Source organism: Pseudomonas iridis, from assembly GCF_017980685.1.
Taxonomy (GTDB): Bacteria; Pseudomonadota; Gammaproteobacteria; order Pseudomonadales; family Pseudomonadaceae; genus Aquipseudomonas; species Aquipseudomonas iridis.
The window spans coordinates 1-114658 of the sequence record NZ_JACXXO010000009.1; the positions used below are offsets into that span (position 1 = coordinate 1).

103 protein-coding genes and 2 pseudogenes (1 of these 105 cut by a window edge) are annotated in these 114658 nt (G+C 59.1%); 48 read left to right on the forward strand and 57 right to left on the reverse strand.

What is annotated here, in order from left to right:
* Window positions 1-359: 359 nt before the first annotated feature.
* The gene (gene mscL, locus IEQ42_RS15940; protein ID WP_042561176.1) at window positions 360-773 is read left to right on the forward strand and encodes a large-conductance mechanosensitive channel protein MscL; all 414 of its coding nucleotides are present in this window, start codon (window positions 360-362) and stop codon (window positions 771-773) included.
* A gap of 45 nt (window positions 774-818) precedes the next feature.
* Here the strand turns inward: mscL and IEQ42_RS15945 are convergent, their stop codons facing one another.
* A complete protein-coding gene (locus IEQ42_RS15945) occupies window positions 819-1595 on the reverse strand; it encodes a ferredoxin--NADP reductase (RefSeq protein WP_210704139.1) in 777 nt (258 codons plus the stop codon).
* Window positions 1596-1913: 318 nt separating this feature from the next.
* Here IEQ42_RS15945 and IEQ42_RS15950 point away from each other — a divergent pair, with 318 nt between their 5' ends.
* Window positions 1914-2627 (forward strand): autoinducer binding domain-containing protein, encoded by a 714-nt coding sequence (locus IEQ42_RS15950; protein ID WP_210704140.1) that lies wholly within the window; start codon window positions 1914-1916, stop codon window positions 2625-2627.
* Window positions 2628-2801: 174 nt separating this feature from the next.
* Complete coding sequence (locus IEQ42_RS15955) at window positions 2802-3926, forward strand: methyltransferase (RefSeq protein WP_210704141.1); 1125 nt, start codon at window positions 2802-2804, stop codon at window positions 3924-3926.
* A gap of 68 nt (window positions 3927-3994) precedes the next feature.
* Here the strand turns inward: IEQ42_RS15955 and IEQ42_RS15960 are convergent, their stop codons facing one another.
* The 3 genes from IEQ42_RS15960 to IEQ42_RS15970 all read right to left on the reverse strand — a co-directional run bounded on the left by IEQ42_RS15960 (window position 3995) and on the right by IEQ42_RS15970 (window position 6700).
* Window positions 3995-4162, reverse strand: a complete 168-nt coding sequence (locus tag IEQ42_RS15960; RefSeq protein WP_150595284.1) for a DUF2474 domain-containing protein — start codon at window positions 4160-4162, stop codon at window positions 3995-3997.
* Window positions 4163-4243: 81 nt separating this feature from the next.
* Window positions 4244-5251, reverse strand: coding sequence for a cytochrome d ubiquinol oxidase subunit II (gene cydB / locus IEQ42_RS15965; RefSeq protein ID WP_210704142.1), 1008 nt, complete (start codon window positions 5249-5251; stop codon window positions 4244-4246).
* 3 nt (window positions 5252-5254) lie between these two features.
* The gene (locus IEQ42_RS15970) at window positions 5255-6700 is read right to left on the reverse strand and encodes a cytochrome ubiquinol oxidase subunit I (RefSeq protein WP_150595283.1); all 1446 of its coding nucleotides are present in this window, start codon (window positions 6698-6700) and stop codon (window positions 5255-5257) included.
* 406 nt (window positions 6701-7106) lie between these two features.
* On the opposite strand from IEQ42_RS15970, the gene IEQ42_RS15975 reads away from it, so the two are divergent.
* Complete coding sequence (locus IEQ42_RS15975; RefSeq protein WP_042561182.1) at window positions 7107-8345, forward strand: MFS transporter; 1239 nt, start codon at window positions 7107-7109, stop codon at window positions 8343-8345.
* Window positions 8346-8351: 6 nt separating this feature from the next.
* Here IEQ42_RS15975 and IEQ42_RS15980 read toward each other — a convergent pair whose 3' ends face one another.
* Both IEQ42_RS15980 and IEQ42_RS15985 read right to left on the reverse strand, forming a co-directional pair.
* A complete protein-coding gene (locus tag IEQ42_RS15980) occupies window positions 8352-8903 on the reverse strand; it encodes a DJ-1 family glyoxalase III (RefSeq protein ID WP_210704143.1) in 552 nt (183 codons plus the stop codon).
* 66 nt (window positions 8904-8969) lie between these two features.
* Entirely contained in the window at window positions 8970-9419 is a 450-nt protein-coding gene (locus tag IEQ42_RS15985) for a DUF4879 domain-containing protein (RefSeq protein ID WP_210704144.1), read from the reverse strand.
* A 221-nt stretch (window positions 9420-9640) separates the two neighbouring features.
* Between IEQ42_RS15985 and IEQ42_RS15990 the strand changes: the two genes are divergently transcribed.
* The 4 genes from IEQ42_RS15990 (at window position 9641) to IEQ42_RS16005 (ending at window position 13510) form a co-directional block, all read left to right on the forward strand.
* On the forward strand, window positions 9641-10936 hold the full coding sequence (locus tag IEQ42_RS15990) for an NCS2 family permease (RefSeq protein ID WP_042561184.1): 1296 nt from the start codon (window positions 9641-9643) through the stop codon (window positions 10934-10936).
* Window positions 10933-12012, forward strand: a complete 1080-nt coding sequence (gene trmA / locus IEQ42_RS15995) for a tRNA (uridine(54)-C5)-methyltransferase TrmA (protein ID WP_210704145.1) — start codon at window positions 10933-10935, stop codon at window positions 12010-12012. The genes IEQ42_RS15990 and trmA overlap by 4 nt, the downstream gene beginning before the upstream one ends.
* A gap of 197 nt (window positions 12013-12209) precedes the next feature.
* A complete protein-coding gene (aroQ, locus tag IEQ42_RS16000) occupies window positions 12210-12659 on the forward strand; it encodes a type II 3-dehydroquinate dehydratase (protein ID WP_210704146.1) in 450 nt (149 codons plus the stop codon).
* A complete protein-coding gene (locus tag IEQ42_RS16005; protein ID WP_210704147.1) occupies window positions 12656-13510 on the forward strand; it encodes a shikimate dehydrogenase in 855 nt (284 codons plus the stop codon). The genes aroQ and IEQ42_RS16005 overlap by 4 nt, the downstream gene beginning before the upstream one ends.
* Before the next feature lie 78 nt (window positions 13511-13588).
* Here IEQ42_RS16005 and IEQ42_RS16010 read toward each other — a convergent pair whose 3' ends face one another.
* The gene (locus IEQ42_RS16010) at window positions 13589-14266 is read right to left on the reverse strand and encodes a TetR/AcrR family transcriptional regulator (protein ID WP_150595276.1); all 678 of its coding nucleotides are present in this window, start codon (window positions 14264-14266) and stop codon (window positions 13589-13591) included.
* 102 nt (window positions 14267-14368) lie between these two features.
* Window positions 14369-16270 carry a 3-dehydroshikimate dehydratase QuiC gene (gene quiC / locus IEQ42_RS16015; RefSeq protein ID WP_210704148.1) on the reverse strand — a complete coding sequence of 634 codons (1902 nt, stop codon included), beginning with the start codon at window positions 16268-16270 and terminating at the stop codon, window positions 14369-14371.
* Between the two features lie 269 nt (window positions 16271-16539).
* Between quiC and IEQ42_RS16020 the strand changes: the two genes are divergently transcribed.
* Window positions 16540-17877: an MFS transporter gene (locus IEQ42_RS16020; protein ID WP_210704149.1), complete on the forward strand. Its 1338-nt coding sequence runs from the start codon at window positions 16540-16542 to the stop codon at window positions 17875-17877.
* A gap of 101 nt (window positions 17878-17978) precedes the next feature.
* Here IEQ42_RS16020 and IEQ42_RS16025 read toward each other — a convergent pair whose 3' ends face one another.
* The gene (locus tag IEQ42_RS16025) at window positions 17979-18857 is read right to left on the reverse strand and encodes a DMT family transporter (protein WP_047303516.1); all 879 of its coding nucleotides are present in this window, start codon (window positions 18855-18857) and stop codon (window positions 17979-17981) included.
* Window positions 18858-19150: 293 nt separating this feature from the next.
* Here IEQ42_RS16025 and ypfJ point away from each other — a divergent pair, with 293 nt between their 5' ends.
* Entirely contained in the window at window positions 19151-20038 is an 888-nt protein-coding gene (gene ypfJ / locus IEQ42_RS16030; protein ID WP_042561190.1) for a KPN_02809 family neutral zinc metallopeptidase, read from the forward strand.
* A complete protein-coding gene (locus IEQ42_RS16035) occupies window positions 20039-20989 on the forward strand; it encodes an alpha/beta hydrolase family protein (RefSeq protein ID WP_210704150.1) in 951 nt (316 codons plus the stop codon). It begins immediately after the preceding gene.
* Between the two features lie 91 nt (window positions 20990-21080).
* Here the strand turns inward: IEQ42_RS16035 and IEQ42_RS16040 are convergent, their stop codons facing one another.
* The 3 genes from IEQ42_RS16040 to IEQ42_RS16050 form a co-directional block, all read right to left on the reverse strand.
* On the reverse strand, window positions 21081-21674 hold the full coding sequence (locus tag IEQ42_RS16040; protein WP_210704151.1) for an HAD family hydrolase: 594 nt from the start codon (window positions 21672-21674) through the stop codon (window positions 21081-21083).
* Window positions 21671-22540: an acyl-CoA thioesterase II gene (gene tesB / locus IEQ42_RS16045; protein WP_047303520.1), complete on the reverse strand. Its 870-nt coding sequence runs from the start codon at window positions 22538-22540 to the stop codon at window positions 21671-21673. The genes IEQ42_RS16040 and tesB overlap by 4 nt, the downstream gene beginning before the upstream one ends.
* A gap of 109 nt (window positions 22541-22649) precedes the next feature.
* A complete protein-coding gene (locus IEQ42_RS16050; protein ID WP_210704152.1) occupies window positions 22650-23219 on the reverse strand; it encodes a GNAT family N-acetyltransferase in 570 nt (189 codons plus the stop codon).
* Between the two features lie 82 nt (window positions 23220-23301).
* On the opposite strand from IEQ42_RS16050, the gene IEQ42_RS16055 reads away from it, so the two are divergent.
* Window positions 23302-24222, forward strand: a complete 921-nt coding sequence (locus IEQ42_RS16055; RefSeq protein ID WP_210704153.1) for a histone deacetylase family protein — start codon at window positions 23302-23304, stop codon at window positions 24220-24222.
* Window positions 24223-24517: 295 nt separating this feature from the next.
* Window positions 24518-25765 (forward strand): TIGR03862 family flavoprotein, encoded by a 1248-nt coding sequence (locus IEQ42_RS16060; protein WP_210704154.1) that lies wholly within the window; start codon window positions 24518-24520, stop codon window positions 25763-25765.
* Between the two features lie 69 nt (window positions 25766-25834).
* Here the strand turns inward: IEQ42_RS16060 and IEQ42_RS16065 are convergent, their stop codons facing one another.
* The 5 genes from IEQ42_RS16065 to IEQ42_RS16085 form a co-directional block, all read right to left on the reverse strand.
* Complete coding sequence (locus IEQ42_RS16065; protein WP_210704155.1) at window positions 25835-27172, reverse strand: RNA helicase RhlE1; 1338 nt, start codon at window positions 27170-27172, stop codon at window positions 25835-25837.
* Window positions 27173-27237: 65 nt separating this feature from the next.
* Complete coding sequence (gene yedA / locus IEQ42_RS16070; RefSeq protein WP_210704156.1) at window positions 27238-28173, reverse strand: drug/metabolite exporter YedA; 936 nt, start codon at window positions 28171-28173, stop codon at window positions 27238-27240.
* A gap of 362 nt (window positions 28174-28535) precedes the next feature.
* Window positions 28536-29141, reverse strand: a complete 606-nt coding sequence (locus IEQ42_RS16075; RefSeq protein WP_042561200.1) for a 3'-5' exonuclease — start codon at window positions 29139-29141, stop codon at window positions 28536-28538.
* Window positions 29142-29182: 41 nt separating this feature from the next.
* Window positions 29183-29662 (reverse strand): LabA-like NYN domain-containing protein, encoded by a 480-nt coding sequence (locus IEQ42_RS16080; RefSeq protein ID WP_042561201.1) that lies wholly within the window; start codon window positions 29660-29662, stop codon window positions 29183-29185.
* Between the two features lie 138 nt (window positions 29663-29800).
* Window positions 29801-30544: a DUF2076 domain-containing protein gene (locus tag IEQ42_RS16085; protein WP_210704157.1), complete on the reverse strand. Its 744-nt coding sequence runs from the start codon at window positions 30542-30544 to the stop codon at window positions 29801-29803.
* Window positions 30545-30723: 179 nt separating this feature from the next.
* On the opposite strand from IEQ42_RS16085, the gene IEQ42_RS16090 reads away from it, so the two are divergent.
* The 3 genes from IEQ42_RS16090 to IEQ42_RS16100 all read left to right on the forward strand — a co-directional run bounded on the left by IEQ42_RS16090 (window position 30724) and on the right by IEQ42_RS16100 (window position 32972).
* Window positions 30724-31398, forward strand: a complete 675-nt coding sequence (locus IEQ42_RS16090; RefSeq protein WP_210704158.1) for a YciC family protein — start codon at window positions 30724-30726, stop codon at window positions 31396-31398.
* A 75-nt stretch (window positions 31399-31473) separates the two neighbouring features.
* Window positions 31474-32553: an endonuclease/exonuclease/phosphatase family protein gene (locus tag IEQ42_RS16095; RefSeq protein WP_210704159.1), complete on the forward strand. Its 1080-nt coding sequence runs from the start codon at window positions 31474-31476 to the stop codon at window positions 32551-32553.
* A 92-nt stretch (window positions 32554-32645) separates the two neighbouring features.
* On the forward strand, window positions 32646-32972 hold the full coding sequence (locus tag IEQ42_RS16100; RefSeq protein WP_232392544.1) for a WaaS/CpsH family glycosyltransferase: 327 nt from the start codon (window positions 32646-32648) through the stop codon (window positions 32970-32972).
* Window positions 32973-34062: 1090 nt separating this feature from the next.
* Here IEQ42_RS16100 and IEQ42_RS16105 read toward each other — a convergent pair.
* The 6 genes from IEQ42_RS16105 to phnC form a co-directional block, all read right to left on the reverse strand.
* Window positions 34063-35043, reverse strand: a complete 981-nt coding sequence (locus tag IEQ42_RS16105) for an IS5-like element IS1384 family transposase (RefSeq protein ID WP_010466230.1) — start codon at window positions 35041-35043, stop codon at window positions 34063-34065.
* Window positions 35044-35150: 107 nt separating this feature from the next.
* Entirely contained in the window at window positions 35151-36020 is an 870-nt protein-coding gene (locus IEQ42_RS16110; RefSeq protein ID WP_010466239.1) for a LysR family transcriptional regulator, read from the reverse strand.
* Complete coding sequence (ptxD, locus tag IEQ42_RS16115; RefSeq protein ID WP_003118429.1) at window positions 36014-37024, reverse strand: phosphonate dehydrogenase PtxD; 1011 nt, start codon at window positions 37022-37024, stop codon at window positions 36014-36016. The genes IEQ42_RS16110 and ptxD overlap by 7 nt, the downstream gene beginning before the upstream one ends.
* An 8-nt stretch (window positions 37025-37032) precedes the next feature.
* On the reverse strand, window positions 37033-37860 hold the full coding sequence (gene phnE / locus IEQ42_RS16120; RefSeq protein ID WP_010466252.1) for a phosphonate ABC transporter, permease protein PhnE: 828 nt from the start codon (window positions 37858-37860) through the stop codon (window positions 37033-37035).
* 8 nt (window positions 37861-37868) lie between these two features.
* The gene (phnD, locus tag IEQ42_RS16125) at window positions 37869-38732 is read right to left on the reverse strand and encodes a phosphate/phosphite/phosphonate ABC transporter substrate-binding protein (RefSeq protein ID WP_010466255.1); all 864 of its coding nucleotides are present in this window, start codon (window positions 38730-38732) and stop codon (window positions 37869-37871) included.
* Entirely contained in the window at window positions 38729-39556 is an 828-nt protein-coding gene (gene phnC / locus IEQ42_RS16130; RefSeq protein ID WP_003118432.1) for a phosphonate ABC transporter ATP-binding protein, read from the reverse strand. Before phnC ends, phnD begins: the two co-directional genes overlap by 4 nt.
* Before the next feature lie 461 nt (window positions 39557-40017).
* Here phnC and IEQ42_RS16135 point away from each other — a divergent pair.
* The 3 genes and pseudogenes from IEQ42_RS16135 to IEQ42_RS16145 all read left to right on the forward strand — a co-directional run.
* Window positions 40018-40530, forward strand: a pseudogene (locus IEQ42_RS16135) (IS5-like element ISPre1 family transposase); the annotation flags it as partial.
* A gap of 519 nt (window positions 40531-41049) precedes the next feature.
* On the forward strand, window positions 41050-42318 hold the full coding sequence (gene ltrA, locus IEQ42_RS16140; protein ID WP_010466266.1) for a group II intron reverse transcriptase/maturase: 1269 nt from the start codon (window positions 41050-41052) through the stop codon (window positions 42316-42318).
* Between the two features lie 59 nt (window positions 42319-42377).
* A pseudogene (locus IEQ42_RS16145) lies at window positions 42378-42848 on the forward strand (IS5 family transposase); the annotation flags it as partial.
* A gap of 256 nt (window positions 42849-43104) precedes the next feature.
* Here the strand turns inward: IEQ42_RS16145 and IEQ42_RS27765 are convergent.
* From IEQ42_RS27765 to hrpB, 6 genes are all read right to left on the reverse strand, one after another.
* Window positions 43105-43899 carry a DNA translocase FtsK gene (locus IEQ42_RS27765; RefSeq protein WP_020301990.1) on the reverse strand — a complete coding sequence of 265 codons (795 nt, stop codon included), beginning with the start codon at window positions 43897-43899 and terminating at the stop codon, window positions 43105-43107.
* Between the two features lie 220 nt (window positions 43900-44119).
* Entirely contained in the window at window positions 44120-44545 is a 426-nt protein-coding gene (locus IEQ42_RS16155) for a hypothetical protein (protein WP_080761479.1), read from the reverse strand.
* Window positions 44542-46593: an integrase gene (locus IEQ42_RS16160; protein WP_227496825.1), complete on the reverse strand. Its 2052-nt coding sequence runs from the start codon at window positions 46591-46593 to the stop codon at window positions 44542-44544. Before IEQ42_RS16160 ends, IEQ42_RS16155 begins: the two co-directional genes overlap by 4 nt.
* Entirely contained in the window at window positions 46590-48503 is a 1914-nt protein-coding gene (locus IEQ42_RS16165; protein WP_034139406.1) for a hypothetical protein, read from the reverse strand. Before IEQ42_RS16165 ends, IEQ42_RS16160 begins: the two co-directional genes overlap by 4 nt.
* Window positions 48496-49977, reverse strand: coding sequence for a site-specific integrase (locus IEQ42_RS16170; protein ID WP_032904872.1), 1482 nt, complete (start codon window positions 49975-49977; stop codon window positions 48496-48498). The genes IEQ42_RS16165 and IEQ42_RS16170 overlap by 8 nt, the downstream gene beginning before the upstream one ends.
* A 49-nt stretch (window positions 49978-50026) precedes the next feature.
* A complete protein-coding gene (gene hrpB, locus IEQ42_RS16175) occupies window positions 50027-52546 on the reverse strand; it encodes an ATP-dependent helicase HrpB (RefSeq protein ID WP_210704160.1) in 2520 nt (839 codons plus the stop codon).
* A 109-nt stretch (window positions 52547-52655) separates the two neighbouring features.
* Here hrpB and IEQ42_RS16180 point away from each other — a divergent pair, with 109 nt between their 5' ends.
* Together IEQ42_RS16180 and IEQ42_RS16185 are read left to right on the forward strand one after the other, a co-directional pair.
* The gene (locus IEQ42_RS16180; protein WP_042561222.1) at window positions 52656-53075 is read left to right on the forward strand and encodes a hypothetical protein; all 420 of its coding nucleotides are present in this window, start codon (window positions 52656-52658) and stop codon (window positions 53073-53075) included.
* Window positions 53076-53090: 15 nt separating this feature from the next.
* Complete coding sequence (locus IEQ42_RS16185) at window positions 53091-53978, forward strand: cation diffusion facilitator family transporter (RefSeq protein WP_210704161.1); 888 nt, start codon at window positions 53091-53093, stop codon at window positions 53976-53978.
* A gap of 41 nt (window positions 53979-54019) precedes the next feature.
* Here IEQ42_RS16185 and IEQ42_RS16190 read toward each other — a convergent pair whose 3' ends face one another.
* Window positions 54020-55021 (reverse strand): DUF6515 family protein, encoded by a 1002-nt coding sequence (locus IEQ42_RS16190; protein WP_210704162.1) that lies wholly within the window; start codon window positions 55019-55021, stop codon window positions 54020-54022.
* Between the two features lie 454 nt (window positions 55022-55475).
* Between IEQ42_RS16190 and IEQ42_RS16195 the strand changes: the two genes are divergently transcribed.
* Window positions 55476-55955 (forward strand): Lrp/AsnC family transcriptional regulator, encoded by a 480-nt coding sequence (locus IEQ42_RS16195; protein ID WP_042561225.1) that lies wholly within the window; start codon window positions 55476-55478, stop codon window positions 55953-55955.
* Window positions 55956-56115: 160 nt separating this feature from the next.
* Complete coding sequence (locus IEQ42_RS16200) at window positions 56116-56325, forward strand: DUF2788 domain-containing protein (protein WP_042561226.1); 210 nt, start codon at window positions 56116-56118, stop codon at window positions 56323-56325.
* On the opposite strand, the gene IEQ42_RS16205 is transcribed toward IEQ42_RS16200, so the two are convergent.
* The 4 genes from IEQ42_RS16205 to IEQ42_RS16220 all read right to left on the reverse strand — a co-directional run bounded on the left by IEQ42_RS16205 (window position 56320) and on the right by IEQ42_RS16220 (window position 62818).
* Window positions 56320-56955: a pseudouridine synthase gene (locus IEQ42_RS16205; protein WP_150617319.1), complete on the reverse strand. Its 636-nt coding sequence runs from the start codon at window positions 56953-56955 to the stop codon at window positions 56320-56322. The two genes, IEQ42_RS16200 and IEQ42_RS16205, sit on opposite strands and share 6 nt — an antisense overlap.
* A gap of 72 nt (window positions 56956-57027) precedes the next feature.
* On the reverse strand, window positions 57028-58527 hold the full coding sequence (amn, locus tag IEQ42_RS16210) for an AMP nucleosidase (RefSeq protein ID WP_191626408.1): 1500 nt from the start codon (window positions 58525-58527) through the stop codon (window positions 57028-57030).
* Between the two features lie 192 nt (window positions 58528-58719).
* The gene (locus IEQ42_RS16215) at window positions 58720-60369 is read right to left on the reverse strand and encodes an acyl-CoA dehydrogenase family protein (RefSeq protein WP_210704163.1); all 1650 of its coding nucleotides are present in this window, start codon (window positions 60367-60369) and stop codon (window positions 58720-58722) included.
* Between the two features lie 94 nt (window positions 60370-60463).
* Window positions 60464-62818: a hybrid sensor histidine kinase/response regulator gene (locus IEQ42_RS16220; RefSeq protein ID WP_210704164.1), complete on the reverse strand. Its 2355-nt coding sequence runs from the start codon at window positions 62816-62818 to the stop codon at window positions 60464-60466.
* 315 nt (window positions 62819-63133) lie between these two features.
* Here IEQ42_RS16220 and IEQ42_RS16225 point away from each other — a divergent pair, with 315 nt between their 5' ends.
* The 4 genes from IEQ42_RS16225 (at window position 63134) to IEQ42_RS16240 (ending at window position 66653) form a co-directional block, all read left to right on the forward strand.
* Complete coding sequence (locus IEQ42_RS16225; protein WP_047303578.1) at window positions 63134-63931, forward strand: hydroxymethylpyrimidine/phosphomethylpyrimidine kinase; 798 nt, start codon at window positions 63134-63136, stop codon at window positions 63929-63931.
* 18 nt (window positions 63932-63949) lie between these two features.
* Window positions 63950-64573, forward strand: a complete 624-nt coding sequence (gene thiE, locus IEQ42_RS16230; RefSeq protein ID WP_210704165.1) for a thiamine phosphate synthase — start codon at window positions 63950-63952, stop codon at window positions 64571-64573.
* A 17-nt stretch (window positions 64574-64590) separates the two neighbouring features.
* Entirely contained in the window at window positions 64591-65874 is a 1284-nt protein-coding gene (gene hemL / locus IEQ42_RS16235; protein ID WP_210704166.1) for a glutamate-1-semialdehyde 2,1-aminomutase, read from the forward strand.
* Between the two features lie 224 nt (window positions 65875-66098).
* Window positions 66099-66653 carry a tetratricopeptide repeat protein gene (locus IEQ42_RS16240; protein ID WP_042561233.1) on the forward strand — a complete coding sequence of 185 codons (555 nt, stop codon included), beginning with the start codon at window positions 66099-66101 and terminating at the stop codon, window positions 66651-66653.
* A 123-nt stretch (window positions 66654-66776) separates the two neighbouring features.
* Here the strand turns inward: IEQ42_RS16240 and IEQ42_RS16245 are convergent, their stop codons facing one another.
* A complete protein-coding gene (locus IEQ42_RS16245; protein WP_042561234.1) occupies window positions 66777-67106 on the reverse strand; it encodes a DUF1820 family protein in 330 nt (109 codons plus the stop codon).
* A gap of 133 nt (window positions 67107-67239) precedes the next feature.
* Here IEQ42_RS16245 and miaB point away from each other — a divergent pair, with 133 nt between their 5' ends.
* The 5 genes from miaB (at window position 67240) to lnt (ending at window position 72673) form a co-directional block, all read left to right on the forward strand.
* Window positions 67240-68568 carry a tRNA (N6-isopentenyl adenosine(37)-C2)-methylthiotransferase MiaB gene (miaB, locus tag IEQ42_RS16250; RefSeq protein ID WP_047303584.1) on the forward strand — a complete coding sequence of 443 codons (1329 nt, stop codon included), beginning with the start codon at window positions 67240-67242 and terminating at the stop codon, window positions 68566-68568.
* 230 nt (window positions 68569-68798) lie between these two features.
* Entirely contained in the window at window positions 68799-69803 is a 1005-nt protein-coding gene (locus IEQ42_RS16255; RefSeq protein ID WP_210704167.1) for a PhoH family protein, read from the forward strand.
* Window positions 69796-70290 (forward strand): rRNA maturation RNase YbeY, encoded by a 495-nt coding sequence (ybeY, locus tag IEQ42_RS16260; RefSeq protein WP_210704168.1) that lies wholly within the window; start codon window positions 69796-69798, stop codon window positions 70288-70290. The genes IEQ42_RS16255 and ybeY overlap by 8 nt, the downstream gene beginning before the upstream one ends.
* Before the next feature lie 5 nt (window positions 70291-70295).
* Window positions 70296-71135, forward strand: a complete 840-nt coding sequence (locus IEQ42_RS16265; protein WP_024014438.1) for an HlyC/CorC family transporter — start codon at window positions 70296-70298, stop codon at window positions 71133-71135.
* 14 nt (window positions 71136-71149) lie between these two features.
* Window positions 71150-72673: an apolipoprotein N-acyltransferase gene (gene lnt / locus IEQ42_RS16270; protein ID WP_210704169.1), complete on the forward strand. Its 1524-nt coding sequence runs from the start codon at window positions 71150-71152 to the stop codon at window positions 72671-72673.
* An 86-nt stretch (window positions 72674-72759) separates the two neighbouring features.
* Here the strand turns inward: lnt and IEQ42_RS16275 are convergent, their stop codons facing one another.
* Complete coding sequence (locus IEQ42_RS16275) at window positions 72760-73521, reverse strand: YdcF family protein (protein WP_210704170.1); 762 nt, start codon at window positions 73519-73521, stop codon at window positions 72760-72762.
* Between the two features lie 105 nt (window positions 73522-73626).
* Window positions 73627-73950, reverse strand: coding sequence for a hypothetical protein (locus IEQ42_RS16280; protein WP_210704171.1), 324 nt, complete (start codon window positions 73948-73950; stop codon window positions 73627-73629).
* A gap of 254 nt (window positions 73951-74204) precedes the next feature.
* On the opposite strand from IEQ42_RS16280, the gene leuS reads away from it, so the two are divergent.
* The 5 genes from leuS to IEQ42_RS16305 all read left to right on the forward strand — a co-directional run bounded on the left by leuS (window position 74205) and on the right by IEQ42_RS16305 (window position 80305).
* On the forward strand, window positions 74205-76811 hold the full coding sequence (leuS, locus tag IEQ42_RS16285; RefSeq protein WP_210704172.1) for a leucine--tRNA ligase: 2607 nt from the start codon (window positions 74205-74207) through the stop codon (window positions 76809-76811).
* An 88-nt stretch (window positions 76812-76899) separates the two neighbouring features.
* Complete coding sequence (locus tag IEQ42_RS16290; protein WP_210704173.1) at window positions 76900-77505, forward strand: LPS-assembly lipoprotein LptE; 606 nt, start codon at window positions 76900-76902, stop codon at window positions 77503-77505.
* Between the two features lie 39 nt (window positions 77506-77544).
* Window positions 77545-78582: a DNA polymerase III subunit delta gene (gene holA / locus IEQ42_RS16295; protein WP_047303594.1), complete on the forward strand. Its 1038-nt coding sequence runs from the start codon at window positions 77545-77547 to the stop codon at window positions 78580-78582.
* A 174-nt stretch (window positions 78583-78756) separates the two neighbouring features.
* Entirely contained in the window at window positions 78757-78921 is a 165-nt protein-coding gene (gene arfA, locus IEQ42_RS16300) for an alternative ribosome rescue factor ArfA (RefSeq protein WP_007960579.1), read from the forward strand.
* Window positions 78922-78982: 61 nt separating this feature from the next.
* Window positions 78983-80305 (forward strand): lytic murein transglycosylase, encoded by a 1323-nt coding sequence (locus IEQ42_RS16305; RefSeq protein WP_210704174.1) that lies wholly within the window; start codon window positions 78983-78985, stop codon window positions 80303-80305.
* Between the two features lie 101 nt (window positions 80306-80406).
* Here the strand turns inward: IEQ42_RS16305 and IEQ42_RS16310 are convergent, their stop codons facing one another.
* The 13 genes from IEQ42_RS16310 to IEQ42_RS16370 form a co-directional block, all read right to left on the reverse strand.
* Window positions 80407-81357, reverse strand: a complete 951-nt coding sequence (locus IEQ42_RS16310) for a S66 peptidase family protein (protein WP_210704175.1) — start codon at window positions 81355-81357, stop codon at window positions 80407-80409.
* Between the two features lie 172 nt (window positions 81358-81529).
* Window positions 81530-82528 carry a lipoyl synthase gene (gene lipA, locus IEQ42_RS16315; RefSeq protein ID WP_162184605.1) on the reverse strand — a complete coding sequence of 333 codons (999 nt, stop codon included), beginning with the start codon at window positions 82526-82528 and terminating at the stop codon, window positions 81530-81532.
* 25 nt (window positions 82529-82553) lie between these two features.
* The gene (lipB, locus tag IEQ42_RS16320) at window positions 82554-83201 is read right to left on the reverse strand and encodes a lipoyl(octanoyl) transferase LipB (protein ID WP_042561248.1); all 648 of its coding nucleotides are present in this window, start codon (window positions 83199-83201) and stop codon (window positions 82554-82556) included.
* On the reverse strand, window positions 83201-83476 hold the full coding sequence (locus IEQ42_RS16325; RefSeq protein ID WP_123448253.1) for a DUF493 domain-containing protein: 276 nt from the start codon (window positions 83474-83476) through the stop codon (window positions 83201-83203). The genes lipB and IEQ42_RS16325 overlap by 1 nt, the downstream gene beginning before the upstream one ends.
* An 85-nt stretch (window positions 83477-83561) precedes the next feature.
* Entirely contained in the window at window positions 83562-84719 is a 1158-nt protein-coding gene (locus IEQ42_RS16330) for a D-alanyl-D-alanine carboxypeptidase family protein (RefSeq protein ID WP_200613224.1), read from the reverse strand.
* A 170-nt stretch (window positions 84720-84889) separates the two neighbouring features.
* Window positions 84890-85900 carry a septal ring lytic transglycosylase RlpA family protein gene (locus tag IEQ42_RS16335; RefSeq protein ID WP_210704176.1) on the reverse strand — a complete coding sequence of 337 codons (1011 nt, stop codon included), beginning with the start codon at window positions 85898-85900 and terminating at the stop codon, window positions 84890-84892.
* A complete protein-coding gene (mltB, locus tag IEQ42_RS16340; protein WP_210704177.1) occupies window positions 85900-86910 on the reverse strand; it encodes a lytic murein transglycosylase B in 1011 nt (336 codons plus the stop codon). Before mltB ends, IEQ42_RS16335 begins: the two co-directional genes overlap by 1 nt.
* 17 nt (window positions 86911-86927) lie before the next feature.
* Window positions 86928-88031, reverse strand: coding sequence for a rod shape-determining protein RodA (rodA, locus tag IEQ42_RS16345; RefSeq protein WP_210704234.1), 1104 nt, complete (start codon window positions 88029-88031; stop codon window positions 86928-86930).
* A gap of 31 nt (window positions 88032-88062) precedes the next feature.
* Complete coding sequence (gene mrdA / locus IEQ42_RS16350) at window positions 88063-89958, reverse strand: penicillin-binding protein 2 (RefSeq protein WP_210704178.1); 1896 nt, start codon at window positions 89956-89958, stop codon at window positions 88063-88065.
* 10 nt (window positions 89959-89968) lie between these two features.
* Window positions 89969-90436 (reverse strand): 23S rRNA (pseudouridine(1915)-N(3))-methyltransferase RlmH, encoded by a 468-nt coding sequence (rlmH, locus tag IEQ42_RS16355; protein ID WP_007937439.1) that lies wholly within the window; start codon window positions 90434-90436, stop codon window positions 89969-89971.
* Window positions 90437-90445: 9 nt separating this feature from the next.
* Window positions 90446-90940, reverse strand: coding sequence for a ribosome silencing factor (gene rsfS, locus IEQ42_RS16360; protein ID WP_042561254.1), 495 nt, complete (start codon window positions 90938-90940; stop codon window positions 90446-90448).
* A 72-nt stretch (window positions 90941-91012) separates the two neighbouring features.
* Window positions 91013-91735 (reverse strand): nicotinate-nucleotide adenylyltransferase, encoded by a 723-nt coding sequence (gene nadD / locus IEQ42_RS16365; protein ID WP_228731998.1) that lies wholly within the window; start codon window positions 91733-91735, stop codon window positions 91013-91015.
* Window positions 91704-92975 (reverse strand): glutamate-5-semialdehyde dehydrogenase, encoded by a 1272-nt coding sequence (locus IEQ42_RS16370; protein WP_210704179.1) that lies wholly within the window; start codon window positions 92973-92975, stop codon window positions 91704-91706. Before IEQ42_RS16370 ends, nadD begins: the two co-directional genes overlap by 32 nt.
* A gap of 177 nt (window positions 92976-93152) precedes the next feature.
* Here IEQ42_RS16370 and IEQ42_RS16375 point away from each other — a divergent pair, with 177 nt between their 5' ends.
* From IEQ42_RS16375 to IEQ42_RS16385, 3 genes are all read left to right on the forward strand, one after another.
* Window positions 93153-93848, forward strand: coding sequence for a DNA-3-methyladenine glycosylase (locus IEQ42_RS16375; RefSeq protein WP_210704180.1), 696 nt, complete (start codon window positions 93153-93155; stop codon window positions 93846-93848).
* 113 nt (window positions 93849-93961) lie between these two features.
* Window positions 93962-95278, forward strand: coding sequence for a bifunctional DedA family/phosphatase PAP2 family protein (locus IEQ42_RS16380; protein ID WP_210704181.1), 1317 nt, complete (start codon window positions 93962-93964; stop codon window positions 95276-95278).
* A 498-nt stretch (window positions 95279-95776) separates the two neighbouring features.
* The gene (locus IEQ42_RS16385) at window positions 95777-99286 is read left to right on the forward strand and encodes a calcium-binding protein (RefSeq protein ID WP_338109814.1); all 3510 of its coding nucleotides are present in this window, start codon (window positions 95777-95779) and stop codon (window positions 99284-99286) included.
* A 9-nt stretch (window positions 99287-99295) separates the two neighbouring features.
* Here the strand turns inward: IEQ42_RS16385 and IEQ42_RS16390 are convergent, their stop codons facing one another.
* From IEQ42_RS16390 to IEQ42_RS16400, 3 genes are read right to left on the reverse strand one after another with little or no spacing between them, the layout of a single operon-like run.
* Window positions 99296-99886 (reverse strand): LON peptidase substrate-binding domain-containing protein, encoded by a 591-nt coding sequence (locus tag IEQ42_RS16390; RefSeq protein ID WP_150595233.1) that lies wholly within the window; start codon window positions 99884-99886, stop codon window positions 99296-99298.
* Window positions 99887-99896: 10 nt separating this feature from the next.
* Window positions 99897-100613, reverse strand: a complete 717-nt coding sequence (locus tag IEQ42_RS16395) for an LrgB family protein (protein ID WP_210704182.1) — start codon at window positions 100611-100613, stop codon at window positions 99897-99899.
* On the reverse strand, window positions 100613-100975 hold the full coding sequence (locus tag IEQ42_RS16400) for a CidA/LrgA family protein (protein WP_210704183.1): 363 nt from the start codon (window positions 100973-100975) through the stop codon (window positions 100613-100615). The genes IEQ42_RS16395 and IEQ42_RS16400 overlap by 1 nt, the downstream gene beginning before the upstream one ends.
* A 180-nt stretch (window positions 100976-101155) precedes the next feature.
* Between IEQ42_RS16400 and IEQ42_RS16405 the strand changes: the two genes are divergently transcribed.
* The 3 genes from IEQ42_RS16405 to IEQ42_RS16415 all read left to right on the forward strand — a co-directional run bounded on the left by IEQ42_RS16405 (window position 101156) and on the right by IEQ42_RS16415 (window position 104118).
* The gene (locus tag IEQ42_RS16405; protein WP_042561263.1) at window positions 101156-101611 is read left to right on the forward strand and encodes a MaoC family dehydratase; all 456 of its coding nucleotides are present in this window, start codon (window positions 101156-101158) and stop codon (window positions 101609-101611) included.
* A gap of 110 nt (window positions 101612-101721) precedes the next feature.
* Window positions 101722-103449, forward strand: a complete 1728-nt coding sequence (locus IEQ42_RS16410; protein WP_210704184.1) for a C13 family peptidase — start codon at window positions 101722-101724, stop codon at window positions 103447-103449.
* A 27-nt stretch (window positions 103450-103476) separates the two neighbouring features.
* On the forward strand, window positions 103477-104118 hold the full coding sequence (locus IEQ42_RS16415; RefSeq protein ID WP_210704185.1) for an oxidoreductase: 642 nt from the start codon (window positions 103477-103479) through the stop codon (window positions 104116-104118).
* A 137-nt stretch (window positions 104119-104255) separates the two neighbouring features.
* On the opposite strand, the gene IEQ42_RS16420 is transcribed toward IEQ42_RS16415, so the two are convergent.
* The 4 genes from IEQ42_RS16420 to IEQ42_RS16435 all read right to left on the reverse strand — a co-directional run bounded on the left by IEQ42_RS16420 (window position 104256) and on the right by IEQ42_RS16435 (window position 108591).
* A complete protein-coding gene (locus IEQ42_RS16420; protein ID WP_210704186.1) occupies window positions 104256-104540 on the reverse strand; it encodes a YceK/YidQ family lipoprotein in 285 nt (94 codons plus the stop codon).
* Window positions 104533-105180 (reverse strand): flavin prenyltransferase UbiX, encoded by a 648-nt coding sequence (gene ubiX / locus IEQ42_RS16425; protein ID WP_150595227.1) that lies wholly within the window; start codon window positions 105178-105180, stop codon window positions 104533-104535. Before ubiX ends, IEQ42_RS16420 begins: the two co-directional genes overlap by 8 nt.
* Complete coding sequence (gene mpl, locus IEQ42_RS16430) at window positions 105177-106526, reverse strand: UDP-N-acetylmuramate:L-alanyl-gamma-D-glutamyl-meso-diaminopimelate ligase (RefSeq protein ID WP_042561268.1); 1350 nt, start codon at window positions 106524-106526, stop codon at window positions 105177-105179. The genes ubiX and mpl overlap by 4 nt, the downstream gene beginning before the upstream one ends.
* A 157-nt stretch (window positions 106527-106683) precedes the next feature.
* A complete protein-coding gene (locus IEQ42_RS16435; protein ID WP_210704187.1) occupies window positions 106684-108591 on the reverse strand; it encodes a sigma-54-dependent Fis family transcriptional regulator in 1908 nt (635 codons plus the stop codon).
* 301 nt (window positions 108592-108892) lie between these two features.
* Between IEQ42_RS16435 and exaC the strand changes: the two genes are divergently transcribed.
* The 5 genes from exaC to IEQ42_RS16460 form a co-directional block, all read left to right on the forward strand.
* Complete coding sequence (gene exaC, locus IEQ42_RS16440; RefSeq protein ID WP_042561269.1) at window positions 108893-110413, forward strand: acetaldehyde dehydrogenase ExaC; 1521 nt, start codon at window positions 108893-108895, stop codon at window positions 110411-110413.
* A 211-nt stretch (window positions 110414-110624) separates the two neighbouring features.
* The gene (eat, locus tag IEQ42_RS16445; protein ID WP_042561270.1) at window positions 110625-112076 is read left to right on the forward strand and encodes an ethanolamine permease; all 1452 of its coding nucleotides are present in this window, start codon (window positions 110625-110627) and stop codon (window positions 112074-112076) included.
* Between the two features lie 52 nt (window positions 112077-112128).
* Complete coding sequence (locus IEQ42_RS16450; RefSeq protein WP_210704188.1) at window positions 112129-113523, forward strand: ethanolamine ammonia-lyase subunit EutB; 1395 nt, start codon at window positions 112129-112131, stop codon at window positions 113521-113523.
* A gap of 2 nt (window positions 113524-113525) precedes the next feature.
* The gene (gene eutC / locus IEQ42_RS16455) at window positions 113526-114353 is read left to right on the forward strand and encodes an ethanolamine ammonia-lyase subunit EutC (protein WP_395593812.1); all 828 of its coding nucleotides are present in this window, start codon (window positions 113526-113528) and stop codon (window positions 114351-114353) included.
* A gap of 115 nt (window positions 114354-114468) precedes the next feature.
* On the forward strand, window positions 114469-114658 hold the start of the coding sequence (locus tag IEQ42_RS16460) for a GNAT family N-acetyltransferase (RefSeq protein ID WP_016773002.1). It continues 272 nt past the right edge of the window; only the first 190 of its 462 coding nucleotides appear in the window; the start codon lies at window positions 114469-114471; the stop codon falls past the right edge of the window.

The window sequence follows — 114658 nt, forward strand, 5'->3', positions numbered from 1 at the left end:
CAGCACGATCAGAGGAAAGAGCCGTGAATTAAAGACAAGAAGGGTCTGTTTTTCGGCCGACTTGGATTTTTTGAACCTCAAGCAGCGAGGGCCTCAAAAATCGGTGGGTACTTCAGACCTTCCCTAGAGGCCCGCAACGCTGAAAATAAATAGAAAGAACGTAACGCAATGATTGAAAAAAATTCCTTCCCAGTCATGTGGTTATGGCGTAAATCGCGCGCGATTAGTGGCACTTTGAAAACTAATCGTCTATTCATGTGTCGATAAAAATGTGCATTGTAAGAAGGTGTTTCGCGCAGTAAGCGTTTTACTGATTTACACTGCCAACACCAAACTCATCTGTAACAAGGAAATAACCTATGGGCGTGCTTAACGAGTTCAAGGCCTTCGCGGTCAAAGGCAATGTGGTCGACATGGCCGTCGGTATCATCATCGGTGCCGCCTTCGGCAAAATCGTTTCATCCTTTGTCGGTGACGTAATCATGCCGCCAATCGGCCTGCTGATCGGCGGAGTGGACTTCAGTGATCTGGCCATTACGTTGAAAGCGGCTCAGGGCGATGCGCCTGCGGTGATGCTCGCGTACGGCAAGTTCCTCCAAACCGTTTTGGACTTCGTGATCGTTGCTTTCGCGATTTTCATGGGTGTCAAAGCCATCAACCGTCTCAAGCGCGAAGAAGCCGTTGCGCCTAGCCTGCCACCGGTTCCGACCAAAGAAGAGGAATTGCTGGGCGAGATCCGCGATTTGCTCAAGGCTCAGAACAATCAGCCCTGAATCGGCCACACCAAAAAAAAACGGCGCCCGCGAGGCGCCGTTCGTTTACCAGTAGTTTTCCACCGCCACCTGGCCAGGCCGCCGAGCAAGGCTCAGGCTCATGTGCCGCTGTTTGAGCAAGGCACGCGTGTCGTCGATCATCTGCGGATTGCCACACAGCATGACGCGCGAGTGTTCGGCAGACAGTTCCACACCGGCAGCGCGTTCCAGCTCACCGTTCTCGATCAGCGTCGTGATCCGCCCGTTCAGCGCACCGGGATGCGTCTGGCGAGTGACAGTAGGAATGTACTGCAGCTTGTGGATGTGCTCCGCCAGATAATCACGCTGTGCCAGTTCGGCGATCAACGACTGGTAAGCCAGTTCGCGCGCTTCCCTGACGCTGTACACAAGAATGATCCTGTCGAATTTTTCCCAGACCTCGAAATCCTGAAGGATCGACAGGAAAGGCGCCACCCCCGTGCCTGTCGACAACAGCCACAAATCGCGCCCGTCGACGAAACGATCAAGGGTCAGATAGCCATAGGCCTGGCGTTCAACCATCAAGGTATCGCCGACCTCCAGTCGACTCAGCTCACTGGTGAACTCGCCTCCAGGTACCACGATAGAAAAGAACTCAAGAAACTCGTCAAACGGTGAAGAGACCATGGAGTAGGCGCGCCACACCGTGCTGCCATCAGCCTTGATGACACCGAGTCGCGCGAACTGACCGGCACGAAAGCGAAAACCCGCATCACGGGTGGTACGCAAAGTGAACAGATTGGGCGTCAACGGTTGCACGTCAAGCAAGGTCTGATGGGTGAATTTGTCTGTGTTGGCAGTCATTGGGCACTCCATTCAACGGTTAACCAACAGTCTCGCGCAAAGTCGTCTGCTTAAATACCTCTGATTTGTAGTGATATCAGGATGCCTGCCCTTGGGATAATGCGCGTGCACTCTTCCATTACGTGTGGGAGAGAAAAATTTCGTAACAATGATAAATCACATATAAAACACTCTGTACTTAATAACCGGCCATTCAAGTAATCACTCGTTCAAAGAGCAAAATAATCAGAGCATAACGTGGGAAACATCCTACACTCGTTTTCGTGCAGATTGGATTGGATCCAGAAAGCACTACAGAAATTGGAGGGAGTATTTCTAATGGAAACGTGGAAGGAATCGCAGTTGAAGCAGCTGACTTTCGCCAAGGGCATCGATACTGCGTATCCGATACTGCTCAGATTTGCCGAAAATCTTGGCTTTAACTTTTGTGCAGTAAGCGTTGCAATGCCGCAACAGGTTACGTCACTAAACACCTTGCAAATCAATAACTACCCCGAAGAATGGAACAGGCAGTATGAACAAAGGAAATTCAGTTCAATTGATCCGATAATGGCACACTGCAACCACTCGATGATGCCGATTGTCTGGAATGAAACACTGTATGAGAAGGCTCCACATGTGTGGCAAGCGTTGCAGGAACAAGGCCTGCAACATGGCTGGTCGCAATCTTTCCATCATAAGGAAAGCGGCTTGTGCAGCATCCTCAGCCTGGCGCGCAAACACTGCCCTATCAGCCCACTCGAACTGTATGAGCATTTTGGGTACATCTTTTATGCAGCCAGTCATTTGAGCGAATTGTTTGCTCGTACGCTGCCAAAGCAGTCGATGAAGCCCGGCCAGCCGCATCTTTCGCCACGAGAACTGGAGATTCTGCAATTGTCGGCTGGCGGAAAAACCGCCTATGAAATTTCAAAAATCCTCAGCCTGAGCGAGCGCACCGTTAACTATCACGTACAAAACGTGATTGAGAAACTCAACGTCTGCAACAAGATTTCTGCGGTAATCGCCGCTGCCAGAGCCGGCATTATTTGACACCGCCGCTTGGCGTCCTTCAAAACTTACGGGTATTGCGCTGGAAAAAAACGTACCATTCAGGCCCTTCCCGAGTGATGACGCTGTCTGTCAGAGTCGCTGTCCACTGGGTAGGGTTCCGCCGCAAGAGACCCAGCCGCGGAACACACCTTGACCACCCTGAGTCCCCGCCCCATGCCTTTGTTTGACACGCCCTTCGCCCAACTCGACCTGATTCGCCAGCCCGAACAGCAAAATGAACCGCTGCAAGCTTTCGACGCGGCCGATGAATATTTGCTCAATTACCTGGCGGCGCAGCAACCGGTGGCCGGCACACGGGTACTGGTGCTCAACGACAGCTTCGGCGCGTTGGCCGCCAGTTTGCTGGGCAAGGTTGAAGTCAGCAGCAGCGGCGATTCATTTCTGGGTTTTCAGGGCCTGGAAAAGAATCTGCTGCGCAATGGCCAGGCCTTCGATGCGATCCAGGGGATCCCGGCGAGCGAGCCCTTGGTCGGGCCGTTCGACCGAGTACTGATCCGCGTACCGAAAACCCTGGCCTTGCTGGAAGAACAACTGATTCGCCTGCAAGGGCAACTGGCGCCCGGCGCAGAAGTGATCGCCGCCGCCATGGTTAAACATCTGCCACGCGCTGCAGGCGATTTGCTGGAACGTTACATTGGCCCGGTACAGGCATCACTGGCAGTAAAAAAAGCACGCCTGTTGATTGCCACCCCTGAAGCGAAAGAACCGGCGGTGTCGCCCTACCCTTCGCGTTATCGTCTCGACGCGCCGGCCATCGAACTGATCAACCACGCCAACGTATTCTGCCGAGAAGGCCTGGACATCGGCACCCGCGCCTTTCTCCCGCATCTGCCCAAGAACCTTGGCAGTGCACGGGTCGCCGACCTTGGCTGCGGCAACGGTGTGCTGGCAATTGCCAGCGCCCTGCAAAACCCCGACGCGCACTACACGCTGGTCGACGAATCATTCATGGCGGTGCAGTCGGCTGCCGAGAACTGGCGCGCAGCACTTGGTGATCGCGACGTGATCGTGCGTGCCGGCGATGGCCTGGCAGGCCAGGAAGCGCAATCGCTGGACGTGGTGCTGTGTAATCCGCCGTTCCATCAGCAGCAAGTGGTCGGTGATTTCCTGGCCTGGCGCATGTTTCAACAAGCGCGCGAAGCGTTGGTGGTGGGCGGTGCGTTGTACATCGTCGGCAACCGCCATCTGGGCTATCACAGCAAACTGGCGCGACTGTTCCGCGGTGTCGAACAAGTGGCGAACACACCGAAATTCGTGATTCTCAAAGCCCGCAAGTAAAACGCCAGGCAGAAAAAACCCTCCGTCCGGAGGGTTTCAAAACCGTGCCTTGAAGGCGACTGGATATTTCAGTGAGTGGTCAGACCTGCGGCGTTCATGAACATGCGCATCAGGCTCGCGACGATAAACAGTGCGCCGACGCTACCAACCCAGATCATGGCCAACCAGCCGAGCCGCTGCCACAGCGGCTTTTTTTCGGCTTCTTTAATGTCGTGCAGGGAATGTTTGCCAGTCATTGCATCGATCCTCCGTTAGCTCAATAGCGCCGCCGACGCCATCGTCGGAACACCGCCCGGAACAAGCCCGCTCCTACAGTTCTAGTGATAACCGTCTTCATGGGTAACCTTGCCGCGGAACACGTAGTAGCTCCAGAAGGTGTAACCCAGGATGAACGGGATGATGAACAGCGTGCCGACCAGCATGAAGCCCTGACTTTGCGGCGGTGCGGCGGCGTCCCAGATCGAGATCGACGGCGGCACGATGTTCGGCCACAGGCTGATACCGAGACCGCTGTAGCCGAGGAAAATCAGCACCAGCGTCAGCAGGAACGGCATGTAGTTGGCGTTACGCGCCACGGCGCGGATCAAGCCGTACATCGTCACCAGCACCAGAATCGGCACCGGCATGAACCAGAACACGTTCGGCATGCTGAACCAGCGCGTCGCAATGTCCGGGTGGGCCAGCGGCGTCCAGAGACTGACGACACCCATCACCGCCAGCAGCACGAAGGCCAGAGGCCGTGCGAGGTTATGCATCTGCTCTTGCAGCTTGCCTTCGGTCTTCATGATCAGCCACGTACAGCCGAGCAATGCGTAAGCCACCACCAGCGCCGCGCCGCAGAACATTGTGAACGGCGTCAGCCAATCCAGTGAACCACCGGCAAACTGCCGATTGACCACCGGCAGTCCATCGATGAACGCCCCGAGCGCCACGCCCTGAAAGAACGTCGCGGCCACCGAACCACCGATGAATGCCTTGTCCCACAGGTGGCGCTTGTCGTCCTTGGCCTTGAAGCGAAACTCGAACGCCACGCCGCGGAAAATCAAACCGATCAGCATGAAGATCAGCGGCAGGTACAACGCCGACAACACCACCGAATACGCCAGCGGGAAGGCGCCAAACAGCGCCGCACCGCCGAGCACCAGCCAGGTTTCGTTACCGTCCCAGACCGGAGCGACGGTGTTCATCATCACGTCACGGTCGACCTTGCCCGGGATGAACGGGAAGAGGATCCCGATGCCCAGGTCGAAGCCGTCCATGACCACGTACATCATGATGCCGAAGATGATGATCACGGCCCAGATCAGCGGAAGATCAATACCCATGAGTCAAATCTCCTTGGTCAGGGTGACGTCGTCGCCGTGGTCGGCATCGGACGAATCGTCGGCTGCGGACAACGGACGGGCCGGTGTGCGTTTCTTGCCAGGCCCACCATCCGGTGTTTCCTGACCCTCGCTGATCTTCGGCCCCTTGCGCACCAGGCGCATCATGTAGCCGAGACCGGCACCGAACAGCGCGAAATACACCACCACAAACATGATCAGCGTGATGCTCATCTGCGCGAAGCTGTGATTGGAAGACGCATCAGCCGTGCGCATCAGCCCGTAAACCACCCACGGCTGGCGGCCGATCTCGGTGGTAAACCAGCCTGCGAGGATCGCAATCAGACCGGACGGCCCCATCCACAGCGCCAGATAAAGAAACGGACGCGAGGTGTAGAGCGTGTCGCGCTTGCGCAGCCACAGACTCCACAGGCCGGTGAAAATCATAAGCAATCCAAGGCCGACCATGATCCGGAACGACCAGAACACGATGGTCGAATTCGGCCGGTCTTCGGGCGGGAAGTCCTTGAGCGCCGGTACTTGCTTATCCAGCGAGTGCGTGAGAATCAGGCTGCCGAGATACGGAATCTCCACGGCAAACTTGGTTCTCTCTTCCTTCATGTCCGGCCAGCCGAACAGGATCAGGGGTGTTGCTTCGTCACCCTTGTTTTCCCAGTGGCCTTCAATCGCGGCGATTTTTGCCGGTTGATGCTTGAGGGTGTTGAGACCGTGGAAATCACCGATGACAGCCTGGATCGGCGCGACAATCAGCGCCATCCACATTGCCATCGACAGCATGGTGCGGATCGCCGGATTGTCCTTGCCGCGCAGCAAGTGCCAGGCCGCTGAGGAGCCGACGAAAAATGCCGTCGCAACAAACGCCGCAGTCGCCATGTGCATCAGACGGTAAGGGAATGACGGGTTGAAGATGATTGCAAACCAGTCGGTGGGGATCACCTGACCGTTGATGATTTCGAAACCTTGCGGGGTCTGCATCCAGCTGTTGGAGGCCAGAATCCAGAAGGTCGAAATCAACGTACCGACCGCCACCATCACCGTGGAGAAAAAGTGCAATCCGCGGCCGACCTTGTTCCAGCCGAACAGCATCACGCCCAGGAAACCGGCTTCAAGGAAGAATGCCGTGAGCACTTCATAGGTCAGCAGCGGTCCCGTAACAGCACCGGCGAAATCCGAAAAGCGGCTCCAGTTGGTGCCGAACTGATAGGCCATAACCAGCCCGGAAACCACGCCCATGCCGAAGTTGACCGCAAATATCTTCGACCAGAAGTGGTAAAGGTCACGGTAGGTGTCGTTATGGGTTTTCAGCCACAAGCCTTCGAGCACCGCAAGGTAACTCGCCAGGCCGATGGTGATGGCCGGGAACAGGATGTGGAACGAGATGGTGAACGCGAACTGAATTCGGGCGAGATCGAGTGCCTCTAAACCGAACATAAGTCTTCCTCTGTCAGGTAATACCGGTGTCGGGGCTTGTGGCCCCTGCACCTACTGCCCCCACGGATATGGAGTGCGGCGAATTCCGATTCGTTCTTTTTTTACAACCATCGCAACGCAGGGAGTCTGGCCAACGGGCCACCAGAGCATGGCCCGGGAGGGTATTGATCTGGATCAAGCAACGTTGAAAGAGTAGTCCCATTTCCGACGGAGAACTGCGTGGTCGTTTGCCGCGTGACAAGTTGCCTCACTGCCGCAGCAACCCTTTGCGACGCCTCCCCTCGCCACACGCCGTCAGGCAACGGTCAAGATCGATGTCTGGCTAACTGATTTTTTTGTCATAGCAACTTCCTGTTACAGACTGGTGATAATCTTGCGGTTCCCCTCGAGCCAGACCTGCCTTCAGATGCCCAGCCAAGAGCCCTTGCTGTTACGTCATCATCGTCCGTTCCTGGCGTTCTGGTTCGCACGGATTTTCACCGCCAGCGGTTTCCAGATGCTCACCGTGGCCATCGGCTGGAACCTCTATCAACTGACCGGCAACGTCCTCGATCTGGGGCTGGTCGGCCTGGTCGAATTCGCCCCGCGCGTACTGTTCATGCTGCACACCGGACACGTCGCCGACCGCTACGATCGACGCAAGGTCGCGGCCATCTGTCAGTCGTTGCAGGCGTTGATTGCGCTTGCGCTGGCGATTGGCAGTGCCACCGATCACGTCACCCGCGAACTGATCTTCATCCTCGCCTTCCTGCTCGGCGCGGCGCGCTCGTTCGAGATGCCGACCACTCAGGCGCTGTTGCCGAGCATCGTGCCCAGTGCGCTGTTCCCCCGGGCCGTCGCGGCGGCGCAATCGGCGCAGCAGTCGGCAACCATTGTTGCCCCGGCGCTTGGCGGCCTGCTCTACGCGTTTGGCAGCGTCTGGGTCTATGGCCCGACCGTGCTCCTGTACGTGATTGCCTGCACATTGATGCTCAACCTGCCGGCCCGTCAGACACCGTTGAACAAAGGCAAAGCCACGCTGGATTCACTGCTGGCGGGGATTCGCTTCATCCGTAGCCGCCCGGACATTCTCGGTGCGATTTCTCTGGATCTGTTCGCGGTGCTGCTTGGTGGCGCCACGGCGCTGCTGCCGGTGTTCGCCAAGGATATTTTGCTGACCGGCCCGTGGGGCCTAGGCCTGCTGCGTTCGGCGCCGGCAGTCGGCGCGCTGGGGATGTCGCTGTTCCTCGCGCGCTTTGCCGTGGAGCGTAACGTCGGCCGCGTGATGTTCACCGCGGTAGGCATCTTCGGCGTCGCGACCATTGCCTTCGGCCTGTCGACCTCGTTCTGGTTCTCGCTGGCCGTGCTGGTGGTACTCGGCGCGGCGGACATGATCAGCATGGTGATCCGCGCCTCCTTCGTGCAACTGGAAACCCCGGACGAAATGCGCGGCCGGGTCAGCGCGGTCAACGGCCTGTTCATCGGCGCCTCGAACCAGTTGGGCGAATTCGAATCCGGCGTCACCGCCCACTGGTTCGGCACCGTGCCGGCGGTGGTCATGGGCGGCATCGGCACGCTGGTGGTGACCGGGACGTGGATCAAACTGTTCCCGACGCTGGCTAACCGCGACCGGATGCATGTGCCGGTGGAAGAGGTGAAGGTTTGAAGCTATTCAAACCACCAACTCCCCCGCCACTTTCGCCCGTAACGCCTTGCCGCCCAATTGCTCGACCAGCGTCAGTGCAAACTCCAGCGCGGCGCCGGAGCCTTGGGCGGTGATGCAGTTGCCGTCGACGACAACGGGTTGATCAACAAACGTGCAACCCGACAATTGATGGCTGGCGGTCGGCAGGCAGGTCATGCGTCGCTGGCGCAAGACACCGAAGGCTTGCAGGGCGACAGCCGGGGCTTCGGCGATGGCGGCGAACAGGCGTCCGGCACTGGCCTGATCCTTGAGCAATTGTTGCAGCGGTTGATGCGCCGCCAGGTGTTGTGAACCGACGGCACCGCCGGGCAGGACGATCAGGTCGAAGGTCTGCGCCAGCACATCAACCAACATGCCGTCAGCGGTGAGGCGCGTGCCACGGGCGCAGGTCAGCATGCGGCGGCCCTCGATGCTGGCCGCCATCACTTCGATGCCGGCGCGGCGCAGTACGTCGATCAGGGTCACGCTGTGCAAATCATCGATGCCCTCGGCGAGGGTAATCAGGGCTCTAAAGGTCATGGGCGCTTTCCGCTGGGTGATCTTCAAAGCGTAGTCAGCTTCGCCCGGATCGCGCAGCAACAGCCGTTACTTGATGTAAAGCTGCGTCGACATTGTGTTGCGCGGAGCGTTGATCGAGGTGTTGCTGAAGGTGAACGAGCCTTCCTGCTTGCCCGCCAGATCGAAGGTATAAAGAGAGCCGACGGTTTTGCTGCCGGGCGTGCATTCAGTCAGATTGCCGGTATCAAAGGCACAGACCGGGGCCCGAGTGCCGTTCACTTCGAAACCGTCCAGCGCAGCCTGCGGCTGGTTCTGGCCATAACCCACTTCCAGCACGTAGACCTTGATGCTCGCGCCGCTGTGATTGCACTGGGTTTGCGCCTGACCATCGGCAATGTCTTCAAGGCCGCAGGCCGAGGACTGCACCTTGATGACTTTGACTTGCGACAAGGGCGGCGCCGAAGCGGCCCACACTGCCGACGTCCCGACCATCAGGCCTGCGATCAATCCAAAAGCTTTAAACCGACACTTGTTCATGCTTCCCCCATCACCAAAAATCTGCGCGCAGTATGGCGCAGTTGACCACAGCGCAAAACTTCGCCGACGATCGACACCAACATCCGCCATATTCCTCACGCTGCTGGTATGATGCGCGGCTTTTTCCGGCCCACCACAATTTCCCAGGCGCTTGCGACGGTCTGTGCTTTGCTGTTGAGGTCGATACATTCACGGCGCCACGCGCGCCACGGGGAGCGGACATGCTGGAAAGGCTGTTTCAACTCAAGGCACACAACACCAACGTGCGGACCGAGATTCTGGCGGGCATCACGACTTTCCTGGCCATGGCCTACATTCTGTTCGTCAACCCGAGCATTCTCGGCGAGACCGGTATGGACAAGGGCGCGCTGTTCGTCGCCACCTGTCTGGCAGCCGCCATCGGCTCGGCGGTGATGGGTCTGATCGCCAACTACCCGATCGCCCTCGCACCGGGCATGGGTCTGAACGCCTTCTTCACCTACACCGTCGTGCTGCACATGGGCCACACCTGGCAAGTGGCGCTGGGTGCAGTGTTCATTTCCGCAGTGCTGTTCTTCCTGTTGTCGATCTTCCGCATTCGCGAATGGATCATCAACAGCATCCCGCTGCCCCTGCGTTCGGCAATTGCTGCCGGTATCGGCCTGTTCCTGGCGCTGATTGCCCTGCACAACGCCGGCATCGTGGTCAGCAACCCGGCGACCATGGTGGGCCTCGGTGACCTGAAACAACCTGCACCCATCCTCGCCACCCTCGGCTTCGCCCTGATCGTCGCCCTCGAAGCGCTGAAAGTGCGCGGTGCCGTGCTGATCGGCATTCTGGCGGTGACTCTCACCTCGATCGCCATGGGCTTCACCCCGTTCGGCGGCATTACCTCGATGCCGCCTTCGCTGGCGCCGACCTTTCTGCAACTGGACATCAAAGGCGCGCTGGACATCGGTCTGGTCAGCGTGATCTTCGCCTTCCTGTTCGTCGACCTGTTCGACAACTCCGGCACCCTGATCGGCGTTGCCAAGCGCGCCGGCCTGATGGGCAAGGACGGCCACATGCCGAAAATGGGTCGCGCACTGATCGCCGACAGCACCGCGGCCATGGCCGGTTCGCTGCTGGGCACCTCGACCACCACCAGTTACATCGAATCCGCTGCAGGCGTAAGTGCTGGTGGCCGTACCGGTCTGACGGCCATCGTCGTGGCGATTCTGTTCCTGCTGGCGTTGTTCTTCTCGCCACTGGCGTCCAGCGTTCCGGCTTTCGCCACTGCACCGGCGCTGCTGTTCGTCGCCGTGTTGATGACTTCGGGCCTGGCGGAAATAGACTGGGATGACATCACCGTCGCCGCGCCGGTCGTCGTGACTGCGCTGGCCATGCCATTCACTTACTCGATCGCCAACGGCATCGCGTTTGGCTTCATCTCCTGGACCGCGATCAAACTGCTGTCGGGCCGCGCTCGTGAGCTGAACCCGGCGCTGGTGATTCTGTCGATTCTGTTCGTGATCAAGTTGGGTTGGTTCAACGCATGACTTTCGATTCCAAAGCTTACGCCGAACAACTGGAAGCCAAGGTCACGCGTCTGCGTGATCTGCTGGCGCCGTTCGATGCGCCCGAACCGACCGTGTTCGACTCGCCGCTCGCGAACTTCCGCCTGCGCGCTGAATTCCGCCTGTGGCGCGAGGGCGGTGAGCGGCATTACGCGATGTTCTCCCAGGATGACAAGCGCACGCCGATCCTCATCGAAGAGTTCCCGATTGCCAGCCTGCGCATCAACCAGTTGATGCCGCAATTGAAGGCGGCGTGGCAGGCGAGCTCGGCGTTGAGTCACAAGCTGTTTCAGGTGGAGTTCCTGACCACGCTGGCCGGCGACGCGATGATCACCCTGTGCTACCACCGTCCGCTGGACGAGCATTGGCACGCGGCGGCAACCCGGTTGTCGGCGGACCTGGGCGTCAGCATCATCGGTCGCTCCAAGGGCAAACGCGAAGTCCTCGGCCAGGATTATGTGGTCGAGCAACTTGAAGTCGGCGGCCGCACCTTCAGCTACCGCCAGCCGGAAGGCGCGTTCACCCAGCCTAACGGCACGGTGAACCAGAAGATGTTGAACTGGGCATACGAAGCGCTGGGCGATCGCCCTGACGATCTGCTCGAGCTGTATTGCGGCAACGGCAACTTCACCCTGCCCCTGGCAACCCGCGTGCGTAAAGTACTGGCAACCGAAATCAGCAAGACGTCGGTGAATGCGGCGTTGAGCAACCTAAGCGAAAACGCTGTGGATAACGTCACACTGGTGCGCTTGTCCGCCGAAGAGCTGACCGAAGCGCTCAACGAAGTGCGTCCGTTCCGTCGCCTGCAGGGTATCGACCTGAAAAGCTACGAGTTCGGTAGCGTATTCGTCGATCCACCGCGCGCCGGCATGGACCCGGACACCTGTGAACTGACCCGGCGTTTCGACAACATCCTTTATATCTCCTGCAACCCGGAAACCCTGGCGGCCAACATCGCCCAGTTGCACGACACGCACCGTATTACCCAGTGCGCGTTGTTCGACCAGTTCCCGTGGACGCATCACATGGAATCGGGTGTGCTGCTGACCCGGCGCTGATTGCAGATGCTGGATACAGGAAAGCCGTCGTGATGACGGCTTTTTTGTGGGTGCGATCTTTTGATCTGTGCGATCACCGAACAAAAAACCCAAAGCACCCAAGCGTTCAATTGACCCATGTAACCATCTAGTACATTTTAGCTCCACAGGCCGAAACCCTCGGCCAAAGCCAAAAACAATAAGTGGAGTTTCCTCTCATGCCCCCTATCGTTCTGGTGCTCAACGGCCCGAACCTGAATCTGCTCGGCACTCGTGAGCCAGCAACTTACGGCCACGAAACCCTCGCTGACATCTCTGCCCTGTGCGGTCGTGCCGGTGAAGAGTTCGGCCTGACCGTGGAGTTTCGCCAGACCAATCACGAAGGCGAACTGCTCGACTGGATTCACGCCGCCCGTGGCCGTTGCGCCGGGATCGTGATCAATCCGGCAGCCTGGACGCACACCTCCGTGGCGATTCGTGATGCATTGGTGGCCAGCGAACTGCCGGTGATCGAAGTGCACCTGTCCAATGTCCACGCACGCGAGGCATTCCGGCACCACTCCTTCGTTTCTGCCATCGCCACGGCAGTGATGTGCGGGTTTGGCAGCCACGGCTATCGTCTGGCCCTGGAACATTTCAGCCGGCGGCTGAAGGGATGCGCGGCATGATTCGCAAAAACGTAATACTGGCCGGGCTGATCGGGGCCGGCATTCAGGCCTCGCGCACACCTGCGCTGCATGAACACGAAGGCGACGCACAGGGCCTGCGTTATCTGTACCGGTTGATCGACCTCGACCAACTGCACATGGATAGCAGCGCCCTGCCCGACTTGCTACTGGCCGCCGAACGGATGAACTACACCGGATTGAACATCACCTTTCCGTGCAAGCAAGCAATCATCCCGCTGCTCGACGAACTGTCTGACGAAGCGCGCGGCATCGGCGCGGTGAATACCGTGGTACTGAAGGATGGCAAACGTGTCGGCCACAACACCGATTGCCTCGGGTTTGCCGAAGGTTTTCGCCGTGGCTTGAAGGACGCTGCACGCGAGCGGGTGGTCCAGATGGGTGCCGGTGGCGCTGGCGCGGCAGTGGCCCACGCGCTGTTGAGCGAAGGTGTACGGCACTTGAGTATTTTCGACGTAGACAGTGAACGCGCCGAGCACCTGGCGAACAACCTCAACCAGCACTTCGGCGGGGGCCGAGCAGCGGCCGGGCATGAGCTGTCGAGCACCCTGAACCAGGCCGACGGTCTGGTGAATACCACGCCAATGGGTATGGCCAAATTGCCGGGCATGCCGGTGCCTGTGGAGCTGTTGCGCAAGGAATTGTGGGTGGCGGAAATCGTCTATTTCCCGCTGGAAACCGAATTGTTGCGTAACGCCCGCGCACTGGGTTGCCGGACGCTCGATGGCGGCAACATGGCGGTGTTTCAAGCGGTGAAGGCGTTTGAGTTGTTCAGCGGCGTGGTGCCGGATGCGCAGCGGATGCTGGCGCATTTTCAAAGTATGGACATTTAAAGATCAAAAGATCGCAGCCTTCAGCAGCTCCTGCAGGTTTTTTCCAGGAGCTGCCGAAGGCTGCGATCTTTTGATGTGTCAGGCTTGCAGATAGCGCAACACCGAATCGCAAATCATCTCGCGATGACGCTGCTTGATGCTTTCGTCCGGCAGATCAATCTGAAAAATCTCACTGAACGTGTGGCGGTTCGACACGCGATAGAAGCAGAACGAACTGATCAACAAATGCACATCCAGCGCATCGAGCCCGGCGCGGAATACACCCTCCTCGGCACCCCGGCGCAGAATCTCGCCCAGTGAATCGAGAATAGTGTTGTTCATCGCCTTGATCGCGTCGGATCGCTTCACGAACTCCGCGTTGTGGATATTTTCGATGCACACGATGCGCACGAAATCGACGTTGCGGTCGTGATGATCGAAGGTGAACTCGACCAGCCGCCGAATCGCCACCACGGGCGGCAACTCAGCCAGGTGCAGGCGGTTTTCGGTGTTGCGGATATCGCCGTAAAGTTTCTCCAGCACCTCGACGTACAACTGCTCCTTGCTGCCGAAGTAGTAATAGATCATGCGTTTGGAGGTGTGGATGCGCTCGGCAATCGCGTCGACGCGGGCACCGGACAATCCCTGCTGGACAAACTCGACGATCGCCTCCTGCAAGATGTTCTCGCGAGTCTTTTCCGGGTTGTTCTTGCGACTTTTGCGCGGCTCTGCCACGGACTCGACGGGGGCTGCGGAAAGTTCTGAATTTATTGTCATTGCGGGCTCACGGCCATCACTGCACAGGCTGGCGATTATGGGCCGAGCCGCACAGTGAAGGAAGCCGCGCGACCCGTGTTTAATCCCGCGTTTACGAATTACCTACAACTTCGCATGACGCACCGCGCCACTGCGTGATTTGGCCATCGCGGCCAAACGCACCGCAACGTTCGCCGCGCCATACCCGGCATAGCCATTTTTGCGCTGGATGATCTCGAAGAAGAAGCGTCCTTCAAACGGCTCGGTGTAGACGTGAAACAGCTCGCCACCCTGCGCGTCGCGGTCATACAGCACGTTGTAATACGCCAGCTCACTGAGGAATTCGTCGTCGAAATCAAAACGCGCGGCGAGATCGTCGTAGTAGTTGAGCGGAATATCCAGCAGCGGCACGCCCGCCTCTTTGGCTCGACTGACTTCGGCGAAGATGTCATCACAATCGAAGGCGATGTGATGCACACCGGAGCCGCGGTAGCTCGACAGTGCACGGGAGATCGCCGTGTTGCGGTTCTCGGAAATGTTCAACGGCAAACGGATCGAGCTATCGCGACTGCGCAGCGCACGGCTCTTCACCAGACCATACGGGTCGGGCAGGACCACTTCGTCGTCGGCCTCGAAATCCAGCAGGCTTTTATAAAACAGCACCCAACTGTCGAGGCTGTCCGCCGGCAATGCCATGGCCATGTGATCGATGCGCTTGAGGCCGCCACGTCCCGGTGCGTCGGGCAGCAGATTGAAGTCGGTGCCGTAGACATCCGCCTGTTCATCCACCAGATAAATCAGGCTGCCGTCCGGCGCGCGTACCGCCGCCAATTCCAGCTCGTTCGGCTCGACCAACCCGCGATAGGGCTGACCTTTATAGGCAACGGCACGGGCCAGCGCGCTGGCGCTGTCCTTGACTCGCACGGCGGTGGCGCACAGCGATGGGCCGTGGGCCTCGAAGAAACTGTGGGCAAACGAGTACGGTTCAGAATTGAGGATCAGGTTGATATCACCTTGGCGCAGCAGGCTCACGCTCTTTGAGCGGTGCTGCCCAGCCTTGACGAAACCGAGTCGTTCCAGCCAGTTCGATAGCTTGGCGCCGAGGCTTTCATCGACGGCGAACTCAAGAAACTCGACGCCGTTGTACTCGCTGGCCTTGGGCGTTTCGAAGAGAATTTCGCGATTGGCAACGGGGGTCGCGTCCTGCTCCAGGCGCAGCCGAGTTTTCTCCTCCAGGTACAACAAGGAACGCAAACCGTCGGCCGCGTTAGCCCGTGGCGGCGCGGCACGAAAGCCATCGTTGAAGATTTCCAGCGACAGCGGCCCGGTGTAACCGCTCTGGATGATCGGCGCGAGGAAGCCCGGCAGATCGAATTCGCCCTGCCCCGGAAAACAGCGGAAATGTCGGCTCCACTCCAGCACATCCATTGCCAGGATCGGTGCGTCAGCCATTTGCACGAAAAAGATCTTGTCGCCGGGAATGTCGGCGATGGCAGACGGATCGCCTTTCAACGACAAGGTATGGAAGCTGTCGAGCAACACGCCAAGGCTTGGGTGATCGGCCTGACGCACGATGTCCCAGACCTGTTGATAAGTGTTTACGTGTCGACCCCACGCCAGCGCTTCATAACCGATGCGTAAACCGCGTGCCCCGGCGCGCTCCGCCAGAAGCCACAGGTCATCTATCAGAATTTGCTGATCGCCAACGCTGTCGGCCGAGGCGTTACTGCACACCAGCACCAGATCGGTACCCAATTCCTGCATCAGATCGAACTTGCGCTCCGCCCGCTCCAGATTGCGCGCCAGCCGATCGCGGCGGCAGCCTTCGAAATCACGGAACGGCTGGAACAGGGTGATGGCGATGCCGAGATCGGCGCACATCTGTTTAATTTCCCGCGGACTGCCGTCGTAGTACAGGAGATCGTTTTCGAAGATTTCCACCCCGTCGAACCCGGCGGCGGCGATAGCTTCGAGTTTTTCCGGCAGGGTGCCGCTCAAGGAAACCGTGGCAATGGAACGCTGCATGCTTCAACTCCCGGACTGCGCCGTTTGTGACGGGTGATCATTTTTATCGTGGTGAAATTATTGGCTGCATCCCCTCGCGCAGCAATTTAAAGTGTACTACCCGGTTAGTTTTGCGGGCGATTATCGAACACAATGGCGGTTTGACGAATTGACGATTTTTCGTCCACTGCCCAACATCGACTGCACATTGAGTCCGGACATGAACCACCGGTCGCAGTGTTCGACAACAAAAGAACACCAAATAAAAAATCCAAAAACGGGTGGAACACATGATTCCTTCACAGACTTCCCGCATGGCCCCGGCCATGAGCACTGCCACCGGTGGCATCGGCGACAAGATCCGCGGCGCCATGGCGGTCGGCAAAACCCGTTGGGGCATGCTGGCGCTGGTGTTTTTCGCCACCACCCTGAACTACATCGACCGCGCCGCCCTCGGCGTGATGCAGCCGATCCTCGCCAAGGAAATGAGCTGGACGGCGATGGATTACGCCAATATCAACTTCTGGTTTCAGGTCGGCTACGCCATCGGTTTTGTCCTGCAAGGGCGGCTGATCGACCGGGTCGGCGTCAAGCGCGTGTTCTTCTGCGCCGTGCTGCTTTGGAGCCTGGCCACCGGCGCTCACGGCCTGGCCACTTCGGCGGTCGGCTTCATGGTCTGCCGGTTTATCCTTGGCCTGACGGAAGCGGCGAACTACCCGGCCTGCGTGAAAACCACGCGCCTGTGGTTTCCCGCCGGTGAACGTGCCGTCGCCACCGGCATCTTCAACGCCGGCACCAACGTCGGCGCCATGTTCACGCCGATGCTGTTGCCACTGGTCCTTCACGTATGGGGCTGGCAGGCGGCGTTTCTGTGCATGGCGGCACTGGGCGGGATCTGGCTGTTGTTCTGGGGTTTGAAGTACTTCAACCCGGAAGATCACCCGAGCGTCAAACAGTCCGAACTCGACTACATCCAGCAGGAAGTCGAACCGGAACAGGCTCGCGTGCCGTTCTCGAAAATCCTGCGCATGCGCGGCACTTGGGCCTTCGCCCTCGCCTACTCGCTGACCGCGCCGGTGTTCTGGTTCTACCTGTACTGGTTGCCGCCGTTTCTCAATCAGCAATACAACCTGGGCATCAACGTGACCCAGATGGGTATCCCGTTGATCATCATCTACGTCACCGCCGACTTCGGCAGTGTCGGTGGCGGCATTCTGTCCTCGTTCCTGATCGGTCGCGGCATGAACGCGATCAAGGCGCGGTTGCTGTCGATGTTGCTGTTCGCTTGCTGCATCATCGGGGTGGTCATGGCTGCCGGTTCCGCCAACTTGTGGGTCGCGGTGGCGGCAATCTCGCTGGCCATCGGCGCGCATCAGGCCTGGACCGCGAACATCTGGAGCCTGGTGATGGACTACACGCCCAAGCACATGATGAGTACGGTGTTCGGTTTTGGCGGCATGTGCGCAGCGATCGGCGGGATGTTCATGACCCAGATCGTCGGCCACATCCTCACCGTCACCAACAACAACTACACCGTGTTGTTCACCCTGATCCCGGCGATGTACTTCCTCGCGCTGACGTGGATGTACTTCATGGCGCCGCGCAAGATTCCAGCCGTCACCGAGTGATCCACCCCCTGTAGGAACTGCGGCACGCTGCGATCTGTTGATCTCGTTGTTAAAGATCAAAAGATCGCAGCGTGCCGCAGCGCCTACAGGGTTTTGTGTCGCTACTTGCGGCTCTGCTGCCACGCCGCCGCCAGGCCGCTGCAACAGATCACCGCAATACCGATCACCGTCAACCCGCTCGGCGTGTGATTGAACAGCAGCCAGCCCAACAGCCCCGCAAACACAATCTGGCAATACCCGAACGGCGCCAACAACGCCGGCGCGGCATGGCGGAACGCCTGGGTCAGAAACAAGTGCGCGGTCATCCCGCAACTGCCCAGCGCCAGCATCAGCCCGGCATGAGTCAACGTTGGCACCTGCCAGAAGAACGGCACCAGCGCACTCATCACCAACGTGTTGCACAACCCGGCGAAGAAATTGCTGGTGGTCGGGCTGTCGACTTCGGCGAGCTTGCGAGTGAGCAATTGGTAGAAGCAGAAAAACAGCGCCGAGCACAGCGGCAGCAAAACAGCCGGCGTGAACAGTTCGCCACCGGGATGGACGATGATCAGCACGCCGATAAAACCGCAAATCACCGCGATCCATTGACCACGGGTCACTCGCTCCTTGAGCAGTGGCACCGACAACGCGGTCACCAGCACCGGCGCCAGGAAGTTCACCGCCGTGGCTTCCGCCAGCGGGATGTACATCAGCGCCGTGGTGAAGAACAGACTGGTGCCGAGCAGGCAAAGTGCGCGGATCAACTGCCACAAAGGCTTCTTGGTGCGCAGGACGCGCAACCCGGATTGCGGCAGAAAAATGCCCGCCATCAGCAGGGTGTGCACCACGTAGCGTGCCCACACCACCATCACGATCGGATAAAACCCGGAGAGGTACTTCGACAGCGCGTCATGACTGGAGAACAGGAAGGTCGCCACGACAATCAGCATGATCCCTTTGAAGGGTTGGTTGACGCCGGACAACGGTGTACTGACGGTCATGGGCACTCCTTTTAAACACTGCCAAACAATCTAGAGCCAGGCGTCAGACTCTCACAGAGAATATTTATAATAGTGGGCGAACAGCGCACCAAATGGTTCAACACCGGCTTCAATGATAACGAGCAACACTGCAGAACTTTCGATGACGCGAAGTTATAGTCCTGATCCTGCACATGAACCCGGATTCACGCGCCAATAGAACCGCCGGGGCAACCCGGGTGTCTGACGACCGGACTGGCGCCATACTCACGCACCAGCAACACTCATCATCACGTTCAATAGAGGATTCCCACATGCTATGGAAAAAAGGCCGACGCAGTGACAACGTCGTCGATGCCCGTGGTGATGACGCCGGCGGTGGCGGTGGCATGCGCTTTGGCGGCGGCAAGGGCCTGAGCCTTGGGGCCATTCTGCTGATCGTCGGCATTGGCTGGATCACCGGGCAGGACCCGATGCAGATCCTCGGCCAGCTCACCGGGCAAATGTCCGAGCAACCGGCAGCCACTTCGCAGACCCGCCAGGCACCGCCGGCCAACGATGAACAGGCAGAGTTCGTACGCTCGATCCTCGGCGATACCGAAGACACCTGGGGCACGATTTTCCAGCAGGCCGGCCGGCAATATAAGGATCCTACCCTGGTGCTGTTCAGCAATCGGGTCAACTCCGCGTGCGGTATGGCCACATCGGCTACCGGTCCGTTCTACTGCCCGGCAGACCAGAAGGTCTATCTGGACATGGCGTTCTTCCAGGAAATGTCGCAACGCTTCAAGGCGTCCGGAGACTTCGCACAAGCCTACGTGATCGCTCACGAAGTCGGACACCACGTGCAGACGCTTCTCGGTGTCTCGGCGAAAATTCAGACAGCCCGCCAGCAAGGTCGGCAGATGGAAGGCGACGGTGGCTTGCTGGTACGTCAGGAACTGCAGGCCGATTGTCTGGCCGGCGTCTGGGCCTACAGCGCACAGAAGCGCCTGAACTGGCTGGAGCCGGGTGACATTGAAGAGGCCATGAACGCGGCCAACGCCATCGGTGATGATCGCTTGCAACAACAGGGTCAGGGTCGTGTGGTGCCAGACTCGTTTACTCACGGTACGTCGGCGCAAAGGGTGCGCTGGTTCAAAACCGGATTCGCGCAGGGCCAGGTAAGCCAGTGCGACACCTTTGCGGCGAAAAACCTGTAAATGCACAAATGGCTTTTGGCTTTACTGATCGTCGGCAGCACCGCGCAGGCGGCTGGCGTCGACGCAATCAGCCCCGGGCGATTGCAACTGAAGGCCGGGGAAATGGCGGTAGGTATCGGCCCTGCGCCGGAGAAAATCGAACGCGTGCTGATCGTCATTCATGGTCGCCTGCGTAACGCCGAGACCTATCGCAAGAGCGCCGAAAGCGCGGCAGAACTGGCGGGGCAAACCGCGCACACGCTGGTGATCGCCCCACAGTTTCTCAATGAAAGTGACGTGCCGTTGTACTCATTGCCCGCGACGGTGTTGCGCTGGAAAGGCAACGAGTGGATGGGCGGCGGCTTTTCCACAGGTCCGAATCCATTGAGTTCCTATGCGGCGCTGGACGAAATCGTCGCCCGTATCACCGACCGCAAACAGTTTCCGGACGTCAGGCAGATCGTGATTTTTGGTCACTCCGGCGGAGGCCAGGTGGTGCAGCGTTATGCCCTGCTGGCCAAGGATCAACCGGCGCTCAAGGCCAACGGCATTCGCCTGCGTTACGTGGTAGCGAACCCTTCCTCGTATGCCTATTTCAATGAACAGCGGCCCGTGGCATTCGATCACGCGCAATGTCCGGGCTTCAACCGCTGGAAGTACGGTCTGTCAGACATGCCGGTGTATGCCGGTGGGCAAACGCCGCTGCAGCTTGAAAGCAGTTACATCAAACGCGAGGTGATTTATCTGCTCGGGCAGCAGGACATCGACCCACAGCATCCGGCGCTGGACAAGAGTTGCTCGGCAAAAGCGCAGGGGGCGTATCGCCTGGAGCGAGGCAAGATGTTTTTCGGTTACTTGCTGCGCCGCCATCCGGAAGGGGTGAATCAGCGCCTGGTTGAGGTGTCGGGGGTTGGGCATAACGGCGATGAGATGCTGACGTCGCCGGAGGGGCAGAAGGCGTTGTTCGAGTAAAAGCAAAAGCAAAGATCGCAGCCTTCGGCAGCTCCTACAGATGGAGTGCGATCCCCCTGTAGGAGCTGCCGAAGGCTGCGATCTTTTGATCCTAAGCCAACAACATCTGCCGCAACTCGACACAATCCTGCGCATGCCAATCCGTCAGTTCCGGCCACGGGTTATCCGGCAGATTCACCAAAACCGTCCGCGCGCCCGCCGCACGGCCGCAATCCAGATCAAAGCGGTAGTCGCCGACCATCACCATCTCACTGGCCGACACGTTCCAGGCCTCGGCCAGTTTCAGCAAACCACCCGGGTGCGGCTTCGGTGGTGCTTCATCGCGGCCCAGCACATCGTCGACGGCAAAGCAGTCAGCCAGACCGATTGCCTCCAGGGTCACATGCGCCAGTTCGCGCGCGTTGCGGGTCAGAATGCCGAGGCGATAACCGCGCGAGTGCAGATCACGCACCAGCTCCACTGCCCCCGTCGCCGGGGTCGAACCCAAGGCCAGATCGCGCTCGTGTTCGAGCAGCCACGCATGCTTGGCCGCCGCTTCATCCGCCGGCAATGCGGCGAGATGGGTGAGGATGTCATCCTCGGGCGGAATCGCCAGCGCCACGCGAATCGCCGCGAAGTCATGCACCGCGACGGTCAGGGTGCCGTCCATATCGAACACCCAATGGCGGACGTCAGCCAGGCTCATGCCCAATCCTTGCGATGCCGAATCAGGCCTTCCTGGGTGACCGAAGCCACCAGTTGCCCGGCGCGATTGAACACGCTGCCACGGGAGAAACCACGCGAGTTGCCGGCCCACGGACTGTCCATCGCATAGAGCAACCAGTCATCTGCACGCAGATCATTGTGGAACCACAGCGCGTGATCAAGGCTGGCAACCTGCATGTCTTTCTGCCAGACCGATTTGCCGTGAGGCAGCATCGAGGTGGTCAGCAGACCGAAGTCCGAGGCATAGGCCAGCAGATATTTGTGCAGCGCCGGAATGTCGGCCAACGCACCGTCGGCGCGAAACCACACATATTTCACCGGGTCCGCTGGCTGCGGGTTATACGGGTCTTTTTCGGTGACCGGGCGCACTTCGATCGGCTTCGGACACAGCAGTTTTTCGCGCATGTGCTCGGGGATCAGGTGCGCACGTTGCTGAGTCAGCTCCAGCTCCGACGGCAAGTTTTCCGGGCCGACCACGACTGGCATCGGGGTCTGGTGCTCGAAGCCTTCTTCGTCGTACTGAAAGGAAGCACTGCACGTGAAGATCGGATGGCCCTTCTGGATTGCCGTCACGCGGCGAGTGCTGAAGCTGCCGCCATCGCGCACGCGGTCAACCGAATAGACCACCGGCAACTTGGCATCGCCCGGACGCAGAAAATAACCGTGCATCGAATGCACATGGCGGGTTTCTTCAACGGTCTGACTGGCCGCCGACAGCGACTGGCCGAGCACCTGACCACCGAACAACTGACGGAAACCCAAGTCCTGGCTACGGCCACGGAAGAGGTTTTCTTCGATCGGTTCCAGGGTCAGCAAATCGACCAGATCTTCCAACACTTGGCTCATTCAGGCTCTCCTCACACAAAGCTATACCGCGCAGTCTTGGCTACGGCGGTCGATTCAGATTCTGGCGCAGGCCAATGATTTGGCGGCCATTGTAAACGTCCGTGTCGGCTTATCCATGCAAGGTTTGCAGCCATTGTTCCCGGGTGATGCGATACAGCACATGCCTTCTTAACGGGTGATCGACGGGAAGTTTCGGATGATCAAAGTCATCGGCCGGCGCGTGATGCATGCCGATCGCCTGCATGACTTTCTCCGAAGGCAAATTGCTTTGTGCGGTGAAAGACACGACCTCTTTCAAGGCCAATCGATCAAAGCCGCAGCGCAGAGCGGTCCACGCCGCTTCACTGGCGTAACCCAGGCCCCAATGTTCCTTGGCCAGACGCCAGCCGATTTCCACTGCCGGCGTGAATGACGCGTCGAAACCGACGACACCCAACCCGGTGAATCCGATGAACTCGCCGCTGTCCTTGCGCTCCAGCGCCCACAAACCATAGCCATGCTCGGCAAAATGTCCGCGTACCCGGCCAATCAGCGCCGCACTTTCCAGTCGGCTCAAGGGTGCCGGAAAGTAGCGCATGACCTGAGGATCGGCACACATCGCCGCAAATGCCGGCAAATCCTCGTCCTGCCACTGACGCATCAGCAGGCGTGCGCTTTCCAGTTGCAGTATCGGCTCCATCGTGCCCCTCCGTTTCCATGCCGCAAGTCTACATCGCTGGTAGGATCCTTCACTCTTTCCAACGTTCCCACGCGAAAAAGCCATGCCATTGCCGCTGATCTACCACGAAGACTACAGCCCCGAGTTCCCAGCGGATCACCGCTTTCCCATGGACAAGTTTCGTCTGTTGCGTGATCACCTGGTCGACAGCGGCCTGACTCGTGACGCCGATTTGTTGCGTCCGCAGATCTGTCCCAACGACATCCTCGCGCTGGCACATGACCGTCGCTATATCGAACGCTACATGAGCGGCGAGTTGTCCCGCGAAGACCAGCGGCGCCTCGGCCTGCCGTGGAACGAAGCACTGGCGCGGCGCACGGTGCGGGCGGTCGGCGGTTCAATCCTCGCCGCGGAAAAAGCCTTGGAGCATGGCTTGGCCTGTCATCTGGCGGGCGGCACCCATCACGCGCATTACGACTACCCGGCGGGGTTCTGCATCTTCAATGACCTGGCGATCATCAGCCAATACCTGCTGCAAAGCGGCCGGGTCAATCGCGTGCTGATCTTCGATTGCGACGTGCATCAGGGCGACGGCACCGCGCGCATCCTGCATGACACCCCGGAGGCGATTACCGTGTCCCTGCACTGCGAGAAGAATTTTCCTGCACGCAAAGCCGAAAGTGACTGGGACATACCGCTGCCCAAAGGCATGGGCGATGCCGACTATTTGAAAGTGGTCGACGACACGCTCAACTATCTGCTGGCGCTGTATCAACCGGATCTGGTGTTGTATGACGCCGGCGTCGATGTGCACAAAGACGACGCCCTCGGTTATCTGCAACTGACCGACGAAGGTGTCGCCGCCCGCGATGAAAGCGTGATGCGCCATTGTCTGGGCCGCGACATCCCGGTGGTCGGCGTGATCGGCGGTGGTTACAGCAAGGATCGCCACGCCCTCGCCCGCCGCCACGGCATCCTTCATCACAGCGCGCAGCGGGTCTGGACGTCACACGGTTGTCATTGAGCTGTGCTGCGTTACCCACAATCGCTGTGGAACTGCCTGTGGATAACCTGAGTGAAAGGGACTACAGGCCACAGCGAACATGGCGTACAGCGCGGCGGTTGTTTTTTAACCAACATTTGAATTGCTCTACAAATCCCCTGTGGGAGCGAGCCGGCTCGCGAAGCAGTCGGTCCTTTCAACATCAAAAGTGACTGACCCACCGCTTTCGCGAGCAGGCTCGCTCCCACAGGGATCTCCCCCATTGGCCTACGCTGTTAGAATGCGCGCCTTATCTCGCCATACCGCAGCGCACGCCATGACTCAGACCTCCACCGCCTCCCCCGCTCACGTCGCCATCATCGGGGGTGGCCCTGCCGGCCTGATGGCCGCCGAAGTGCTGAGCCAGGCGGGAATACGCGTCGATCTGTACGACGGCATGCCCTCGGTGGGCCGCAAGTTTCTGCTGGCAGGCGTCGGCGGCATGAACATCACCCATTCCGAAGCCTACCCGGCGTTCCTTTCGCGCTACGCCGAACGTGCACCGCAAATCGCCCCGGTGCTTCGCAGCTTCGATGCCGATGCGTTGTGCCGCTGGATTCACGATCTGGGCATCGAAACCTTCATCGGCAGCTCCGGCCGTGTGTTCCCCACCGACATGAAAGCCGCGCCGTTGCTGCGCGCCTGGCTCAAGCGTCTGCGCGACAGCGGCGTGGTTATCCACACCCGCCATCGCTGGCTCGGTTGGGATGAACACGGCGCGCTGCGCATCGACAGCCCGGAAGGCGAGAAAACCCTCAAACCCGACGCCACGCTGCTCGCCCTCGGCGGCGGCAGTTGGTCGCGACTCGGTTCCGACGGCGCGTGGATGTTGCCGCTTGAGCAGCGTGGTGTAGGACTGGCGCCATTGCAGCCAAGTAACTGCGGCTTCGAAGTGCAGGCCTGGAGCGAATTGCTTGTCAGCAAATTCGCCGGCGCGCCGCTGAAAAATATCGCCATCGGCTTGAACGACGACATTCCGCGCTTGGGCGAGTGCGTGATCACCGCGACTGGGATTGAAGGGAGTTTGATCTACGCGTTGTCGGCGCCGATGCGCGAGGCGATCAACGCGCACGGCTCAGCGACCATTCACATTGACCTGCTTCCCGGCCGGCCTGTGGATAAAATTCAGGCTGCGTTGAGCAAACCGCGTGGTTCGCGATCGATGTCCAAGCACTTGCACAGTCAGGTCGGGATTGATGGGGTAAAAGCGGCGCTGCTGCGTGAATTGACTGACGCTGCAACGTTTGCTGATCCGGCGTTGTTGGCACGGGCGATCAAGGCATTGCCGGTGACACTCGTGAAGACCCGTCCTTTGGATGAGGCAATCAGCAGTGCTGGCGGCGTGACGTTTGAAGCGCTGGATGAGCAATTGATGCTCAAGGCGTTGCCGGGGGTGTTCTGCGCCGGTGAGATGCTGGATTGGGAAGCACCAACGGGCGGGTATTTGCTGACGGGGTGTTTTGCCAGTGGGCGGGCGGCGGGGTTGGGGATTGTGCAGTGGCTTAAAAGCAGCGCCAGGTTTTAAGCCACAAGCTGCAAGCTAAAGCACAGCGCTTTTAACTTGCAGCTTGCAGCTATCCACTCGAAGCTGCTTTTACGGCTTGCGCTTGCGCGGCCCAGTATTAAACACCGGCACCTTGCGCACAGGCTTGATCGAAGGCTCTGGCGCCTGCGTCTCGCCGCTGTCGACCCACTTGCCCAGATTGCGCTTGCCGCCACCGCCGGAAGTTTTCGGCTTTTTCGGTTTCTTCGGCTTTTTGATCACCTGACCGCTGGCATCGGTATCCGGAACGCGGTGCTCGGGTTCGAAGTCCGGTTCGTTCTGCCGCTTCAACGTCTGACGCGTGAGCATCTCGATCGCCGACAGCATGTTCACTTCATCGGCACACACCAGCGAAATCGCTTCGCCCGTTGCACCGGCACGACCGGTACGGCCAATACGGTGGATGTAATCCTCGGCCACGATCGGCAGATCAAAGTTGACCACCAGCGGCAGGTCTTCGATGTCCAGACCACGGGCCGCGACATCGGTGGCTACCAGAATCTGCACTTCGCTGAGTTTGAAACGATCCAGCGCACGCTGACGGGTCGCTTGCGGTTTATCACCGTGGATGCCGTCCGCGTTGACGCCCAGGCCCTGGAGTTTTTCCACCAGCGCGTCCACGCCGTTACGGGTCTTGGCGAACACCAGCACCTGCTTCCACTTGTTCTTGCGCATCAAGTGCACGAACAGTTCGGCCTTGCGCTTCTTGTCCACCGTCACGATCCACTGCTTGACGGTGTTGGCGGCGACGTTGCGCGGGCTCACTTCGACGCTCAGTGGGTCGTTGAGCATCTGCCCGGCCAGCAGGCGAATATCGTCGGAGAAGGTCGCGGAGAACAGTAGCGTCTGGCGCTTTTTCGGCAGCATGCGGTAGATGTTCGCCAGTTCTTCGGAGAAGCCCAGGTCGAGCATACGATCGGCTTCATCCAGCACCAGGGTTTGCAACTGATCGAGTTTCAGCGCGTTCTGGCGGAACAGGTCGATCAGGCGACCAGGCGTGGCGACCAGCACATCGACGCCGCCGCGCAGCTTCATCATTTGCGGGTTGATGCTGACGCCGCCGTAAACCGCATAAGTGCGCAGCGGCAGGTTTTCGGCGTACTGGCGCACAGACTCATGAACCTGCTCGGCCAGCTCGCGGGTCGGCACCAGAATCAGCGCACGCGCCGAGTTCGCGGTGACTTTTGGGCCTTCCATGGCCAGCAACTGCAACAGCGGCAAGGCAAAACCGGCCGTTTTGCCAGTGCCGGTCTGGGCCGCTGCCATCAGGTCGCGACCGGCCAGAACGGCCGGTATGGCTTGCGCCTGCACAGGCGTCGGGGTCTGGTAGCCGAGCTTCTCGAGGGAGCGCAGCAAAGGTTCGATCAGGCCAAGGGAGGCGAAAGTCATGGGAGTACCGTAGGAAAATTCAGCGCAATTGTGCGACACGAGTGTGCAATGCCGCGCAGTTTACCCTAATTCGTACGCTGTTCCGCGGGAACGGCTGTCGGCGCTGCGACTGGCGGCGGTACTGGTCGGCGCCACTGCGGCAAGCCAATCAACACCACAGCGCTGATGATCACCAACATCGCCAGCGCCTCTTCGATACCAATCGTCTCGCCAACAAACACGATCCCCAGCAACACCGCCACCGCCGGGTTGACGTAGGCATAACTGGTCGCCGCGGCCGGGCGCACGTGCTTGAGCAGATACATGTAGGAATTGAAGGCGATGATCGAGCCGAAGAAAATCAGATACGCCAGCGCCAGCCAGCCTTCAATCGGCGGCAGCGCTTGCAGATGTTCGCCGCTCAGCGTGCTACCGATCAGCAGCACCACACCGCCGACCAGCATTTCCACGGCACTGGCCATCGCACCCTGTGGCAGCGGCAGATGCCGGCTCCACACCGAACCGAAAGCCCAGGCCGCCGCAGCAAAAATCAGCAGCGCCGCACCCAGCGGACTCGATTGCAGGTTGGAGCCCATGTTGAGCATGGCGATGCCGACAATGCCCAAGCCCACCCCGGCCCACTCGAGACGGGTATTGCGCGCGCCCCAGAAATAACCGAAGAGCAACGTGAACAGCGGCACCGTCGCCACCGCCAACGCAGCAACTCCCGAAGCCACCCCCGAGTGCTCGGCCACACTCACCGCACCGTTACCGAAGCTGAGCAGCAAAATCCCGATGATCCCCGCCGCTTTCCACTGCGCCCACGTCGGCGCCGGTGCCCCGCGCCAGCGCAGAAAGCCGTACATCAACGCGCCGGCAATCACAAAGCGCACACCACCCAGCATCAGCGGCGGCCAGTATTCGACGCCGATGCGGATCACCAGGTAGGTCGACCCCCAAATCACATACAACGCAAAAAAAGCGGCGATCAGCGGCAAGGAAAAACGGCGCAGGGCAGACATGAGCAACTCGACAGTCAGCATCAGGAGACTGGATATTCTAGAAAGGCCAGCTGGCAAAAATAAGTTACAAAACCTGTTTATCGCGCCGGTACACTTTTGAAAAAAGCGCAGAGATCGACCGCGATGTCGACAGTGGCGGTGTCGGGTTCCGCACCATGTCGATGGTGCGGTCGGGTGTCATCCAGAAGCGCGTGCCGCTCGGGCATATCGAAAGCAACGGCAAATAAAAAGAATCACCAAAACTCCCTGTAGGAGCTGCCGCAGGCTGCGATCTTTTGATCTTGCTTTTAAAAACAAGATCAAAAGATCGCAGCCTCGTTTCACTCGACAGCTCCTACAGGGGAGCTACTGCGATTTGGGGATCAGCGATAGCGCTGCAGGTGCTCGCTGACTTTGGCGGCAGGGACTTTCTGCAGTTTGCACAGCAGGTCATGGGATAACTCGCGCACGCCATGCTTGCTGCGCAATTCATCCGCCAGATGCGCCATCAGGTTTGCGGCCATCTCCGCATCCGCCATCGCCCTGTGCGCCTGGCCAGTGTGTGGCAGGCGGGCGAACGTGGTGAGGGTGCCGAGTTTGTGATTCGGCGCGGCCGGCATCAGTCGGCGGGCGAGTAACAGCGAACAGGCGAAGTTTTGCAGGCGTGTGCGCTTGATCCGCCCCAGTTCGAAGTCCCAAAACTTCTGGTCGAACGAAGCGTTGTGCGCGACCAGTGGCGTGCAGCCGACAAACTCGTTGACCTCGTTCATCACTTTTTCCGCCGGCGGCGCGGTGCGTAGCATGGCGTTGCTGATGCCGGTCAGTTGTTCGATGAACGCGGGGACGCGTACCCCCGTGTTCATCAGGCTCTGGTAACGCTCGACGATGCGGCCGTTTTCCAGCATGACCACGGCGATTTCCGTGGCGCGACAGCTGCTGTTTGGCGAGAGGCCAGTGGTTTCAAAGTCGATGACTGCAATGCGTTCCAAACCGGGTTCAACTCCGTACAAATCAATTCTTCAGTAACCGCTCAATTCTTCAGTAGCAGTGCGCCTTCGATCGGCACATAACGGCTGGCGGCGCGGATCAGCGAGTTGGCGGTGAGGCCGGGCACACCGTAGGCGACCGCTTGCACCCCGTGTTTGCTGATGATGCGTTCCAGCAGCATGTCGAAATCGCCATCACCGGACGCCAGGACAACTTCGTCGACGTGGTCGGCGGCGTCCATGATGTCGAGGGTGATGCCCACGTCCCAGTCGCCCTTGGCCGAGCCGTCGCTGCGCTGGATGTACGGCTTGAGCTTCACGATGAAGCCGAGGTTGCGCAGGATCTGCTGGAACTGCTGCTGCTTGCTGTCGCCACGGTCGATCGCATAGGCGTAGGCCTCGACGATCTGCCCGTCCTTGCTGATGTCTGCCCACAGCGCCGCGTAGTTGAAGTGGCAACCATAGGCCTGACGCACGGTGTAGTAGAGGTTCTGCACGTCGGCGAACACTGCGATTTTTTTCACCGGAGTTCCTGTGAGCGCGCAAGCGCACGAAGCGGGATCAGGCGCCAGGCCCGAAAATGGCGCTCAGTATGCCAGCCCGAAGGAAGGTGACGCGAATAATCGGTCCGGAGCCCTCAGGGGCTCCGGACGAATGGTGAGTCAGACGAAGGAATCGTCGTCATCGAAGAACGAGGAGTTGTCATCGCTGTAATCGGTATCGGCAACCCCACCTTGGTCGTTTCCGGCCATGCGCTGGTCATCGCCCCAACCGCTGTTGCTCTGATCTGCAACCTGCGCCGGCTCTTCCTTGATCACTTCAACAATTTCTTCCGGCTGCTGATTGTGATGAAACAGGCTGCTGATGCCTTGCGCCAACATCACACCACCGGCCACGCCAGCGGCGGTTTTCAATGCGCCACCGAGAAAGCTGTTGCCTGCCGCCGGAGCCGCTTGTTGCGCGTAGTTAGGCGACTGTGCGCCAAAGCTCTGCTGCGGCGTGGGCGCATTGAAGTTTTGCTGCGGTGCCGGCTCACGCCAGCCGCCAGTGGATGCCGGGGTGCTCTGGGCCGGTGCCGGACGCGAAGTGCCGCCGCCAAAGATGCTCGACAGAAAACCACCGCCACCACTCGGCGTCGGCGCCGCACCTTGGGCCTTGGCCGATTGCAGTTCGGCCTGCAACTGCTGGACTTGCCGGGTCAGTTGCTTGTTCTGTTCGTCGAGGCTCTTGAGCGCTGCCTCTTGCACCAGAATCGCCTGGGTCATGAAATAACCTGCCGCCGGTTGGCGTGTCAGGTGTTCCTTGATCCGCGCCTCAGCCTGGGCATCGCGCGGGGCTGCCTCCGTTTCGGCCTGTTGCAGCCGGGAAAACAATCCATCGATCAGGGTTTGCTCTTCGCTGTTCATGGCGACCTCGTAGATTGCCGGGGGAAAACATTGCCCTCGTCCACACTGGACGGGGTGCTCACCTGTAATGGCGACGGTGACAGGATGTTTCAACGACCTTTACCGAATGTTTACGTTTGTGCCGCGCCGCACATCATCGGTTAAAGTGAGCCACTGTTTTCGACCTGCGATACCGACTGATGAATGCCTTCGAAGTGCTGCGCGACTCTCTGTTTTTTTTCAAACGCCATTTGGTCAGCATCGTGCAGCTGTGCCTGCCGCTGGTAATCGTCGAAGCCTTTTTGCAACAGGTGGTCGATCGCACCACCGGGCCGGAAAGCTTTGCGGCGAGCAGCATCATCGTCGGCCTGGTGATTTATCCGTTGTATACCGCCGCGCTGATTCTGTTTCTCGATGCCCGCAGTCGTGGCGAGTCGCCGCGCAACCGCGACCTGCTGGCGATGGCTGCCACCCTGTGGCCGCGCTTCGCCTTGCTGACGGCGCTGAACACGTTGCTGATCCTGCTGGGCATTTCGCTGTATTTCCTGCCGGGTCTGATCCTCATGGTGATGCTGGCGTTCGGCGAATACCTGCTGGTCCTGCGCGGCCTCAATCCATTGCACGCCATGAAAGAAAGCCTGCGCCTGAGCCGTGGGCATTTCTGGCGAATTCTGCTGTGCATTCTCTGCGTGATGACACCGCTGTGGTTGCTCAAAGGGGCGAGCCTGGCGGTTTATCCAGAGCCGCAAAACCCGGTGATTGCCGTACTGATCGACAGTGCCCACAGCTTCCTGCAACTGTTCACCAGCGTGGTGCTGTTTCGCCTGTTCATGCTGATCAGCGAACTGCCTGACAAACGTAGTGGCGCGGTCTGATCGCTTTGGCCTTGGGCGACGGGCGCGCACTCGGGTATGCTCGGGGCCACTTTCTGTAACGCTATAAGCCGAGCCATGACCCGTCTGCTGCGCTACACCCTGTTGCTTGTTGTGCTCGCCATCACTCTGATCGGCGTGCTGTTGTTCAGCCTGACCTGGCGCCCCGACACCCGGGAAACCCTGCCGGTCAGCTGCACCGGCACCCCGCCCGCGCTGGTGCCCTGGCAAGCGCTGAAAGTCATGACCTGGAACGTGCAGTACCTGGCCGGCAAGCGTTACGTGTTCTGGAATGATCTGGCCCAGGGCAACGACGAAGCGCCGACCCTGGAAGACATGGCCTTCAGTCTCGATGAAGTGGCGCGGGTGATCCGCGACGAGCAACCCGATGTGGTGCTGTTGCAGGAACTGGATGACGGCGCCAAGGCCAGCGACTATCAGGATCAGCTCAAGCTGTTGCAGGAGCGGGTCGCCGATCTGTATCCGTGCAGCGTCAGCGCGTTTGACTGGAAAGCCGACTTCGTTCCCGAACCGCACATCTTCGGCAGCGTCGGACGACAACTGGCGACACTGAGCCGCTACCGCATCGAACACGCCGAACGCCTGCAATTACCGGTGGCTTCGAGCAATTTCATCAGCCGCCAGTTCCAGCCCAAAAACGCCCTGCTCGAGACCCGTCTGCCGCTCAGCGATGGCGGCCAACTGACCGTATTCAATACGCATCTGGAACGCGCCAGCCAGCCGAATGACACCTTGCAGGCGCAGGTGACGGCCGTTGCCAAGGTACTCGACAAGTATGAAAGCCAGGGTTTGCTGTGGCTGGTCGGCGGCGACTTCAACCTGCTGCCGCTCGGCCAATATCGCCGTTTGCCCGCAGAGCAGCGCACGCCCTACGCCGCCGACAGCGAGTTACATCTGCTGTGGGACAAATACCCGATGATCCCGAACAACAATGAAGCCAGCGGCATCAATCGCGCCCAGTGGCTGACGCACTACCCCAACGATCCCGGCCTCAACGGCCCGGATCGCACGGTCGACTATCTGTTCTACAGCCCGAAGATCAAACGGGTTGAAGCGATGGTGCGCCAGGACGATACCCTGCGCATTTCCGATCACTTGCCAGTGATCGCCCGCTTTCTGCTCCCGGCCACCCCATAGCAACGGCACCACGATCTGAAAAACTGCACAATTTCATTTACGACGATTATGTTGCCGACAGTGCGCCCGGTGATTACTCGGCATTTGTGGTGATGGCCGGCGAGGACGGGGTGCCGGCACTTGAAGGTCTGGCGAATGAGTTCGATCGACTCGGCATTACCGATTACAGGTTTCTGGTGCAGTGCAAACCGATCCCGGGGGCTCATCCGGGCATTACGTTCTTCGAGCAGAGAATGTCGCTGGAGCCGGGTCAGGCCGGTTTGAGCTTTCGCTTTTTTGAAGCCATGACCTCGCGAAAAAAGGTCATCACGACCAACAAGAGTGTTGTCGATTATGACTTCTACAATCCGGCAAACATTCTGGTCATCGATGAAAAATACACGCTGCAAGGTTGGGTGAAGACCGTTTTCTCGCAGTAATGAATTGTTGGCCAACTCACATCCTGTAGGAGCTGCCGCAGGCTGCGATCGTTTGATCTTCAGGTGCCACGAGGTTTAGCCCGGGCAGTGGCCTCGGCCACCAACGGATCATCCGGCCAATAATGCGCTGTAGCAGCTTGCAGTTCCTAAGATTGACACCCACATACCGCCCGTAACACTTGATCTTCCGATAATTTCATCGTTCAACGATTGACAGTCAATCTTGCTAACTCGGATTGACAGAAATCAAGGTCGTATAGGACAGGATTGACAGTTATCGGACCTATGATTGACTTTCCGGTGCAGCGAAAAACCGTTAAGTTTGACAAGCACCAGGAGCAATCATGGCGTGAGACCACCTACTTAGGCTTAGCACCTGATGACACCAGCGCACAGACAAAGCTCTCTGTCATGTGCGCAGCCGCGTTAACAAATTTTGGCTTAGCTCTTACCTTCCTCAACTGATGATCTCGACACGTATTTGCACGGCCTTAATCGCACGGATACCTCGCATTGATCCGAAGGCAGCGGCCTAGTCGATCCAACGAGTCGTAACGGTCTCGATTCGTCTCACGGAGCGGTTTCCTTGCGTGCTTGCTTTTCAGCTCTTTCAGCCTTCCGAGCGTCTAGGATTGCTTGCTTTTCAGCTCTTTCGGCTTCTTCGCCTTCTGCGATGATGTTTCTGTACATCTCTGCGCAGGAATTTGGATCAGATCGGCCCTTTTTAACCATTTGCTCGCATAGATCGCGCGCTTCACGGGCAGTGTTCCGGTATTCAGGGATAGTTGATCCGTAAATCAACATGCCAATGAAAAGTGCGACGGGGATTCCAATGACCCAAGGCCATATTGCAGGTTTCCTTGGTTTCGGCACCGAAGCGCCACACTTAGGACAGGCAAAAGCAGTTGTGCTGATTTCGTAATGACACTCTCTGCATCCCACTAAGGATGGTCTGAAGTAGCCATGTATTTCCCCGGCATACCACCTAGCGCAACTTTTAAACTCGCCAAATGATCAAAAAACAATCAATTCGACGAGTATTTCTTACGTTTTCGCCACCCGGACCCCACTCCGGTGGCCATTTCCCGCATTACAGGCGCACCTCTCCTGCATTCGTCAGTAAATGTCGGCGCGCCATCCACAGGTTCGACAGAGCGAACAGTGTCACCAGTTGCGCCGTGTTTTTGGCCAAGCCGCGAAAGCGCACCTTGGTGTAACCGAACTGGCGCTTGATTACCCGGAACGGATGCTCGACCTTGGCGCGCACCTGAGCCTTGGCCTTTTCAATCTTGCGCTTGGCTTTGTACAGCACGCTGCGCTTATCGAGTTTTTTGTAGGTGCTGCGGCGTGCCGCCACCTGCCAGATAACTTCACGTCCTTCATGCTCGGGCCGCTTTTCGACACCGGTGTAGCCTGCATCGGCGCAGACCACGTTTTCGTCGCCATGCAGCAATTTGTCCACCTGGGTGACATCCGCCACATTGGCCGCCGTGCCCACTACGCTGTGCACCAGACCCGATTCGTCATCGGCGCCGATGTGGGCCTTCATGCCAAAATAATACTGGTTTCCCTTCTTGGTCTGGTGCATTTCCGGGTCGCGCTTGCCGTCCTTGTTCTTGGTCGAACTGGGCGCATTGATCAGCGTTGCATCGACGATGGTGCCCTGGCGCAGCGACAGGCCGCGGTCGCCCAGATAGCCATTGATGACAGCGAGGATGCCGGCCGCCAGCTCGTGTTTCTCCAGCAAGCGGCGGAAGTTGAGAATGGTGGTTTCGTCGGGGATGCGCTCCAGGTTCAGCCCGGCAAACTGGCGCAGGATCGTGGTTTCGTACAGCGCTTCCTCCATCGCTGGATCGCTGTAGCCGAACCAGTTCTGCAGCAGATGCACACGCAGCATCGCCATCAACGGGTAGGCCGGACGGCCACCTTCACCTTTCGGATAATGTGGCTCGATCAAAGCAATCAAGCCCTTCCACGGCACCACCCGATCCATCTCGATCAGGAACAACTCCTTGCGGGTTTGCTTGCGCTTGCCAGCGTACTCGGCGTCGGCGAAGGTCATCTGCTTCATCGGGAAACTCGGTGGGTGGGGTCGCGGTATTTTGCCAAATCAGAAAGTCTTTTTCAGAGTTTCCCTAGGCTGACAAGCCAAGCGCTGGATCGCAACCATCCATCACCTTATCCAGCTAGATCTGCCTCCTCCAATAAGTGCCGCACAAATCCCGGCGGGTGCAGATTTCCGGGAGGTTTGCGCCAGATCAGTTGGAGACGCTTTTCAAGCCCCGGGATGGGAAGAGCTACCAGCGCGCCACTGCGAACTTCGTCTTGTACTGCGGAAGCCATCACCAACGACACGCCGAGTCCCGCCCTCACTGCTTGTTTGACTGCCTCGGTGCTGCCTAGCTGCATACCGCTGCGAGGCACGCCCAGTTCGCCAAAGTATTCGGTCAGAAGCCGTCCGGTACCGCTACCCGGTTCACCTCCCAGCATCGGCAGGTCCACCAGACGATCACGTTCTATGCACCCTGCTTCAGCCAGCGCATGGTCGGGGCTGACGATAAGCACCAGCGGCTCGACCCGCCAGAGGCGGTGTTCGAAGTCGGGGTGAGGTAGCCACCATTCCATGATCGCGGCGTCGAGCTGGCCCGCCAGTAGCTGGTCGGCCACATCCGGGTTGGCGGCGATGCGCAGATCCACCTCGCCCCTCTCATTTGCGGTCGTCAGATAGTTGCGCACGAATGGCTGGAGAAGGTAGGTGCCGATGTTGGAGCTGGCCCCGACGCGCTCACGATTGCCATGCAGGGCTTCTAGCGCCCGGGCGTGCATGTCGAGCAAGGCGGTCGCATGCGGCATGAAGGCCAGCGCCCGTGTGGTAGGCTGGCAGCCGCTACGACTGCGCTGCACCAGCGTTACGCCGACCTGCTCTTCAAGCTTCTGCAAGTGCTGCGACACCGTCGGCTGGGCCAGCCCCAACGCCCTCGCCGCGCTCTGAAAACTGCCTGTTTGAACGATCGCTACCAGGCTCTTCAGCCAGACCGGATTCAACATGCGGCAGGCTCGGCCTTGGGCAGACGGTTCGCAGCGTTGATTGGGCGCGCACCTGCCAATACCTGGATGATGTTCTGCGCTGCACAACGTTCAATCTCCAGGCGCACCGCGCGCACTGCCGACCCTATGTGCGGAGTGAACAGCGTATTCGGATGCGCGAGCAGCGCAGGATCGATCAGCCGCGGCCGGTCCGCGCGAGCCCAGTCTTCCATTTCGAATACATCCGCCGCATACCCGCCGAGCTGGCCTCGCTCAAGCGCCGCGAGCACGGCGGCTTCATCCACTACCGAACCACGACAGGGGTTTACAAGCAGAGCGCCCGGCCGTACGAGGGCAAGCAGCTCGGCGTTGACCAGATGCTGGGTATCGGCATTCAAGGGAAGCGCCAGCAGGATGAAGTCCGAGCTGGCGAAGAGTTCGCTGCACGCCACCTGGCGCAGGCCGAGCCGTTGCTCGGTTTGTGTATCCAGAGCCTTCGCCTCGTGGTACTGCAGGGTCGCGCCCCATCCCTGCAAGCGATCAGCCATGGCCAGTCCGATGGCGCCCATGCCAAGGATGCCGACCGTAGCGTTATCCAGCCCCGTGCCGTAGAACTGTGGTTGCCAGCCCTGGAACTCGCCAGAGCGGACGAACGCATCTGCTGCCCGCAGATGCCGCCCCAGCCCCACCGCCAGTCCGATCGCCAGCTCGGCAGTCGGGACCGTCAACAGATCAGGCACGAAGGTCAGCCAGACCCCGCGGGCAGTACAGGCGTCCACATCGAAATTGTCGAAGCCCTTGAGCGCGCAGCCGACTACACGCAGCTCAGGGCAGGCTTGAAGAAAGTCTGCATCGACCCGATCGGGCATGAACGCCATCATCGCCTGAGCATCGCGGCAGCGGCGCAGAATTTCCTCGCGCGTCAGCGTGCTGTCGGTCTGGTTGGTCATCAGCTCGCAATGTGGCGCCAGCAGTTGCAGGATCTCATCGTGTACTCGGTGAGTTATAACGAGTTTCGGCAGCATGGTTTGTCCTATTTGAAACGTTTGCGCAGCACGCCACTGAAGGCGTCTACTAGCGTGACCATGGCCAGGATGACCAGCAGGATTGCTGCAACCTCCTGGTACTGCATGATGCGCAGCGAGCCCATGAGTTCGAAGCCGATACCGCCGGCGCCAACCATGCCCATCACGGTGGAGGCGCGAAAGTTGTATTCCCAGCGGTAGATCGCCACGTCGGCGAACTGCGGCGTCACCTGTGGCAAAACCGCGTGCAGCAGCACTTGCATCGGCGTAGCCCCCGCCGCCCGAGCGGCTTCCACCGGCGCTTCGTCGACGTGCTCGATGGCCTCGGCGAAGAACTTGCCGACCATGCCGACCGAATGCAGACCCAGGGCAAGCACGCCCGGCAAGGCGCCGAACCCTACGGCTGCAACGAAGATGATGCCCATGATCAGCTCCGGCACCGACCGCAGGGCATTGAGCAGCACCCGGGCAACACCGAACACAAGGGGGTGCGGCGCCGTATTGCGCGCTGCAACGAAGGCCACCACCAGCGAGAACACCACTGCGATGGCCGTACCGGCGATGCTCATCGCCAAGGTGTCGATCAAGGGGCGAATCCAGCTTCGATAGCCCGAAAAGTCTGGCGGCATGGCCTCGCCTGCCAGGGTCGCGATGGAGGGCAGCCCGTTCAGCAGCGTGGTGGCATCGAGCAGCCCCACGTACCAGCAGGCCAACAGCACCACTCCGAATACAATCGCCACCTGCCCCAGCTGGCGCCACCAACCGAGGCCGAAGCCTCGAAGGATGTGCTCGCGTTGCTCTGCAGGCAGCGCCTGCACGTCGTAATGAGTAGACATATCGGTGCTCACATCGTGGCGAAGTCGAGGCCGAGCAGCGATCCCATGTTGCGGATCACATCGTAGTCGGCGTCGGTGATTGGCGCGAAGGCCTCGGCCTTGAAGTTGCGCAGCACTTCGGGATCGTCGATACCGACGAATACATCCCGCACCTTGGTTTTCAGCTCGGGGCTCAGGTTCGAGCGCATCGCCCAGGGGTACTGGGGGTATTCGCCGCTGTAACCAAGTACTTTCACCTTGCTCGGATCGATTAGGCCACGTTCGGCTACGTGATTGAAAATTACCTCCGACAGCCCACCCGCATCGGCGTTGCCGTTCGCCACGTTGACGGCAACGGCGTCATGCGTGCCCACAAAATGTTGTTCGTAGTCCTGCCCACCCGTCAAATCGGCCGTCTCAAGAAGCACGGTTTTGGGAATCAAATGGCTGGACGTCGATGCCCGGTCACCATAGGCCATCTTCTTGCCCTTAAGGTCGGCATACTCATTCACGCCTGACGCCACATTGGCGATAATCACCGAGCGATAGGTCGGCTTGCCGTCGATGACCATGGCAGCGAAGGGCTCGATGTCGCTTTTGCTTTTGGCCATGACGTAGGACAGCGGACCGAAATACGCCAGGTCGATACGGCCAAAGCGCATCGCCTCAATCATCGAGGAATAGTCGGTGGTTACGATCAGCTGCACCTTCTTGTCCAGATGCTCTTCCAGATAATCCTTCAGCGGCTGGTTACGCTTGATCAGCTCGGAGGCGTTTTCGTCCGGCAGCAGGGCAACCTTTAGCACATCCGGATCGGCATCGGCCGCTAGGGCGGACAAACTTGAAACAGCGGACAGCAAGCAAGTCAATAAGAGCGCGGATAAGCGTTTCATCGGGACATCTCCAGTGAAGGTTCGAGCATGACAGGTGGTTCAGCCGGAGCATTCGCTGGCTGAGTCGTAGAGCGGCCTGCATAGATGCGCTCAAGCTGCGCATCGGTGAGTTCCGAGGGCGCGGCATCGAAAACGATCTGAGAATCGGCCAGCCCGACGACGCGATCGGCGAAGCGGCGGGCATATTCGAGTTGATGCAGCGAAACGATGGCGGTGATGCCGTCTTCCTTGCAGATGTCGCGCAGCAATCCGAGAACACGGACCGAAGTGGCCGGGTCGAGACTGGCTACCGGCTCATCGGCCAGAATGATCGCCGGCTGTTGCGCTAGCGCACGCGCGATGCCTACCCGCTGCTGCTGGCCACCGGACAGTTTGTCCACCCGGCTTAGCGCCTTGTCTGCCAGACCGACCCGAGCGAGGCAACTGAGCGCAATCTCCTGATCGGCACGCGGCAGAGGAAACAGCGAGCGGAGCGTGTTGTGAAAGGCCAGCCGACCGGTAAGCACATTAGCCAGTGCGCTTTGACGTTCGATTAGCTGGTGGTGCTGAAAGATCATGGCGGTACGCCGACGATGCTGACGCAAGGCCGAGCCGCTGCCGAGTTCACCGAGTTCGCTGGTGACACTGCCGCCAGTGGGCGTGACGAGTCGATTGAGACTACGGAGCAAGGTCGACTTGCCTGCGCCCGAGAGACCAAGCAGCACGGTGAACTCACCACGCCGAAATGCAATCGAGGTATCGCGTAGGGCTGTCACGCCGCCTGGATAGACGACGCTCAACCGGTCGACCCGCAGCACGGCGTCCTGTATCGGATGGGGCGTCATTTGATCACCTTTCGCAATATTGCTGGCCGCACAATTGCGGTTCGCGATGCAAAGGGTAGAAATTCCTTGTTACCGCACTGCTTCTAAAGGATGACATTTCGATGAATACTTCGAATCTGCCGTAGCGGGGCGGCAAGCGAAGCCGTGGAAGAACGGGCGCAACGTAGCGTCTTTCTTCACGCGGGATACAGGAGGCTTTGATTGATACTGCTGCGGATTCGCTACAGTAACGTTGGGCCAGAACGTAATGCCATCCAAGCAAGAGAGCGCACACTAGCGGACTATAGGAGACATTCTATTCTTGCCCGTCGATTGACCTAGGCCGTTATGTGGCTGGTCGAAACCTTCAGGTGCCGCCCAACTAGACGTCTGTTGTCGCGCCCAGCTTAATGCTAGGGAAACTCTGAAGAAGACTTCCAGATTTTGGCAAAATACCCGGATTCCACCCACCGAGTTTCCCGATGAAGCAGATGACCTTCGCCGACGCCGAGTACGCCGGTAAGCGCAAACAAACCCGCAAAGAGTTGTTCCTGATCGAGATGGATCGGGTGGTGCCGTGGAAGGGTTTGATTGCCTTGATCGAGCCGCATTATCCCAAGGGTGAAGGCGGTCGTCCGGCCTATCCGCTGATGGCGATGCTGCGCGTGCACCTGATGCAAAACTGGTTCGGTTACAGCGATCCAGCGATGGAAGAGGCGCTGTACGAGACCACCATCCTGCGCCAGTTCGCGGGGCTGAGCTTGGAGCGTATCCCCGATGAAACCACCATCCTCAACTTCCGTCGTTTGCTGGAGAAGCACGAACTAGCCGCCGGCATCTTGGCTGTCATCAATGGCTATCTGGGCGACCGAGGGCTGTCGCTGCGCCAAGGCACGATCGTCGATGCCACGCTGATCAATGCGCCGAGTTCGACCAAGAACAAGGACGGTAAGCGCGACCCGGAAATGCATCAGACCAAGAAGGGTAACCAGTACTGTGTGTCACGAACACAGGTCAGATGACCTGTGCTGCTGTGCCGAAGATGGAAGTAGGCCTTCTGAAGTCGGCTTGCAGGAGCGGACTTCAAACCACCCGGTGCTGCTGCATCCAAAAGGTGTGGTGGTGAGCGACCGAGGAAAAGTCATCCCTGAGGATGGCAGGTGAGTATGGAGAAGATGAGCGAAAGCAAACCGTCCGATGACGCATCGTTATGCCCAAGGTGCTGCCGAAACTGAGGTGGAGTACTGGCTTCAGGACAAGTCGGGGCGTTACCTGCTTACGGACCCGATGGCAGCCGGTGTATAGGCGGCATGATCTTCATACAGGCTTTGGTACGGAACGTGAGAACCTTGTTCCAGATGCGAAGGAAAATGACAAATGGCCAACACCATGAGGAAGAATACCGATGCTGGAACGAGGGGCGGAGCCTCCCGTAGTAGCGATGAAGCCTCTGTAATGGAGGTGGAGCGAAGGGGCGGCGTTATCCGGCCGACGAGCGTTGCCAACCTCCGGGGATGAGTGGCGTGAGCTCGGCGAAACCTTATGACATAGCGAAACGCACGGTATGGGACGCCTACCAGCAGGTCAGGGCCAACCGCGGTGCTGCCGGCATCGACGATGAAACCATCGCCGATTTCGAGCGGGATCTGTCTAAGAATCTCTACAAGCTGTGGAATCGGATGTCGTCGGGGTCGTACTTCCCGCCTCCGGTCAAGCAAGTAGAAATTCCCAAGGCATCGGGAGGCACGCGCAAGCTGGGAGTGCCCACGGTTGGTGATCGTGTCGCGCAAACCGTGGTCAAGCTTCTCATCGAGCCGGAGCTGGACTCGATCTTCCACTCGGACTCCTATGGGTACCGGCCGGGACGATCAGCGAAGCAGGCGGTGGCGATCACGCGTGAGCGCTGCTGGCGATACGACTGGGTGGTGGAGTTTGATATCAAGGCAGCCTTCGATCAGATCAATCATGGGTTGCTGATGAAGGCGGTGCGCCTGCACATCAAGGAGGACTGGATACTTCTGTACATCGAGCGGTGGCTGGTTGCGCCGTTCGAAACGGATCACGGTATGCGCGTCCGACGCGAACGCGGCACCCCGCAAGGTGGAGTGATCAGTCCCCTCCTGATGAATCTGTTCATGCACTATGCCTTCGACACCTGGATGCAACGTACCAGCCCCAACTGCCCGTTTGCCCGCTACGCCGATGATGCGGTGGTGCACTGCCGCAGTCGAAAGCAAGCGGAGTACGTGATGCGCTCCATTGCTTCACGGCTGGCTGCCTGTGGCTTGACGATGCACCCCGAGAAATCGAAGGTCGTGTACTGCAAGGACAGTAACCGTCGCGCAGGTTATCCGCATGTGAGCTTTACCTTCCTCGGCTTCACCTTTAGGCCGAGGAAGGCGCTCAGCAAACAAGACCAGCTCTTCACGAGCTTCCTTCCGGGAGCGAGTGCGGATGCCTTAAAGCGGATGCGGCAAGCGGTACGCAGGTGGCGACTCAATCGCCAAACCCACGTGACGCTGGTCGACGTGGCTCGGCTCTACAATCCAGTGATACAGGGGTGGTCGCAATACTATGGCTCGTTCTATCGGACAGCCATGCTTGGCATCTTCCAGCACATTGACCGCGCGCTTGAACGCTGGGCCCGACGAAAATACAAGGCTCTTCATAGGCGCAAGCGGCGCATTAGCCAATGGCTGGACAAGATGCGGACTGTGGTACCCCGGCTGTTTCATCACTGGCGAGTGACCGGGCAGCAAGGTTGGATAACGGGAGCCGTATGACGCGAGAGTGTCACGTACGGTTCTGCGAGCGGCTGCGGGGGCAGTTCCCGCGGCCGACTCACCACTTCGGCATGAAGGCGCACATCGGTGTCGATGATGAGTCGGGCTTGGTGCACAGCGTGGTGGGCACGGCGGCCAACGTGGCCGATGTCACCCAGGTCGATAAGCTGCTGCACGGCGATGAGAACATGGTCGGTGCCGACGCGGGTTACACCGGCGTCGAGAAACGCCCTGAACATGAAGGCCGGGGGGTCATCTGGCAGATCGCCGCCCGCCGTAGTACTTACAAGAAGCTTGATAAGCGCAGTGCTTTGTACAAAGCCAAGCGCAAGATTGAGAAGGCCAAGGCTCAGGTACGAGCCAAGGTCGAGCATCCGTTCCGGGTGATCAAGCGCCAGTTCGGTTATGTGAAGGTGCGCTTCCGTGGTCTGGCGAAGAACACGGCGCAACTGATGACGCTGTTCGCGCTGTCGAACCTGTGGATGGCGCGCCGACATTTACTGGCGAATGCAGGAGAGGTGCGCCTGTAATGTGGAAAATGGCTGCCGCGAGGTGCTCGCGGCGGCTAAAAACACAGAAATAAGCGGGTGATCTGAGCGTTTTTGATCGATTTGCCGCTTTTAAAATCGGCAGGGGCTGAAGTCAGCCAGAAATACACAACTACTTCAGACCATCCCTAAAGCCATAGAATATTTTCCTACTCAATGCCGAGGCCTGAAATTGGTCCTCTCCTATGGGCTTAGCCCGCGAGGCGGGCTGATAAGCGGTGGCGTATCCTGACAGTTCTCACTCATCGCCGGGGGGTAGATTGACCATCACACCAATTTTCAATTTAGTGCCGTACCCACCTACCAATTTGGCTCTGAGCTGGAAACATGAAACACCGTGAATTCCTTGGTCCCCAATCTGTGCGACAAAACTGGCTGCCGCCTCTCTCGGCAGATAGCCCACTTTGAACCCATCTATGAAAACTGCACATGCGTTGGCGTCATGGGGGTTGTTAGGTTCGGTCACAATGAACGCTTCAAAGTCATTATCCTCGGCCAAGCATCTGGAGTTCCTGAGTGTTCTCAAAGCCGCCTGATAATGCGACTCTCCAACGATGTCGAACCCAATATCCCTAGTGCCTTTGATTCTGCCCGTAAGCGGTGGAATCTCAACTCTTTCTGGGCAAGGGAGTGCCTTACTGCGAGTCGGCTTTTGTTCGAGCTCAGCGTTTGGACTGCCTGGCTTTTGTCCGGTGCGACCAAGAAGGTGGGCACTGCGTTCTTCGGTCGATAGCAAACGACGCTCACCTGCAGCGTTAAGTGGCGATACGAACCCATCAAACTCCATGGCTTCAATAAATCTAGCTGCCCGGTTGTACCCGATTTTCAGATGCCGCTGGACCCCACTGATGGAAGCTCGCCTGGCATCTAGTACGAAGCTGATTGCCTGGATGTATAGCGGGTCGCCAATATCGCTGTAAGAGCCAATGACCGCTGGCTTGGGTGGCTCGTTGCGAGGTGGTCTAGGGCGCGATGTAGGTTGAGGTATGTCATTGGTGCGTGAGAAATGAAACAACCTATCAAACCAAGACATATCGATTTCCTTGAAGGCCCGGCGAACCGGGCGGGATTTCTGTTCAACCAATGTAGCCTGTAGGATCTACACGGTGGATGCCATTTCTTCCAGTGCTGCCGCACAGCGTTTGTCGGAGCTGCTTACCGTGACCGGCCCATTCATCGTCATGCCCATCGAGCTGACGCTTGCCAGCCAGAACGCCGCACACGCTGGAATCTGGGTGGTTAAGTCCGTGCAATTACCCACCGAACCTTGGCTGAACTCGTGCGAGCTCCCGCTCCAACTCCCTTACCCGCTCATACAGTTGCAGATTCTGTGTAAGTACAACATCTCGCTGGTGACAGGCAACTTTTAACTCATCCTCCAGCACAGCTAGCTTGTCCTGTACCCGCTTAATTGCTTGCGCCTTGGGCGAACGAGTTGTTTTACTGGACGCGGCCTCTACCCGATAAGCCTCAATCCGTGCAATTAGGGGTTGATGGATTCTTCGTGACTTTTTCAGATAGCCACGATCGAATCCTGCTTCCACACTGACAATGCCAGCCGTAATTTTCGATGAGTCAATACCAACATGCTCTGAAACAACCGGCGCACCATCTACAAGGCGGTTAAAAGCTTCCTCGCAGACAATCACCCCCCTACTAACCCCATCTTTAGCCTTCATCGCTCAACCCTTCTAGTCTCAATCACACGAGCCTGAAAGCTCACGAGTTTGTCCAGATCGATTTTTGTTATTTGATACTCAACAGAATTTTTTTCATAGGACGCAATTTCGGAATTCATTGTTACAATAGCATCAGCTATTTTTTCCGACTTTATTATTGCTCCTTCACACGACAAGCACTCAACAAAGTCGCCGAGCAGGAAAGAATCGCATCTACCTACTTTCGTGCAACCGCCTAAAAGAGTTGAACGGTAGTAAAGCTCTCCGTTCTTAACCCTGCTAAGGGTTTCAGCGCGGACATCTTCCACGCACAACTCCCCGCTCTCTACTCGAGCTTTTTGCTTCTCCATATAGGACCCGGTGCCACCAAAGAGTGATGTCTCCTTACCAAGCAAATCTGCTAGAAGCTGATTTGCCACAGCCATGGGCATTCCCACCTGAAATTCCAAGGCAACATGCGACGCGGGCAGAACAAACTCGTTCTTTTTTACGTCGAAATAGCCAAAAATAGTTTTCAGGTTTTCGAAATTGTTCGCGTAATACCGAGTCATCTGAATCGTCATATGTTTGTACTGCGACTTCAAGCTCGGCAACGACACAAAGCCACTACTACTTGCATAAAATGCCAATGAGCGTCGTAATTGATGAGAACTTATTGGCCATGGCTTGCCTAAAGCGTATCTATTATCACTAGAGTAGTCACGTTCCGGATCACTTAGCGTGAGCTCTCGCAGATCAGCTGACTGGATCAAAATACCTCTAGACCAATTCATTTCCCGTGCACGCTTATCCAACCTACCAACCCCAACCTCCGTGTCTTCATGAAGCAAAATTGCAGAGTTTAGAAACAAGGGGCATTTCTCGGGATTATCAATTCTGTATAATACACAAAGGCCTCGACAAATAGCTTGCGCTACCTTTATGGCTTTGATCACTTCTTCGGTGGCCAGCCAGGACTCCTCCTTTCTATAACCCTCGAACTTGGTAGTAGTAGAAATGATACTGATCATCCTAGCGCTATCTCGCACTGAGCCATGATCATCCACAGTCTCGGATACAGCTACCTCTTGACTTAGACAGTTATAGGATAATCGGAGTACTTCCTGATCCCGCATGCCGGTGTAGAGATGAATAATAGTTTTTACTACACATTGCATTGCCATTAACGACCTAGATAATTGTCTTCGGTCTGAGCAGGCGAACTCGTCACTCATGATCTTGCTCAGACCATGGCTTTTGAGTGCTTGCTCAAACGTAGGCCTACGATGCTTTTCCCCGCCAGCACCACGCGTCCTTTGTTGGTTTTTTGAACGCCCGTAAAAAAAGTCAGCAAAGCAAGCAATAAAATTCTCAATCCCGTCGAGCCCTAGGTACAGTTGATCAAGAAAATTTCCCAGTTGATTAATAATACCAAGATATATATGGGTTGGTATAACTGGATGCTGCATACTTTTCGTTCGACCAAACTCCAGATCGTTTGAACTTATAACCTTGTATCCTAACCGCTGCTCACCAATGGTGAGCAAGTGATTTAAAAGCCCTCTAAACGTTCTATTGAAATTTGTTCTTTTGTTATTCTGAGAAACAAAAACTGCGAAATACACTGGTGTTATCAGCAACTGCCGCATCGACAAAACACCTACCAACGGCTTATTTTTTTGATCAAAGCAAAACCGAGCAGCAATACGAAACTCTACAAAATATTGCAAAAGTGTTGATGGTGATAGCCTACCGACACGTCCGGACCCGGCACTGTAAATCAGACAAAACAGGATATACTTAACTTCCGCGATCAACGCTTCTTGCTCAGGACCGCCCTCAGCAAAGATAGAATTAAAATTCAGTGCCATTATTTTTTTTGCGCTCAACCTGTATGGGTTGAAGTCCCAGGCATCATCTCCATAAGTAGCAGTCGGCTTGCCGTTCTTATCTCGACAAAGGACGAAATCAGCAGAAGGTGCGACAGTAGAATTGCCCAGAGCATCTGGAGCAACTGAGTCTGACTTGTCAGAGCTTATAAATAGCCCACTCACATATCCAGCACTCAAAATACGACTCCCATTTTTTCATAGCGCTGTAATCGATTTTCCCAAAACGGAGTTAACTCACCCAATACGTTAACTTTACGCCTTATCAGGACAGTCAATTCGGCGCTTGTAGCCGAACGACCTCCAATTACTCCAATAATGAACTCAATACGAATCATCAAGTCTTTAAATAACGTGTCGGCATGATGTAAGTCGGGCGCCGCGCTGCGAACCGCATTAATTACGAATTGCAAACTGAAAAGCTTATGTAAATCTTCTTCATCTGAGTGACAGACATAGTGCTTGCAGTACAGGCATCCGTATTGCGTTTTGCAACTGGGCTGAATCACTACCACCGGATCTATCGGTGAGGGGTTGTTAAAGTCATCACAGTGCCCAGTAGCCGTAGCGAAGGAGTCGGCACCTCTCCGCTCGCGTATGACCGATGCGGCCTTGCGAACAGACTGCCAATAACTACCAAACTCGCTCTCCTGCTGCTCGATAGACGTTTGTACGTAATCAGACACATTGGTGGAAACCGTATGATTCATGACATCTGCAACCGTTGTCGGTGAAAGCCCTAGCCCATGCAGTACAACACTCTTGAATTTCCTTACGGCTCTGGAGCTAATATTCGGACAGTCCGGATCAAGATAGATGCCACTGATCGTTTTATAAAAAACGCTAGAAAACGCCTGCGGCAGTTGCGTACACCCTCCTGTATACCCACCACATTTATTCATATTGAAAAACATTTTGCCGAAGGTTTCTCCATTCAAAATCCATGCTCTAAGCTTGAGATATCCCCTCAAGAGGCTTAGTCCGTTTTGCTTTCCGATGGCGTATCGAGTTTTCTTACCGCCCGCCCTAAATTTAATAGCAGAGAATTCTTTTTTAACCAGAGACTTCTCAAGAGCTGTATCTTCTTCATAATCAAACTGCACGAACTCTGCTGGTGAAGCACCAGTAATTACAAGAAAAATGCAAGCGTACGCCTTGGCAGCTAGAGCCGCCAATCGAAGTCGCTGTTCGTGCCTAGGATCACAGTTGGCTGACTTGAAATTATCTAAGGCGCCATCCACTGCTCGGCGAACTGCGGAACGCCTTACATAAGCACCGTCACCCACAAGGGAATCTATATACTCTTCAATTGTAGAAATTCGGCGAGCAGAATAATTATAAACATGAAGCTTTCTTTCTATGTAAGGACTGAACACTCCTTTATTAGATGGAAAAATAACGACTTGGCAATTATCGTACTCGACAACACATGGAAACGGATTTTCACCTATTACAAACTCGCTCAGGTTGCGGGCGAGTGCGACACATGCTTTCAAGTAAATCTCAACATGCTGCTCCCTCGGTGGTTTAACCCCACCTCTATTAAACCTAATCCGGATAGCATTGCCGATTATATATCTGGACTCTTCGGGAAAGCGCAGAACAATGAGCCTGATGAAAGCTCGTTGAAAATTACAAGCACTAACCGGAACAATTTTGCCTACAGCAATTAAATGATTAAGATGCTGCGTATAACTCTGATACGCAGTTATTGTTGAACTCGCCGTCGAAAATACATCAGTGTGGTTATTGGTATCACACCAAGTCAGCAATTGCGCAAAATACCTACACTCACTATGGATGGTTCTGTGATTACCCATAACGGCGAACGATGCTATTATTCTCCTAATCAATTCGAGCCGATCTTTGAAAAGTGACATTTCTACAACCGGATTACATCGACTATCAATATGGCTCTTATTTCTCCCGCGCTCCACATAAGCAAAGCAGCCTATATCAATAGGCAACGCCTTTACGTCCTTATTGAGTTGTATACGAATTCGCTCAGGCCGCAAAAACTCCTGACTGAGTTGCGCTACCGTAAAAATATCGGTTTCACGATGAGTCATTTTTGCTTGCGCATCACTCATCGAGCGTCTCCAATTTCAAATCTTCATAACTTCCAAAGCGAAACAGCACCTCTTCATACAGTTCTTGCGCTGCAAACTTTTCAGAGTGCATCTTGAAGAGCTTAAGGTAATGTTCAGTCATTTCTCTATTTTTATGATGCAATCGGTGCTGAATAAAAGAAATCTCTTCCCCTGGGCGAATCTGACCGGACGCCAAAAGTGGTAACAGATGCTGATAGAGCTGAAAAGCATAAGTCGCCCGAAGCCAGTGGTAAGAAAAACTTTTTGGAAACTTATCAGATGCTTTGACCAACAGCTTGCGCGTGATGGTATCTGTAACCTGACCAGTCGGCCGGGATTTAATCATTGGATAGCGAGGATCGTCTTTTGCCATGTAATAGCATCCCCCTTGGTCAGACAGGAATACGTACATATCACCTTCATCCAAAGCGGGGAGTTCAGGATACTCTTTTTCAAAATGGCTCCGCAGCTTTGAGCGTCGCTTGGCCGCCGCTGGACTATTAGCCATAACCTTTAATTCTTCAACTAGCTGGCTAGGCAAATATAGTTGCTGGCTTCTATCTCGCTTCGTATCCATACCCGTGCCCGGACCTGCACGCATTAGATAAGTACCGTCGTTCAGCAAATTTCCTTCTGTAAATGAATTCAAATGCTTCAGTCGCATTGTCAGAACTGTTTGTTTTCGTGCACCTGTCATCAATGCAGTCAGTAGAATAAGTCGTTGTTGGACCGTCCATCCTTTGCCCTTCAACATACCCAACAATTCGCCAAGCTCAACATTGGCCAATGGCCGGAGGTCTTCACCGTCCTCCCGAACAAACCCAATTGGCACAGGGCTAGAAGCCGGCGTCGATTTAGTTTGACTGCGTTTTTCGGCAGTTATTAATTTGCTACCGAATGAGCCTTTAAATAGGAACTGAACCTTCTTAACTGAATCAACACGTTCGATGTCGATGTCATGCCAATTAGCCGCCACATATTTATAAAAATCGAATACCACTCCAGTGAATTGATTGATGACTGCCGCGCTACGTTTTCCTTCGTTAACCAAATGAGCGAAATATTTGTATGTAGGGCGCAAAGCAGGACGACGGCCAGAGAAATCCAGCCAATCAAGCGCTTCATCTTCACAAAAGGTCAGATAATCAAGCAATTTGCTGGCCCGACGACGAACATCATCTATGGGTCTGCCAACAAGAGGTTTATGCCTCACATGATTCAGCAAGTACGAATTCGCTTCGAACCAGGGTCTGCCATCCCTATGGAAAAGGAACGGGAAATTGAAAAGGTCTCCCTCGCCCTCCTGCGCCCCGAACTCATTGAGTTGATAAAGCGTTCTCGATGGCTCAGACGCCGCAAGCAAATTCTCGATAGCACCACGTGGCTTTTGAGAGACGTAAATCTCTGCAAAGGCATTCCGAACGCGCGGAACAAGCACCAAACGGCCGTGGTATCGCGGATTCACATAGGACATATCCACTCCCTAGAGAAATCGTCAATCCTATGAGGCATGGACTCAATACTCAATCCTTTCTGTCAATGTTCTTTTTGTTAAGCGATTCAACCCAGGGGTCTAACTTATGGAATAGCTTCGGATACCGTCCCTTCAAATCCTTCTTCACCTCGGCATAAGTGCTGCGCCAGAAGTTGGCCAGATCCTGCGTCACCTGCACCGGACGCCGCGCGGGTGACAGCAGATGCAGCTTGACCACTTGCCTGCCGCCAGCGATTCGCGGGGTTTCGGCCAGCCCGAACAACTCCTGCAAACGCACCGCCAGAATCGGCGGAAACTCGCTGTAATCCAGACGAATCGACGAACCCGACGGCACGCTCAGATGATGCGGCGCCAGCTCATCCAGCCGTTGCGGCAGCGGCCACGGCAGCAGATTGCGGACGATGCTCGACAGATCCAGATTGGCGAAATGACTGAGCCGCGAAACTTTGCCCAGGTACGGCATCAGCCAGTGTTCAAGGGACTTCATCAGCGCGGCATCGCTGACGTCCGGCCATTGGCTTGCGTCTTGAGTCTGCAGATCCAACTGCCGCAACAGGGCGACACGCGCCTGCCACTGACGCAGTTCCGGTGTCCATGGCAGCAACTCAAGCCCCTTGCGCCGCACCAGATTGACCAGTGCCTGACTGCGTGCGCTTTCATCGAGACCGGTCAACGGTTCACGACTGAGGATCAGCTCACCGACCTTGCGCTGACGCTCGGCGCGCAACACACCTTCGCGCTCGTCCCAGTCCAGTTGATCGACGCACTGCACCTGCTCGGCCAGCACCGAATCGAACAGCGCCGGATCAAAATCCGCCGCCAGATAAATCCGTTCTTCGCGCTGGCCCTGACGGCTGCCGAGGTCGGCGATGACGATCCATGGCTCTTTCATCAGGCTATCGGCTTCGGCGAACAGCGCGGCGCGACCGTTGGCCAAGCGATATTCAGCACCACCGGCGCGGCGCTGTTGGGCGACACGGTCTGGATAGGCCAGCGCCAGCAAAGCGCCGAGCCAGCGCGGATGATCCGGATCGTTGACCGGTTCACTCGCCTTACCGCGCAGGTAACCGCGATATTGCCGCGCCAGTTGCCGCGCACGCTGCACGCCGCCCTGCGCCCCACGGCTTGCGCGCTCTTCGCCCGAGAGCAGGACCAGTCGGCTGTGCAGATCGGCCCCGGCGCCGCGCAAGATATCGCGCTCGCCCAGCAGTGCGGCGACATCGCAAGCCATCGTCGCCAGCCCCAACGCCTGACCGCGCAGCAATAAGTGGCCGATACGCGGATGCGCCGGCAATTCGGCCATGGCCTGACCGTGCGCAGTCAGCGCCTCGCCGTCCAGCGTACCCAGGCGCTGCAACAAATCCTGCGCCTGTGCATAAGCCGCTGCCGGCGGCACGTCGAGCCAGACCAGTTCGCCCGGTGTCACGCCCCAGCGCCCCAGTTGCAACGCAAGGCTGGCCAGATCTGCCGAAAGAATTTCCGCACTGCCGTAGGCCGCCAGTTGCTCGTGTTGATCCTGCGACCACAAGCGATAACAAACACCCGGCTCCAGTCGCCCTGCCCGGCCTGCGCGTTGGGTGGCGCTGGCTTTGGAAATGCGTTGAGTGTCGAGGCGGGTCATGCCGCTGCCCGGATCGAAACGCGGCACCCGCGCCAGCCCGGCATCAATCACCACGCGCACGCCGTTGATGGTCAGACTGGTTTCGGCGATGTTCGTCGCCAGCACCACTTTGCGCTGACCGGGTGGAGCCGGATCGATGGCCGCTCGTTGCGCGTTCAGATCAAGCTCACCGTGTAACGGACAGAGCAACACCTCGCTGCGCGCGCCGATGGCATCGCTCAGTTGCTGATGGACGCGACGGATTTCCGCCTGCCCCGGCAGAAACACCAACACGCTGCCGGGTTCATCATTGAGCGCTTCGAGTACCGTCTGCGTCACGCGTTGATCGATGTATTCACCGGGCTGAAACGGCCGGCCCCAGCGCATTGTCACCGGGTACATGCGGCCCTCGCTGCGCAGGATCGGCGCGTCATCGAGCAAACCGGCCAGGCGTTCGCCTTCCAGCGTTGCGGACATCAGCAAAATCTTCAGCGGCTGTTCAGCGCGAAACAGCTCTCGACCGTTCAAACTCAGGGCCAATGCCAGATCGGCGTCGAGGCTGCGTTCGTGGAATTCGTCAAAGATCAGCAGACCCACGCCTTCCAGTGCCGGGTCATCCTGCAAGCGGCGAGTGAGAATGCCTTCGGTGACCACTTCGATGCGGGTATTGGGGCCAACCTTGCTGTCGAGACGAATGCGATACCCGACCGTCTCCCCGACCTTCTCGCCCAACTCGCTGGCCAGTCGTTCCGCTGCGGCACGCGCCGCCAGACGACGAGGCTCAAGCATGAGGATGGTTTGCCCATCGAGCCAGGCTTCATTGAGCAGCGCCAAGGGCACGCGGGTGGTTTTACCGGCGCCGGGCGGTGCTTCGAGCACGGCTTCGTGGCGTGTCGCCAACGCTTCACGCAGGGCGGGTAAAACTTCATCGATCGGCAAAGAAATCATGCTGGCTCCCAAACAGAGCGGCGAGTATAACGGCGAACTGCCGAGCGTTTGTCAGGGTCTTAATTTCACTCGACGACGCTTCGTTTAAAAATGACTCAGGAGATTTCCCATGCGTTTACCTTTTCGCCTGATCGGCGGCGTGCTGGTCGCTACCCTGCTCACTCAAATCACCGCGTGCGGCTCGATTTTCTATCCGGATCGTCGCGGCCAGATCGACGGCAAGATCGACCCGGCAATTGCCGTGCTCGATGCCGTCGGGCTGCTGTTCTACGTAATCCCCGGGCTGATCGCATTTGCTGTCGACTTCGCCACTGGCGCGATCTATTTCGAGCCAGGTCATACCGCACAAATCGATCCGGCCAAGCTCAAGCAAGCCGTCGGCCCGGACGGTCAGGTCGATAACCACAAGTTGCAGGCTATTCTCGAAACTGAACTGGGGCGCAACTTCCCGCTGGACGATCCACGCCTGATCCAGCACAAGGGCAGCACTCAGCAACTGGCGATGTTCGGCCTGCAACCTGCCGCATAAGGAATCACCCTGCCCATGACCTCCAGCCCCGAACACGCCCGCCTGCTGCGGCTGGCAACCCGCGCCTCGGTGGCGGTGGCCTGTACGCTGATCGTCGCCAAAGCCATCGCCTGGTGGCTGAGCGGTTCGGTGAGCATGCTCGCCGGCCTCACTGACTCGGCGCTGGACGGCGTCACGTCGTTGCTCAATCTGCTGGCAGTGCACTACGCGTTACGTCCGGCGGACGACGATCACCGCTATGGCCACGGCAAGGCGGAGTCGCTGGCCGGCATGGCGCAGGCGCTGTTTATTGGTGGCAGTGCGGTGTTGATCGCATTTCAGGCGTATGAGCGGCTGAACAATCCGCAGCCGCTGGGCGCGCCCTGGCTGAGCATCGGCGTGATCGTCTTTTCCTTGCTGCTGACGCTGGCGCTGCTGGTGTTGCAGCATCGGGTGATCAAGGCGACCGGCTCCAATGCTGTGCGCGCCGATTCGTTGCATTACCGCTCGGACATGCTGCTAAACGGCAGCATTCTGATTGCGCTGGTGCTGGCCGGGTTTGGCTTTGATCAACTGGATGCGTGGTTCGGTCTGGGGATTGCTGTCTACATCTTGTGGAGCGCGGTGCAGATCGCCCGAGAAAGTTTCTCAGTGTTGATGGACGAGGAACTGCCGACGGACGTCAGCCAGCACATGCTCGAACTGGCGTGCAGTGTGCCGGGAGTGCTGGGCGCGCATGACTTGCGCACACGGATCTCGGGCAACCACTGGTTCGTGCAGTTGCATCTGGAATTGCCGGGGGAGCTGACGCTGTCCGTCGCGCACGGCATCAGCGATCAGGCCGCCGATGCCATTCACAAAGCCTACCCGCGAGCCGAAGTGCTGGTGCACGCCGACCCGATAAAAGCAGCTGCAAGCCGCTAGCCTCAAGCTTGTCGCTCGAAACTTGCAGCTCGTAGCGGCTTCTATCTGACCTGATAACCGCGACTGCTCAGGCAATTGCCCTGGGCCTGGCGGTAGGCCTGAACCACCTCGGGCGCCGGTTGATACGTCGCGGTGCGCGGATCGAAACCGCTTTGCTGCACTGCATACTGATAACACTGGTATCCGTCCTGCTGCACCTGCTGCGGCGACTGTCCATTGGCCGGATAGGCCTCCACGTCGTAGCCCTGGGATTGCGGCTGTTGCTGCTGCACGGGCGGCGCGACCACGGTGTAATCCTGCGTGGCCTCCTGATACGCGTAGTACGAACCGGCAGCGAGGAACAGCAGCGACCCACCGACCCACACTTCACGGGCGTAATCCGGCAAGTACTGCGTACGAATTCCGCGCGGCGGTTGCACGACGATGTAGCGCGGGCCTTGCGGGCGATACCAGTAGCCGCCGGAATAGAAGTAGTCCTGACCGCGATACGGCACGCGATAATCACGATCGGGGAAGCGATCGATCACATGCCCCGGGCGATATTGCGGGCCGGGGCCCCAACCAGTGCCGTGACCGTCCGGACGTCCCGGCCAGTGGTTGTCGTTGGGCCGATTGCCGGTCTGCCAATGCTGATTGTTGTAGCCGTTTTGCGGACGCTCATCGCGGTAGTAACCCTGACGCGGTTCCTGGGTCTGGCGCACGGCATCGGGGCGCGGCTGGATCGGCAGGCTGTTGGCCGGCAGTTGCGGCGGTGGAGGAGGCTGGCGCACCGGGTTGGGGTTGTAGGCCGGGCGGTTCTGGTTCTGACCGTTGTTCTGCTGACCGTTATGCTCGAACTGGCGGCTGTTGTCGCCACGAATGATTTCGTTATTGTGCGGGCGCTGCTGATTGTCGCCGCCATGGCCCTGATTATTGCCCTGATGTTCCGGCCCGCGACCGCCGCCGTCGGGGCCACGATTTTGCGGCTCATCGGCCAGTGCCTGCGCACCGACACTCATACACAGCAAACCAACACCGGCCAGCTGCCAGATGCGCGACTTCATGAAATTCCTCACTGCGGCTCAGAGACCTTGATTGGAGTGGCCTGTAGCTAAGACCGGGGAAACACACACCGGGTTCTGCAACAGGTTATCAGTCACGCAACTTATTTATTGAGCGGCGCAGCAGTAAATCGCGCACAAGAAAAAAGGGAGACCCGTCGGCCTCCCTTTAGAGAACTTCGTCCTGGCTCGACGCTTTTGACGTCGGCTCACCTCACGCCGTCTTATGGACAGTGCGTAGCTCGGGGGCCGGCCCAACCCCGGTGGGGGTGGCGGCCGCGGCAGGCCTGATTGAGCGGGCCGCGTGGACTGTGTTACCGAGCAGTGATTCTGGTGATAAGAATAAGCCTGAGGCCGCGACAGAGGATTGCGAAGATTGCTCAAATAAACATCACTTGCGCAATTTTTCACCCTGGATAGATAATCCTCCGCAATAGTTACAACCAAGGACAGATTGATGAGCAAACTCGACCGTTACGACCTGAGCATTTTGGCGGAATTGCAACGCGACGCCCGCATCTCCAACCAGGAGTTGGCCGAGCGCATCGGTCTGTCACCCTCGCCTTGCTCGCGCCGGGTCAAACAGCTGGAAGACGACGGCTATATCTCGCGTCAGGTGGCGCTACTGGACCGCAAGATGCTCGGCCTGAGCCTGACGGCTTACGTGCTGATCGGCATGGACCGGCACACGCCAGAGCGTTTCGAAAATTTCGAAGCGGCGATTCGCACGTTGCCGCAGGTGCTGGAGTGCAGCCTGGTGACGGGGGTGGATGCTGATTACCAGTTGAAAGTGGTGGTGCCGGATATGGATCACTATCAGAAGCTGTTGCTCGGTCACCTCACCCGCATCGATGGCGTAACAAGCGTTCGCTCAAGCTTTGTGCTGAATCAGGTGTTGAACAGTACCGAGTTGCCGCTCACTCATCTGCGTAGCTGAAATTTCTCCCTGTAGGAGCGGCCCGAACCTTCGGCAGCTCCTGCAGGGGGCAGCGGTGACTGAAGAGGTGTGGCACACCGACGCAGGTCAATGATTCAGCAATTGCCCATGGCGTATAATCGCCGCCGCCCTTTACCCCGCCCCGCGCCGGAGATGTCCGATGGATCCTGCACTACTCGAAGAGTGGATGATGACCGGCCTGGTCAGCATCCTGATCATTTTCATGGGTTTCATCGTCTGGGATCTGGCGAAGAAGTCCAAGGCCGGTCGCTTCGGCTCGCTCATTCTGTTCTTCGTGCTGGGCCTGGGTGTGGCCGCGTTCATCATCAAGAGCGTGGTGATCGGCCTGATCGAATCCGGCGCTCTATAAGCGCGCCGGCACCTCCGTCCACTGGCCCTGATCGAGACCGTCAATCGTCCAGTCACCAATCCTGACCCGCACCAACCGCAGCGTCGGCAGCCCGACCGCGGCAGTCATGCGCCGTACCTGACGGTTGCGTCCCTCGCGAATCACCAGTTCCAGCCAACTCGTCGGCACGCTTTTGCGAAAACGCACGGGCGGGTTGCGTGGCCACAGCTCAGGTTCATCGAGCTGGCGCGCCTCGGCGGGCAAGGTCATGCCGTCATTCAACTCGACGCCATCACGCAGACGCTGCAACTGCTCGTCCGTCGGCTCGCCTTCGACCTGCACCCAATAGGTTTTCGCCAGCTTGTGTTTCGGGTCTGCGATCCGCGCCTGCAACTGGCCGTCGTTAGTCAGCAGCAGCAAACCTTCGCTGTCTCGGTCCAGACGCCCGGCCGGATAGATGCCCGGCACGTCGATGTAATCCTTGAGCGTCGCCCGCCCTTCACCGTCGCTGAATTGCGTCAGCACATCGAACGGTTTGTTGAACAGGATCAGCTTCGGCTCGGCCGGCGGCGCCTTGGCGACACGGCGAGGGGCAGAAGACGGAGGCTTCGCGCCGGGACGGCGAGAAGGTGGACGCGGAGGACGGGACATGGGCAAAACAACATCTGGCGATCTGGGCTGACAATGCTAGTGCCCGGATCACCAAATGACCACGACTAACCGTTAACGGAACGGCGGTTCGTCGAAGCTGCGCAGTTTGCGCGAGTGCAGCGAATTGAGTTCGGTGCGCAGCAGATCGACCGCTTCGATGCCGATCTTCAAGTGCTGGCTGACCGCGCGTTCGTAGAAGGCGTTGGCCGAACCCGGCAGCTTGATTTCACTGTGCAGCGGTTTATCCGAAACGCACAGCAACGTGCCATACGGCACTCGCAAGCGATAACCCTGCGCGGCAATCGTGCCGCTTTCCATGTCCACCGCCACGGCGCGGGACAGGTTGATCAACGGTCGCTCCTGGGCCCAGCGCAGCTCCCAGTTACGGTCGTCGTAGGTCAGCACGGTGCCGGTGCGCAGGCGTTTTTTCAGATCGTCGCCCTTCTCGCCCGTGACATTGGCTGCCGCTTGTTGCAGCGCCATTTGCACTTCGGCCAGAGCCGGGATCGGAATGTTGGGCGGCACCACGCGGTCGAGAATACCGTCGCGACGCATGTAGGCGTGGGCCAGCACGTAATCGCCGATGGTCTGCGACTGACGCAGGCCGCCGCAGTGACCGATCATCAGCCAGCAATGCGGACGCAGTACCGCCAAATGGTCAGTGATGTTCTTGGCGTTGGACGGGCCGACACCGATGTTGACCAAGGTCACGCCGTGGCCATCGCTGGCGATCAGGTGATAGGCCGGCATCTGGTAGCGGTGCCAGACCACACCGGCAGCAATCGCCGAGGCTTCGCCGTGATCCATGCTCTTTTCGATGATCACGTTGCCCGGCAACACCATGCGCACGAAACGCGGATCGCTGCGCAATTGCTCCAGACCATGGACGATGAACTGGTCGACGTAACGGTGATAGTTGGTCAGCAGAATCCACGGCTGCACATGACGCCAGTCGCTACCGGTGTAATGCACCAGTCGGCGCAGCGAGAAATCCACACGCGCCGCATCAAACAGCGCCAATGGCAGCGGATCGGTGTTTTCCCAATCGTAGAGACCGTCGGCGATGCCATCGGTGGCGGCCGACAAATCGGTACTGGGGAACACGCGCGCCAGCACCGCTGCCGTCACGCCGGAGCCGGCCAGTTCGTCGCCCTGTTCGACCACGTAGGGATACGGAATGTTTTGCTGGCTGACGCCGACTTCCACGGTCACGGTGAAGTCGTGCATCAGCGGCACAAGTTGTTCGAGCAGGTATTTGCGAAAGGCCGCCGGGTGGGTGACGGTGACGCTGTAGGTGCCCGGCAGTTGCACCTTGGCGTAGGCGCGGGTGGTCTGCGGGACTTCGCCCTGGCAGTGATAGGTCAAACGCAGTTCGGGATAACGAAACTGGGCACGCTGCTCGGCGTCGGGCTCGACGCGATCCTTGAGGTACCGCTTGAGCGCCGAGTTCAGCGCAGAGGTGGCCCGCTCATGCAGCTCGGCCAGACGATCCACGGCTTGTTCGGCGGTTTGAACGACAATAAACGCTTCGGTCACGATCAGCTTCCTGTGTTCTGACTTGCAGAGCTTCATCTTGCCTGCATCGTGGCGTGACGGGAACAGTAGCGTTGTGGCAACACCTAAATCTTTCAGACAACCCGAATCCCTGTGGGAGCTGGCTTGCCAGCGATGAGGTCGTCACATTCAACATCGATGTCGAGTGACAGAACGCCATCGCTGGCAAGCCAGCTCCCACAGGTTTTTTTGGTGTTGGAGAGATTGGGGTCAGAAACCTTGCGGGGTCGAGCGGGCGACGATGGCTTCGACGTCCAGTCCGCGCGGCAGCGCACCGTAAACTCGTCCGCCACCACTCAGACGACTGGCAATAAAGGCATCACTGACCGCCGAATTCCCCGCCTCCAGCAACAGTTTGGCCTGTAGCCCCAGCGCAATATCCTCAGTCAACTGCCGCGCCCGGTATTGAATGTCGCTCGTGTCCTTGAACTGCGCCTGTAACTGCTGAATATGCGCGGCCAGACGTTTATCACCATGGCCGTCACCGAGCTCGCTGAACAACACATCCAGCACGCCCGGCTCTTTCGACAAGGCACGCAACACGTCGAGGCACTGGACGTTGCCCGAACCTTCCCACGTCGAGTTGACCGGCGCCTCGCGATACAGCCTCGGCAAGATGCTGTCTTCGACATAACCCGCACCGCCCATGCATTCGGCGGCTTCGTTGATCATGGCCGGCGCGCGTTTGCAGATCCAGTACTTGCCCACCGCCGTCACCAACCGGGCGAATTGCGCTTCGTGGCGATCATCCAGATGATCGAGCGCTTTGCCCATGCGCAGGCTCAGGGCCAGTGCGGCCTCGCTTTCAAGCGCCAGATCGGCCAGCACGTTCTGCATCAACGGCTGTTCGCTCAGCAGTTTGCCGCCGACCTTGCGATGCGCGCAGTGATGGCTGGCCTGGGTCAGCGCCTGACGCATCAGCGCGCTGGAGCCGACCATGCAATCGAAACGGGTCATGGCCACCATCTCGATGATGGTCGGCACGCCACGCCCCTCTTCGCCGACCATCCACGCCAGCGCCCCGCGAAATTCCACTTCGCTGGAGGCATTGGACTGGTTGCCGAGTTTGTTTTTCAGGCGCTGGATGTAGAACTGATTGCGCGTGTCATCGGGACGATGGCGTGGCAGCAGAAAACAGGTCAGGCCTTTGTCGGTCTGCGCCAGCGTGAGGAACGCATCGCACATCGGCGCCGAGCAGAACCACTTGTGCCCGACCAGTTCATAGGCCTCGCCCGGCCCGCTGGTACCGACCGGATAGGCTTTGGTGGTATTGGCGCGCACGTCGGTGCCGCCCTGTTTCTCGGTCATCGCCATGCCGATGGTGACCCCGGCCTTGTGCGCCATGCCGACATTGCGCGGGTCGTATTCGGTGGCGAGGATTTTCGGCAGCCATTGCTCGGCCAGGTTCGGCTGCAAACGCAGGGCCGGAACGCTGGCGAACGTCATGGTCAACGGGCAGCCACTGCCGGCCTCGGCCTGGCTGTGCAGGTAACTCATGGACGCCCGGGCAACGTGGGCGCCGTCCTGCGGGTGCGCCCATGGCAAGGAAGTCAGGCCATGCTCGATGGCCGTGCGCATCAGCTCGTGATAAGCGGGATGAAATTCCACCAGATCGATGCGATGACCGTAGCGGTCATGGCTGGCGAATACCGGTTTGTTCTGATTGGCGAGGAACCCGGCTTCCATCAGCGGCCCGCCAGCGAGAGCACCGTAGGCGTCAATTCGCGATTCGGCCCAACCGGCGCCAAACCGGCGCGACCACTCCTGCAACGGCAGATCAATGCGGTACAGGTTGCTGCCGTCCAGCGACGGCGGCTGGTTGGTGACTTCGTGGGTTTCGGCGAACTGATGCAGGTTCATGACGGGTTCCTTCTTCAGCGAGAAGGTCAGTTAAGCACCGCCCCCACGCCGAACAAAGCGTCATATCCGCCGTTTTTGCGGCGCTTTTACCCTGTCAGCAGCAGAGCACGCGCCGCTCCAGCGCTGCCTGCAAATCCTCGAATTTCACCGGTTTGTTCAGGTAATCGATCACCGCGCCAGGGCTGCACATCTCGCGGTCGGCACTCAGCGCCAACATGAACACCGGCAGATGGGCGCAACCCGGCAAAGCGTGGATCTGGCAGCACAATGCCGCGCCGTCTTGGGCAGGCGACTGGCAATCGATCAGTACCGCGTCGAAGCTCTCGCGCTGCAGGTAATCGAGCGCTGCCGCACTATTATCGGCGGCGCGCACGCGGAAACCGAGCTTGAGCAGCATGCCGCGCATCACCAGCTGGTTGACGCTGTTGTTATCGACCAACAACACCGTGCAGTCCTGCGGTGCGCGTATGCAATCGCGGGCAGGCGCCGCTGTTGGCGCAGGTTCGACCACCGGCAATTCGAACTCGACGTCCAGCTGGAAACGGCTGCCGCGACCGGGTTCGGAACGATGGGTGAGCTTGCCGCCGAGCAATTCCACCAACTGTCGGCAAATCGCCAGACCTACGCCCAAGCCGCCGTACTCACGGGTCATCGATCCGTCGAGCTGGAAGAAGCGCTGATACATCGTCGCCTCGCCCAGATCAGTGAAGCCGATACCGGTGTCGATCACCGCAAACGACAGGGCCATACGATTGTCCGTCGTCGGTTTGCCGCTAACACGTAGCGCCAGACCGCCCACGCGAGTGAACTTGATCGCGTTATCCAGCAAGCATTCCAGGCATTGCGCCAGTTTCGTGCTGTCACCGTTCAGGCGATCCGGCAGGGTCGGCAGCACGTCGACTTTGAAGTCCAGCGACTCGCTCGCCGCATTACTTTCAAATTGCACGCGTAATGCCTCGACCACGCCGCGCAGGCTGAAGCTGCCCGGTGTCGCCTTGAGCTTGCCGGCCTGCAATTCGGTAAGGGTGAGGATGCCGTTGACCATGCGCATCATGTCGCGGGCGGAACCGGCGGCAGTTTGCTGGTATTGCTCAAGCTCCGGGTCCAGGTCGACGGTCTGCATCAGTTCAAGCGAGCCGATCACACCGTTCATCGGCGTGCGCAGTTCGTGGGTCAGGGTCGCGAGGAATTCATCCTTGAGCTTGTTGCTGCGGGCCAGTTGCTGGTTGAGCACTTCGAGTTTCTGGCTGGCATCGAACAGCGTCTGCGCCTGTTGTTCGCGCATCGCGTTGATGCGATCGGCCAATGCCAGCGACAGCAGCGCCACTTCGATGGCCGAGCCGATCTGGCTGGCGTACATGGTCAGGAACACGTTCGGCAGCAAGCCCAGCACCATCAGCGTGTTGATCACGCCACCGAGCAGAAACGCCGACCAGGCGATGATGAAGTAGCGCGCCACCCGCAGGCCGCGGCACCAGGCCAGAATCCCGGCGGCGAAAATCACCACGGTGAAGGTCAGCGCCAACGTTGTTGCCAGGCGCAGGGCCAAGGCGTAACTGGCCATCAACGACAGACCAACCACCAGCGCACCGAATGCGATCAAGGCGATCAGCAAGCGGTCAAGCCAGCGGCTGTGCGTCCTGGTCTGCAAAAAGCTGCGGGCGAACTGGCTGCCGAACAGCCCCGCGCAACCGATGAAGAACGGGGTGGCGGCGTTGGCCCACCACGGATTGTCCGGCCAGAAATACTCGACCGCCGCGCCATTCACCGACAGCTGATAGAGCCCGAACGAGGCAATGTAGAAGATGTAATAGAGGTAACTGGTGTCTCGCACGCTCAGGTAGATGAACAGGTTGTAGACCACCATCCCCAGCAGCACGCCATAAATGATGCCCAGCACGTACAGGCGCACCGGCTGGTCTTCGAGATACGCAGTGCTCGACCACAAAGTCACCGGCGCCTGGATCGAACCTTCGCTGGCGAGACGCAGGTACACGGTTTGCTGTTGATCCGGCGCGAACGTCAGGTCGAACAGATAGTTGTTCTGGCGGATCTCACGACTGGCGAACGGCAAGGCATCGCCGGTTTGCCGGATCAGGTGAAAGTCGCCATGGCCGTCGGGCAGATACAGGTCGAGATGGTCGAGCGGCGGATATGCCAACTCCAGCAGCCAGGAGCGCTGGGCGCCAGGATTGCTCGGGCGGTAATGCAGGTCGATCTTCAGCCAGAATGCCGAGCGTGAGTACCCGGCATTGAGCGTGGCTTTGTCGTGGGCTTTGAAATTGCCGGCAGCAGCCTGCGCGCGGACATCGGCAATGCTCGCCTGACCACTCGGGTCTTCGAACACTTGCAGTGACCGGCCCAGAGGGAGGCTCTGGGTGAATTCGTCGAATTCGACGGCGCTCGCCATGAGGGGCAAGCAGAACAGCAACATCAGCAGATAGCGCATTGAAGCCCCAGCGTGGCTCGTCCGGTTGTGTCAGGAAGCCCCCCCATTCCTTTTGAGTAGACGTAAAACCGGTGTTACCTGTTATTGGTTTGGATCCAGACTAGCATAGCCGTTGATGGCCATTGAGCACCATCGGAATTTTTCCTACAAAGGCTCTAGAACGGGCGTTCCAGAGCAAAGTAGCGAGCTAGAGCTGTTTGATTGGTCAGGTAGATCAAAAGATCGTCCAACGACTCGGGCCGCGATCGGACGATCTTTTGATCTTGCTGCGCCAGCCACACCCGAAAATCAGCTTTGGTGGTAAGCTCGCGCACCATGAATATCTACAGCTCCCGCCCCGTTGTCCTCTGTCTCTCCGGCCACGACCCCAGTGGTGGCGCCGGCTTGCAGGCAGATATCGAAGCCCTGCTCGCGCAGGGTTGCCATGCGGCTCCGGCCGTCACCGCCCTGACCGTGCAAGACACCGTCAACGTCACTGACTTTCGCGTCCTCGACCGTGAGTGGGTATTGGCCCAGGCCAACGCCGTGCTCAACGACTCCGAAGTCGCTGCGGTCAAACTGGGCATGCTCGGTTCGCTGGAAATGGTCGACACCGTTGTCGAACTGTTGTCGGCGCACCCGCACTTGCCGGTGGTCTGTGACCCGGTACTGCGCGCCGGCGGCGGTGGACGTCTGGGCAAGGACGAAGTCGGCTATGCGATGCGCGAACGTCTGCTGCCACTGTCGATCATCGCGACCCCCAACCTTCCCGAAGCGCGCATCCTTGCCGAACTGCCCGAAGGCACCGCGGACGAGTGCGCTGAAAAACTTCTGCCGTTCGTCAAGAACCTGCTGATTACCGGTGGCCACGGCGACGAAACTGAAATCCACAATCGCCTGTACAGCCGCGACGGTCTGCGTGAAACCTTTTACTGCCAGCGCTTGCCGGGCAGTTATCACGGTTCTGGCTGCACCCTCGCCAGTGCCTTGGCCGGTCGCCTGGCGCAAGGTGAAAACCTCGCCAGCGCCGTGCGCAGTGCACTGGATTACACCTGGCGCACCCTGCGCGATGCCGAACAGCTGGGCAAAGGCCAGTTTGTCCCGCGTCGCCTGCCGCTGGATTTCTGCTCGTAACGTCGTGAGGTCTGCCTGATGAAACTACGTGGCCTGTACGCCATTACCGACAGCCAGTTGCTGGCCGGCAAGTTCCTGTCGTACGTGGAGGCGGCGCTGGAAGGCGGCGTCACCCTGCTGCAATACCGCGACAAGAGCAGTGACGAAGCCCGCCGTCTGCGCGAGGCCGAGGCGCTGCGCAATCTGTGCGAACGCTACAAGACGCAGCTGATTATCAACGACGACGCCGAACTGGCCGCGCGCCTGAACGTCGGTGTGCATCTGGGCCAGACCGACGGCCCGCTGTCACCGACCCGCGCCCTGCTTGGCTCGAAAGCGATCATCGGCTCGACTTGCCACGCGCAAATCGAACTGGCGCAACAGGCTGCCAGGGAAGGCGCGAGTTACGTCGCCTTCGGTCGTTTCTTCAATTCCAACACAAAACCCGGTGCACCGACCTGCAGCCTTGATCTGCTCGACGAAGCCAAACGTGCGCTGCATCTACCGATCTGCGCGATTGGTGGCATCACCCTCGACAACGCTGCGCCGCTGGTGGCCCACGGCGTCGACTTGCTTGCTGTGGTCCACGGTTTGTTTGGTGCCGACAGCACCGCCGAAGTGACCCGCCGCGCCCGCGCATTTAATGAATTGTTCAAATCCTGATTTTTGAGAGCCCGATCATGTCTCGTTCCGAAACCCTGTTTGCCAATGCCCAGAAACACATTCCCGGTGGCGTGAACTCACCGGTTCGCGCGTTCAAGAGCGTGGGTGGCACGCCGCTGTTCTTCAAGCACGCCGAAGGCGCCTACGTCACTGACGAAGACGACAAGCATTATGTCGATTACGTTGGCTCGTGGGGCCCGATGATTCTTGGCCACAGCCACCCGGACGTGCTGGACGCGGTGCGCAATCAACTGCAACACGGCTTGTCGTACGGCGCGCCGACCGCGATGGAAACCGAGATGGCCGACCTGGTCTGCTCGCTGGTGCCGTCGATGGACATGGTGCGCATGGTCAGCTCCGGCACCGAAGCGACCATGAGCGCCATCCGCCTGGCTCGTGGTTACACCGGCCGCGACAGCATCATCAAATTCGAAGGCTGCTACCACGGTCACTCCGACAGTCTGCTGGTCAAGGCAGGTTCCGGCGCACTGACCCAAGGCGTTCCGAGCTCGGCGGGTGTACCGGCCGCGTTCGCCAAACACACGCTGACCCTGCCGTTCAACGACATCGACGCCGTGGAAAAAATGCTCGCCGAAGTCGGCGAAGAAGTCGCCTGCATCATCGTTGAGCCAGTGGCCGGCAACATGAACTGCGTGCCGCCAGCGCCGGGCTTCCTCGAAGGTCTGCGCTCGCTGTGCGACAAACATGGCGTTGTGCTGATTTTCGACGAAGTGATGACCGGTTTCCGCGTGGCCCTCGGTGGTGCGCAGGCTTACTACGGCGTGAAACCAGACCTGACCACCTTCGGCAAGATCATCGGTGGCGGCATGCCGGTCGGCTGTTTCGGCGGCAAGCGTGAAATCATGGAGCGCATCGCGCCACTGGGCCCGGTGTATCAGGCCGGTACGCTGTCGGGTAACCCGCTGGCCATGGCTGCTGGTTTGACCACTCTGCGCCTGATCAGCCGTCCGGGTTTCCACGACGAACTGACCGATTACACCACGCGCCTACTCGACGGCCTGCAACAACGCGCTGACGCAGCGGGTATTCCGTTCGTGACCACTCAGGCCGGCGGCATGTTCGGCCTGTACTTCAGCGGTGCCGACGACATCGTCACCTTTGAAGACGTGATGGCCAGTGACGCTGCCCTGTTCGGTCGCTTCTTCCACCTGATGCTGGAAGGCGGCGTGTACCTGGCGCCGAGTGCATTCGAAGCCGGTTTCACCTCTATCGCCCACGGCGAAGCCGAGTTGAAGTTGACTCTGGATGCAGCCGAGCGCGCCTTCGCCAAACTGAAATAATCGCCGAACCGCTGACGTTGGCCATTGCCAGCGTCAGCTTTCACCTACACCCGAGCTGTTTTTCCGACGCCTCTGCTAAATATCCGCCTAAAGTGGGCGATATATTCCCCGCGCAGCAGAAAAACGAGTAAAGACTTTGTAAGGATGGCCCTGCTTATTTCATAATGCGCGCTTATTGGATCCCTCGATGGGTCCGCGTGCCCTTCAGAGGTAAGTCGATTCCCATGAACCGCACCGGCCGCACCCTTGCCTTGGGCTGCCTGTTGCTCCTTCAGCCCCTGCTCGCGCATGCACAAGCAGGCGGCAACTCGTTGTTGATCCCGGCGATGGGTCGTTGCACCCTCAATACTCAGCCGCAAGACGTCACGCAGGCACTGGCCGCCTGCCAAAAGGCAGCGGATGAAGGGGATGCGCAAGCGCAATACGAGTTGGGTGAGTTCTACTACGACGGCAAGAATGCGCCGCGCGACCTCAATCAAGCCCTGAGCTATTTCGAAAAAGCCTCGCTGCAAGGCCATGCCCAGGCGCAATTCAAGCTCGGCACCATGTTCTTCCACGGCGAAGGCGTGCAGGCCAACAACATTCAGGCGTACATCGTGCTGAAGATGGCCGCGGTCAACGGCGCCGAAGAGGCGCTGGACACTGCCGACGAAGTCTCTGAAAAAATGTCCCGCGAAGACCTCGAAACCGCCACACAGGTGCTCGGGCAAATTTTCCGTAAATACCTGATGGAACTACAGAGCGCCGATGGGCGCACGCCGTTTTCGCCTCTTCCCTGATTTCTGAGCCGATCTTGCGAGCCCCATCGCGAGAAAGCTCGCTCCCACAAGTGGTCTTCGGAACACTGGAGATCAAATGTGGGAGCGAGCCTGCTCGCGAATGGGGCGACGCGGTCTTGAAACTTACTTCTCAGGCATCGGCATCGGAAACGGCATCACATTGCCGACCGTGCCGCGGGCTTCGCTGATTTTCGGTGTACCCAGACGCTCGACCTCGTCGATACGCACGATCGAATGCATCGGCACAAAGCTGCGCACCACGCCTTCGAATTGCGCCTTGAGCTTTTCTTCGCTCGGATCGACGACCATCTGCGTGCGCTCGCCAAAGACGAACTCTTCCACTTCCAGGAAGCCCCACAGATCACTTTGATAGATCTGCTTGGCGTACATTTCGAACACCTGGCCCTGGTTGAGGAAAATCACCTTGTAGATTGGAGCTTCGCGTTTGGTCATGGCGGGCGGATAACATCGGGGATAAAAATGAGGGCGCGAACTATAGCATAGCCACCGGACGCACAACGGTAGGAACATGGAGACATGTTCCCTATAATGCGCGGTTCTTTGAATCACGTGACGATCCTAATCCATGGCCAAGAAGCTTTACATCGAAACCCACGGTTGCCAGATGAACGAGTACGACAGCTCGCGCATGGTCGATCTGCTGGGTGAACATCAGGCCCTGGAAGTCACGGCTCGCGCCGAAGATGCCGACGTGATTCTGCTCAACACCTGCTCGATCCGCGAACGCGCCCAGGACCGGGTGTACTCGCAACTGGGCCGCTGGCGCGAATTGAAACTGGCCAACCCGGACATGGTGATCGCCGTCGGCGGTTGCGTGGCCAGCCAGGAAGGCGCGGCGATCCGTGATCGCGCCCCCTACGTCGACGTGGTGTTCGGCCCGCAGACCCTGCACCGCCTGCCGGAAATGATCGACGCCGCACGCATCACCAAATTGCCGCAAGTCGATGTCTCGTTCCCGGAAATCGAAAAATTCGACCACTTGCCCGAGCCGCGCATTGACGGCCCGAGTGCTTACGTGTCGGTGATGGAAGGTTGCAGCAAGTACTGCACGTTCTGCGTGGTGCCTTATACCCGCGGTGAAGAGGTCAGCCGACCATTCGACGACGTGCTCGCCGAGATCATTCATCTGGCCGAAAACGGCGTGCGTGAAGTGACTTTGCTGGGGCAGAACGTCAACGGCTATCGCGGCGCAACCCATGACGGTCGTCTGGCCGACCTGGCGGAATTGATCCGCGTGGTCGCTGCCGTCGATGGCATCGACCGCATTCGCTACACCACCTCGCATCCGCTGGAGTTCTCCGACAGCCTGATCCAGGCCCACGCCGAAGTACCGGAACTCGTGAAGCACCTGCACTTGCCAGTGCAATCGGGCTCCGACCGGATTCTGGCGGCGATGAAGCGCAACCACACCGCGCTGGAGTACAAATCCAAGTTGCGCAAACTGCGCGCGGCGGTGCCGGGGATTTGCATCAGCTCGGACTTCATCGTCGGCTTCCCGGGTGAAACCGAGAAGGACTTCGAACAGACCATGAAGCTGATCGAAGACGTCGGTTTCGATTTTTCCTACTCGTTCGTTTACAGCCAGCGCCCGGGCACACCGGCTGCCGACCTGGCCGATGACACGCCGGAAGCGCTGAAGAAAGAACGCCTGAACGCGCTTCAGCACCGCCTGAATCAGCAAGGGTTCGAGATCAGCCGACAAATGGTCGGCTCGACCCAGCGAATTCTGGTGACCGATTACTCGAAGAAAGACCCCGGCGAACTGCAAGGGCGCACCGAGAATAATCGTATCGTCAACTTCCGCTGCGACAATCCAACCCTGATCGGCCAGTTCGCAGATGTGCACATCGATGCGGCGCAACCGCACTCGCTGCGTGGTTCGCTGATCCAGTAAAAAAAATATCAGGAGCACAGGGAATCCTGTGGGAGCTGGCTTGCCAGCGATAAGGCCATCAGCCCCGACAAATATGTCGCCTGTTGCACCGCTATCGCTGGCAAGCCAGCTCCCACAGTGGACTGCACTGTTACTCAGATTGTGTTCATCAATTTAAGAGCTTTCGCACCCAGGCCACTGGCGTTATCCTTGATTTCATCTTAATTGCCCCAGGGCGGCTAAATACGACCTTGAACGCTCCCATAGAACCACATCGTTTTATTCTCGAGCCCTTTGAGGCTCATCGCTTCGCCAATCTGTGCGGGCAATTCGACGAGCATTTGCGCTTGATCGAACAGCGCCTGAGCATCGAGATCCGCAACCGCGGAAACCAGTTCGAGCTGATCGGCGACTCCAAGCACACCACGTCTGCGGAAAATCTGATTCGCCGCCTGTACCGCGAAACCAAGGGTACGGAGTTGTCGCCAGATATGGTTCACCTGTTTCTGCAGGAATCAGCCGTCGTCGAGCTGGACAACCACGTCCCCGCGGAAGCCTCCGTCGCCCTGCGCACCAAAAAAGGCATGATTCGCCCTCGCGGCTTGAATCAGTTGCGCTATGTGAAGGAAATACTCGGTAACGACATCAACTTCGGCATAGGCCCGGCCGGTACCGGCAAGACCTATCTGGCCGTGGCCTGTGCGGTCGATGCACTGGAGCGCGAGCAGATCCGGCGCATCCTGCTGGTGCGTCCGGCGGTTGAGGCGGGTGAAAAGCTCGGCTTCCTGCCTGGCGATCTGTCGCAGAAGATCGACCCGTACCTGCGCCCGCTCTATGACGCACTCTACGAAATGCTCGGCTTCGAATACGTGGCCAAGCTGATCGAACGTCAGGTGATCGAAGTCGCGCCGCTGGCCTACATGCGCGGTCGCACGCTTAACAACAGCTTCATCATTCTCGACGAAAGCCAGAACACCACTGTCGAACAGATGAAGATGTTCCTGACGCGTATCGGTTTCGGCTCTACCGCGGTTATCACGGGTGACATCACCCAGGTCGACCTGCCGAAAGGCACCAAGTCGGGCCTGCACCACGTGATCGAAGTGCTCAAAGACGTGCCGGGCATCAGCTTCACGCACTTCATGCCCAAAGACGTTGTGCGCCATCCGCTGGTTCAACGCATCGTCGAAGCCTACGAGCGCTTCGAAAATCGCGTGACTGATGAACCTGCGAAGGACACTCGCCGCGATGCTTGAGCTTGACCTGCAAATAGCGACCGAAGCGTCCGCTCCCAGTGAAACCGAGTTCCGCCAATGGTGCGAACTGGCCCTGCGCCAGCGCACCGCAGACTCGGAAATGACCATTCGTCTGGTCGACGAGGAAGAAGGCCGTGAGCTCAATCACACCTGGCGCCAGAAGGATTACGCGACCAACGTCCTGTCGTTCCCGGCTGACGTGCCCGACGAGTTTCTCGATATCCCGCTGCTCGGCGATCTGGTGATCTGCGTGGCCGTGGTTGAGCGCGAGGCCGCCGAACAAGGCAAGGAACTAAAGGCCCACTGGGCACATCTGGTCATTCACGGCTGCTTGCATCTGCTTGGTTACGACCATATAGATGACGAAGAAGCCGAAGAAATGGAAGCACTGGAACGCGAGTTGCTTGCTGAACTGGGCTATCGCGATCCGTACGCGGACGACGAAACCGAACCATCCCCAATCGTTACAACAAAGGATTCAGAGTAATCGCTATGAGCGAAGATCGATCGAGCAACGGGCAGAAGTCATGGCTGGGTAAACTGACCCAGGCTTTTGCCCACGAGCCGAAGAACCGCCAGGAGCTCCTTGAGCTGCTGCGCGATGCACATCAGAACAAACTGCTGGACAGCGAAGCGCTGGCCATCGTCGAAGGCGCCATTCAGGTGGCTGACCTGCAAGTACGCGACATCATGGTGCCGCGTTCGCAGATGGTCAGCATCAAGGCGACCCAGACACCGCGTGAATTCCTTCCAGCCGTGGTCGATTCCGCCCACTCGCGCTATCCGGTCATCGGTGAAAGCCATGACGACGTGATGGGCGTGCTGCTGGCCAAGGATCTGCTGCCGCTGATCCTCAAGGAAAACGGCGACAGCTTCAACATCAAGGACCTGCTGCGCCCGGCCACGTTCGTGCCGGAGTCCAAGCGTCTGAATGTGTTGCTGCGTGAGTTCCGCGCCAACCACAACCACATGGCCATCGTCATTGATGAATACGGCGGCGTGGCAGGTCTGGTGACCATCGAAGACGTGCTGGAACAGATCGTCGGCGATATCGAGGACGAGCACGACGTCGAAGAAGACAGCTACATCAAGCCGCTGCCCAGCGGTGACTTCCTGATCAAGGCACTGACGCCGATCGAGAACTTCAACGAGTTCTTCGACAGCGAGTTTTCCGACGACGAGTTCGACACCGTCGGCGGCCTGGTGATGAGCGCGTTCGGGCACTTGCCAAAACGCAACGAAACCACTGAAATCGGCGCCTATCGTTTCCGCATCCTGAACGCCGACAGCCGTCGGATTCACTTGCTGCGACTGACGCCAATCGCTCGTTAAATCTAAGGACTGAAATGCGCTGGACAACCCGCCCCGGCTGGCCCGGTAACCTGCTGGCCGTGGCGGCCGGTGCAATCACCACGTTCGCTCTGGCACCCTTCGATATCTGGCCGCTGGCTTTGCTGGCGGTCGGTTTGTTCTATGCCGGCCTGCGTGAGCCAAGCCCCCGTCAGGCACTGGGCCGTGGCTGGTGCTTCGGTTTCGGCCTGTTCGGCGCCGGTACCAGTTGGATCTATTACAGCATTCACCACTTCGGCGGCGCTTCGGTGCTACTGGCCGGATTCCTGATGCTGCTGTTCACTGCGGCTATTGCCTTTTTCTTTGCCCTGCCCGCCTGGCTCTGGGCGCGCTGGCTGCGCCGTAACGAGGCGCCGCTGGCCGATGCTTTGGCATTCGCCGCGCTGTGGGTCGGCCAGGAAGCCTTTCGCGGCTGGTTCCTTACTGGCTTCCCTTGGCTTTATTCCGGTTACAGCCAGCTCGACGGTCCACTGGCCGGTCTCGCGCCGGTCGGCGGGATGTGGCTGGTATCGTTCGTTCTGGCATTGACGGCTGCGCTGATCTACAACGCGCCGCGTCTGCTACGAACCGGTCGCAAGGCTTTTGTTGCGGTTGGCCTGCTGTTGCTGGTCGGGCCATGGGTGGCGGGGATTGCACTCAAGGGCCACGCCTGGACCAGCCCTTCCGGTGAGCCGCTGACCGTTGCTGCCATTCAGGGTAACGTCGAACAAAGCATGAAGTGGGACCCGGCGCAGCTCAACGCGCAACTGGCGCTGTACCGCGATCTGAGTTTCCGCTCCAAACCAGTGGATCTGCTGATCTGGCCGGAAACGGCGGTGCCGGTACTCAAGGAGTCCGCCGAGGGCTACCTGAGCATGATGGGTAACTTCGCCGCCGAACGTAAATCAGCGCTGATCACCGGCGTACCGATCCGCGAAACGGTGCAACACGAAAGACGCTTCTACAATGGCATCACTGTGGTGGGCGAAGGCGATGGCACTTACCTGAAACAGAAACTGGTGCCGTTCGGTGAGTACGTGCCGTTGCAGGATGTGCTGCGCGGACTGATCGCATTCTTCGACCTGCCGATGTCGGACTTCGCCCGCGGCCCCGCCGATCAGCCGATGCTGCAGGCCAAGGGTTATCAGATCGCGCCGTTCATCTGCTACGAAGTGGTGTATCCGGAGTTCGCCGCCAGCCTGTCGGCGCGCAGCGACCTGCTGCTGACGATCAGCAACGACACGTGGTTCGGCACCTCGATCGGCCCGCTGCAACATTTGCAGATGGCGCAGATGCGCGCGCTGGAAGCCGGACGCTGGATGATCCGCGCCACCAACAATGGCGTGACCGGCCTGATCAACCCGTTTGGGCAGATCACCGAGCAGATTCCGCAGTTCGAACAGGGCATTTTGTATGGCGAAGTGGTGCCAATGCACAACCTGACGCCGTACCTGCAATGGCGTTCATGGCCGCTGATCGTCCTGTGTCTGGGGCTGTTCGGTTGGGCGCTGATGGCTAGCCGGATGTCCAAAACCCTCTAAGCAAAAAGATCGCAGCCTGCGGCAGCTCCTACATGGGATTTGTATTCCCCCTGTAGGAGGTGCCGCAGGCTGCGATCTTTTGATTCTCAGCGGTAAAACAGCGAATACCCCACCTGCCCCACCGCTTCATTCAGCAACTGTCCGCTCTGCCAGATCGATTTGAACTCAGGCAGCCAGCCACCAAACGGCCGAGCGTTGTCCGTACTCAGGAAGCCCACTGGCGCGGGCACCACTTCAAATCCTGCCGCCTGAAAACTCCACACCGATCGCGGCATGTGCCAAGCCTGCGTTACCACGACCACGCGTTTGATTCCCTGCGGCAACAGCATATCGGCGCTGAATCTGGCGTTTTCCCAGGTGGTGCGGCTCTGCCCTTCCTGCCAACGCACGGTCACGCCGAAATCGTCCAGCAATGAATCGGCCATCAATTTCGCCTCGGTCGGAGGCGTACCGTAGTGCAAGCCGCCACTGGTCAAAATCGGCAGTCCCGAGGCTTTCGCCAATCGCGCCGCATAACGCTGACGCTCAAGCCCCACGCCGGTCGGTTGATCGTCGCCCCAGGCCAGATCACCCCGCTCACGGCCAGACCCCAGCACCACAATCGCATCGGCACGCTGCGCCAATGTCGCCCACTCTTCGCGGGCCAGTGGCGGCTCTCGCTCGAGGGCTTTGGCACCCCATTGCACCACCACCGGCAGGCTCATCAGCCAGAATCCACCAAAACCGAGGGCAAAACACAATCCAGCCAGTCGCGGCCGTGAGCGGCGCAGCCACCACGCAGCCAGCAACAGCAGCAAAAGAATGCCGGGCGGCAATAGAAGTTGTTTGATGAAATAACGTAAAGGCATCGGGCATCTCCAAAGATGCCCGAAGCCTAAGTGGGTTAATACAACGCGACAACCGATAGGGTGGGATCCTGTTGAAAAAGATCCGTTTCTTGACCTGCCATGCGCTTACTTGGCCCGCAAAGCACGCACCTTGACGGTGTCTTTGCGTGGCGCCTTGTCCTTGAGCCAGATGACCTTGGCCGAATGTGTTGCATCGAGCTGCTTCACTGCCTGCGACAAACATCCGTGCGTTTCACGTTCACTGCGATCCAGATAGGCCTTGACCAGTTTGAACTCGGCGGGGCTCAAGCCACGCAATTCCAGTTCCAGGGGGCGCTCGTCGCGCAGCCGGTCTGCGGTTTTTGCAGCGTCCAGAGCAATGCCCAGACGGTCCATCAACCGCTCGTACAACTCAGGTTTCGTGACGTTTCTTTGCTGTTGCTCCACCATCCCTCACCTCATTGAAGATAAGACTCACTCCCCAGTTAGAGCTTAGCTTCGCTGCACGAACCGGCTGCACGCCGCGACCAACGGCCCTCGCCACCCATTCCGCGGGCCAAACAGCTGCAATCAGGGTTTCCCTAGGCCAAGCGCGGTCATGTATGCTACGGCGCTTCCTGTCATTCCACTTCCAGCTCGTCCGGGCCAGCCCGAATGCCGCGTTGAAGAGGATTAGGCCACCCCTATCCAGTACAAAAGTAGCCATGCACGAACAATATCAGCCCCGTGAAATCGAAGCCGCCGCCCAGTCGTTCTGGGATGAGCAAAAGTCCTTTGAAGTCAGCGAACAGCCAGGCAAGGAGACTTTCTACTGCCTGTCGATGTTCCCTTACCCCAGCGGCAAGCTACACATGGGGCACGTGCGCAACTACACCATCGGCGACGTGATCTCCCGCTACCAGCGCATGCAAGGCAAGAACGTTCTGCAACCGATGGGTTGGGATGCCTTCGGCATGCCGGCGGAAAACGCCGCGATGAAAAACAACGTGGCGCCCGCCAAGTGGACCTACGAAAACATCGCCTACATGAAAACCCAGCTGCGCAGCCTGGGCCTGGCGGTGGACTGGTCGCGTGAAGTCACCACCTGCAAACCTGATTACTACCGCTGGGAACAATGGCTGTTCACTCGCCTGTTCGAAAAAGGCGTGATCTACAAAAAAAGCGGCACCGTGAACTGGGACCCGGTCGATCAGACCGTTCTGGCCAACGAACAAGTCATCGACGGTCGCGGCTGGCGTTCCGGCGCGCTGATCGAAAAGCGCGAAATCCCGATGTACTACTTCAAGATCACCGCTTATGCGGATGAGCTGCTGGAGAGCCTCGACGAGCTGACTGGCTGGCCTGAACAGGTCAAGACCATGCAGCGCAACTGGATCGGCAAATCCCGCGGCATGGAAGTGCAGTTCCCGTACAACGTCGACTCGATCGGCACAGCCGGCACCCTGAAAGTCTTCACCACCCGTCCGGACACCCTGATGGGCGCGACCTACGTTGCCGTCGCTGCCGAACACCCGCTGGCCACCCAGGCCGCGCAGAACAACCCTGAGCTGCAAGCGTTCATCGCTGAATGCAAGGGCGGCAGCGTGGCTGAAGCCGACGTCGCCACTCAAGAGAAAAAAGGCCTGCCGACCGGCCTGTTCGTCGAGCACCCGCTGACCGGTGACAAACTCCCGGTCTGGGTCGCCAACTATGTGCTGATGCACTACGGCGACGGCGCGGTCATGGCTGTGCCAGCGCACGACGAGCGTGATTTCGAATTCGCCCACAAGTACGACCTGCCGATCAAATCGGTAGTGCGCACCAGCTCCGGCGAGACCAACCCGGCCCCGTGGCAAGACGCCTACGGCGAGCACGGCACGCTGATCAACTCCGGCGAGTTCGATGGTCTGGATTTCGCCGGCGCGTTCGACGCGATCGAAGTGGCGCTGATCAAAAAAGAACTGGGCGCCTCGCGCACCCAGTTCCGCCTGCGCGACTGGGGCATCAGCCGCCAGCGCTACTGGGGCTGCCCTATCCCGATCATCCACTGCGACGCTTGCGGTGACGTGCCGGTACCGGAAGATCAACTGCCCGTCGTGTTGCCGGAAGACGTGGTGCCGGATGGCGCCGGTTCGCCGCTGGCACGCATGCCTGAGTTTTACGAGTGCAGCTGCCCGAAATGTGGCCAGCCTGCCAAGCGTGAAACCGACACCATGGACACCTTCGTCGAGTCGTCGTGGTACTACGCCCGGTATGCCTCGCCGCACTTTGAAGGTGGCCTGGTCGAGAAATCCGCGGCCGACCACTGGCTGCCGGTGGATCAATACATCGGCGGTATCGAACACGCGATTCTGCACCTGCTGTACGCACGTTTCTTCCACAAGCTGATGCGTGACGAAGGCCTGGTGAGCTCCAACGAGCCATTCAAGAACCTGCTGACCCAAGGCATGGTAATCGCCGAAACTTACTACCGTCGCGAAGCCAACGGTGCCTACACCTGGTTCAACCCGGCGGACGTAGAACTGGAGCGCGACAGCAAAGCCAAGGTCATCAGCGCCAAGCTGATCGCCGACGGCCTGCCGGTGGAAATCGGCGGTACCGAGAAAATGGCCAAGTCGAAGAACAACGGCGTCGACCCACAGTCGATGATTGATCAGTTCGGCGCCGACACCTGCCGCCTGTTCATGATGTTCGCCTCGCCACCTGACATGAGCGCCGAATGGTCCGACTCGGGCGTGGAAGGCTCGCATCGCTTCCTCAAGCGCGTCTGGCGTCTGGCGCAAGCCCACGTTACCCAGGGCCTGCCGGGCAAACTCGACGTTGCCAGCCTGAACGACGAGCAAAAAGCCGTTCGCCGCTCGATCCACCTGGCCATCAAGCAGGCCAGCCACGACGTCGGCCAGAACCACAAATTCAACACCGCCATCGCTCAGGTCATGACGCTGATGAACGTGCTGGAAAAAGCCGCGCAAGTCACCGAGCAGGATCGCGCGCTGGTGCACGAAGGTCTGGAAGCCGTCACTTTGCTGCTGGCTCCGATCACGCCACACATCAGCCATGAGCTGTGGAATCAACTGGGGCACGCAGACGCCGTGATCGACGCAGGCTGGCCTGCAGTGGACGAAAGCGCACTGGTGCAGGACAGCCTGACCCTGGTTATCCAGGTCAACGGCAAGTTGCGTGGCCAGATCGAAATGCCGGCGAGCGCGACGCGCGAAGAGGTTGAAGCCGCCGCTCGCGTCAACGAAAACGTGCTGCGTTTCGTCGACGGTCTGACCATTCGCAAAGTGATCGTTGTGCCAGGAAAACTGGTCAACATCGTCGCCAGCTAAATTGGATTGGGCGTCAGGTTTGCCTGACGCACTGTAAAACCTTTCGGGCCGCCAGGTCGGCCCACATGGTTTCAAGGGGAGCAACACAATGATCAAACGCAATCTGCTGGTGATGGGCCTCGCTGTTCTGCTGAGCGCCTGCGGTTTCCAGCTGCGTGGCACTGGCAGCAACGAACTGGCGATCAAGGAACTCGACCTGAGCGCCCGTAACGCCTACGGCGAGACCGTCACTCAAATGCGTCAGGTACTGGAGTCCAGCGGCGTCAAGGTTCACAGCGGCGCGCCTTACAAGCTGTACCTGGCTGACGAACAGGAAAGCCAGCGTATCCTCAGCTATGCAGGTGCCGGTCGCACGGGCGAGTATCAGCTCAGCACGGTCCTGAGCTACGACATCCGCGGTGAACAAAACCTGTCTCTGCTCAGCGACAAGCTTGAAGTGCAGAAAGTGTTCATCCACGACGGCAACAACCTCGTCGGTTCCGATCAGGAAGCCAGTGACGCCCGTCGCGATATCCGTCGCGATCTGGTTCAGCGCATGATGCTGCGTCTGCAACAGCTGACCCCGGGTCAACTGCAGCAACTGCAGCAGGCCGCCAATGACCGCGCCAGGGCAGAAGCCGATGCGCTGGAAGCGGCGCAAAAGATTGAGGCGGAAACCCCGCGTCAGTCGCCGCTCGAAATCCCGCAGCAGTAAGAAGTTCGGGGCGCTCAGGCGCCCCGTTCGACCTCTCTTATGAAGCTCGCTCCCGCGCAACTCGGTAAACACCTGCAAGGCGCCCTCGCGCCCGTCTATATCATCAGCGGTGATGACCCGCTGCTGTGTCAGGAAGCCGCCGACGCCATTCGCAGTGCTGCCCGCCAGCAAGGTTTCGACGAACGCCAGGTATTCGCCGCCGACGCCAATTTCGATTGGGGCACGTTGTTGCAGGCCGGTGCCAGCATGTCGTTGTTTGCTGAAAAGCGTCTGCTGGAACTGCGTTTGCCATCGGGCAAACCCGGTGACAAGGGGGCTGCCGCGTTCATCGAGTACTGCTCGCGTCCCGCCGAAGACACGGTGCTGCTGATCAGTCTGCCCAAACTTGATGGCAGCGCGCAGAAGACCAAGTGGGGCAAGGCGCTGGTTGAAGGTCAGCAGACCCAGTTCATCCAGATCTGGCCAGTGGATGCCAATCAGCTACCGGGCTGGATTCGTCAGCGCCTGTCGCAGGCAGGGTTGTCGGCCAGCCAGGACGCGGTCGAGCTGATTGCTGCACGTGTGGAGGGCAACCTGCTCGCCGCCGCGCAGGAAATCGAGAAGCTCAAGCTGATGGCCGAAGGTGGGCAGATTACTGTCGAAACCGTACAGGCCGCTGTGGCGGACAGTGCACGATTCGACGTGTTTGGCTTGACCGACGCGGTCCTTAACGGTGAACCGGCCCACGCCCTGCGCATGCTCGAAGGGTTGCGTGGTGAGGGTGTCGAACCTCCAGTGATCCTCTGGGCACTAGCGAGGGAATTGCGCCTGCTGGCCAATATCTCGCTGCAGTACAGCCAGGGCACACCGCTGGACAAGTGCTTCAGCTCGGCGAAACCGCCGGTCTGGGACAAGCGCAAGCCCTTGATGAGCAAAGCCCTGCAACGTTACTCGGCGCAACGCTGGGCGCAGTTGTTGCTCGAAGCTCAGCGTATTGATGCACAGATCAAGGGCCAGGCGGCCGGGTCGCCGTGGATGAGTCTGAGCCGCTTGGCGTTGTTGATGGCCGGTCAACGTTTGTCGTTGCCTGCCGAATAAGATCAAGAGATCGCAGCCTTCGGCAGCTCCTACACCAATCCTTGTAGGAGCTGCCGAAGGCTGCGATCTTTTGATCTTGTTTTCCTACAAAACGACCTGCATTTGCCCTATAGACAGACGCTCAACATCGGCAGATTATTTCCCCCGCAAACCCACTCACTCAAGAGAACCCTCATGAGCAAAAAGCCATCGAAACATGGCCCGAACAAGGCCAAATCCATCATCGCCCAACCCCTGTTCCGCAGCCGCCAGGAACAACCAGCCAAGGGTAAAGGCAGCTACCGCCGCGAAGCCTTCCAGTCTAATAGCTGGGAGGCTTCTTACTTTCTGGCAGCTTAAAGCGCAGCACCCCCCGGTCATGTTAATGTCTGCACCTGATTCGTATCCTCTGGAACTGTGCATGCCCTTTAGTCTTTCCCGTCGTTGGCCTGTTCGCCAATTGATCGCTGCCTCCAGCTTCATACTGCTTGTCGCCTGTGCGGAGAAACCTACCGCCGCGGATGCGCAACCTCTCAAAGCCGCCCCTGTCGCCACGGCCCCAGCGATTATTCCGCCGGTAGTGCCGTCCGCCGACCCACTTGATCTTCAGCCGACCCAAACCTTTGCCGAATGGCAGGCAGGTTTCCGCAAGGATGCCTTGGCAGCCGGGATTCGCGCCGAGCTGTTCGATCGTGCATTTGCCAATATCAGTTTCGACGACAGCGTGATTCGCGCCGACCGCAGTCAGCCTGAGTTCTCTCGTCCGGTGTGGGAATACCTCGACGGCGCACTGTCGCCGCTGCGCGTGCGCAAGGGCCAGGCGCTAATCATTCAGTACGCCGATATCCTGCAAAGCATCGAGCAGCGTTATGGCGTTGATCGTCAGGCGTTGGTGTCGGTGTGGGGCATGGAAAGCAACTTCGGGCAGTATCAGGGCAGCAAGTCGGTGATCAACTCGCTGGCCACGCTTGCCTACGAAGGTCGTCGCCCGGGGTTTGCCCACGCCCAACTGATTGCCGCCCTGCAGATTCTGCAACAGGGCGACATCACGCCTGAGAAGATGCTCGGTTCCTGGGCTGGCGCCATGGGCCAGACGCAGTTCATCCCGACCACCTACAACACCCATGCCGTTGATTTCGACGGTGACGGGCGCCGCGACATCTGGGGCAGTCCAGCCGACGCGCTGGCCTCGACCGCGCACTATCTGCAAAGCTCCGGCTGGCAGCGTGGCCAACCGTGGGGCTTTGAAGTGCAATTGCCAGGCAGCTTCGATTACACACTGGCGGATGGCGCCATCCGCAAGAGCGTCGCCGAATGGCGTCAGTTGGGCGTGAGTTTGCCCAATGATGCCCAGATGCCCGCGGGAACCGAGCAACTGTCCGCCGCCCTGTTGCTGCCGGCCGGATATCGTGGCCCGGCGTTTCTGATCCTCGACAACTTCCGGGCGATCCTCAAGTACAACAATTCTTCGTCGTACGCATTGGCGGTGAGCCTGCTGTCCGAGCGCTTTGGCGGCGGTGGCTTGATCAACGGCACCTGGCCCAAAGATGATCTGCCGCTGAGCCGTACAGAGCGCGTCGAGTTACAGACCTTGCTGAGTGCACGCAACTACGATGCCGGCACGGCAGACGGGATCATCGGGGCCAATACGCGCAAGGCGATTCGCAGTGCACAGCAGTCTTTAGGCTGGCCGGCGGATGGGTATCCGACGCATAAGCTGCTGGAAAGCCTGCGTAACCAATAAAGCAAAATCAAAAGATCGCAGCCTGCGGCAGCTCCTACAGGATTTACGTTAATCGCGTGTAGGAGCTGCCGCAGGCTGCGATCTTTTTGCATCACCCGCAATTATCGGCGGGTGACCACATCCTGCTCCAGCATCAACTCCTGCTTCCCCGCATCCAGCCGCACCAGCGCGCCCATCGGCAGCGTCAGGTTCGGATCGCAATGCCCGCTACGCCACCCCGATAACACCGGAATCCGCAACGGCTCGAAAGTCTGTTTAAGCAGGCGGTTCAATGCCGCGACATCCACCCCCGCCACGTCTCCGACCAGCAAGCCCCGCAATCTGGCCAACTTGCCGGACAGACGCATCTGCGTCAGCAACCGGTCGATGCGATACAACGGCTCGTTGATGTCTTCAATCAGCAGAATCACCCCTTCGACATCAATCTCGTAAGGCGTGCCCAAGGTGGCGGCGATCATCGCCAGATTACCGCCGAGCAAGCGCCCGTGCGCGATGCCGGGTTCGACCGTAGTCAACGGATACGCCACCGGATGGCTTAGCACACTCCCCGCCTTCATTTGCCCGCGCAGCATGGCGAAGAACGAAGTGACCGTCGGCGGCTCCTTGTCGCCCAACAAATCGGCGTTGAGCAACGGCCCGTGAAAGGTCACGAAGCCCGCGTAACGACTGATTGCCAGGTGCAGCGCGGTGATATCGCTGTAGCCAATGAATGGCTTGGCATGGCGGCTCAGCAGGTCGTAATCGATCCGGTCAAGCAGCCGTGGCGTGCCGTAGCCGCCACGCAGGCAAATAATTGCATCGACTTCGGGATCAGCGAACGCCGCATGAAAATCGCGCAAGCGCGCGTCGTCGCTGCCGGCCAGATAGCCATCCTTTTCATAAACGCCGGGGAACACCTGAAGCCCATAACCCCGCGCGCGCATCCATTGCACCGCCTTATCGGTGTCCAATACACCCGGGCCCGCTGGTGCAATGACGCCGATCAGCCCTTCTGAGGGCAACGCGGGCACGGCTTTGTGCGGGCAAAGTGTGTGGGTTGGTCGAACGGTCATCCTTGGATCTCCCTGTGAGTCATGCACACACAGTAGTCAGGAACGGCGGTAAACAGAAGAGGCTCGGCCACGCCGCAGGTTGCAGGAAAAATCAGCATTGAATGTAAGACAGGCAAAAAAATGCCCGCCGGGCGTTAAAGCCTCGGCGGGCATTTTTTACATCAGCGCTGAATCAAGAACCCATCAGCTCAGCCTTGACCAGCTTCGCCTGCTCATCGGCATGGTACGAGGAACGCACCAACGGCCCGGACGCAACGTTCTTGAAGCCCATCTTGTAACCTTCCTCGGCGAACCAGGCGAAGGTGTCCGGGTGCACGAAACGCTGCACCGGCAAGTGGCTGCGCGACGGTTGCAGGTACTGACCGAGTGTCAGCATGTCGATGTCGTGTTCGCGCATGCGCTTCATGACTTCGATGACTTCTTCGTCAGTCTCGCCCAGACCCAGCATCAGGCCGGATTTGGTCGGAATGTGCGGCATCATCTGCTTGAAACGTTGCAGCAGGGTCAGCGACCACTGGTAATCCGAACCCGGACGCGCAGCCTTGTAAAGACGCGGCACGGTTTCCAGGTTGTGGTTGAAGACATCCGGCGGCTCGGCGGCGGTGATTTCCAGGGCGACGTCCATGCGGCCACGGTAGTCCGGAACCAGGGTCTCCAGCTGCACGTTCGGCGACAACTTGCGGATTTCGCGGATGCAGTCGGCAAAGTGCTGGGCACCACCGTCACGCAGGTCGTCGCGGTCAACCGAGGTGATCACCACGTACTTGAGCTTGAGGTCGGCGATGGCGATGGCCAGGCTTTGCGGCTCGTTGACGTCCAGTGGCTTCGGACGACCGTGGCCCACGTCGCAGAACGGGCAACGACGGGTGCAAATGTCGCCCATGATCATGAAGGTCGCGGTGCCGCCGGAGAAGCACTCGCCCAGGTTCGGGCAGGACGCTTCTTCGCAAACGCTGTGCAGCTTGTGTTTGCGCAGCAGGCTCTTGATGCGGTCGACTTCCGGCGAAACCGGGATGCGCACACGAATCCAGTCAGGTTTCTTCGGCAGCTCGGTGGTCGGAATGATCTTTACCGGGATGCGTGCAACCTTCTCGGCACCGCGCAGCTTGACGCCGGCTTCAACCTTGGGACGCGGGGCCGGGCGCTCGGTCACGTCGAGCGTCGGGATCATGGTTTGCACTGCATCAGTAGTCATATCAGTCGATTCCGCCCGTCAGGGTCGTCTGCTCAGCATAGTCGAGGTGTTTGACGAGCTGCGCGCGCAGCCGGGCACTTACCTCGGCAAATTCAATCGATCCTGCGTGATCGCTCAGCTGGGTCATCGCCAGCCCGGCGTAGCCGCAGGGATTAATCCGTCGAAACGGTTCCAGGTTCATATCCACGTTCAGGGCCAGTCCATGAAAGGAACAACCATGGCGAATGCGCAAACCCAGAGAAGCGATTTTCGCTCCATCTACATACACGCCGGGAGCGTCTGGCTTGGCCGTTGCGGTCACACCGTAACTGGCCAGAAGTTCGATCAGACACAGCTCCATGCGACTTACCAGATCACGCACGCCAAAACCCAGCTTGCGTACATCCAGCAACAGATAAGCCACCAATTGGCCGGGACCATGGTAAGTCACCTGCCCGCCGCGATCGACCTGCACCACCGGAATTTCACCCGGCACAAGCAAGTGTTCGGCCTTGCCGGCCTGACCCTGCGTGAACACCGGAGGGTGCTCGACGAGCCAGATTTCGTCGGCGGCATCGCTGCCGCGTTCGTTGGTAAAGCGTTGCATGGCATGCCAGACCGGCTCGTAAGCCATCTGGCCGAGGTCGCGAAAGCCCAGCGTGCCCGGCATCACAGCACCATGTGCACGAAACCGGTCGCCCGCAGTTCGCTGTTGATGTTGTACAGCTGATCCTGATCGGTCGCGACGATGTGCAACTGGATCGTGGTGTATTTGCCGTTGCTGCTCGAACGCTCGTCGATGCGCTCATCATTGATGATGGCGTGCTTCAGGACGATCTCGATGATCTTGTCCTTGTTGCCAACACCCGTATCGCTGATCACCTTAATCGGATAATCAGTCTGCGGGAATTCGATCTTTGGCGCCTTTACTTCGGTATCGGTCATGGCGTAACGGCCTCTATAGCGCAAGCCGTGGTAACGCACATGGCCCCGCGCCGGATCGGGGCGGGGCCATGCAGGTCAACACAAATCAGTTGAACAAGCCGTAGAAGAATAGACGGATGCTATCCCACATGCGGCGGAAGATACCACCCTCCTCGACGCCATCCAGAGCGATCAGGTCAGCGCTGTGCACGACCTTGTCTTCCAGTTTGACTTCGACTTTACCGATTACGTCGCCCTTGGCGATTGGCGCGGTCAGTTGCGGGTTCATGGTCATGCTTGCAGCGAGCTTCTTCAGCTGGCCTTTTGGCAGGGTCATGGTCAGGTCTTGCGCCAGGCCGGCCTTGACCTGGCTGGTGGTGCCTTTCCACACCGGGGCCTGAGCCAGTTCGGTGCCCTTCTGATAGAAAGTCTGGGTTTCGAAGAAGCGGAAGCCGTAGGTCAAGAGCTTCTGGGTTTCAGCGGCGCGAGCCACATCGCTGTTGGTGCCGAACACCACGGCGATCAGGCGCTGACCATCACGGACAGCCGAGGACACCATGCAATAACCGGCCTCTTCGGTGTGACCGGTTTTCAGACCGTCAACGGTCTTGTCGCGCCACAGCAAAAGGTTGCGGTTAGGTTGTTTGATGCCATTCCAGAAGAACTCTTTCTGCGAGTAGATCGCGTAGTGAGCCGGGTCTTCGTGGATGATCGCGCGAGCCAGGATCGCCATGTCATGAGCCGACGAGTAATGGTCAGGGTTTGGCAGACCGGTCGGGTTCATGAAGTGGGAGTTGGTCAGGCCCAGTTCGGTGGCCGTCTTGTTCATCACGTCGGCGAAGGCATCTTCGCTACCGGCGATGTGCTCGGACAGTGCCACGCTGGCGTCGTTACCGGACTGGATGATGATGCCGTGCAGCAGGTCGCTGACAGTGACTTGCGAACCGACTTTGATGAACATCCGCGAACCGCCGGTACGCCAGGCGTTTTCGCTGACGGTCACCGGATCGTTTTCACCGATCTGGCCACGACGGATTTCCAGGGTCGCGATGTACGCGGTCATCAGCTTGGTCAGGCTGGCCGGTGGCAGACGCTGGTCGCCATTGTTTTCAACCAGCACGTTGCCGCTGCTGGCATCCATGAGTACATAGGACTTGGCGGCCAGTTGTGGTGGCGAAGGCATCATCTCGACCGCGAACGCGGCAGGTGAGAGAAGCAACGGGACTAGCAGGAAAAGGCGTTTGGCAAAGGTGGTGATGTTCATCCGTCTCTCGAAATCGCTAATGCAAAATTTAATCAGATGACTTTCTGACGAGTCATCGCGTATTCAGCTGCTCACTCCAGTCACCCTTGCCGGGCTTTTGTTCTTCGACGAGCCAACAACCTGGTTCACCCCCCAATACCGCAGGTGAACCGTCAATCAAGTTCTACGTGTTACTCGGTGACCACACTTGGCGAACCAAGGTTAGCCAGGCGCACGCTGTTCTGCACCTGGGTGACTTCACCCGGCGAGCCGATCGGCCCCAGGCGTACCCGGTGCAGAGTCTGCTGATTGCGCACGATCGAGCTGATGAACACCGGAGCGCTCACCATCCCGCTGAGCTTCGACCTCAGCAGCTCTGCAGCGTCCGGGTTGGCGAAGGCGCCCACCTGCAGATACTGGCCAGACGCTGTTGCAGAAGCGTTTTTTTTTGCATCAATCTGCACTGGCACAACGGCCGCGGCGTGTTGCTGCGGCGGTGGAGTCCATTGCTCGACGGTGCCGGCCGAGGCCGTGATCACCGGGGCGCTGTTCTGCGCAACCTGCGGCTCATTGAGCATCAACGGCGCCGGACGGCCCTTGGCGGCCCACCATTGCTGCGGGTCGATGCCCTCGACCTTGACCCGCGCAGTGCCCGTTTCGGCATAACCGAGTTTTTTTGCCGCCGCGTAGGACAAGTCGATGATCCGGTCGGAATAGAACGGCCCGCGGTCGTTGACCCGCAGAATCACTGTGCGGTTGTTGTCCAGGTTGGTCACCCGAACGTAACTTGGCAGTGGCAACGTCTTGTGGGCGGCACTCATGCCGTACAGGTCATAGACCTCACCGTTGGCGGTGTTCTGCCCGTGAAACTTGGTGCCGTACCAGGACGCCGTGCCCGAAGCGACGTAGCTCTTGGATTCCTGTATCGGGAAGTAGGTCTTGCCCAGCACAGTGTACGGGTTGGCCTTGTACGCACCGGTATGCAGGGTTGGCGTGGCATCGGGGATACGCGAAACATCGACATCCCACCACGGCGCGCCATCTTTGTGGGCGCGGTTGATATCAAGAACCGGCTGTTTGCGCACAGCGGTTGTAGGTGCCTTCTGAGTCGGGGTACGACTGGTCGAACAACTGGCGACCAGTACCGCCAACGCAGCAAATGCCACCAGCTTCAGGGGTTTATTGTTAGGCAATGCCCGCATTACTTGACGCCCCGTGCTTGTACAAGCTGTTCAGACAGTTGATGTACGGCCATGGCGTACATCACGCTGCGGTTATAACGCGTGATCGCGTAAAAATTCTTCAGGCCCATCCAATATTCAGGGCCGTTCTCGCCTTCAAGGCGAAATGCAGTAACCGGCATATCATCGCGCAGCGCATCATGACTTGACCAGCCCAGCGCCCGCAACTCCGCGACGGTCTTTGTCGGCTCGATGCCAGTGGTCAGGCCTTCATCGGCCTGCTCGCCACGGACATCGGCGCGGCTGACCACCGGTTCGCCGGCGACCCAGCCGTGACGCTTGAAATAACTGGCGACACTGCCGATCGCATCTTCCGGGTTGTTCCAGATATTGATGTGGCCGTCACCGTCGAAATCCACTGCATAGGCGCGAAAGCTGCTCGGCATGAACTGCGGCAGGCCCATCGCCCCGGCGTATGAACCCTTGAGCGTCAATGGATCGACCTGCTCTTCGCGCGCCAACAGCAGAAACTCGCGCAGCTCCTTGCGGAAAAATTCGGCACGGGGAGGATAGTCGAAACCGAGCGTAGACAAGGCATCGATCACCCGGTAACTGCCGGTATTACGTCCGAAAAAGGTCTCGACGCCGATGATCGACACGATGACTTGTGCCGGCACGCCGTATTCCTGCTCGGCACGGGCCAGCGTGGCCTCGTGCTGGCGCCAGAAGTCCACACCTCGCGCAATACGCGCGTCAGAGATGAACATCGGGCGGTATTCTTTCCACTGTTTGACCCGCTCGGCAGGTCGGGAGATGGCGGCGAGAATCGCCTGTTTACGCTGAGCCTCGCGAAACACACCCATCAGTTGCTCACCGGCGAAACCGTAGTCGCGGGTCATTTCACCGACGAATTCGGCCACCTGGGGTGAGCCTTCATATTCGCCGGCCAGCGCTTCCTGCACGCTGCCAAGCAGGCCTACCAGGCCAACCCATGGCGCGCATCGAGTCGCCCAGCCACGCATTACTTGCATTGAACTCTTCACCTTATTCAAACCTGTGCGATCCACTTGCGATGGGTATGGATCGACATCAAAACCCCAAACGCTGACAGCAGTGTCACCAGCGAAGTTCCTCCGTAGCTAATGAACGGCAATGGAACCCCTACAACCGGCAACAGGCCACTGACCATACCGATGTTGACGAAAACATAAACAAAAAACGTCATGGTCAGCGCGCCGGCGAGCAATTTACCGAACAGCGTCTGTGCCTGAGCGGTGATGACCAGACCCCGGCCAATCAACAGCAAATAAATCAGCAACAGCGCGCAGATGCCCACCAGGCCGAACTCTTCGCCGAGCACGGCAATGATGAAATCGGTGTGGCTTTCCGGGAGGAAGTCCAGGTGCGACTGGGTGCCGAGCAGCCAGCCCTTGCCGAATACGCCGCCGGAACCGATCGCAGCTTTGGACTGAATGATGTTCCAGCCAGTGCCGAGTGGATCGCTTTCCGGGTCGAGGAACGTCAGTACGCGCTGCTTCTGGTAGTCGTGCATCACGAAGAACCACATCGCGACCGACACCGGAATGGCCGCTGCCAGTACGCTGACGATCCAGCGCCAGCGCAAGCCGCCCATGAACAGCACGAATGCCCCGCCGGCCAGAATCAGCAGCGAAGTGCCGAGGTCCGGTTGACGGACGATCAGCGCAAACGGCACGCCAATCAGCATCAGGCTGATGCCAACATGCTTGAGCTGTGGGGGCAATGTTCGCTTGGACAGATACCAGGCGATGGTCGCCGGCATCAGGATTTTCATGAATTCCGAGGGCTGGAAACGAATCACACCGGGAATGTTGATCCAGCGTGTGGCGCCCATGGCGTTGTGCCCCATGATGTCGACCACCAACAGCAGCAGCACGCCGATCACGTAGCCCAGCGGCACCCAGCGCGCCATGAAACGCGGTTCGAACTGGGCGATGACAATCATCGCCACCAGACCGATACCGAACGAAGTGGCCTGTTTGCCCAGCAGATCCCAGCTCTTGCCGCTGGCCGAATACAGCACGAACAGGCTGCCGGCAGCGAGAATCAGCAACAGGATCAGCAGCGGCCCATCGATATGCAGTCTTTGCAGCAGCGTCGCGCGGCGGCGCATCACATCCTCACTGGAGAGCATGCGATCAAAGTTATTCATCACGGGCCGTAGCCTCCGCACTGATTGGGCTGGCGTATTCGGCCTTCAAACGTCCGTCCTGACCCAGAAGCCAGGCGTCCATGATCTGACGTACCACGGGCGCGGCGACGCCGGAACCGGACTCACCGTTCTCGACCATTACCGAAACAACAATTTTCGGGTCATCGGCCGGAGCGAAACCGACGAACAAGGCGTGGTCACGATGGCGTTCCTGAACCTTGGAGCGGTCGTATTTCTCGCCCTGCTTGATCGCCACGACCTGGGCCGTACCCGACTTGCCGGCGATACGGTATTGCGCGCCAATGGCCGCTTTGCGCGCGGTGCCCCGGGCGCCGTGCATCACTTGCTGCATGCCGTGGTTGACCTTGGCCCAGTCGGACGGATCGCGCAGGATAATGTCCGGTATCGGATTTTCGTCCACCGGCTGTACCCCATCGAGGGATTTGGCCAGGTGCGGCCGGTTCCACACGCCTTTGTTCGCCACCAGTGCCGTGGCCTGAGCCAACTGCAGCGGGGTCGATTGCATGTAGCCCTGGCCGATCCCCAGAATCAGCGTTTCGCCCGGGAACCACGCCTGTTTACGGGTCGCGCGCTTCCACTCGCGGGAAGGCATCAGGCCGGGTGACTCTTCGAACATGTCCAGCGAAACCTTCCGACCAATGCCGAACTTGTTCATGTAAGTCGACAACCGATCAATACCGAGCTTGTGGGCCAGGTCATAGAAGTAGGTGTCATTGGAGCGCATGATCGCCATGTCGAGGTCGACGAAGCCGTCACCCGTGCGGTTCCAGTTACGGTATTTGTGATCGTAGTTGGGCAGCATGTAGTAGCCCGGGTCGAACACCCGGCTCGACGCGGTCACCACACCCGAATCGAGGCCGGCGATCGCCACGGCTGGCTTGATCGTCGAACCCGGCGGATACAGACCGCGCAGTACGCGGTTGAACAGCGGCCGGTCGATGGAATCGCGCAACTCGGCGTACGCCTTGAAGCTGATGCCGGTGACGAACAGGTTCGGGTCGAAGCTCGGCTGACTGACCATCGCCAGCACTTCGCCGGTTTTCGGGTCGAGTGCAACCACCGCGCCACGACGACCACCCAGTGCGGCTTCGGCGGCTTCCTGCAATTTGATATCCAGACTCAGGACGATGTCCTTGCCGGGAATCGGATCGGTACGCTTGAGCACGCGCAGAACGCGGCCGCGAGCGTTGGTCTCGACTTCTTCGTAACCCACCTGCCCGTGCAGTTCAGGCTCGTAGAAACGCTCGATGCCCGTCTTGCCGATGTGGTGGGTGCCGCTGTAGTTGACCGGATCGAGGCTTTTAAGCTCTTTCTCGTTGATCCGCCCCATGTAACCCACCGAGTGCGCAAAATGCGCGCCCTGCGGATAGTGACGGACCAGTTGCGCAACGACTTCCACGCCCGGCAGACGGAACTGGTTCACCGCGATGCGGGCGATCTGTTCTTCGCTGAGTTCGAACAGGATCGGCACTGGCTCGAACGGCCGGCGCCCCTGGCGCATACGCTTCTCAAAGATCACCCGGTCTTCTGGCGTCAGTTCCAGCACTTCGACGATTACGTCGAGCACTTGCTGCCAGTCGCCGGAGCGCTCGCGGGTCATGCTCAGGCTGAAGCTCGGACGGTTGTCCGCCACCACCACGCCGTTGCGGTCGAAAATCAGCCCACGGGTCGGCGGAATCGGCTGCACGTGAACACGGTTGTTTTCCGAAAGCGTCGAGTGGTACTCGTACTGGATCACCTGCAAGTAATACAGCCGCGCAATCAACACGCAGATCAACAGCACGACGGCAACGGCCCCGAACACGACGCGGCTACGCACCAGGCGTGCGTCCTTTTCGTGGTCCTTGATGCGGATCGGCTGAGACATGAGGGCAGGATTACTTGTGGTAAGGGTGACCGGACAGCACGGTCCAGGCACGGTACAGCTGTTCGCCGATGAGGATCCGCACCAGCGGATGCGGCAAGGTCAGCGGCGACAACGACCAGCGCTGATCAGCGCGGGCACAGACTTCCGGCGCCAGCCCCTCGGGGCCGCCAACCATGAAGTTGACCGTGCGCGAATCCAGCCGCCAACGGTCGAGTTCGACCGCAAGCTGCTCGGTGCTCCAGGGTTTGCCGTGGACTTCCAGCGTGACAACCCGCTCGTTCGGCCCGACCTTGGCCAGCATGGCTTCGCCTTCCTGGCGGATGAAACGGGCCACGTCGGCATTCTTGCCACGGGTATTGAGCGGTATTTCCACCAGTTCCAGCGCCAGCTCGGACGGAAGACGCTTGGCATATTCATGCCAGCCTTCTTCCACCCACTTGGGCATGCGTGAACCGACGGCGATCAGTCGCAGTCGCACAGCAATCCCTTACAGCTGGTCTTTGTTGAGCTTGGTGAAATGCTCGTGTGTGTTTTCCGGGCTGTGGTGCTTGGCGTCTGCCGCACGGCTTTGCTCGGCACCGGCCCACAGGCGCTCCAGGTCGTAGAACTGACGCGCCGAGGCGGTCATCATGTGCACGATCACCAGGTCGAGGTCGAGCAGCACCCAGTCGCTGTCGCCCTTGCCTTCTTCGCCCAGCGGCTTGGCGCCCTGCTTTTTGACTTCTTCGCGAACCTTGTCCAGCATCGCGTTGATCTGGCGATTGGAAGTACCGGTGGCGATGATCATGTAGTCAGTGATGCTCTGCTTGTCGCGAACATCGATGATCTGGATGTCTTGCGCCTTGACGTCTTCAAGAGCGGCAACAGCAAGCTTGACCAGTTCGTCGCCTTTGAGCGGCTCGTTGGTGTTGGCCACTTCCGGCAACGGCGCGCTTTTGAATGTGCCTTTACGTTTTACTTTAGGTAGATCTTTGTCAGTCATATAAAACTCGTTTTGCTCATATATTCGGCGGCTTGGCGACACGTGGATTCGTATCAGTTAAGCACGCCTTGTTCAGTTCGACGCACGGTATAGACCGTGCGCATCGATGTAGGCCAGGACCGCGTCGGGCACCAGGAAACGTACCGACTTACCGCTGGCCAGCAGTTGACGGATCTGGGTGGCAGAGACCGCGAGCGGTGTCTGCCAGACGAATGCAATCTGTCCGCTCGGCCCTTTCAGGGCCAGCGGGTCGCTCACCGAACGCGCTGCCAGCAGGTTGCGCAAGGCATCCGGCGGTTCGCTGTCGGCGTCCGGGCGCTGTAGCACCAGGATGTGGCAATGCTGGAGCAACTCTTCCCAGCGATGCCAAGTGGGCAGGCCGCAAAATGCGTCCCAGCCCAAAAGCAGAAAAACCTGGGTCTCGGCGGCCATTCCGGCACGCATCAACTCCAGGGTATCAATGGTGTAGGACGGTTTGTCCCGCTGCAATTCGCAGGCATCCACCACCAGCGGCGGCACTCCGGCCACCGCGCACTCGACCATCGCCAACCGGTCCTGCGCCGACACCTGCGGCGTGCCGCGATGCGGCGGGCGCGCGCTCGGCATCAAACGCAACTCATCCAGCCCCAGCGCTTCGGCGACTTCCAGCCCACCGCGCAAATGGCCGATGTGCACCGGATCGAACGTGCCACCCAGTACGCCAATGCGCAGAGGGCGGGGTTCGTTGCCGGGCGGCGGCGTTGTCAGGTCGAGGTCGGTCAAGTCAGACCGTCGCCTGGCCGCGCAACTGGCCATCACCGACCACGATGTACTTCTCGCAGGTCAGTCCTTCGAGGCCCACCGGGCCGCGGGCGTGCAGCTTATCAGTAGAAATGCCGATCTCGGCACCCAATCCGTATTCAAATCCATCGGCGAAGCAGGTCGGGGTGTTGATCATCACCGACGCCGAGTCGACTTCAGCCACAAACCGCCGGGTGTCAGCGAGGTTTTCGCTGACGATCGAGTCGGTGTGGTGCGATCCGTAATGGTTGATGTGTTCGATCGCCTGGTCCAGACCATCAACGACGCGGATCGACAGGATCGGCGCCAGATACTCGGTGTTCCAGTCGTCTTCACTGGCCGCCACGGCGTCGATGATCGCCCGGGTGCGCTCGCAGCCACGCAACTCGACGCCTTTATCGCGGAACTGCGCCGCCATCGACGGCAGGAAATCCTTGGCAATTGTCTGATCGACCAGCAAAGTCTCCATCGCCCCGCAGATGCCATAACGGTAAGTCTTGGCATTGAACGCGATGCGCTGGGCTTTGGGCAGATCGGCGTGGGCACTGACGTAAACGTGGCAGATGCCGTCCAGATGCTTGATCACCGGCACGCGGGCATCGCGGCTGATGCGCTCGATCAGGCCACGACCACCGCGCGGTACGATCACATCGACGTACTCGGGCATGGTGATCATCGCGCCAACCGCGGCGCGGTCAGTGGTTTCGACCACTTGCACGACGGCGGCGGGCAGTTCGGCCTCGGCCAGACCGCGCTGGATACACGCAGCAATCGCACGATTGGAATGAATCGCCTCGGAGCCACCACGCAGGATAGTCGCGTTGCCGGACTTCAGGCACAGGCTGGCGGCATCGATGGTCACGTTGGGCCGGGATTCGTAGATGATCCCGATCACACCCAGCGGCACGCGCATCTTGCCGACCTGAATTCCCGACGGGCGAAAACTCATGTCACGGATCGCGCCGACCGGATCCGGCAGCGCAGCCACCTGACGCAGGCCGACGATCATGCCGTCGATGCGCGCCGGGGTCAGTTCCAGACGTTCCAGCAATGCCGGTTCCAGACCACTGGCGCGACCGGCGGCCAGATCCTGTTCATTGGCTGCCGCAAGCTCGGCGCGAGCCGCATCCAGTGCATTGGCCGCAGCCTGCAAGGCGCGGTTTTTCTGCGCGGTGCTGGCACGGCCGATGACCCGGGAAGCTTCGCGGGCGGCGCGACCCAATCGGGTCATATAGTCAAGAACGGACTCAGTCATGGTCTGCTGGGGTCTTGGCAAAGAGGAAAGCGGCAGATTATAGCTGTCGCGTCCCGGGACTAACAGCGGTGACGGGCGGATGGTCGAAATGGACTACAAATTGCCAACGTTCAGCGGTGATTAAGACTCAAATTGTTATCATCGCGACCTCTTCAGCCCGGATAAACGTTGCCTGCCATGTCCAACCTGACCGTTGCCAGCCAAGCCGAACGCCTGCCACAAGGGCTTGCGGACAGTTTTTTCGACCGTGACGCACAAACACTGGCGCGGGATCTGCTCGGCAAAGTCATCCGCCATCGGGTCGGCGATCTGTGGCTGAGTGCGCGAATCATCGAAACCGAAGCCTATTACTGCGCGGAAAAAGGCAGCCATGCGTCACTCGGCTACACAGAAAAGCGTAAGGCTTTGTTTCTGGATGGTGGCCACATCTATATGTATTACGCACGTGGCGGCGATTCGCTGAACTTCAGCGCGCAGGGGCCGGGCAATGCCGTACTGATCAAATCGGCTTATCCGTGGGTCGATGAAATCAGCGGCCCGGCGAGTCTGGCGCAGATGCTGTTGAACAACCCTGATGCGCAAGGTCGGCCGCGGCCATCGCAGAAGCTCTGCGCCGGGCAGACATTATTGTGCAAGGCGCTGGGTTTGAAGGTGCCGATGTGGGACGCCAAGCGTTTTGATCATGAACTGTTGCTGGTAGAGGATACCGGACCGGCGCCCGCGCAGATCATTCAGACTACGCGTTTGGGTATTCCCCCTGGCCGTGACGAACACCTGATGTACCGCTTCGTCGACGCCGCCTATGCGCAATGGTGTACGCGGAACCCGCTGCGCCGGGGTCAGGTCGAAGGCCGGGACTATTTCCTGCTGTAAATAAAAACCCCTGTAGGCGCTGCAGCAGGTTGCGATCTTTCGCTTTGAAGATCAAAAGATCGCAGCCTGCGGCAGCTCCTACAGGGGGCAATCAATGAAATGGAGTTTTTGGTATGGGCCCATGGCTCGATAGCGTGACCGGGTGGCTGGCGGCCAACCCACAGTGGCTGGCCGTCGCGGTGTTCATTGTGGCTTTTGTCGAATGCCTGGCAATTGCCGGTTTAATCGTGCCCGGCACGGTGTTGCTGTTTGCCGTCGCGGTGCTGGCCGGCAGCGGCGCACTGTCGTTGAGCGAAACCCTGTTGCTGGGTTTTCTTGGCGGCATTCTCGGCGATGTAATCTCGTACTTCGTCGGTCGGCATTTCCACCAGAACATCCGCAGATTGCCGGGGTTGCGCCATCATCCTGAGTGGATGAGCGGCGCCGAAAGCTATTTCCAACGTTATGGCATTGCCAGTCTGTTGGTCGGGCGCTTCATCGGGCCGCTGCGACCGATGCTCCCGATGGTCGCTGGCATGTGCGATATGCCCTTCCCCCGCTTCGCCGCCGTCAGCCTGCTGGCCTCGGCCGGCTGGACACTGGCCTATCTGCTGCCGGGCTGGGCCACGGGCGCGGCATTTCGTCTGCCACTGCCCGAAGGTTTCTGGCTGGAAGCGGGGATCGTCGCCGGCAGCATCGCGGCGATGGTCGGCCTCAGTGTCAACAGCAGCCTGCGCCGCCATCGCCGCGCAACGGTCTGGATCAGCAGCATGAGCCTGTTGATTCTGATCGGCCTGTTCATCGGCTTTCCGTACCTGACGTCACTCGATCAGGGTGTGATGACACTGGTGCAGGAACATCGCCAACCGGTGCTGGATGAAATCGCGGTCACCTTCACCTTGATCGGCGAGTTCCGCAACATGCTGATGTTCAGCGCCCTGCTGATTGGCCTGTTGCTGCTGTGCCGACAGTGGCGCCACGCCATTTTCGCTGGCGGCACCCTGCTCTTCACCGCACTGGCGAACACCGCGACCAAACAGTTTTTCGCCCGTGTACGCCCGGAAGTGCTGACCGACCCTATTACCAGCTTCAGCATGCCCAGCGGCCATTCATCGGGCGCATTCGCGCTGTTCCTGACCCTCGGCGTGCTGGCCGGGCGCGGGCAACCGCCACGTCTGCGCCTGACCTGGCTGCTGATCGCCTGCATACCCGCGCTGTCGATTGCCCTGTCGCGGGTGTATCTGGGCGCGCATTGGCCGACCGACATACTGGCCGGCGCCATGCTGGCGTCTTGCGTGTGCGCGGCGGCGTTGTGGTTGAGTCAGCGCAAAACCCCGTTGAACGCCATGCCGTTCAAAGTCTGGTGGCTGGTTCTGCCGGCGCTGGTGGCGTTGTTCAGCTTTTTTGCTTTGCGCCATCTGCCCCATACCCTGGTGCGATACGCCTACTGACGGCGCCGGGCCCTTCGGCGTCATCGGGCATAATTTCGTCTCAACATCATACTTCGCTCTCCCGGCCAGCCCCGGAGAGCGTTGTTGTCTGCCCGTCGGCGACTGTTCATCCACGCATCTGACGGCGAATGGCAGCGCCCGAACTTGCGTATAAAAACCGCGTTACATATCAATAGGGCAAATTCAACTTCGGCACTTTCACAATTTCACTATTCAATTAGATTGGTGCGCGAACTTCCTGAGTTATCGCTCAAAAGCATCATGAACAATCAATGTCGTTCAATAACATCTCGACATCACTTCATGTGCCTGCGGACAGACTTTCCGTTTCAAACAATTAAATGATCGACAAGGATTTCATGCGCCCAAAAACCCGCGCACCGGGCAACCAGGTCGCATGCGTCGAAGACATTGTTTTGGCCGTAACAGGGAGTTTACCGATTGCAACACGTCGGCACTTAGCCGCCACTTAACAGCAACCATTCAAAGGATTGAATTGTGCCAACCCCCATAGACGCTGCCAGGCCAATAACACCTGAGCCGGTCATTCACGTCACACCGATCCACGCGCCGGCCGATCTGCAAACGCCTGCGACGGGCCAGAGCGCAACGCCGCCGGGCATTCATGAATCGCCAGCCGATGGCGCCGAAAAACCCTCTTCGCGCACACTCAGATCGCTCGACAAACGCTTGGGCGCCTTGCGCATCGGTGAGTTCGCCATCACCCGTGTCGAGCTTCAGTCCATGGGCGCCACAATCGCCGGTCATGCGATCAGCGCAGACAACACAAACCTCAAGACACCCGACCAGGCGTTTCTCGACGCACTGGGCTTCAACCCGGACACCGTCGAGGCCCGGATCAAATCTGTCGCGCAGGCGGACAACACCACTGCCAGCTTCTTCTTCGAACTGGCGTGCAAACGCTCCATCGGTGCGCCGCCAGTGTTCAGCGCCGCAGAGCCACTGGCGCCTGGCAGCCCGATGGAGCGCTTCGGCAGACTGGTCAATGCCGCGCAGAAAATCGATATTCAGCGTGTCGATGCCTATGACCATCTCCCCCCTTGGGTCAGTAAAGCCAAAAGCTCGGTACTCAGCGGCGCAGGTGTCGGCCTGCAGGCCTATGGCATTTACAGCGGGATGGCCGGTGTCGCGGACGCGATCAAGACCGGTGACTGGGGCGAAGCCGCGTTCAACGCCGGAGCCATTGGCACTGAACTCGGCTCACTGATCATCAAGCGCGGCCTGAGCAAGACCGGCGAAGCGATGCTCAAGAGCAACGGGGTGATTTTCCAGCGTTTCTCGACCACATCGGCAGGCAAAGTGCTGGGACGCGGTGCCGGGTTATTCGCCAGCGCCATCACCCTGCCCTTCGACATCATCGGCGCGGTGAAATCCTTCAACGCTGCGGCGGCGACCCAGGGCAAGGAAGCGCAGGATCACTACGTCAGCGGCGCGATGAGTGTGGCTGGCGCAGGCGTCAGCATCGCCCTCGGCCTGGCAGCGCTGGCCGGTTTCGGCAACATCGCAGGCCCAGCGGGAGTTGTGGCCGCGGCGGTGCTGGTACTCGGTGCGGAAATTTATCGCGCGGCGCGGATCGTTGACGATATTGACGACTACATCGAACTGAGTGCGCATGAGCGGTTACGCTCGGGCTGGTTCGCATTCACTCGCCAGGAACTGGATCAGGACGTGCTGGATCGCTACAAGGTTGCCAAGGCACTGAGTGATCACGGCCGACAGATCGAGCGCTCCGCCAAGGAGCTGCTTGAAGGTGCGTACAGTAACTACGTCGAACACGTGGTCAACGGCAGTTTCAACGTCACCCTGCAACCGGTGAAACACTGGAAGCATCAATGGGATCCGGCCGCAGGTGAACAACCCTTTACCATCGCTCATGAGCCGCTTGTGCTGGAAACCGTCGATGTCATCGAAGCCCGCGATGGCTTGCCGCAGAATCTCGACGGCTTGGTCACCGGTACGCGGGGTGACGACAAAGGCATCCTGTGGCGCCTGGGCGATGGCCATGACCGGATCACCGGGGTCAAAACAAAGTCCAACTTCTTCATATACCGAGGTGACCCGAAGACGCTCGTCGGCGGTGACAAGGACGACGAACTCCACTACGAGGTGACCCACGCCGAACTGGATCGGGAATTACCACCGGTAGCCATCAGCCATCTTGACGGTGGCGACGGTTCCGATCTGCTGTCCTTCACCGGCAGGCGTCCTGCCACGGATACCCGTCAGCAAGGTTACGACGTCAATCTGCACAGCGGCGAAGTCAGCTTGCGCGGCGCCGGGGCGACCGACACCTTGATCAAGGTTGCCCAGACTACTGGCATCGAGAACGTCTCGACATTGACCGCAGGCGCGAGTCGGGTTACCGGCAGTGACGTTGCCAATCGGATTAGCGCCAACGGCATGGATACCGTGGACGCCGCCGCAGGCGACGACACCATCGTCATCCGTGGTACGCACTGCCGCGTGAACGGCGGCGCCGGCAGGGATCGTTACTTCATCACCGCCAGCAGCGCGGAGGTAACCATTATCGAGGATGCCGGGCAGTCGAGTCTGATCGAACTCGACTGGCCGCTGGCGACCATTCAGCGCTGGCAGGTCATCGGCGCGTCACTGGTGGTGCGTTCCTTGCGCGGCGAAGATGGCGAGCTGCCCGAGCACGTCCTGACCGTCGAAAACGTTTACCGGGAACTGGCCAGCCAACGCTTGATCAACCATCAGCAACTGCTGTTCAAGACCCGCGACGGTTATGAACTGCTCCCGGTCCTGCCCGCCTCGCTCAATGACGCCGACGACCATGACGTGCAGGTGGCGCTGACTGTAGCGGGCCGGCAACCACCCGCCCTGGGCATCCTCAATGGCGGAAAAGTGCAGATCGCCAACACCAGCCCCAGGCAATATTTCGTACCTCGGGGCAATGGCAAGATCGTCTTCGACGCAACTGCTGCCCAGAAGACGGCTACCACCGTTTATCTCGACTGTAACCATGCAGACGTGGGCGACACGCACATCAACTACAACATTGATGTCCGCCATGGGGTGTCTGGCTATTCGTCACTCATTTACAGCAACGTCACCCTGAGCCTGTTCATTCCCAACCGGGTGATCAACTTCGTCGGTGTCATCAGCGAGCGACACGCAGCCACATTCAATAGCGGCGGTGGCATTCTCACCAATGGCTTGCACATGGCCAATGAGGTCGTGCTGGTCTTCCGTGATGGCAAATCCTGCCGGTTGGTTGCGCCAAGACTGGAGTATGCGCAGGACGTAAAACGCGCAGGCCTGCAGGGAAAAAATGCTCGCGACTGCCTGAAACTGCGCCATGGGCATTATTTCTTCGACGCGCCACGGATCACCGAGCAGAGCTTGCTCCCGGCGCACAACGCCAGGATCGAGATCAAGGCAGACACACCTCAAGGCATTTACGCACTGCAAGGTCAGAGTGCCGAGTACGAAGTCTTCCCTGCCAGCAACGCGATTATCAGCCTGGCAACACCAGGTGCCGAGGCGAAAACCGCGAATGCCTCGAGCTGGACGATTCACACCGCAAACATGAAGGAAACGATCACCGGCAACGAGATACGCCTGGAGGGCACGACTCTGCATGTGGGAACCGTCATCATCACGTTACCCAACATCGAATCCCCTGATGTTCCGGTCGAGTCGGTTCATGTAGTCACCTCCAGCGGCAATGTCTATGAAATCAACCTTGTGTTCGAAATCCTCCAACTGCACGAAGTCAATGCGCAGGCCTACAGCAGCGTCAAAGCGTTAAGTGAAGACCTCGGGGTACACCGCAATCGCCAGCAACTGGCGGGGGTGGTCAGGGTTCGCAATATCTTCACCGACAAGGCTGTCGGCGCGGATGTGTTGTACAACGCCACGCACGATTACTGGAGCGTCGACAACCCGCCGGGTTACCGCATCGCTGCCGAAGACCTCAGCATCGACCTTGAATCGATCAGGTTGCCGCGCGTCCCGGGCAAATAAAAACGACCATCACGCGAACAACTCACCTTGCAGTTCATCGAGCAGCGCCTGGATAGCATCCAGTCGCTGCTGCGGATCATCGAGTTGCAGCAGATCAATCTTGTCTTCTTCGGCGAACGGCAGCAGGTAGGCCAGTTGATTGGCCAATGACTGCTGGCCGTGCGCCTCGGTGCCCATGTTCAACGCCTCGACCATCGGGTGCTCGGCCAGCGCCTTGAGCAGCGCCACCAGATCGGCGTCTTCGTCCTGCAAGGGTTGCTCGGGTTCATCGTCCAGCCACTCGACGTCGGCGAGGATCAACTGGTCGCGCTGCACTTCGGTGCGCAACACATGGAAACGCCGCCCGCCTTGCACGCGAATGCCCAGCAAGCCGTTGTCCTGCTGCTGGAAATCGGTGATCCGCGCTTCACAGCCGACCAAAGCGAAACCTTCCGGCGCGGCGCCGACTTCGCTGCCCTGAAGAATGCATACCACGCCGAAGCCGCCGCCCTGTTTCATGCAGCGGCCAATCATGTCCAGGTAGCGCGCCTCGAAGATCTGCAAGTCGAGGTTGCAGCCGGGAAACAGCACCGTGTTCAACGGGAAAAGCGCCAGACTCATAGACATTTCCTTACACCACCATCGACACCGCCAACGGCAGGAACACCGCCGTGGCCACGCCCATCAGACTCATTGCCAACGCCGCGAAGGCGCCGGTCTCTTCACTTTCCTGCATCGCCACCGCCGTACCGACGGCATGCGCGGTCATGCCCAGCGCCATGCCGCGTGCTTCGGGGCTGTGCACGCCGAGGCGGGTCAACAGCGCCGGGCCGAAGATCGCACCGATGACCCCGGTGATCAGCACGAACACCGCCGCCAGCGCCGCCACACCACCGATCTGCTCGGCCACCAGCATCGCAATCGGCGAGGTCACCGACTTCGGCGCCATGGTCATCAGGATCATGTGATCAGCGCCGAACCACCACCCCAGCAAGACGCCCATGCCCGTGGCGACCACGCCGCCTATCACTAGCGTAGTAAAAATCGGCCAGAACAATTGGCGAATGCGCCGCAGATTGAGATACAGCGGCACCGCCAGCGCTACCGTCGCCGGGCCGAGCAGAATGCTGAGGATCTCGGTGCTCTTGCGGTACTCGGCGTACGTCAGGCCGCAGCCGACCAGTACACCGATCACCAACAGCATGGAGACCAGCACCGGCTGCAAAAAGATCCAGCGCGTTTTCTCGAACGCCGCCAGCACCAGCTGATAGGCACCAAGGGTGATGCCGATGCCGAACAGCGGATGGTGAATCACCGACGCCCAGGCGCCGTGCCAATCAAAGAGCATCAGGACTCCTCCGACGGCGGCGCGTGGCGCTTGGCCAGGCGTTGCATCAGCACACCGGCGAAGGCCATCGAGAGAATCAGCGACACCACCAGCGCACCGACAATCGCCCAGAAATCGGCGGCAATGGCCGTGGCATAAACCATCACGCCGACCGCCGGCGGCACCAGCAATAACGGCAAATAACGAAGCAGGCTGCCGGCCGCCAGATTCAACGGCTCGCCGACTTCACCACGAATAATCAGGAATACCAGCAACAGCAGCAGACCGATGATCGGCCCCGGCAGCACCGGCAAGAGCAAATGATTGAGTGCCGTGCCGAGCAATTGGAACAGCACCAGCAAGGTCAGGCCACGTAACAACATCTGACATCTCCGACAAAAAGCGCCCGGCATTATAAGCATGCCCGCGCTATGGATCGGCATTCGCCAAAAGCATGGTCGGTTGACCTGAGCAAATTGCCATGATGATCTACAGTGGTTCGCAGGGCGGTCAAATCCCCCACCTGAAAAACTATAAAACAGATGAACCCAAGGAGAGTCTCAATGCCCTATGTTCCAGTTGCAGAGCTCAAAGATTATGTCGGCAAGGAACTCGGACGTTCCGAATGGCTCACCATCGATCAGGAACGCATCAACCTGTTCGCCGAAGCCACCGGTGATTTTCAGTTCATTCACGTCGACCCAGTCAAAGCCGCGCAAACGCCTTTTGGCAGCACCATTGCCCACGGTTTCCTGTCGTTGTCACTAATGCCCAAACTGATGGAAGACATCCTGATCCTGCCCGAAGGCGTGAAGATGGTCGTCAACTATGGCCTGGACAGTGTGCGTTTCATCCAGCCCGTGAAGGTCAATTCGAAAGTCCGACTCAAGGTCGACATGGTTGAAGTGACCGAGAAGAAACCTGGCCAGTGGCTGCTCAAAGCCACCGCGACACTTGAGATAGAAGGCTCGGACAAACCGGCCTACATCGCCGAACCGCTGTCGCTCTGCTTCGTTTAAGCGCCGGGATGCGAAGCGGCGCACGCTGTTTCGCATCTGCTTCCCCTGAGCGGCTGTATAAGGTCACATAGCTGCGGCATACTCGGTCGCCTAATTGCCCGGATCCCGCTATGCGCTCACTCGCTCGTCTTGCACCCCTTGCCTTGACCCTGTTGCTAGCCGCTTGCGGCGACGGCGAATCGCTGTTGCCCCCGGATGCGCGCCTGCCGGACGGCGGACGCTATCGCGGCGAGTTGGTCGATGGCTTGTTGCAAGGTCAGGGACGTGTCGACTATCCCAACGGCAGCTGGTACGCCGGGCAGTTCGACAAGGGGCAGTGGCATGGGCAGGGCGAATGGCATGGCAGTAATGGCGAGATCTATCGCGGCCAGTTCCAGCAGGGGTTGTTCGACGGTCAGGGCAGCCTGACCACCAATGCCAGCAGTTACACCGGCGGCTTCAAACAGGGCCGGCGTGACGGCGAAGGCACGTTGAAAGAAAACGCCATGACCTACCGTGGCGAATTCAAGGCTGATCAATATTCCGGGCTCGGCCGTCTCGAAATGGATGACGGCAGCTCTTATCAAGGCCAGTTCGCCCACGGCAAACCCAATGGCGAAGGCCAGCGCGGTGATTCCAGCGGCAACTCGTTCACCGGCCATTTCGTCAACGGTCAGCTTGAAGGCAACGGTACGTTCAACAGCGCTGACGGCGACATCTATGTCGGCGGCTTCAAGAACAACCAACTGCACGGCAAGGGCCGCTACGAAAACGCCGACGGCGATGTCTGGCTGGGCCAGTTCAAGGAAGGCGCTCTGACCGGCAAGGGCGAATTGATCGGTGCCGACGGTAGCCATTACATCGGCTCGTTCAGCGACTGGCGCTTCAGCGGTCAGGGTCGCTTGAACCTGTCCGATGGCAGCTTTTATATCGGCGGATTCGACAACGACAGTTACTCGGGGCGCGGCACGCTGGTGCTGACTGATGGCAGCGTGATGAGCGGCACCTGGATCAATGGTCAGCGTGTGCGTGATGCCGACGGCAAATTGCTGCCCGACACCCTTGAACTCGGCCTGCTCGCTCAGGGCCGTTTGCTTGATGAGGCATTGGCGGCGATTCCGCCCTCCACGCCTGCGATCGAGTTGTACACCCTGACCCTCGGCGGCGACGGCAAGCAGAGCGTGTTCCTGCGCGAATCCGACTACGTCGCCAACATGCTCAACACACGTTTCGGCGCGCATGGCCAGATTCGCCTGGTCAACCACCGCGACCACCTCGGCGACCGGCCGATGGCCACTCGCGAGAACCTGCGCCGCGCCGCACTGACCCTGGCCGAACGCAGCGGCCCGGAAGATTTGCTGTTCATCTATCTGACCAGCCACGGCACCGCCGAACACGAACTGGTGCTCGACCAGCCGCGCATGGAACTGGCCGACCTGCCCGCCGACGAACTCGCTGCCGTGCTCGCGCCGCTGAAAAACCGCGACAAGATCATCGTGATTTCCGCGTGTTATTCCGGCGGTTTCATCCCGGCGCTCAAAGACGAACGCACGCTGATCATGACCGCCTCGCGCGCTGATCGTGTGTCCTTCGGTTGCTCCGAAGAAGCCAACTTCACCTACTTCGGCGATGCGCTGTTCGCCCAGGCATTGAACCAGACCGACGATCTGGAGCAAGCCTTCAAACTGGCCAGGGCCACCGTCGCCGAGCGTGAACTGGCAGACAATTTCGAAGCCTCGGAGCCGCAGATCTGGGCACCGAAAACCGTGCTGTCGCACTGGCAGCAACTGCGTAAACAGCAAGCGCGAAAAGCGTTGCAAAGTGCTGCGTTGAACGACGGAGCGATAAAGAGCAACTAAGCTGAACAGTATCAAGGGAGAGACACTATGTACTTGACGCCTCAGCACGTATTGCTTGCCGGAGCCACCGGTTTGACCGGAGAACATCTACTCGACCGTTTGCTCAACGAGCCAACGATTTCTCGCGTCCTCGCCCCCTCCCGTCGGCCACTGGCCGAGCATCCGCACCTGGAAAACCCGGTCGGCGACCCACAGGCCTTTCTGCCGCAGCTCAGCGGTCGTGTCGACATCGCCTATTGCTGCCTCGGCACCACCATCAAGCAGGCCGGCTCCGAAGCGGCGTTTCGCGCAGTCGATCTGGACATGGTGGTGGCGTTTGCCAAGCGCGCGCGGGAGATGGGTGCGCGGCATCTGATCGTGATCAGCGCCATCGGCGCCGATCCAAAATCGTCGGTTTTCTACAACCGGGTCAAAGGTGAAATGGAGCAGGCACTGCGCGCGCAAGACTGGCCGCAACTGACCATTTGCCGGCCGTCGCTGTTGCTTGGTGAACGATTAGAGCCCCGCTTGGGCGAACAGCTCGCTGCGCCGTTTTCGAAGTTGATTCCGGGTAAATACCGGGGAATCGAAGCGTGCCAACTGGCCCGGGCAATGTGGCGGCTGGCGCTGGAGGAGCAGGATGGGGTTCGGGTGATCGAATCAGATGAACTGAGGAAACTGGGCAAATAATCTGAAATCGCTATCGCCAGCAGGCTGGCGATGGAGTGCCCAGCACTTCCGGGATCAAAAGATCGCAGCCTTCGGCAGCTCCTACATGGATCTTCATTTCACCCAAGGAGCTGCCGAAGGCTGCGATCTTTTGATCTTTACAACCCGCCAGTCGCCTGAAACCCCACGCCGATCACGGTCAGTAGCGACAACGGCAACAGCAGCGTATCCAGCAAAGCACTTGCCGGCAGGTCCACCCCCGGATAACTCGGCGCCTCGGCACCGAATCGGTCCATCGCACAACACCCGCCATTCAACGCATACAAATCCAGCCGCGTCCCGGAATACACCACCGGCGCCCCCGGTTTGGCCGCGTCCAGCGTGCGCACAGTGGCGCACCCGGCCAGTTGCAGCGCCAGCGCAATCACCAGCAGCTTATTCATCGCTGCTCAAATGATGCTCACCCCAACGCGGCAGCATGTCCTGCGGGATGCCCAGCAGATTGAGAATCCGCGCGACGACGAAATCGATCAGGTCATCGATGGTCTGCGGCTGATGATAGAAACCGGGTGAGGCCGGCAGAATCGTCACGCCCATGTTCGACAGCTTGAGCATATGCTCCAGATGAATGCTTGAATACGGCGCCTCGCGCGGCACCAGAATCAACTGGCGACGTTCCTTCAAGGTGACGTCGGCTGCGCGTTCGATCAGGTTGTTGCAGGCACCCGTCGCGATGGCCGACAGCGTCCCGGTCGAGCACGGCACGACCACCATCGCCGCTGGCGCGCCAGAGCCCGAGGCCACCGGCGACATCCAGTCTTCCTTGCCGTACACGCGGATCTGCCCGGCGGCGGCCCCGGTGTATTCGGTCAGGAACGCCTGCATCATCTGCGGCTTGGGCGGTAGCGAGACGTCGGTTTCGGTGGCCATCACCAGTTGCGCGGCTTTGGAGATCAGGAAGTGCACCTCGCGATCTTCCCGCACCAGACAATCGAGCAGGCGCAAACCGTACTGCGCGCCCGATGCACCGGTCATCGCGAGCGTGATGCGCTCCGGGCCGCCGTTCTGCGAAAAAGTGTTCATTGCAGCGCCTCGGCGAGTTTGCCGTGCAGGCCGCCGAAGCCGCCGTTGCTCATGATCACCACGTGAGTACCGGGCTGAGCCTGGCTTTTCACGCGCTCGATGATGCCTTCCAGCGTATCGCTGACAATCGACGGCACCTTGCACAGCGCAGCGGTGGCGGCCAGATCCCAGCCAAGGTTGGCCGGGGCGTACCAGATCACCTGATCGGCATCGTTCACGCTGTCCGGCAAACCGTCACGGTGCGCGCCGAGTTTCATCGAGTTGGAGCGTGGTTCGATGATCGCGATCAACGGTGCATCACCGATGCGCTTGCGCAGACCATCAAGCGTGGTGGCGATCGCCGTCGGGTGATGGGCGAAGTCGTCGTAGATGGTGATGCCGCGCACTTCCGCGACTTTTTCCATCCGGCGTTTGACGTTCTTGAACGCGCTCAACCCGGCGATGCCCATCGACGGCACCACCCCCACATGACGCGCAGCCGCCAGCGCAGCAAGGGCGTTGGCGACGTTGTGCTGGCCAGTCAATTCCCACTCGACCGTGCCTTGGGACACACCTTCGAACATCACCTCAAAGGCCGAGCCGTCTTCGCTGAGCAATTTGACCTGCCACTGACCGCCAGCACCGGTGGTTTGCACCGGGGTCCAGCAGCCCATCTCGATTACCCGCTGCAAGGCAGGCTCGGTGGTCGGATGGATCACCAGGCCTTCGCTCGGGATGGTTCGCACCAAATGGTGGAATTGCCGTTCGATGGCCGGCAGATCGGGGAAGATGTCCGCGTGATCGAACTCAAGATTATTGAGGATCGCGGTGCGCGGGCGGTAGTGCACGAACTTCGAACGCTTGTCGAAGAAAGCGCTGTCGTACTCGTCGGCCTCGATCACGAAAAACGGCGTACCGCCCAGACGGGCGGACACCGAGAAGTTCTGCGGCACGCCACCGATCAGGAAACCCGGGCTCATGCCGGCGTGCTCCAGCACCCAGGCGAGCATGCTGCTGGTGGTGGTTTTGCCGTGGGTGCCGGCAACGGCCAGCACCCAGCGACCTTGCAGCACGTGATCAGCCAGCCACTGCGGGCCAGAGACGTACGGCAGGCCTTTGTTCAGCACATATTCCACCGCCGGATTGCCGCGCGACATGGCGTTACCGATCACCACCAGATCCGGTGCCGGATCGAGCTGAGCCGGATCGTAGCCCTGCGTCAGCTGAATGCCTTGGGCCTCGAGCTGCGTGCTCATCGGCGGATAGACGTTGGCGTCGGAGCCGGTCACGTGATGGCCCAGCTCTTTGGCCAGAACCGCCATCGAGCCCATGAAAGTCCCGCAGATACCCAGAATATGAATGTGCATAGTCGACCTCGTAAAACATGGCCGCAGGTTAGCGTAGGGAGGGGGAAATCGCACCTTGTGTTTCGCCTTTGCCGACGCCTTCGCGAGCAGGCTCGCTCCCACAAGGTTGGCGCTAACCCTGTGGGAGCGAGCCTGCTCGCGAACGGTGCGGCGCGGTTTAGCGGGCAATCCCGTGTTTACGCAGCTTTCTATAGAGGGTATTGCGACTGACCCCAAGCTGCTGCGCCGTCTGCGTCATATGCCAGCGTTGCTGTTCCAGGGCATTCAGCAACGCCAACCGCTCGGCATCCTCCAGCGGATGATCGGATTGCATTACCTCCAACTCTACCGCCGGCCGCACCTGCCGAATCATCGCCGGCAAATCCTCCAGCCCGATCCTTCCCTCATCACACAACGCCGCCAACGTACGCAGCACATTGCGCAACTGCCGCACATTCCCCGGCCAGTTGAACGCCAGCAACGCCTGACGCGCCGGCTCATCAATCACCAACACGTCCCCGCCCGCCTCTTCGGCCAGCAGAAAATCCAGTAGCTGCGATTTATCACTGCGCTCACGCAACGCCGGCAACGCCACTTCCAGGCCGTTGAGCCGGTAATACAGATCCTCGCGAAAACTGCCGTTTTCGACTCGTTCCAGAAGATTGCGGTGAGTCGCACTGATGATCCGCACGTTGACCGCTTCCGGCTCGCCGCCGATCGGCACCACTTGCCGGTCCTCAAGCACTCGCAAGAGACGGGTCTGCAAGGCCAACGGCATGTCGCCGATTTCATCAAGGAACAATGTGCCGCCATCGGCCTGCTGAAGTTTGCCGCGCATGCCGTCCTTGCGCGCGCCGGTAAAACTGCCTCCGCGATAGCCGAACAGCTCACTTTCGATCAGGCTTTCAGGAATCGCCGCGCAATTGAGGGCAATGAAGGCTTTGCTCGCGCGCTGACTGGCCTGATGCACTGCCTTGGCGAAAGCCTCTTTGCCGGACCCCGTTTCACCATTGATCAACAGCGGCACATCACGCTCGAAAACCCGCAGGGCTTTGCGAAAATCGGCCTGCAACGCCGCGTCACCGAGACAAATCCCCGACAGACGCGGAGCCTGCGCCACAACCGGCGCGGGCATGATCGGCATCGTTTTGCGCGACTCGCCGCGCAACACCGCAAACAGATTTCGCCCGTCGCGGGTGCGTAACGGCCAACTGGCGCTGGCATTGGCACTCGCACGACCGAGCAATTCATCCAGCGAACAATCGAAAAACGCCTCGACGGATTTACCGAGCAATCCACCGCGGATGTGCCCAAGCAGGTTCAGCGCACTCTGGTTGACTGCACTGATCCGCCCTTCTCCATCAAACGCCAACAGCCCCTCGCTGAACAGCCCGACGGACTCGGCCTGTAAATGAAAGCGCAGCAACCATTGATTATCGAAACAGCGCAGGAAGTAGCAGCTCTCGATCATCTTCGCCGACAGATTGACCAGCGCCATGGTGTGGAACTGGCTCTGCCGCGAGACGTCGTGACGTGCCGAGGACACATCAAGCACCGCCAGCAATTCGCCGTGCGGATCGAACACCGGGCTCGCCGAGCAGGTCAGGCCGGTGTGGCGCCCGCGGAAATGTTCATCCTGATGAATGGTCAGCGCCTGGCGTTCGACCAGGCAAGTGCCAATGCCATTGGTGCCTTCACAGGCTTCGCTCCAGTCGGCGCCGAGCCAGAGGCCGGCACGCTCGAAAATCTTGCGTTCGGCCGGCGCGGTAACGCAGTTGAGGATCACCCCACGGGCATCGGTCAACAGCACCGCGTGTCCCGCTCCGGAGAGCTGCTGATGCAGGCTGCTCATCTCATTGCCGGCAATCTGCAACACCTGTTGCAGGCGCTCGCGGCTTTCAAGAACGCGGCCATGTTCGAGCACGGTAGGCGCCATGCTCAGCGCTGGGTCGAGGTGATAGTCCTCAACACAGCGCAACCACGAGCGGGCTATCGAAGGATCGGCTCCGGGCCCGTGCAGGTGTGGTTTGCCCTGGGTAACGGTGAGCACCTGTTGGGCATGGCGACTCAAATGATTGTTGTGCATTTCTTATTGTTCTCCCCGTAGCTCGACGGCCCAATGCTGAGGTGACGCCCAGCATCCTCCAGCCAACCAGCGTTTGCAATGCTGGCAAGACTGCCCGGTCACTGGCTGTGCCAAAAGCGGTACAAACTGTCACTCCATCTGTACCGAAACCGTCACAGTGGTAATCCGTCCGTCCGACAAAAACCGCGCAAGGCCTTGATTTACCTGACCTGCACGGCAGTGGCCCGACCCTTGCTCTACGCTTATAGCAAGCGCACTTGCGCGTTTCTCTAATAAGTACAAAGCCAAGGAGAACATCATCATGCGTTACGCTCACCCCGGTACTGAAGGCGCCAAAGTCTCGTTCAAGAGCAAGTACGGTAACTACATCGGCGGCGAGTTCGTCGCGCCTGTCAAAGGTCAGTACTTCACCAACACTTCGCCAGTCAATGGCCAACCGATTGCCGAATTCCCTCGCTCCACTGCCGAAGACATCGACAAGGCACTGGATGCCGCCCACGCCGCCGCTGATGCTTGGGGTGCAACCTCGGTGCAGGCGCGTTCGCTGGTCCTGCTGAAAATCGCCGACCGTATCGAACAGAACCTCGAACTGCTGGCGATCACCGAAACCTGGGACAACGGCAAAGCCATCCGCGAAACCCTTAACGCCGATATCCCGCTGGCTGCCGACCACTTCCGCTACTACGCCGGTTGCATCCGCGCCCAAGAGGGCAGCGCAGCCGAAATCGACGGCAACACCGTGGCTTATCACATCCATGAACCACTGGGTGTGGTCGGCCAGATCATCCCGTGGAACTTCCCGATCCTGATGGCCGCGTGGAAACTCGCGCCTGCGCTGGCGGCGGGTAACTGCGTGGTGCTCAAGCCTGCCGAGCAGACTCCGCTGGGTATTTCCGTGCTGGTCGAACTGATCGGCGACCTGCTGCCGCCGGGCGTGCTGAACGTCGTGCAAGGCTTCGGCAAAGAAGCCGGCGAAGCGCTGGCGACCAGCAAACGCATCGCCAAGATTGCCTTTACCGGCTCGACGCCGGTTGGCTCGCACATCATGAAATGCGCGGCCGAAAACATCATTCCATCCACCGTGGAACTGGGCGGCAAATCGCCGAACATCTTCTTCGAAGACATCATGCAGGCCGAGCCGACCTTCATCGAAAAGGCTGCCGAAGGTCTGGTGCTGGCGTTCTTCAACCAGGGCGAAGTCTGCACCTGCCCGTCTCGCGCACTGGTTCAGGAATCGATCTACGACGAGTTCATGGCCGTCGTGATGAAGAAAGTCCTGCAAATCAAACGTGGCGATCCGTTGGACACCGACACCATGGTTGGCGCCCAGGCGTCCGAGCAGCAATTCGACAAGATCCTGTCCTACCTGGAAATCGCCAAGGGCGAAGGCGCGGAACTGCTGACCGGCGGCAAAGTGGAAAAACTCGAGGGCAATCTGTCGACCGGCTATTACATCCAGCCGACCTTGCTCAAAGGCACCAACAAGATGCGCGTGTTCCAGGAAGAAATCTTCGGCCCGGTGGTGAGCATCACCACGTTCAAGGACGAAGCCGAAGCCCTGGCCATCGCCAACGACACCGAGTTCGGCCTCGGCGCCGGCCTGTGGACCCGCGACATCAACCGCGCCTACCGCATGGGCCGGGCGATCAAGGCCGGTCGCGTCTGGACCAACTGCTATCACCTGTACCCGGCGCATGCCGCGTTCGGCGGCTACAAAAAGTCCGGCGTTGGTCGTGAAACCCACAAAATGATGCTTGATCACTATCAGCAGACCAAGAACCTGCTGGTGAGCTACGACATCAATCCGCTGGGCTTCTTCTAAAGCATCAGGGCGAGGCAGGTATTCCTGGCTCGCCCTTTCGACCGCTTTCGCGAGCAGACTCGCTCTCACAGGGAATTGCGTGCCCCGCAATGCTCAACCCGACACACATCCAGTGTGGGAGAGAGCCTGCTCGCGAAAGCGATGTGCGATTCAACCCAATGGTCCCTGGCTCTGCAAGTTGGCCAATAAAACAATAAAAATGGTGAACCCTATGCCTATCGAATCCCCCGCTGGCGCTCCGGCGACCGGCTCATCCGTCGACTTTGAAAAAGTCGGCTCGGACTACTTCCAACAACGCGAATTGAAAAAAGGCGCCGCCGGCTGGGTTCTGCTGGTGGGGCTTGGCGTCGCGTATGTGATCTCAGGCGACTATGCAGGCTGGAACTTCGGCTTGGCGCAGGGCGGTTGGGGCGGGATGTTCCTCGCGACGCTGCTGATGGCCACCATGTATCTGTGCATGTGTTTTTCCCTGGCCGAACTGTCCTCGATGATTCCCACCGCCGGTGGCGGCTACGGCTTTGCCCGCAGCGCGTTCGGCCCGTGGGGCGGCTTCCTGACCGGTACCGCGATCCTCATCGAATACGCCATCGCACCCGCCGCAATTGCCGTGTTCATCGGCGCCTATTGCGAGTCGCTGTTCGGCATCGGCGGCTGGATGATTTATCTGGCGTTCTACATCATTTTTATCGCCATCCACATCTTCGGGGTCGGCGAAGCATTGAAGCTGATGTTCGTCATCACTGCCGTCGCCGCGCTGGCGCTCGGCGTGTTTCTGGTGGCGATGGTGCCGCACTTCGACGTCGCCAACCTGCTCGACATTCCGGTGACCAGCGCTGCCGGCGCCAGCCCTTTCCTGCCGTTCGGCTATGTCGGCGTCTGGGCGGCGATTCCCTACGCAATCTGGTTTTTCCTCGCCGTTGAGGGCGTGCCACTGGCCGCCGAAGAAACCAAAAACCCGAAACGTGACCTGCCACGCGGGCTCATCGGCGCCATGCTGGTGCTGCTCGCCTTTGCCCTGCTGATCCTGATCGTCGGGCCTGGTGGTGCGGGTGCCAATTCGCTGCTGACGTCGGGGAACCCGCTGGTTGAAGCGCTGAGCAAAGCCTATGGCGGCTCGACCTGGATGGGCGGTTTCGTCAATCTCGTGGGCCTGGCCGGGTTGATCGCCAGTTTCTTCTCGATCATCTATGCCTACTCGCGGCAGATTTTCGCCTTGTCGCGCGCAGGCTATCTGCCACGAAAACTCTCCCAGACCAACAAAAGCAAGGCGCCAGTGCTGGCGCTGATCATTCCAGGGATCATCGGTTTTGGTCTGTCGCTGACCGGCCAGGGCGACCTGCTGATTCTGGTAGCGGTGTTCGGCGCGACCATTTCCTACGTACTGATGATGGCGGCGCACATCACGCTGCGCATCCGCCGCCCCAAAATGGATCGGCCGTACCGCACGCCTGGCGGCATTTTCACCTCCGGCGTGGCGCTGGTGCTGGCTTGCATCGCCGTCATCGCGGGGTTCCTAGTCGACCCACGGGTCGTGATCGGCGCCGCTATCATCTATGGAGTGTTAATTGCTTACTTTGCTTTCTACAGTCGACATCACTTGGTAGCAGGTACGCCGGAAGAAGAATTCGCGGCGATTCAGAACGCTGAAAAAGCCCTGCACTGACTGCCGAAAACCACGGCGCAGGGCATGCCTGCGCCGTCACGGAGAATTCTGTATGGCGAGTTTCGCTCACACGGTCGGCGCCCAGACCTACCGCTTCGACAGCCTCAAGGACGTCATGGCCAAGGCCAGCCCGGCGCGTTCCGGGGACTTTCTCGCGGGTGTTGCCGCACTCAACGACGGCGAACGCGTGGCCGCGCAAATGGCACTGGCCGACATTCCGCTGACACATTTCCTACAGGAAGCACTGATTCCCTACGAAGCCGACGAAGTCACCCGGCTGATCATCGACACGCATGACAAACCGGCCTTCGCCGTGGTCAGCCACCTCACCGTCGGCGGTTTTCGCGACTGGCTGCTCAGCGACGCCGCTGACGAAACAAGTCTGCGCGCCCTTGCCCCCGGCCTGACCCCGGAAATGGTCGCCGCCGTGTCGAAGATCATGCGCGTGCAGGATCTGGTGCTGGTGGCGCAGAAGATCAGCGTGGTCACAAAGTTTCGCGGCACACTCGGTTTACGCGGGCGCCTGTCGACCCGCCTGCAACCGAATCACCCCACCGATGAGCCCTCCGGCATCGCCGCGAGCATTCTCGATGGCCTGCTGTACGGCAACGGCGACGCGATGATCGGCATCAACCCGGCCACCGACAGCATCGCCTCGATCTGCGCGATGCTGGAAATGCTCGACGCGATCATCCAGCGCTACGACATCCCGACCCAGGCCTGCGTGCTGACCCACGTCACGACCTCCATCGAGGCGATCAACCGTGGCGTGCCGTTGGATCTGGTATTCCAGTCGATCGCCGGCACCGAGGCGGCCAATGCCAGCTTCGGCATCAACCTGAATGTGTTGCAGGAAGGCTACGACGCCGGATTAAGCCTGAACCGCGGCACCCTCGGGCAAAACCTGATGTATTTCGAAACAGGACAAGGCAGCGCCTTGTCGGCAAACGCCCACCACGGCGTCGATCAACAGACCTGCGAGACAAGAGCCTACGCCGTGGCGCGACATTTCAAGCCGTTTTTGGTGAACACCGTCGTAGGATTTATCGGCCCGGAATACCTCTACAACGGCAAACAGATCATCCGCGCCGGTCTCGAAGACCATTTCTGCGGCAAGTTGCTCGGCGTGCCGATGGGTTGCGACATCTGCTACACCAACCACGCCGAAGCCGATCAGGACGACATGGACACCCTGCTGACCCTGCTCGGCGTGGCGGGGATCAACTTCATCATGGGCATCCCCGGCTCCGACGACATCATGCTCAACTACCAGACCACCTCGTTCCACGACGCGCTCTACGCGCGCCAGACGCTGGGCCTGAAACCGGCCCCGGAATTTGAACAGTGGCTGGCGAACATGGGCATCTTCACCCAGGCGGACGGTAAGGTCCGCTTCGGCAACAACCTGCCGCCGGCCTTCCGCCAGGCCTTGGCGCAACTGGGATGAGCCTGATGGATAAACCGCCTGTCGACCCACAAAACCCATGGCTGGAACTGCGTCGCCTGACGCCAGCCCGAATCGCCCTCGGCCGCACAGGCACCAGCCTGCCAACCAGCGCGCAACTGGACTTCCAGTACGCCCACGCTCAGGCGCGGGATGCGGTGCATCTGCCTTTCGATCATGCCGGACTCAGTGCACAACTGAGTGAGCGTGGGCGCGAAAGCCTGCTTTTGCACAGCGCAGCGGTGGACCGCAACAGCTACCTGCAACGTCCGGATCTGGGACGCAAGCTCAGCGATGAGTCCGCGCAGGCCCTGCGCGATTATGCAGCGACCCACCCGGGCGGCGTCGATCTGGCGATTGTCGTGGCTGACGGTCTGTCGGCGCTGGCGGTGCATCGGCATACGCTGCCGTTTCTGCTCCGGCTGGAAGAGCAAATGGGCGGCGACGGCTGGTCGATTGCCCCAATCGTTCTGGTAGAACAGGGTCGCGTTGCCGTTGGCGACGAGATCGGTCAACTGCTCGGCGCTAAAATGGTTGTCATGCTGATTGGCGAACGCCCTGGCCTCAGTTCGCCGGACAGCCTCGGTTTGTATTTCACCTACAATCCAAAAATCGGATTGACCGATGCCCATCGCAATTGCATTTCCAACGTACGGCTTGAAGGCTTGAGCTACGGCATGGCGGCGCATCGCTTGCTGTACCTGATGCGCGAAGCCTGTCGGCGACAGCTGTCGGGGGTCAACCTGAAGGACGAAGCACAGGTTCAGACGCTGGAGTCGGACGCTGGAGCGGACATGAAAGGAAACTTCCTACTCGATCCGCCCCCAGCCTGAACCGTTTCCGCATTGCGTTTCTGCGCTGGTTTAAGGCAGGATCGACGCACGGCCGCCAGGGTTTCCCATCGCCGTCAGAGCAGTTGAAGACAGCCACTTGAAGACGAGACCTATCATGCGGATTATTCAAGCGACCCTCGAACATCTGGATTTGTTGACGCCGTTGTTCGTCAAGTATCGCGAGTTCTACGGTTCCCTGCCTTACCCGGATTCCTCCCGCGCGTTTCTCGAAAAACGCCTGCGCCGCAAAGAGTCGGTGATCTATCTGGCTCTGGCCGATGATGACGACAAAAAGCTGATGGGCT

Excerpts from the sequence above, each read along its gene's own strand:
- mscL (WP_042561176.1), top strand. The coding sequence starts at position 360 with ATGGGCGTGCTTAACGAGTTCAAGGCCTTCGCGGTCAAAGGCAATGTG.
- IEQ42_RS15945 (WP_210704139.1), bottom strand. The coding sequence starts at position 1,595 with ATGACTGCCAACACAGACAAATTCACCCATCAGACCTTGCTTGACGTG.
- IEQ42_RS15950 (WP_210704140.1), top strand. The coding sequence starts at position 1,914 with ATGGAAACGTGGAAGGAATCGCAGTTGAAGCAGCTGACTTTCGCCAAG.
- IEQ42_RS15955 (WP_210704141.1), top strand. The coding sequence starts at position 2,802 with ATGCCTTTGTTTGACACGCCCTTCGCCCAACTCGACCTGATTCGCCAG.
- IEQ42_RS15960 (WP_150595284.1), bottom strand. The coding sequence starts at position 4,162 with ATGACTGGCAAACATTCCCTGCACGACATTAAAGAAGCCGAAAAAAAG.
- cydB (WP_210704142.1), bottom strand. The coding sequence starts at position 5,251 with ATGGGTATTGATCTTCCGCTGATCTGGGCCGTGATCATCATCTTCGGC.
- IEQ42_RS15970 (WP_150595283.1), bottom strand. The coding sequence starts at position 6,700 with ATGTTCGGTTTAGAGGCACTCGATCTCGCCCGAATTCAGTTCGCGTTC.
- IEQ42_RS15975 (WP_042561182.1), top strand. The coding sequence starts at position 7,107 with ATGCCCAGCCAAGAGCCCTTGCTGTTACGTCATCATCGTCCGTTCCTG.
- IEQ42_RS15980 (WP_210704143.1), bottom strand. The coding sequence starts at position 8,903 with ATGACCTTTAGAGCCCTGATTACCCTCGCCGAGGGCATCGATGATTTG.
- IEQ42_RS15985 (WP_210704144.1), bottom strand. The coding sequence starts at position 9,419 with ATGAACAAGTGTCGGTTTAAAGCTTTTGGATTGATCGCAGGCCTGATG.
- IEQ42_RS15990 (WP_042561184.1), top strand. The coding sequence starts at position 9,641 with ATGCTGGAAAGGCTGTTTCAACTCAAGGCACACAACACCAACGTGCGG.
- trmA (WP_210704145.1), top strand. The coding sequence starts at position 10,933 with ATGACTTTCGATTCCAAAGCTTACGCCGAACAACTGGAAGCCAAGGTC.
- aroQ (WP_210704146.1), top strand. The coding sequence starts at position 12,210 with ATGCCCCCTATCGTTCTGGTGCTCAACGGCCCGAACCTGAATCTGCTC.
- IEQ42_RS16005 (WP_210704147.1), top strand. The coding sequence starts at position 12,656 with ATGATTCGCAAAAACGTAATACTGGCCGGGCTGATCGGGGCCGGCATT.
- IEQ42_RS16010 (WP_150595276.1), bottom strand. The coding sequence starts at position 14,266 with ATGACAATAAATTCAGAACTTTCCGCAGCCCCCGTCGAGTCCGTGGCA.
- quiC (WP_210704148.1), bottom strand. The coding sequence starts at position 16,270 with ATGCAGCGTTCCATTGCCACGGTTTCCTTGAGCGGCACCCTGCCGGAA.
- IEQ42_RS16020 (WP_210704149.1), top strand. The coding sequence starts at position 16,540 with ATGATTCCTTCACAGACTTCCCGCATGGCCCCGGCCATGAGCACTGCC.
- IEQ42_RS16025 (WP_047303516.1), bottom strand. The coding sequence starts at position 18,857 with ATGACCGTCAGTACACCGTTGTCCGGCGTCAACCAACCCTTCAAAGGG.
- ypfJ (WP_042561190.1), top strand. The coding sequence starts at position 19,151 with ATGCTATGGAAAAAAGGCCGACGCAGTGACAACGTCGTCGATGCCCGT.
- IEQ42_RS16035 (WP_210704150.1), top strand. The coding sequence starts at position 20,039 with ATGCACAAATGGCTTTTGGCTTTACTGATCGTCGGCAGCACCGCGCAG.
- IEQ42_RS16040 (WP_210704151.1), bottom strand. The coding sequence starts at position 21,674 with ATGAGCCTGGCTGACGTCCGCCATTGGGTGTTCGATATGGACGGCACC.
- tesB (WP_047303520.1), bottom strand. The coding sequence starts at position 22,540 with ATGAGCCAAGTGTTGGAAGATCTGGTCGATTTGCTGACCCTGGAACCG.
- IEQ42_RS16050 (WP_210704152.1), bottom strand. The coding sequence starts at position 23,219 with ATGGAGCCGATACTGCAACTGGAAAGCGCACGCCTGCTGATGCGTCAG.
- IEQ42_RS16055 (WP_210704153.1), top strand. The coding sequence starts at position 23,302 with ATGCCATTGCCGCTGATCTACCACGAAGACTACAGCCCCGAGTTCCCA.
- IEQ42_RS16060 (WP_210704154.1), top strand. The coding sequence starts at position 24,518 with ATGACTCAGACCTCCACCGCCTCCCCCGCTCACGTCGCCATCATCGGG.
- IEQ42_RS16065 (WP_210704155.1), bottom strand. The coding sequence starts at position 27,172 with ATGACTTTCGCCTCCCTTGGCCTGATCGAACCTTTGCTGCGCTCCCTC.
- yedA (WP_210704156.1), bottom strand. The coding sequence starts at position 28,173 with ATGTCTGCCCTGCGCCGTTTTTCCTTGCCGCTGATCGCCGCTTTTTTT.
- IEQ42_RS16085 (WP_210704157.1), bottom strand. The coding sequence starts at position 30,544 with ATGAACAGCGAAGAGCAAACCCTGATCGATGGATTGTTTTCCCGGCTG.
- IEQ42_RS16090 (WP_210704158.1), top strand. The coding sequence starts at position 30,724 with ATGAATGCCTTCGAAGTGCTGCGCGACTCTCTGTTTTTTTTCAAACGC.
- IEQ42_RS16095 (WP_210704159.1), top strand. The coding sequence starts at position 31,474 with ATGACCCGTCTGCTGCGCTACACCCTGTTGCTTGTTGTGCTCGCCATC.
- IEQ42_RS16100 (WP_232392544.1), top strand. The coding sequence starts at position 32,646 with ATGGCCGGCGAGGACGGGGTGCCGGCACTTGAAGGTCTGGCGAATGAG.
- IEQ42_RS16105 (WP_010466230.1), bottom strand. The coding sequence starts at position 35,043 with ATGAAGCAGATGACCTTCGCCGACGCCGAGTACGCTGGCAAGCGCAAG.
- IEQ42_RS16110 (WP_010466239.1), bottom strand. The coding sequence starts at position 36,020 with ATGTTGAATCCGGTCTGGCTGAAGAGCCTGGTAGCGATCGTTCAAACA.
- ptxD (WP_003118429.1), bottom strand. The coding sequence starts at position 37,024 with ATGCTGCCGAAACTCGTTATAACTCACCGAGTACACGATGAGATCCTG.
- phnE (WP_010466252.1), bottom strand. The coding sequence starts at position 37,860 with ATGTCTACTCATTACGACGTGCAGGCGCTGCCTGCAGAGCAACGCGAG.
- phnD (WP_010466255.1), bottom strand. The coding sequence starts at position 38,732 with ATGAAACGCTTATCCGCGCTCTTATTGACTTGCTTGCTGTCCGCTGTT.
- phnC (WP_003118432.1), bottom strand. The coding sequence starts at position 39,556 with ATGACGCCCCATCCGATACAGGACGCCGTGCTGCGGGTCGACCGGTTG.
- ltrA (WP_010466266.1), top strand. The coding sequence starts at position 41,050 with ATGAGTGGCGTGAGCTCGGCGAAACCTTATGACATAGCGAAACGCACG.
- IEQ42_RS27765 (WP_020301990.1), bottom strand. The coding sequence starts at position 43,899 with ATGTCTTGGTTTGATAGGTTGTTTCATTTCTCACGCACCAATGACATA.
- IEQ42_RS16155 (WP_080761479.1), bottom strand. The coding sequence starts at position 44,545 with ATGAAGGCTAAAGATGGGGTTAGTAGGGGGGTGATTGTCTGCGAGGAA.
- IEQ42_RS16165 (WP_034139406.1), bottom strand. The coding sequence starts at position 48,503 with ATGAGTGATGCGCAAGCAAAAATGACTCATCGTGAAACCGATATTTTT.
- IEQ42_RS16170 (WP_032904872.1), bottom strand. The coding sequence starts at position 49,977 with ATGTCCTATGTGAATCCGCGATACCACGGCCGTTTGGTGCTTGTTCCG.
- hrpB (WP_210704160.1), bottom strand. The coding sequence starts at position 52,546 with ATGATTTCTTTGCCGATCGATGAAGTTTTACCCGCCCTGCGTGAAGCG.
- IEQ42_RS16180 (WP_042561222.1), top strand. The coding sequence starts at position 52,656 with ATGCGTTTACCTTTTCGCCTGATCGGCGGCGTGCTGGTCGCTACCCTG.
- IEQ42_RS16185 (WP_210704161.1), top strand. The coding sequence starts at position 53,091 with ATGACCTCCAGCCCCGAACACGCCCGCCTGCTGCGGCTGGCAACCCGC.
- IEQ42_RS16190 (WP_210704162.1), bottom strand. The coding sequence starts at position 55,021 with ATGAAGTCGCGCATCTGGCAGCTGGCCGGTGTTGGTTTGCTGTGTATG.
- IEQ42_RS16195 (WP_042561225.1), top strand. The coding sequence starts at position 55,476 with ATGAGCAAACTCGACCGTTACGACCTGAGCATTTTGGCGGAATTGCAA.
- IEQ42_RS16200 (WP_042561226.1), top strand. The coding sequence starts at position 56,116 with ATGGATCCTGCACTACTCGAAGAGTGGATGATGACCGGCCTGGTCAGC.
- IEQ42_RS16205 (WP_150617319.1), bottom strand. The coding sequence starts at position 56,955 with ATGTCCCGTCCTCCGCGTCCACCTTCTCGCCGTCCCGGCGCGAAGCCT.
- amn (WP_191626408.1), bottom strand. The coding sequence starts at position 58,527 with ATGAAGCTCTGCAAGTCAGAACACAGGAAGCTGATCGTGACCGAAGCG.
- IEQ42_RS16215 (WP_210704163.1), bottom strand. The coding sequence starts at position 60,369 with ATGAACCTGCATCAGTTCGCCGAAACCCACGAAGTCACCAACCAGCCG.
- IEQ42_RS16220 (WP_210704164.1), bottom strand. The coding sequence starts at position 62,818 with ATGCGCTATCTGCTGATGTTGCTGTTCTGCTTGCCCCTCATGGCGAGC.
- IEQ42_RS16225 (WP_047303578.1), top strand. The coding sequence starts at position 63,134 with ATGAATATCTACAGCTCCCGCCCCGTTGTCCTCTGTCTCTCCGGCCAC.
- thiE (WP_210704165.1), top strand. The coding sequence starts at position 63,950 with ATGAAACTACGTGGCCTGTACGCCATTACCGACAGCCAGTTGCTGGCC.
- hemL (WP_210704166.1), top strand. The coding sequence starts at position 64,591 with ATGTCTCGTTCCGAAACCCTGTTTGCCAATGCCCAGAAACACATTCCC.
- IEQ42_RS16240 (WP_042561233.1), top strand. The coding sequence starts at position 66,099 with ATGAACCGCACCGGCCGCACCCTTGCCTTGGGCTGCCTGTTGCTCCTT.
- IEQ42_RS16245 (WP_042561234.1), bottom strand. The coding sequence starts at position 67,106 with ATGACCAAACGCGAAGCTCCAATCTACAAGGTGATTTTCCTCAACCAG.
- miaB (WP_047303584.1), top strand. The coding sequence starts at position 67,240 with ATGGCCAAGAAGCTTTACATCGAAACCCACGGTTGCCAGATGAACGAG.
- ybeY (WP_210704168.1), top strand. The coding sequence starts at position 69,796 with ATGCTTGAGCTTGACCTGCAAATAGCGACCGAAGCGTCCGCTCCCAGT.
- IEQ42_RS16265 (WP_024014438.1), top strand. The coding sequence starts at position 70,296 with ATGAGCGAAGATCGATCGAGCAACGGGCAGAAGTCATGGCTGGGTAAA.
- lnt (WP_210704169.1), top strand. The coding sequence starts at position 71,150 with ATGCGCTGGACAACCCGCCCCGGCTGGCCCGGTAACCTGCTGGCCGTG.
- IEQ42_RS16275 (WP_210704170.1), bottom strand. The coding sequence starts at position 73,521 with ATGCCTTTACGTTATTTCATCAAACAACTTCTATTGCCGCCCGGCATT.
- IEQ42_RS16280 (WP_210704171.1), bottom strand. The coding sequence starts at position 73,950 with ATGGTGGAGCAACAGCAAAGAAACGTCACGAAACCTGAGTTGTACGAG.
- leuS (WP_210704172.1), top strand. The coding sequence starts at position 74,205 with ATGCACGAACAATATCAGCCCCGTGAAATCGAAGCCGCCGCCCAGTCG.
- IEQ42_RS16290 (WP_210704173.1), top strand. The coding sequence starts at position 76,900 with ATGATCAAACGCAATCTGCTGGTGATGGGCCTCGCTGTTCTGCTGAGC.
- holA (WP_047303594.1), top strand. The coding sequence starts at position 77,545 with ATGAAGCTCGCTCCCGCGCAACTCGGTAAACACCTGCAAGGCGCCCTC.
- arfA (WP_007960579.1), top strand. The coding sequence starts at position 78,757 with ATGAGCAAAAAGCCATCGAAACATGGCCCGAACAAGGCCAAATCCATC.
- IEQ42_RS16305 (WP_210704174.1), top strand. The coding sequence starts at position 78,983 with ATGCCCTTTAGTCTTTCCCGTCGTTGGCCTGTTCGCCAATTGATCGCT.
- IEQ42_RS16310 (WP_210704175.1), bottom strand. The coding sequence starts at position 81,357 with ATGACCGTTCGACCAACCCACACACTTTGCCCGCACAAAGCCGTGCCC.
- lipA (WP_162184605.1), bottom strand. The coding sequence starts at position 82,528 with ATGATCCCGACGCTCGACGTGACCGAGCGCCCGGCCCCGCGTCCCAAG.
- lipB (WP_042561248.1), bottom strand. The coding sequence starts at position 83,201 with ATGCCGGGCACGCTGGGCTTTCGCGACCTCGGCCAGATGGCTTACGAG.
- IEQ42_RS16325 (WP_123448253.1), bottom strand. The coding sequence starts at position 83,476 with ATGACCGATACCGAAGTAAAGGCGCCAAAGATCGAATTCCCGCAGACT.
- IEQ42_RS16330 (WP_200613224.1), bottom strand. The coding sequence starts at position 84,719 with ATGAACATCACCACCTTTGCCAAACGCCTTTTCCTGCTAGTCCCGTTG.
- IEQ42_RS16335 (WP_210704176.1), bottom strand. The coding sequence starts at position 85,900 with ATGCGGGCATTGCCTAACAATAAACCCCTGAAGCTGGTGGCATTTGCT.
- mltB (WP_210704177.1), bottom strand. The coding sequence starts at position 86,910 with ATGCAAGTAATGCGTGGCTGGGCGACTCGATGCGCGCCATGGGTTGGC.
- rodA (WP_210704234.1), bottom strand. The coding sequence starts at position 88,031 with ATGCGCCGCCGCGCGACGCTGCTGCAAAGACTGCATATCGATGGGCCG.
- mrdA (WP_210704178.1), bottom strand. The coding sequence starts at position 89,958 with ATGTCTCAGCCGATCCGCATCAAGGACCACGAAAAGGACGCACGCCTG.
- rsfS (WP_042561254.1), bottom strand. The coding sequence starts at position 90,940 with ATGACTGACAAAGATCTACCTAAAGTAAAACGTAAAGGCACATTCAAA.
- nadD (WP_228731998.1), bottom strand. The coding sequence starts at position 91,735 with ATGGCCAGTTGCGCGGCCAGGCGACGGTCTGACTTGACCGACCTCGAC.
- IEQ42_RS16370 (WP_210704179.1), bottom strand. The coding sequence starts at position 92,975 with ATGACTGAGTCCGTTCTTGACTATATGACCCGATTGGGTCGCGCCGCC.
- IEQ42_RS16375 (WP_210704180.1), top strand. The coding sequence starts at position 93,153 with ATGTCCAACCTGACCGTTGCCAGCCAAGCCGAACGCCTGCCACAAGGG.
- IEQ42_RS16380 (WP_210704181.1), top strand. The coding sequence starts at position 93,962 with ATGGGCCCATGGCTCGATAGCGTGACCGGGTGGCTGGCGGCCAACCCA.
- IEQ42_RS16390 (WP_150595233.1), bottom strand. The coding sequence starts at position 99,886 with ATGAGTCTGGCGCTTTTCCCGTTGAACACGGTGCTGTTTCCCGGCTGC.
- IEQ42_RS16395 (WP_210704182.1), bottom strand. The coding sequence starts at position 100,613 with ATGCTCTTTGATTGGCACGGCGCCTGGGCGTCGGTGATTCACCATCCG.
- IEQ42_RS16400 (WP_210704183.1), bottom strand. The coding sequence starts at position 100,975 with ATGTTGTTACGTGGCCTGACCTTGCTGGTGCTGTTCCAATTGCTCGGC.
- IEQ42_RS16405 (WP_042561263.1), top strand. The coding sequence starts at position 101,156 with ATGCCCTATGTTCCAGTTGCAGAGCTCAAAGATTATGTCGGCAAGGAA.
- IEQ42_RS16410 (WP_210704184.1), top strand. The coding sequence starts at position 101,722 with ATGCGCTCACTCGCTCGTCTTGCACCCCTTGCCTTGACCCTGTTGCTA.
- IEQ42_RS16415 (WP_210704185.1), top strand. The coding sequence starts at position 103,477 with ATGTACTTGACGCCTCAGCACGTATTGCTTGCCGGAGCCACCGGTTTG.
- IEQ42_RS16420 (WP_210704186.1), bottom strand. The coding sequence starts at position 104,540 with ATGAATAAGCTGCTGGTGATTGCGCTGGCGCTGCAACTGGCCGGGTGC.
- ubiX (WP_150595227.1), bottom strand. The coding sequence starts at position 105,180 with ATGAACACTTTTTCGCAGAACGGCGGCCCGGAGCGCATCACGCTCGCG.
- mpl (WP_042561268.1), bottom strand. The coding sequence starts at position 106,526 with ATGCACATTCATATTCTGGGTATCTGCGGGACTTTCATGGGCTCGATG.
- IEQ42_RS16435 (WP_210704187.1), bottom strand. The coding sequence starts at position 108,591 with ATGCACAACAATCATTTGAGTCGCCATGCCCAACAGGTGCTCACCGTT.
- exaC (WP_042561269.1), top strand. The coding sequence starts at position 108,893 with ATGCGTTACGCTCACCCCGGTACTGAAGGCGCCAAAGTCTCGTTCAAG.
- eat (WP_042561270.1), top strand. The coding sequence starts at position 110,625 with ATGCCTATCGAATCCCCCGCTGGCGCTCCGGCGACCGGCTCATCCGTC.
- IEQ42_RS16450 (WP_210704188.1), top strand. The coding sequence starts at position 112,129 with ATGGCGAGTTTCGCTCACACGGTCGGCGCCCAGACCTACCGCTTCGAC.